Origin of the sequence: Aeromicrobium panaciterrae (assembly GCF_039537165.1) — a bacterium.
Lineage (GTDB): Bacteria > Actinomycetota > Actinomycetes > Propionibacteriales > Nocardioidaceae > Aeromicrobium > Aeromicrobium panaciterrae.
In genome coordinates, this window is sequence record NZ_BAAAZZ010000002.1 from 1,539,845 (window position 1) to 1,652,209 (window position 112,365).

The window sequence follows — 112,365 nt, forward strand, 5'->3', positions numbered from 1 at the left end:
GCCATACGGATGGTGCCTCGACCGTCGGGCATCGTGCGGGTGGTGCAGGCGCCGGTCGAGGCGTCGCAGGTCGTGACCTTGGTCCCGTCGACTCGCATGAGGCGCCCGTCCGGGGTCCAGCCGTACGTCCGGCCATGACCGGGAAGGGTGATGCGGTGGCCCGTGTCGACATTGGTCACGTAGACGACCGGGTCGCTGACCGCGTCGCCGAATCCCAGGGTGGCACCCTCGACCTTGCCCTGCTCGTCGACCTGGACGAAGGTGTTGACGGTCTCCACGAACCGGCCGTCCGGGGACAGCTCGTTCGCTGCCCACGGAGGCGCTCCGTCCTCGCCCGCTGCCGCGAGCTCCGTCGTCGATCGCAGCTTGCGCGAGTCGCCCAGCTGATAGGTGACATCGCCGAGATCGCCGCCGAGTGCACGTCCGCCACCGGTTGAAGGAAGTCGTGCGTCGGGTACGTCGGTGACGCGTTCGCCGGTCTGCCAGTTGATGACCTGCTGACCCTGATCGACGCCGACGACCACATAGTCGCCGGTGAGGCCGATGGGGGGGACATCCCATCCGGCCCACGTGTACGTCGCGTCGAAGTCACGGGTCGCCAGCTCGCGTCCGGTCGATGCCTCCACCACGTGGATCTCGAAACCGGAGCCCTTCTTGGTGAGGTAGGCGAAGCGATCGGCCTGCGCATCGGTGCCTGGCACGACGTTGCCGGGAAGGTTGAGCTCACGTACCGACCCGTCGGTGCCGACGTAGACGTAGTCGCGCTTGACGTCGCCTGAGTCGTTGTTGGTCACGCCGGCGACCACGCCCGTGCTCGTGTAGAGCATCATCTGGATCGTCACACCGAGGTCGACCGCGTAGCTGGGGTCGCTGAACCACAACGTGTCGCCGCGCGAGAATGCTCCGCCAGTTCGGTAGGCAGTCGAGACGAGGGCTACGTCCTTCGCCGCGATGCTCGTGCTGACCACCAGCTGACTCGTGCCGTCGTTTCGGTTGGACGCGACGACGAAGGTCGTGCCCGCGACCGCACCGACTGCCAGCGTCGCAATGGTTCGCCGGGCGACCGAGCGGCGGCGGCGTACCCGACGACCCCGGCGCATCACGTCGGCCAGGTCGAGATCGGGTACGGGTTCGGCGGCGGCGTGGTCGCGGATCTGCTCGATCAACTGATCAGACATGGTGAGTTCCTTCTTGGAGGAGGGAGGAGTGGGTTCGAAGCGCCGCGAGTGCGGCTGAGGTCTGGCTCTTGACGGTTCCGGAGGTGACATTGAGCAGGTCGGCGGTCTCCTGGACCGACAGGTCGTCGAGGAACCGCAGGGCGATGACCGATCGCTGCCCGAGCGGCAAGGTGTGCAGGAGGTCGGCCAACGTGACCCGATCAACCAGCGCAGCAGAGTGGTCGCCGCTCGCCGCGCGTTCGTCCGAAGCCAGCTTGCTGGCACTCTCATGCGTCCATGAGCGCTTGCGAAACCAGTCATGGGCGACGTTGACCATCACGCGCCTGGTGTAGGCGCGTGCCTTGCCGGGCTCGCGCAGGCGGGGCCACGCGATGTAGGCCTTCACCAGGGCGGATTGCACCAGGTCTTCAGCAAGCTGCCGATCACCCACGATCACCACCGCCGTGCGGTAGAGCTGCGGCCATACCGAGCTCGCGAACTCGCTGAACTCAGCCTCGCTGCTCTGGCGCATAAGTGCTCCTTGTTCGGAAGAGGCTGTCACAACCTAGACGTGCTGAACCAGTCGATCGGTTGGCTCCTCGCCGAAGAATTTCCAGATGGTCGATCGCGGGCACGGATCTAGCCGACCAGCTGAGCCTTGGGACGGACGACGCAGAACTCGTTGCCCTCGGGATCGGCCATGACGACCCAGTCGACGTCGCTGCCCTGACCCACGTCGACGCGCGTGGCGCCGAGGCCGACGAGCCGCTCGATCTCTGCTTCTCGATCACCGTCGGTTGTCGTGAGGTCGAGGTGCACGCGGTTCTTCACGGTCTTCTGAGTCTGGCCGGCGGGCATGAGGCAGAGTCCGACCGGAGCGTCGAGGCTCGGCCCGACGATGACTTCACGCTCCCGCGCCGACAGCACGGACCAGCCGAGCGCGTCGGCCCAGAACTGTGCGAGGGCTGGCAGGTCATGCGCGTCGATGACGATGTGGTGCAGGCGTACGGGCATGCCCCAGTATCAGGCTGCGCTGTGTCTTGGCGCGGTGCCATTGGAGCCAACGAGCGACGGCAGCGATGGCTTGGTGCGTCACGTCGACTTCGGTCGAATGCGCAACCAGGCGTTGATTCCACTCGGCCGAGCTGAGAGACCGGCGATCCGCTGAAGCTCCCGGATCTCATCGGCGGTGCTGTCCGGTATCCCTACGGTCGGGTGAAATCGAAAGACAGGCTCCGTCTGGTCGGCAGCTTCGAGGGCTCGTTGCGCGAGCTCGGGTGCGAGTTCGTGGCTCAGACTATGAAGAGCCCTCGCGAATGCGAGATAGAACCGGTATCGGGTCACCACCATCGGCGTGTCGAGAATCCTCGTCGTGCCGGCTTCCAAGATCTCAGCCGCTTCTTGAGCGTGCCCACCCATTTCCAGAAGGACCTCGGCAAGGTGGAGATCGGGCGTTCTCGACGTGCCGGAGTAGCCGATCGGGCTGGCCTCGCACATCGCCACAGCTGCACGCAGAGAGTCTGCGCTGTCTTGGAGCCGACCGTCCTTCTGGTACGACCTGCCGATGGTCTCGCACGCGGATTTCGCATCGAAATGGTCGGGATAGTCACTAATCACACGGCGTAGCAGGGCGCGACCGGTGCGTCTCAGATCGGCGGAGTCCGAGTAGGCGAGGATCCCGCCTTGAATCGCCAGGTACTGACACCGTTGCGTCCGGGCCCTCGACAATCGCTGTTCGAACCTCGCTGCGATGTCTTCGGACCACGTCCGAGATCGATACCAATCGTCGTCGGGCATGAATTCACGCTACCGCCCACCCAGGGGTATGCAGATGTGCGGAGACGTCCTGGTGGGTTGGTTCGGATCGCTACGACTTCTGCGTCGTGGCGCGGTGCCATTGGAGCCAGCGGGCCACGGCGGCGATGGTGTGCTGGCTGCGGATCGAGGAGAACACCTCGAAGGCGTGCTGGGCACCGGGCAGCTCGGCGTACGTGATCGAGGCGTCGGACTTCTCCTTGAGCGCTGCGACGAACGCGCGTGCCTGATTGACGCTGACGACCGTGTCGTTGCGGCCGTGGATCACGAAGAAGTCGGGCGTGTGCTCGGTGACGTGTGCCAGCGGTGATGCCTGGACGAAGTCATCGAGATGCGTACGCGGGTCCTTGCCGAACACGCACGGGCCGAGGAACTTGTCACGCATGTCGATCGCCGCAGGATGCTCGGTGATGCCGCCAAGGTCATAGACGCCGTAGAACGGTACGCACGCGGCGACCGAGGTGTCAGCATCCTCGAAGCCGGGCTGGAAGTCGGCGAGACCGGGCGTCAGGGCTGCGAGAGAAGCCAGGTGGCCGCCGGCCGAGCCGCCGGTGATGACGACGTACGACGAGTCGCCGCCGTACTCCTTGATGTTCTCGTGGACCCAGGCGATGGCGCGCTTCACGTCGACGATCTGCGTGGGGAACATGTACTTCGGCGCGAGCCGGTAGTTGACCGACACGCAGACCCAGCCGAGCTGGGCCATCCGGTTCATCAGCAGGATGCCCTGCTGCTCCTTGTTGCCAATCGTCCAGCCACCGCCGTGCACCTGGATCAGCACGGGCGCATCGGCGAGGCCGGCGCCCTTGGGGCGGCGGATGTCGAGGTGGGCCTTGCGGCCGCCCTCTGTGTAAGGGACGTCGCGCAGGACCTCGATGTCACGTGCCTTGAAGTTGAACGGCCGGGCGACCGATCCGCGGGGCAGCCGCAGGTCGAGGGGGCCGGGCAGGTCGAGGTCGGCGAGGTAGCCGTCGCCGATGCTCTGGCGGAGCGCAGCGTCGAGCTCGGTTCCCGTACGGCGCGCTCCGGCAATCGTGTGGCCGAGGAGTCCAGCGGCGCCGGCAGCGGCGAGGAGGCCGATTCTCGACGCCTTGCCGCGTCGTACGGTCAGCTCCGCCGCGGTGTCGATGGCGGCGGCGCCGAGCAGGTGCGGGGCCAGCTCGCTGGTCGGCCAACCGAGCGCAAAACCGGGGATCGAGGACCATCCGCGAGACATCGGACGTACGGCATTTGCTGCCAGCGCAGCGAGGACGAGCTGACGGCGAGCGTAACCGCGTGACATTTGTGGCCCCCTCGACGTTACTTCTCTGACAAGTTGGAACAGGTTCTAGCAGATCTAGGATACGGCCATGGACCGACTCAGCGGACTGGATGCGAGCTTCCTCTACCTCGAGAGCGGCGCCCAGCTGATGCATGTGTGCGGGGTGATCGTCGTCGATCCCACGACGATTCCGGGCGGCTACGATTTCCAGACGTTCAAGAAGGAGCTCTCCAACCGGGTCGAGGGCATTGCGATGTTCAACCGCAAGCTCAAGACGGTGCCGGGTGGCATCGACTTCCCGATCTGGGTGACCGACGACGAGTTCGACATCGATCGACACGTGCACCGCATGGCGGTGCCATCGCCCGGTGGCGACCGTGAGCTGTCGGAGGTGGCCGGTCACCTGGCCGGCATTCCGCTCGACCGTTCGCGCCCGCTGTGGGAGATGCACGTCATCGAAGGGCTCGCCAACGGCAAGATCGCGATCTTCTCCAAGATGCATCACGCCTCGGTCGACGGCGTCTCGGGATCCAACATGATCTCGTACCTCTGCAGCCTCGAACCCGATGCGCCGCCGCTCGACAGCAGCGCCGCCGAGCACCAGCGCGCGCCCTCCGACCTCGAGCTCATCGGCCGTGGCGTTCTTGCGACGGTGACCAAGCCGTGGCAGATCGTACGGCTGGCGGCGCCGACGACCCGCACGCTCGTCGAGACCGGTCGCCGGGCCCGGAAGGGTACGGCGATGGCGGCACCGTTGACGGCTCCGCGTACGTCGTTCAACGGCACCATCACGGGTCACCGCTCGATCGCGTACACCGATGTCTCGCTCGACACGATCAAGGACATCAAGCACGCCGTGCCAGGTGCGACCGTCAACGACGTCGTGCTGGCGCTCAGCGGCGGTGCGCTGCGCCGCTACCTGCAGGAGCGCGGTGAGCTGCCCCAGTCGTCGCTGCTGGCGAGCGTCCCGGTGTCCGTACGGTCGGAGTCCAAGCGCGCCGGACGCAACCAGGTGTCGTCGATCTTCTGCCGGCTCGGTACTGACATCGAGGACCCGCTCGAGCGCATCACCGGCATGTCGACGGCCAACGCGAACGCCAAGGATCACCACAAGGCGGTGCCCGCCGACACGCTGCAGGAGTGGGCGGAGTTCGCCGCACCTCGTACGTTCGGCCTCGCCGTACGGATGGTGTCGGACCTCCGGCTCGCCGAGAAGGCACCGGTGATCCACAATCTCGTCATCTCGAACGTGCCCGGCCCACCAGTGCCGCTCTACTTCGTCGGCTCACGCATCGACGCGCTCTACCCGCTCGGACCGGTGTTCCACGGCGCTGGGCTCAACATCACGGTCATGAGCAACAACGGCCAGATGCACATCGGCGCCATCGCGTGTGCCGAGCTGATGCCGCGCCCGTGGGACCTGATCGACCAGTTCCCGATCGAGCTCGAGGCCATGAGCAAGGCCGTGCTCAGCTGATCTTGACGACGGTCCTGCCGATCGATTGCCGCTGGTAGTGGTCGTCGAGCGCAGCCGCTGCCTCGTCGATCTCGACGACCCGCCCGACGTGCGGGGTGATCGAGCCGTCCTCGAGCATCCGCACGAGAGCCGTATGCACCTTGTCCCCCTCCTGGCGCGTGTAGGGATTGAAGCCGAAGCGACGCAGTCCCGGATCGACCTCGTCGACCCACGCGGTCAGCACGCCGACGATCGAGAAGTTGCCGATGCCGACCATGCGCATGGGTCGTCCGGCCATGCCGTTGGTGTCGTCGTCGACGAACCCGACCGGTAGGTAGCGGCCTCCACGGGCGACGCAGGTCCAGGACTTGCCCACGAAGTCGCCGCCGGCCAGATCGAAGATCACGTCCGCGCCGACGTCGCCGGTTGCCTGGAGGACGGCCTCGGCGAAGTCCTCGGTCGTGTGGTCGATGACGACGTCGGCTCCCAGAGTGCGGCACAGCTCGGCCTTCTCGGCCGAGCCGACGACCGCGATCACCCGGGCGCCGAGTGCCTTGCCGATCTGGATGCCCGCGGTGCCGAGTCCGGAGGCGCCCGAGATCACCACGAGGGTCTCGCCGGCCTTCAGCTCAGCGCGTACGACGAGGGACAGGTACGACGCGTGGAAAGGCAGCAGGAACGCCGCGGCGCTGATGTCGTCGAGCTGTACCGGAGCGTCGAACACTCCGGACGCGGGAGCCGTGGTGAGCTCGGCGATCCCGCCGAACGCATCCTTCGACACCGCGACGACGCGTTTGCCGACCCACGACTCCGCTCCGTCGCCGGCAGCGACGACTTCACCGCACACGTCCATGCCGAGCGTGAACGGCGGTTCCTTGGGCACGGAGACCAGACCGCCCTTGCAGCGCAGGATGTCGTTGAAGTTGAGCGCTGCGCCGGCGACCTTGATCAGCACCTCGCCGGGCCCGGCTTCGGGTGCCTCGACGTTGTTGACCGACAACACGTCGAGCGGTTCGCCGTGCTGGTTGACCTGCAGCGCGCGCATGTGTGCCTCCGGGACTCTGGACAGAATTATGAGACTCAGTATCATTCTTGGCATGACGGCCGTCAAGGAACAGCTGGGAACCCGTGAGCGCAAGCGGATCGAGACCAGCGCACGCATCACCGAAGCTGCATCACGCCTTGCCACCGAACGAGGTATCGCCGAGACCACGGTCGACGACATCGCGGCTGAGGCCGGGATAGGTCGCGCGACGTTCTTTCGCTACTTCGAGTCCAAGGAGCTGGCGATCGCGACGGGGCTCTCCGATGTTGGCGCGCACGTGCTCGCCGATGTCATCACCGGCATGCCCGGGGACCTCGGACCCTTGGACGCCGTACGCGCTGCGTACGCGAAGCTGGGCGAGGACTTCGACGCCCTACGCCCGATGTTCCTCGAGCAGGCCCAGCTGTCCCGGTCGTCCAAGGTGATGTTCGCCTGGACACTCCACCTCTATGTGGACTGGGAGAACGCGATCGCGCGGACGATCGCGCCGCGATTCGCCGATCTGGCTCCGGGTGACCCGCGGCCACGCATGGTCGGTGCGATGACGATGGCGGCCGCCCGGTTGGCCTGCGATGTCTGGGTGGCCGATGAAGGTCGAGGCGACCTCCCCACGCTCATCCAGCAGCACCTCAGCGCACTGCACCTCGATGAAGGAGCGAGATGACCGAGACCACCGAACAGCATCGGGAACGGCTGGTTGATGCGGCCATCGCCGTGGCAGGCGCAGACGACTTCGGCGCTGACACCTGGCGCGAAGGACTCGACATCTATCTCGCCGACCTGGCCGGTCCGGCTCAGCTGAACGAGATCGGGGTGGGCGTCGCCGACGACGCCATCGTCGCCGACCTGGCGAACAGGCTGCGGATCGAGGCCTGGCGGAAGGATCACCCCGGGGTCGCCGCCCAGGAGATCCGCCAGCCCATCATCATCGTCGGGCAGCCACGTACGGGCACCACGATCCTGCTCGACCTGATGGCACAGGATCCCAGCAACCGTGCACCCCTGAGCTGGGAGGTGGAGCGGCCGGTCCCGGCACCGCAGACCGCGACGTACCTGACAGATCCGCGGATCGCCGAGGCCCAGGCGCAGTTCGACCTGGTGGACGCGTTCATCCCGGGCTTCGCCGCGTTCCACGAGCTCGGCGCCCAGCTCGCCCAGGAGGACGTCCGCATCTTTGCCAGTGAGTTCAAGTCGATGCAGCACTCACTGCAGTTCGAGGTGCCGACCTACAACCATTGGCTGCTCCATGAAGCCGACCTGGGCGCGGCGTACGCCTGGCACCGTCGCTTCCTCCAGCACCTGCAGTCCGAGCACCACGCCGAGCGGTGGCTGCTCAAGTCGCCGGCGCACCTGTGGTCACTGCCGGAGCTGATGAAGGAATATCCCGATGCGATCGTCATCCAGAACCATCGCGATCCGCTCAAGGTCATCGCCTCGCTCAGCGCGCTCGGGGCGTCCTTGCGCGAGATGACGACCGACCATTTCGAGGTCACCCGCCTCGCGGCGCAGTACAGCGAAGACATCATCCTCGGACTCGACCGAGCGCTGGAGGCTCGCGCCGCGGGAGTCTTCGAGACGGGTCAGGTCCTTGACGTTCGCTACCAGGACATCCGCCACGACCTGATCGGTGCGGTCGGGAGGATCTATGACCAGCTGGGCTGGAATCTGTCCGCCGACGCCGAGAGTCGAATGCGTACGTTCCTTGCGGCCCATCCCGGCGATCAGGGCGGCAGCCTCAAGCGCTATTCGTTCGCCGAGACCGGGCTGGACGAGGGAGAGCTCCGCGAACGCGCGAAGGCCTATCAGGACTTCTTCGACGTCGAGTCGGAGGAACTCTCCTAGACCGCTGCCGCCTGGCGGGCCCGGGCGGCGACGTCGAGTGCGGCCTCGACGAAGACGGGTACGAACGCGTTGTACTCGAGCACGCAGCCGGCATGGCCGCACTGCGCCTTGTGGACCGTGGCATCGGAGATGAGCTCTGCCAGCTCGAGCTGGCGATCCGGCGGTATGACGTGGTCCCTGGTGGTCACGACGATGGCGGTGGGCACGTCAACCATGGTCAGCCAGGGCGACGAGTGATGTCGGCCCAGGGACGCGACGGCCTGCCCGACAGCCCAGGCGCTGGTCGAGCGGAACTGCCTCATCGCCCAGCGTGCGGTGTCGGAGCTGTCGGCGTCGATCGCGTCCACGGTCGCGGCGGCGGCGCGGTTGATGGTCGCCGAGCGCGACAACGTCGTGCTCAGGCGCATGCTGATCTCCATGCCGGCGTGGAAGAGGCGTTCGCGGCCATTCGTACGAAAGTGCGCCGTGCTGGCCGCGAGGACGATCCCGCCGATCAGATCTGGGCTTTGTCGCCAGACTCGTTGAGCGACGATGGATCCCATCGAATATCCGGCGACGATCGGCTTGTCCAGCTTGAGCGCATCGATCACCGCGCCGACGTCATCGGCGCAGTCGGAGATCAGGAACTTCTCGGACATGATCCCGCGCCCGTGCCACCGCTGGTCGAACGTGATGACGCGAAAGTGCTTGGCAAGCTCGGGGATCGTGGGGAACCAGGTCAGCTGACCCGTGCAGCCGACGGCGTGCAGGAGGATGATCGTGGGAGCGTCGGGAGTCGGCCCTGGTACGTCGGTGAGCCACGTCTGGCCGCGGCGGCGCAGCTTGAGCCAGCGTCCTTCGGGAAGCTCGACGTCGGGGACGTCGAACAGGTCCCACGTCGAGGGGTCGGGGAGGAGGTGGCGCATGGCGCCAAGCGTCTGCTTGACCGGGATGGTCATGAGCTGCTCCTCTGAACGACTGGTCCAAGAGTAGAACACGTTATAGTTTCGGATCGGGCGAACTGCCCAATGGTGAAGGAGACGATCTGCGTGGACTCGGTGCTTGATGAGGTGCGCTCCGTCATCGGCGACGTGCTCGACCGCGGCGACGGATCGTGGCGTGCTCTGCAGGAGTCCGGTCTCCTCGCCCTGGCCGCCCCCGAGAAGCTTGGCGGCGAGGGTCTCGGCCTGACCGAGATCGCGGTGCTGCTTCACGAGGTCGGCCGCCGCGCTTCCAACCTCCCGGTGTGGGAGACGATCGCCGCGGGCCTGCTGCCCCTCGTACGGTCCGGGTCTGACGACCTGCAGGCTGACCTCGTACCCAAGATCCTCGCCGGCGAGCTGATGCTGGCACCGGCGCTCGGCGAGCCCGGCAATGCGCTGCCGATCGCGCCCGCGACGACGTACGACGGGCAGGCCGTGACCGGTACGAAGGTCGGCGTCCCCGTGCTCGAGGGATCGACCATCCTGCTCGTCTCGGCCGGCGATGTCGTCGCACTCGTCGATGCAGCCGGTGACGGCGTCTCGAAGGTCGACACCATCACGTCTCGTGGCACCACCGAAGCCACCTACACGTTCAGCTCCGCTCCGTCGCTCGGCGAGCTCGACGCGGAGGTCGTCCGCAACCACGCCATCGCCGGACTCGCCGCACTCGGCGCAGGCGTGGTCGAAGGCGCCCGTGACCTGACTGCCGGCTACATCCGTGACCGCAAGCAGTTCGGCCGCTCCCTCGCGGAGTTCCAGGCAGTGGCGCAGCAGATCGCGGACGTCTACATCGGATCCCGTACGTTCTCGCTCACCGCGACCGAGGTCGTCCGTCGCCTCGACGCCGGCGATCCCGCCGCCGACGACCTCGCCATCGCCGCGTACTGGTTCGCCAACCGTGCCCCCGCCCTGATGCAGATCTGCCAGCACCTCCACGGCGGCATGGGCGTCGACGAGACGTACGACATGCCGCGCTACTTCGCCTCCGTCCGCGACATCGCGCGCCACGTCGGTGGACCTGCAGCGCTCGCCGCCGTGCCGATCAACGAGACAGCCGGCAAGAATGCCGAGCTGACCGAGGACGAGCGGGCGTTCAAGGCCGAGGCCCGCGACTACCTGATGAACCTCGTCAGCGACGAGGACCGCGACGAGATGCGCGCCAACCGCCACGGCCCCGCCTACCACCGCATCATCAAGAAGATGGGTGCCGACAACTGGATGGGCGTCGGCTGGCCCAAGGAGTACGGCGGCCAGGGTCGCGGGGTCATCGAGCAGCAGGTGTTCGTCAACGAGGCCTCGCACGCCGACGTCCACCTGCCGTCGGTCACTCTGCAGACCGTCGGGCCGACGCTGCAGGCGTACGGCACCGAGAAGCAGAAGGACATGTTCCTCGCCGACATCATCACCGGCGACGTGCACTTCGCGATCGGCTACAGCGAGCCCGATGCCGGCACCGACCTCGCGTCGATGCGCACCAGCGCCAAGCGCGACGGCGACCACTACGTCGTCAACGGGCAGAAGATGTGGACCACCGGGGGCCATGCGGCCGACTGGGTGTGGCTCGCGGTGCGTACGGATCCCGATGCGCCTCCGCACCGCGGCATCTCGGTGCTGATCGTCGACACCAAGGACCCGGGCTACTCGTGGACGCCGATCGTCACCAGTGACGGCTCGCACCACACCAATGCGACCTACTTCAACGACGTACGCGTTCCCGTCGACATGCTCGTCGGCGAGGAGAACCGCGGCTGGAGCCTCATCACCACCCAGCTCAACCACGAGCGCGTCATGCTCGGCCCAGCCGGCCGCATCGAGGGTCTGCGCGACCTGGTCCGCGAGTGGGCCGAGGGGCGTACGACACCCGACGGGACTCCCGTGCTCGAGGTGCCGTGGGTACGCGACACGCTCGCCCGCGCCACCGCGTCGTTCCGCGTCAACGAGCTGCTCAACTGGGCCGTCGCCAGCGCCCCGCCGTCGGAGAAGTCGACCGTCGCCGATGCGTCGACGTCGAAGGTGTTCGCCAGCGACGAGGTGCAGAGGCTCGGCCTCGCCCTGACCGACATCGTCGATGCGTTCGGCGACCCGGCCGATCCCGAGACCGGCCGCCTCGCGGACTACCTCGACAAGACCGCCAAGCGCAATCTCGTGCTGAGCTTCGGCGGCGGCGTCAACGAGGTGCAGCGTGAGCTGATCGCCATGTTCGGGCTCGACCTGCCGAGGGTTCCGCGATGACTGAGACCACAGTGACCGATCCGATCATTGAGCTGACCGACAAGATCAAGGCACGCGGCAGCAGCCCCGCCCGCGAGGCGCCCGACCCGGTCAACGCGCCGATGATCCGGCACTGGGCCGAGGCGATCGGCGACACCAACCCGCGCTGGGCCCCCGGCCCCGACACCGAGGCGCCGCCGGCGATGGCGCAGGTGTGGACGATGTACGGGCTCAACCCCGAGCGCATGCCCGGCGACCCGCTGCCCGACACGATGCAGGTGCTCGACGATGCCGGGTTCACCTCGGTCCTGGGCACCAACTGCGACCAGACCTATGCCCGGACCATGCGACCTGGCGAGGTGCCGACCATCAGCACCCGGCTCGCCGAGGTCATCGGCCCCAAGAAGACCGGAGTCGGCGAGGGCTACTTCATCACCACCGAGAGCGTGTGGTCCGTCGGCGACGAACAGGTCGCGACGATGACGTTCCGCGTCCTCAAGTTCAAGCCCGGCACCGGTCGTCCGGTCGTCGACAAGTCCAAGTCGTCGCGCCCGATGATCAACAGGGACACGCAGTTCTTCTGGGACGGCACCCAGGCCGGCGAGCTGCGCATCCAGAAGTGCAACGCCTGCGGCGAGCTGCGCCACCCGCCCGGCCCGGTCTGCCCGACGTGCCACGCCATGGATCGCGGGTACGTCGTCGCCTCCGGCAAGGGGACGGTGCACTCGTTCCTGGTGCACCACGCACCCGTCGTACCCGGCAAGCAGCTTCCGCTGACCCTTGCGTTGGTCGACCTCGACGAAGGCGTACGGATGATCGGCGAGGTCGCTGGCGACGTCGCGATCGGCGACGCCGTCGAGGTCTGGTTCGACCCGATCGACGACGAGGTGACACTGGCCAAATGGCGGCCGGTCGGCTCCGCGCCGCCAGAGCCCGAGCCGGAGGTTCCCTCAGACATCCCCGTGTGGGAGCTGCCGATCACGCCGACCTTGGTCGTCTCGACGGCGCTCGCGACCCGCGATTTCCAGGACGTGCACCACGACCGTGACCGCTCGATCGGCCACGGCAGCAAGGACATCTTCATCAACATCCTCAGCACGATGGGACTCGTGCACCGCTATGTCACCGACTGGGCGGGCCCGCAGACCCAGGTGCTGTCATGTGCGCTGCGACTCGGCGCGCCGGCCCACCCGTACGACACGCTGCGTTTCACCGGCAACATCGTGTCGGATGAGGACGGCGTGACGACGATCGACGTCACGGTCGGAGTCTCGATCGGTACGCACGCCAACGCCCGACTGGAGATCAAGCGATGAGCACCTTCTCCGGAGCAGCCGCGATCGCTGGCATCGGCGCCACCGAGTTCTCCAAGGAGTCGGGCAGGTCTGAGCTCCAGCTCTCGGCCGAGGCGACGCTGGCAGCCCTCGCCGATGCGGGTCTGTCGACGTCGGACGTCGACGGACTTGTCACGTTCACGATGGACTCGACCTCGGAGATCGCACTCGCGCGTGAGCTCGGCATGGGAGACCTGCGCTTCTTCAGTCGCATCAACTACGGCGGAGGTGCAGCCTGCGGCACGGTCCAGCAGGCGGCGATGGCCGTCGCCACTGGCATCGCCGATGTCGTCGTGGCCTACCGCGGCTTCAACGAGCGCTCAGGTCAACGTTTCGGCCAGGTGCAGAAGTGGGCCGCCGAGCAGGTCAACACCAACGGCCTCGACAACGCCTGGTCCTACCCGCACGGGCTCTCCACACCCGCCGCGACGGTCGCGATGCAGGCGCGTCGCTACATGCACGAGTACGGCGCAACATCGGCCGACTTCGGCGCGGTCGCTGTTGCTGACCGTCGGCACGCGGCCACCAACCCGAACGCCTTCTTCTACGAGAAGCCGATCACGATCGAGGACCACCAGTCCTCGCGGATGATCGCCGATCCGCTGCGCCTCCTCGACTGCTGCCAGGAGAGTGACGGCGCTGTCGCGATCGTCGTCACGTCCACCGAGCGTGCCCGGGATCTGGCGGCCGGTGCCGTACCGATCCTCGCCGCTGCCCAGGGCAGTGCCGCCGACCAGTTCGTCATGACGTCGTACTACCGAGACAACATCGGCATCCCCGAGATCGGCGTCGTCGGGCGCGAGCTGTGGCGGCAGTCGGGCCTGTCGCCGGTGGACATCCAGACGGCCGTCCTCTACGACCACTTCACGCCTTATGTGCTCATGCAGCTCGAGGAGCTCGGCTTCTGTGGACGCGGCGAAGCCAAGGACTTCATCGCCGGCGGCGCTATCGAGATCGGCGGCAAGCTGCCGCTCAACACGCACGGTGGTCAGCTCGGCGAGGCCTACATCCACGGCATGAACGGCATCGCCGAAGGCGTACGCCAGGTGCGCGGCACCTCGGTCAACCAGGTCGCCGATGTCGAACACGTGCTGGTCACGGCCGGCACGGGCGTGCCGACCTCGGGCCTGGTCCTCGGCAAGTAGCTCCCCCAGTCCGCACGTCCTCGGCCTCCCAGTCGCTCCGCTCCTCAGCGGCCGAGTTCAGCCAGGAGGCAGAGCCAGCCGGTTTCGTCCTCTTGATTCGAACGTTCGGACCACTCGGTGGAGAGTCCAGCTCGCGCCAGCGTTGCGGTGAAGTCATCCTCGGTCCGAAGTGCGCGGTAGTACTGCTTCCCGGACTCGCCCTCCTGCCACCCAGCTTCTTCGCCGAGCGGGATCGAGACGAGGAACCGGCCGCCCGGTCGTAGCGAGGCAGCGACCTTCAAAAGGACGACGGTGAGGTCGTCGGCTTCGACGTGCTGGAGGACGTGAAGGCAGACCACGGCGTCATAGGGTCCGCCGAGCTCGTCGTTGATCGCGTCGAGACGGTCGACCTCCTTGCCGCGGTTGCGCTGGAAGTCGATGAATCCCTGGGTGATGTCAGTGCGTCGAACCGTCAGTCCGGACTTGTCGAGGAAGTCGGCGTCCCAGCCGGGGCCTGACCCGATCTCGAGGACGTGAGCGCCGGGCACGGTCTTGGCCAGCTGAGTGAGACCGCTGGCGAGGACGGGATTGTCGCTCTGGGTGTCCCGCGCGTACTCCTCCGCGATGACCTCGTACGACTCGACGGTTCGCTGGTTGTTCGTCGGCTCCATGAAGCCGAGCCTATGCACCGCCGTGGCGGTTGAGTAGCCCGAAGAGAGCCGAGCAGCGGCGGGCGGTTGTCGCCGGCGGTCCTGCCCGCTGGAATAGTGGGTCGTATGTGGCGACTTCCGTCGGAATGGTGGCACGAGTCTTGGTCGGGACTGTCGGATGGACGGTTCGTCACCCTCGGGGCGCACCCGGATGACTCGGGCGAATACGTCAGGGAGCTGGTCTGGCTGAGCGAAGGCGATGCGACCGTCGACCCCGTGCCACACGTGCCGGTCGAGGCGTTCGCTGACCACGAGCCCTTTCTTGTCGCGTTGCCCCACGGCGCCTGCGCGATCATCGCCGGTCCCAGCGCGCTCTGGGTGCACCGCGATGTCGGCTCGGACCCGGTGCGAGTGCCGATCGGCGGTGCAGAGCTCCTCGCCACCGTGGCGCCTCACCCACGGCTCCAGGGAGGTTGTGCGGTCTCGGACGACTCGACCTTCGCCATCGTTCTCAGTCACGGTGTGCTCACACAGGAGCGCCGTTACGTTGCCGACCTCGTCATCGACACCGAGCGACTCTCGGCGACCTGGACGAGCGAGCCCCGAGCGCTGCAGCCCGACGACTTCCCCCGCGATCGGTTCGGTGATGCCGCATTCGTCGACGATGGGGAGCAGGCCGTCAGCCTGACGGCCTCGCTGCGGGCCGGCGGACGGCTGACGATCTGTTCCGAAGGCTCCGACCTAGGGTCGATGAACCGCTACGGCTCCGACTTCTTCACCGTGGCCACTGTCTCGCCCGATGGCGCCGTGGTCGAACGCCGGTGGGAGGCATCCGGCTGGAAGCGCCAGCCAGGCAAGCACGGAATCCACGGCAGGTTCACGGTTGACGGAGAGCACGCCATCCTCACACCGAACTTCGGCACGGGCGCCTGGAAAGGGCATCAACGCGTGCTCCGGCTCCGCGATGGGCAGCTTCTTGCGCCACAGATTCCGCGAGGTCGATCCAAGGCGTCGATCCTCGACCGCAGTGGCGGACGGTGGTGGATCGAGCACGAGGGCGAGCTGCTCGCCGTCGACGAGATCGCCCTGGTCGAGGTGTGACGCGAGGCGGGCTGCAGCCCTGGAGGCTTTTCAGCGGCGAGTCACGAAGCAGTCAGCCAGCGCCGGGCGATTGTCGTCGCCGACCGTCACGGTCACGGCGATGCCTTCGGGCTCGTCCCACGCGTTGATCGTGAGCGTCTCGCCGGGGAACACGACCCCTGCGAACCGGGCACCGAAACCGCCAACGGCGCTGGCGTCGCCGTCGAGGAGCAGGTCGATCACCTCGCGCAGCACGATGCCGTACGTCGCCAGCCCGTGCAGGATCGGAGCCGGGAACCCTGCACCGGCAGCAAATGCGGGATCGGAGTGCAACGGGTTGCGGTCACCGCAGAGTCGATAGAGCAGCGCCTGCTGCGGCGTCACGGCGTACGAGGTGGTGCCGTCGGGCGCCCGATCAGGCACGGCGACGGCGTTGCTCTCGCCGCGGTTGCCGCCCCAGCCGCCCTCGCCCTTGACGAAGATCGAGGAGCGTACGCGCCACAGCTCCGAACCGGAGGGATCGACCGCGACGCCCTCCTGCCAGATGACGGCAGCCTTGCCCTTGTCCCACACGTCGGTGATGGTCGTCGTCAGCGTCGCCGAGCCCGACGTGGGCAGCGGCGAGGTCAGGTGGACCTCCTGGGCGCCGTGCACCACTTGGGTCAGCGTGATGTCGCAGCCGGGCAGATCCAGCGACGGGGGATTGGTCTCGTGGAACGACGGCGCGACCACGGCGAAGCTCGGCAACACCTGCAGCGAGTCGCCTTCGGTGGTCCAACGCAGAGCATCCGCCGAGACATTGTCGCCGGTACGCGAGCCGGCACCGACCGCGAGCTGATAGAGGAGGACGTCGCTGCTGGTCCAGGAGAACTCCTGGGTGCCGACGATGGCACCGATGGCGACGTCAGGATCGATCGGCATCAGGCAACCGTCTCAGACTTCGCGATATCTTCGGCGGCGAGGTAGCCGAAGGTGAATGCCGGACCGATCGTGGCGCCGGGGCCGGCGTACGTGTGACCCATGACGGCAGACGAGACGTTGCCCGCGGCGTACAGGCCGTCGATGACCGAGCCGTCGGCGCGCAGCGCGCGAGCCCGCTCGTCGGTGACGATGCCGCCCTTGGTGCCGAGGTCGCCGGGAACGATCTTGACGGCATAGAACGGGCCTTGGTCGATGCTGTGCAGCGACGGGTTGGGCTTCACGCGCGGGTCGGCGTAGTAGCGGTCGTAGGCGCTGTCGCCGCGATGGAAGTCCTCGTCGTTGCCGGTCTTGGCGAAGCCGTTGAAGCGCTCGATCGTCGCTGCGAGGGCATCGGCCGGTACGTCGATCGCCTCGGCGAGCTTGTCGAGTGACGACGCCTTGACCACGGCGCCGCTCTTGAGCCAACGACCCGGGAACGGTTGGCGTGGGGAGAGCCCGGCGAACAGGTAGCGGTTGCGGTAGCGCTGATCGATGATCAGCCAGGCGGGCACGTGGGAGATGCCAGTGGCCTCGCCCTTGTAGATCTCGTGCGTCGCCTCGACGTACGGCAGCGCCTCGTTCATGAACCGCTTGCCGGCCGCGTTGACGATGATCGAACCGGGCAGGTTGCGCTCCGACAGGCAGAACCACGGGCCGTTGGGCAGCGGGATCGTCGGGCCCCACCACGCGTCGTCCATCATGTCGGTCGCTGCGCCGATCGCGATCCCGGCTTCGATGCCGGCTCCGGTGTTGCTGGCGGCGGCGGTGCTCCAGTCGACGCTGGTCGGGCTGGGGAGGTACTTCTCGCGCAGTCCTTCGCTCTTCTCGAATCCGCCTGAGCCGAGGATCACGCCCTTGCGGGCTCGGATCACGACGTCCTTGCCATCACGCTCGGCGCGTACGCCGACGACCCGGCCGTTCTCGATGACCAGGCCGGTCAGCGCAGTCTCGTAGTGCACCGGCACGTTGGCGTCGACCAGTGCCTTGCGGAGGCTGATCGTCAGGGCGTTGCCCATCGCGTACATCTTGCGTCGCAGCAGCGAGTTGAGCACGCGCATGAAGACGACGCGCATCATGGTGAGCGGGCCGCGGATCGAGCGCAGGCCGAGGCTGATCTTGCGGAAGTCGGCCTGGGTGACGATCAGGTTGGCGGGCGCCTTGGCGTACGGCGGGTGCAGGCGTTCGAGCTCGTCGCCGAGAATGCGGCCGTCCATCGGGATCGGCTCGACGCTGCGTCCCTGCGAGCGGCCGCCGGGCTGCTCGGGGAGGTAGTCGGAGTAGCCCGGAACCCATTTGAGCTTGAGCGGCGTCTTGTCGAGAAGGAAGTCGATGACCTCGGGTCCGCGGTCGAGGAACGTCTCGCGGCGGATCGCGGGGACCTCGTCGCCGACGATCGCCTGGAGGTAGTCGCTCGCGTCCTGACGGTCTGTCGCGCTGACCTGTCCGGCGGCCTTGAGGGCACGGTTGCCGGGGACCCACACGCCGCCACCGGAGCGGGCCGTGGTGCCGCCGAAGTAGGCGGTCTTCTCGATCACGACCGTGTCGAGGCCATGCTCGGCTGCGGCAAGGGCAGCCGTCATGCCGGCACCACCGGCACCTACGACGACGACGTCATACGACTCTTGCATGGGACCTCCGTCGGGGCGAACTACCGCAAAACTGTAACAGGTTCTAGTATGGCGAGGTGACCTCCATCAAGGCTGATCCCGCCGCCATCGCTGCGGCCACAGACAGGCTTGCGCAGGCCCTGGAGACCCGGGTTCCCTGTGCGGCGGTGCGCGATCTCATCGGTACTGACGACCTGTCGGGTGCCTACGCCGTGCAGCAGGGTCTCGTCCAGAAGCGGTTGGCCGGTGACGTGACGGTCGTCGGCCGCAAGATCGGCGCGACCTCCAAGGCGGTGCAGGACCAGCTCGGCGTCGACCAGCCCGACTTCGGCTACCTCCTCAGCGACATGGACGTCAGCCACGGCACCGACGGCACGCCGATCTCGATGCGTACGCTCCTGCAGCCCCGCGTCGAGGCCGAGGTCGCCTTCCGGTTGAGCCGTGACATCGACGTCCCCGAGGACCAGATCACGATCGACTTCGTCCGCGAGTCCGTCGACGTGGCGATCCCGGCGCTGGAGATCGTCGACTCGCGCATCGAGGGCTGGGACATCACGTTCACCGACACGGTCGCCGACAACGCGTCGAGCGGCCTCTATGTCGTCGGCGACGAAGGACTCACGCTCAGCGAGATCGAGCCGCGCGACGTCGAGATGAGCCTGACGATCAACGACGAGGTGCGCTCGTCCGGCAACGGCGCCGCTTGCCTCGGCGATCCGCTGGAGGCGCTGCGCTGGCTCGCGGTCCAGGCCGCCCGCTTCGGCGACCCGCTGCGTGCGGGACACCTGATCCTGTCCGGGGCCCTCGGGCCCTTCGTACCGTTCGCCGCGGGTGACCGCGTCACGGCTTCCATCAGCGGGTTCGCGCCCCTGACCGTCTCCTTCGAGGAGTAAGAAATATGTCCCGCAAAGTCACGGCGGCCATCGTCGGACCCGGCAACATCGGCACCGATCTGCTCTACAAGCTGCTGCGCAGCGACGTCATCGAACCGCGCTGGATGATCGGCGTCGACGAGTCGTCCGAAGGCCTCAAGCTCGCCCGCGATCGCGGCGTCGAGGCGTCCCATGAGGGTGTCGACTGGCTGCTCAAGCAGGACGAGCTGCCCGAGCTGATCTTCGAGGCGACCTCGGCGTACGTGCACCGTGAGTACGCCCCCCGCTACGCCGAGGCCGGCATCAAGGCGATCGACCTGACGCCCGCCGCCGTCGGTCCTGCCGTGATCCCCCCGGTCAACGGTGAGGAACACATCACCAAGGACAACGTCAACATGATCACGTGCGGCGGCCAGGCCACGATCCCGATGGTCTACGCCGTCTCGCGCGTCGCCCCGGTGCCGTACGCCGAGATCGTCGCCTCGGTCTCCAGCGCCTCCGCCGGACCCGGCACCCGCGCCAACATCGACGAGTTCACCCGTACGACGAGCAACGGCGTGATGACGATCGGCGGTGCGGAGAAGGGCAAGGCGATCATCATCCTCAACCCCGCCGAGCCGCCGATGATCATGCGCGACACCATCTTCTGCGGTGTCAGCGCCGCCGCCGACCGCGATGCGATCGCCGAGTCGGTCTACGACATGGCCAAGGCGGTGCAGGAGTACGTGCCCGGCTACCGCCTGCTGCAGGACCCGCAGTTCGACGACGCCACCGAGGCCACGATGGGCATGACCAAGGTCAGCATCTTCGTCGAGGTCGAGGGCGCTGGCGACTACCTGCCACCGTTTGCCGGCAACCTCGACATCATGACCGCCGCCGCGACGAGAGTCGGCGAGTCGATCGCAAGGGAGATCATCAAATGAGCACTCCAGCACCCGTCTCCAGCGTTGACGCATCCATCGACGCCCTCGCCCGCACCTGGTCGCAGACCGACCCGTCGAGCACGCTCGACCTCCGGCTGACCGACACCTGTCTGCGCGACGGCTCGCACCACAAGCGCCACCAGTTCGTGCCGCAGGAGGTGCGCGACATCGTCGGCGCGCTCGACGAAGCCGGCATCCCGGTCATCGAGGTCACCCACGGTGACGGTCTCGGCGGATCGTCGTTCAACTACGGCTTCTCCAAGACGCCCGAGCAGGAGCTCATCAAGCTCGCCGCCGAGACGGCCAAGAACGCCAAGATCGCCTTCCTCATGCTTCCCGGCGTCGGCACCAAGGACGACATCCGGGCCGCCCAGGACAACGGCGGCCAGATCTGTCGCATCGCCACCCACTGCACCGAGGCCGACACGTCGCAGCAGCACTTCGGCCTCGCCCGCGAGCTCGGCCTGGAGACCGTCGGCTTCTTGATGATGAGCCACACGCAGTCGCCCGAGACGCTCGCCAAGCAGGCCCGCATCATGGTCGATGCCGGCTGCCAGTGCGTCTATGTCGTCGACTCCGCCGGCGCGCTGATCATGGAAGGTGTCGCGGATCGCGTACACGCCCTCGTCGCCGAGATCGGCAACGAGGCCACGATCGGCTTCCACGGTCACGAGAACCTCGGCCTCGGCGTCGCCAACACCGTCGTCGCCGCCCGCGCGGGTGCCACCCAGATCGACGGATCCGTACGCCGCTTCGGCGCCGGTGCCGGCAACACCCCGCTCGAGGCGTTCATCGGCGTCGCCGACAAGCTCGGCTGGAACACCGGTGTCGACTTCCTCCAGATCGTCGACGCGGCCGAAGACGTCGTACGCCCGGCGATGCCGGAGGAGTGCACGCTCAACCGGATGACGCTGATGATGGGCTACGCCGGTGTCTACTCCTCGTTCCTCAAGCACGCTGGCAACGCCGCCGACCGCTACGGCGTCTCTGGTGCGAAGATCCTGCTCGAGGCCGGACAGCGCAAGCTGATCGGCGGCCAGGAGGACCAGCTCATCGACATCGCGCTGATGCTCAAGGCCAAGGACGAAGCCAACGCCTGAGGCGCGATAGAGTTGCCACGTTCGTTGTTCGACCGGCAGGAGGTGAGACCCGTGTACGTACCCACATCGGGCGCTCCCCTGCAGAGCACGGGCTCGCGACTCATCTAGTCGCCGGGAGCGCCTGACACGCATACGTGAAAGGCAATCCCATGAACACTTCTTCTACTGCTCTCGTCCTCGGCGGTGGCGGATCGACCGGCAACGCCTGGTTGATCGGCATCGTCGCCGGACTCTTCGATGTCGGTCTCGACGTCACCTCCGCCGATCTCACGATCGGTACGTCAGCGGGCTCGACCGCCGCTGCTCAGCTCGCCGATGCAACGCCGCCCGAGCTGTTCGCGGCGTCGGTCGCGCCGATCCCGCAGCGGCCCGGGCCGCCGCCCAACCGCCCGGTCAACGACCATCTCGCCCGGCTGCAATCGGTCATCGCGTCGTCCTCGGATGTGGCTGACTGGCGGCGCCGTATGTGCCTCGCCGCGCTCGAGGCCGATGCCGCCTCGGACGGTGCGTGGTCGGAGCAGTGGCGCAGCATCGTCGCGATGCGGCTGCCCGCTGCGCGGTGGCCGGAGCGCCGCGTGATCATCACGGCGGTCGACGCGCGTACGGCCGAACCGGTCTCGTTCGACCGTCACAGCGGTGTCGACATCGTCGATGCGGTGGCGGCGAGCTGTGCCGGGGGCGGGTTGCCGTACCGAATCGGCGACGGCCTCTACATCGACGGCGGCTACCGGGCCAACGCCGAGAACGCCGACCTGGCTGCAGGCTTCGACCGGGTGCTGGTGCTGTCGCCGCTCGGCGGGCGATCGCTGACTCCGCCGGAGTGGGGCACCAATCTCCCGGCGCAGGTCGATGCGCTCCGAGCCGGAGGGAGCCGCGTTGAGGTGGTTGTCCCGCTCGACGGGGACGAGCACCTCTTCGGCGCCAACGCGATGAACGTCGCGCTGCGTCCCGCCGCCGCCCAAGCCGGCTACGACCAGGGATGTGCGCTCGAGCTCAAGGAGTTCTAGTCGCGGCGGAGCTTCTGCTGGAAGTCGCCGTAGGAGATCAACCCTTCGGCGAAGCCGAACGTGCCGTGCTCGAGCATCTCGCGCCCGGCCCGGTCGATCAGGCTGAGCGCCGCCCGTGTCAGCGTCCCGCCGACGCTGATGCGGGCGACGCCGAGGTCTCGCAGCGTCGCTGCGTCGAGGACCGGCTCGACGAGTCCTGCGACCACGTTGACGGGGGCGCCGATCTCAGCGGTGAGTCGGCCGATGTCGCCGGCATCGCTGACGCCCGGGACGAAGATGCAGTCGGCGCCGGCCTCGACATACTGCTCGGCCCGGCGGACGGTCTCGGCGAACGCATCAGGGTGCTTGACCATGTAGGGGTCGGTGCGCGCGTTCAGCACGAACGTCCCCAGGGGTGCGACGCTGCGTGCGGCCTCGACCCTTTCGCGGGCGGCTTCGACGGGGAGCAGCTCGCCCGGCACCTGCGCGTCCTCGAGGTTGCCGCCGACGACGCCGATCTCGACCGCCGCCGCGATGGTGTCGGCGACCTGGTCGGCGGTCTCGCCGTAGCCGGACTCCAGGTCGGCGCTCACGGCACAGTCGACCGCCTCGACGATCGCCGCGATGCAGTCGAGCATCTCGGTGCCGTCCATCCCTCCGTCGGGGACGCCGCGGCTGAACGCGATGCCGGCGCTGGTCGTGGCGAGGGCGGCGAATCCGACCTGCTCGAGCATGCGCGCCGAGCCGGCGTCCCAGGCGTTCGGCAGGATGAACCCGGCACCGTGCTGGTGAAGGGCGAGGAACTCGGTTGCGCTCGTGGCAGCGGACATGGCGTCAGTGTGGCAGGGGATCTGCCTCCCGACGAGGCCGCCGATGGACTTGTTACTAGAACGTGTTCTAGTATTGCGACTGAGACGAAACTCCCAAGGAGCTGCAATGACCCAGGCTGTGCTGGACGGCATCCACGACCTTCTGCCCGCTTTCCGCGAGCGCGCTGACGAGACCGAGCGTCTCCGCCAGGTCCCCGACGCCTCGGTCAAGGAGCTGGAGCAGACCGGATTCTTCCGGATGCTGCAGCCCAAGCGCTTCGACGGCCTCGAGTCCGATCCGATCGACTTCTACACCGCCGTCGCGATGATCGCTTCCGCATGTGGCTCGACCGGCTGGATCTCCTCGGTCCTCGGCGTCCACCCGTGGCAGGTCGGCCTGTTCCACGACGATGCGCAGCAGGCCGTGTGGGGCGCTGACACCAGCACCCGGCTGAGCTCGTCGTACGCCCCCACCGGCAAGGCGACCATCACCGAGGGCGGCTACACGCTCGAGGGTCGCTGGAGCTTCTCGTCCGGCTCGGCGCACGCCAGCTGGGTCCTGCTCGGTGGTCTCGTCTCCAACGACGAGGGCCAGGTCGTCGACTTCAAGACGTTCATGGTTCCGCGTGAGAAGTACGAGATCGTCGACGTCTGGAACGTCGTCGGCCTCGCTGGCACCGGCTCCAACGACATCGTCGTCGCACCCACGTTCATCCCCAACGAGTTCACGCTCTCGATGGGTGACACCGGCCGCTGCTTCGGCCCCGGCCAGGAGCAAAACACCAGCGACCTCTACAAGCTTCCGTTCCACTCGCTGTTCACCACGACCATCACGGCACCCATCGTCGGCATGGCGCGGGGTGCGTACGCCGAGCACGTCGAGCAGCAGCAGCAACGCGTACGTGCCGCCTACCTCGGCGAGAAGGCTTCGTCCGACCCGTTCGCGGCCGTACGCATCGCCCGCGCGTCGAGCGAGATCGACGCCGCGTGGGAGCTCTGCATGGCCAACATCCGCCAGGAGCAGGCGCTCGTCGCCAAGGGTGAGAAGATCCCGATCCCGCTGCGCCTCAAGGTCCGCCGCGACCAGGTGCTCGGCACCCAGCGCGCGATCGACGCGATCGACGTCCTCTTCGAGTCGTCGGGTGGGCGCGCGCTGGCCAACGGCACCTACCTGCAGCGCGCCTGGCGCGATGCGCACGCCGGTCGGGTGCACGCCGCCAACGACCCCGAGCGCGCCCTGCAGATGTTCGGGATGTCGGAGTTCGGTCACAAGGTCGACCCAGGGATGTACTGATGGCTGGCCTCGATCGCGAGTCCACCCGCCGATCTGCGAAGGCCGGCGATCTAACCCTCAACTACTACGAGGCCGGTGAGCCGACCGCGATCGGCGGCGGACTGCCGCTGGTCATGCTGCACGGCGGCGGACCCGGTGCGTCGGCATGGTCCAACTTCGGCTCGGCGCTGCCCGGCTTCGCCGGGGACTTTCGTACGCTGCTCGTCGACCAGCCCGGCTTCGGCCAGAGCGACAAGCCACCGGTCGTGGGCAACTACTTCCGCCACTCCGCCCAGATCATCAAGGACTTCCTCGATGAGCTCGGCATCGACCGCATCCACCTGCTCGGCAACAGCCTTGGTGGCGGTACGGCGGCGCGCTTCGCGCTGATGTTCCCCGAGCGCGTCGGCCGCCTCGTGCTGATGGGGCCCGGGGGTCTCAACCTCAGCCTGTTCCACGCCGACCCGACCGAGGGCGTCAAGCGACTGATGGACTTCGGTGCCACCCCGACTCGCGAGTCGCTGCGCGCGTTCATCTCGACCATGGTCGTCGACCAGTCGCTGGTCACCGACGAGCTCGTCGAAGAACGCTTCGCCGACGCCACGGCGCCCGGCGCGCAGGAGGCCATGCAGGCGATGGGCATGTCGTTCTGGAACCCCGACTCGTACGAGGACGGCCTGGTCTGGCGCGACGCCCACCTGATCAAGCGGCCGACGCTGCTGACGTGGGGCCGCGAGGACCGGGTCAACCCGCTCGACGGCGCGTTCGTCGCGCTCAAGATGATCCCCAAGGCAACGCTGCACGTGTTCCCCAACTGCGGACACTGGGCGCAGATCGAGGCGGCCGACGAGTTCCGCCAGGTCTGCACGGCATACCTCTCCAACCACGTCGAACGACCGAGGAAGGAGCAGTCATGATCGACATCAAGTCCATGGGATATGCCCGGGTCTCCTCCACTGACCTGGATGCCTGGAAGCAGTTCGGCGGCAAGGTGCTGGGCCTCGCCGAGGGTCGTGGCCCCAACCCCGACAACCTCTACTTCCGCATCGACGAGGTCTCGGCCCGACTCGTCGTGTTCCCCGGCGACACCGACCAGCTCGACTGTGTCGGCTGGGAGCTCGCCGACCACGACGCGCTGCAGGCTGCGCGCGAGCACCTGGCCAAGGCCGGCGTCGAGACCACCGAAGGCACGGCCGAGGAGCTCGCGGAGCGCCGGGTCCAGGAGCTCGTACGGTTCGCCGACCCCTTCGGCAACGTCTTCGAGCTGTTCCACGGCATCACGTACGAGTCACGCCCCGTCGTGACCCCGTACGCCGCGACGTTCGTCACCGGCGACCAGGGCATGGGCCACGTCGTCATCCCGGTCGACGACGACGTCGAGGCGCTGAAGTTCTATCGCGACGTGCTCGGCTTCCGGCTGCGCGACTCGATGTCGATGCCGGGCGAGTTCGTCGGCAAGGAGCCCGGCTCCAAGGTCTGGCTCCGGTTTCTCGGCGTCAACCCGCGCCACCACTCGCTGGCCTTCCTGCCGATGCCCAACCCGAGCCGCTGCGTCCACCTCATGCTCGAGGTCGAGAAGCTCGACGACGTCGGCCGCGCCCTCGAGCGGGTCAAGAAGCACAAGGCACCGTTGTCGGCGACGCTCGGCCGTCACATGAACGACGAGATGGTGTCGTTCTACGTGAAGTCGCCGGGTGGTTTCGACATCGAGTTCGGCTGCGAGGGCCTCACGGTCAGCGACGAGCGCTGGGTCGCCCGCGAGTCGACGGCTGTCTCGTACTGGGGCCACGCGTTCGGGCAGTCCGGCTAGGCCTGACACAGTGGGATCCGTGACTGACGCAGAACTCCCTGACGGCATCAGTGCCGATGCCGCCACGTCCTGGCCGTCCCGTGAGCTGATCGACTCCTATCTCGGCGGCGAGCACGAGCTCTTCTCGTGGCGCCCGGGTGAGGTCGTCGAGATCGACGGCGAGGCGGCGCAGGCTGCTGCCCGCCAGTACCGCGACGTCCTCGGCCAGTACGCCAGCGGCGTCACGGTCATCACCACGATGCAGGGTGGCAAGCCGGTCGGCATGACCTGCCAATCGTTCACCAGCGTCTCGCTCGACCCGCCTCTGGTCGCGTTCCTGCCGCAGAAGACGTCACGCGCATTTGCGGCGATCCGGCAGACTCGCCGGTTCTGCGTCAACATGCTCGCCGCCGACCAGACGGAGATCTCCAATGTCTTTGCGTCGCGGGCTGATGACAAGTTCGCGGGACTCGCCTGGGACCTCACGGCCAACGGCACTCCTCGGCTCGAGGGCACGGTCGGCTGGGTCGACTGCGTCGTCCAGGACGTCCACGAAGCCGGTGACCACTACCTCGTGATCGGCAAGGTCGAAGAGCTCGGCCAGGGCGAGGCCGACAAGCCACTGCTGTTCCACCAGGGCCGCTACCGCACCGCCGAGTGAGTTCTGGCTGCGCCACACGAATACCTTGTCGCCATATGACGACAAATGTTACTGTCGCCATATGGCGACAACGATCCAGGCGTCTCGACCTGACGACATCGGCCCGGCGCTTCGCGAGGCACGGCTGGCTGACGGTCTGACGCAGGCTGCGTTGGCCGAGCTCGCCAACGTCGGCCGCCAGTGGCTCAACTCGTTCGAGATGGGGGAGAAGGTCTCTGCTCCGCTTGACATGGTCATGCGCGTGATTGCGGCGCTCGATGTCGCCGTCGTCCTCACGCGGCCGTCGCTGCCCGCGAACAGGGCGATCCCGGAGGGCGCGGAAGCCTTCGACCTCGACGAGCACTTGAGCGAGTACGACCGATGAGCGCGGCCATCCCGCTGTCTGACGAGCACACCCTGTACGTGGTGATGAACGGTCGCGTCGTCGGCGACATCAACCGGATCGGCAAGAACAGGGCACGACTGCGCTACGAAGATGCAGCCGCAGCCGACTTCACACCGCTCTCTGTCTCGATGCCGGGGCCGACCGGTCGCTACCGCGAGACCGTCCTTGTTCCGTGGGTTGAGGCGCTGCTGCCAGACCGTCCGGAGACCCTGCGCCAGTGGCGTCGTCGCTTCGGCGTCATCGAGCCGGGCCCGTTGGCCCTCATGCCGTACGTCGGCGAAGACGTCGCGGGCGCGGCCCAGTTCGTCCGGCCCAGCAGGCTCGATGCCGTACTGAATCGGACCGGCGAAGCGCGGGGACTCACCGATGATGACGTGGCCGAGATGTTGCGCCGGGCGAAGGCTGACCTGCCGGTGTCACTGGACGAGTCGCACACCGGAAAGTTCTCGCTGGCTGGCGCCCAAGCCAAGATCGCTCTGTATCGGACTGACCATGGCTGGACGGACCCGCATGATGCCATCCCCTCGACGCACATCATCAAACCCGCTATCCCGGGCATGGAGGATCAGGATCTGGTCGAGCACGTCACGATGCGTACCGCCGCGGCCCTTGGGCTTCGTGTTGCCCGCACATCGATCGAGCAGTTCGGTGACACCCGGGCCGTCGTCGTCCAGCGCTTCGACCGGATTCAGTCGGCCACTGGCACGTGGAGCCGTCTGCACCAGGAAGACATGTGCCAGGCGCTCGGTGTCAGGCCCTCGCGGAAATACGAGTCGCAGGGCGGGCCTGGCGCAGCCGTGGTCGCGCAGCTCATCAACGAGCACAGCACCGCGCGAGACGTTGGGGACAACCAGCGCTTCGTCCAGGCGCTCATCTACAACTGGCTGGTGTGCGGCACCGACGCACATGCGCGCAACTACTCGTTGATGTTGAGCGGCTCGAACGTCGCGCTCGCTCCCCTTTACGACCTGAACAGCCACCTGGCCTACTCCGACGGGACCGGCAACGATCTGTCGATGTCGGTTGCAGGTACGTTCCGTGCTGCATCCGTGAAAGCGGCAGACTGGACGCGAGAAGCCGATGAACTGTTCGTTGATCCCGATTGGCTTCGAGGCGAAGCGGCCCGGCAGACCGAGCAGATCCGCGATGCCCTCGGCGACGTAACCAAGGGTGACGACGTCGCCACGTACAAGAGCCCAGCAGTGAGGCGGCTCGTCGAAAACGCGAACCTGTGGGTCAAACAGCGAGCAAAAGCGGCGGATTGACTCAGTGGGCGCTCGCCATCCCGTCGAGTGGTAGCTGAGCTGTTCGGTCAACGAGTTGACGATCACGGGGCGCCATGTTGGGTTCCCGTCACGTTCAGTCCCCGAACAGAGCGACCAATCGCTCGAGCTGAACCAGGCGCACTTCTGACGCCCCCGCCAGCTCGACGACTTCAGCTCTTCCGGTCAGGTCCGGGTCGTCGGCGAGTTCGAGAAGCGCCTCGTCCATTGCTGTGCGCAGATCGGGGTCTTCGTCAGCAGGAACGTCGATGCGGTCGGTGGAGTTGAGGGGAAGCAGAACAACCAAGTCGACATTCTTCATGGCCTCGACACACAGGTCAGTTCCCTGACGGAAATGCTCGCGCGACGGCGTCGGGCGCTCTAGTCGTTCAAGTGCATCCAGGTAGGCAAGGAAGTCCAACGGGCCGCGCTCGGCGATAACCAACCCAACGTGGGGTTCGAGGATCCGGGCCGCTGCAATCTCCAACTGCTGGTAAAAGATGCCAGCACCCTGGTCGGTCTGGTATTGGTCGAGCACCTCGAACGGATCCGGCAGAACGCGCGCCTGCGGCTGCGCCGTTGCGAACGCATCGATCAGCGAAGTCTTCCCGCAAGCGTGCGTTCCGGAAACCACGATGATCATGGGCGGATTCTACGAAACTGTCGGAACAAACCCCGCCGTGATCGCGGCGGTAGGACGCGTTGAGTGCTCTCGATATCGATCGGATCGATTGCGTCGGCTTCTGGCGATGTTTCCTGAGTCAGATCAACGAGACGATGGCTTCCCAGAGATGACCGTCGGGGTCGGTGAACGTACCGGTGTAGCCCCAGGACTTCTGCTCAGGTCCTGACACGACCTGACCGCCTGCAGCATCGACACGCCCGACCAGCTCGTCGACCTCACTGACAGCGTCCACCTGCAGGCTGACCAGGCACTCCGACGTCCCGGACTCGGCGGTGGGGCGCCCTGCCGTGACCCAGCCGAATCCCCCGGTCGGGATGTACATCAGCGCGGTCTGCTCATTGAGCTGCACCCGCAGCGGCTCGGGGACACCGTCGTCGGCCAGCTCGCCGGGCGTCTCGAAGCCAAGTGCCCGTGCGAAGGCGAAGGCGCGGGAACGGTCGGCGGTGGGAAGGGCGATGACGGTGTTGTACGACGGCACGCCCACGAGGCTAACTGGCGTCACCGACGCTGGAGAACCCCCAGCGGACGTCGGCTCCCAGGGCGAGGTTGAAGCCGGCGCCGTTGCGTGCCAGACCCATCAGCAGGATGCTGGCCCATTCAAGGACGTAGGTCATTTCGAGCCCTCCTGTGTCGAGGGGCCGCATGTCCACGGTCCGGAGGAACGCCGCGAAGCGCGCCTTCGCCTCGGCGTCTTCGCCGGCGAAGAACACGTCAACGGGCTTGTCGTCAGCGAGGACGTCACGGAAGAGCATGTTGAATGCCTTGACGACGTGTGCGTCCTCGGGGGCGGCCGCGGCGATCTGCTGGGACACCGAGTTGCCCTCAGTTGTCGCGAGTCCGCTGGCGTCGGCGTTGAACGGGTTGGTGATGTCGACAAGGGTCTTGCCTGCCAGCGCCTCGCCGAAGTACGTGACCACGTCAACCGCGTCGGCGTACAGGACCGACAGGATGACGATGTCACCCGCCGGCTGTGCGCCGTACGTGCCGGCGGTGGCTCCGTTGCCGATCTGGTCGACGAGTCTCTGGGCCTTGGCGGTGTTCCGGCTGATGATCTCGACGGTGTGGCCGTGCTTGGCCGCCCGGGTTCCGATGGCGCTGGCCATGTTGCCCGAGCCGATGATGCTGAGGGTGGGTGTAGCCATGATGTGTCTCCTCCGTGAAGTCTTGCGTTGACATCGATATAACCGGAGGGGGGCCTCGGTTTATTCCGGAGGGGTGCCTCAGGTTGGTAGAATGGGGAAATGAGTACGAGCGACGTTGATCAGGTGCGTCGGCCCTTGCGCCGGGATGCGCGGGAGAGTCGCGACAAGCTCATCGCCGCGGCGCAGCGCGAGTTCGCCGCGCGCGGCGTGGACGCGTCGTTGGAGAAGATCGCGCGCGACGCAGGCGTGTCCATCGGCACCTTGTATCGCCACTTCCCGACCCGCTTGGACCTGCTCATGGCTGCCTTCAAGCCTCGGCTCGAGGAGTTCCTCAGTGGGGCGGTCAAGGCTCTGGAGATCGACGATCCGTGGGATGGGTTCGTTGCCTACTTGGAGAACCTGTTCAGCGTGCAGGCGGGCGACCGAGGCTTCAACGATTTTCTTTCCCGCCGCTTCACCGACAGCGCCGAGACTGAGCGCATCCACGACCAGATGTGCCAGCACATCGAGGACGTTCTCGCCCGAGCCCAGGCAGCCGGCGAGGTTCGCTCCGACATCACCCAGGCCGACATCGTCAACCTCATCTGGTCCAGCGGCCGGATGATCGATGCGACCAGCATCGCCGCGCCCAACGCCTGGCGCCGCCACCTCTACCTCATGCTCGACGCCTATCGGGCTGAGCGGGCGCATCCGATCCCCGAGCCGCCGATGACGGACCAGCAGCTCTATGACGCCATGGTCCATCTCAGCGAAGCGAGGTAGACCACAGGCCCGTCTCGGGCCCTTGACGATTGCTCGCACCCATTCATACAATCATCCAGACTTTGTATGATTGATCTGAGGGGTCCGGCATGAGGTTTGGGCAGACGGCAGTGGTTCTCGGCGGCAGCATGGCGGGTCTCTCCGCCGTGGGTGCGCTGGCCTCGCACTTCGACGAGGTGCTGGTCCTCGAGCGCGACGAGCTGCCGATCGAGGCAGAGCACCGTCGCGGCGTACCCCAGAGCAAGCACCCGCACTTCCTGCTCAACTCGGGTCGGCGGGCGATCGGGGAGCTGTTTCCTGGCTTCGAGGACGACCTGATCGCGGCCGGCGGCATGCCGCTGATCGCGTCGATGGACACCGCGCACATGACCGATGTCGGCTGGTCGCCGCGCAAGCGTGGAGCGCTCGACATGGTCTACGGCTCGCGGCTTCTGATCGAGCGAGTCCTGCGCGACCGCGTACGCGCACTGCCGAACGTGACGATCCGCGAGGGCGTGACGGTCACCGGGATCAACATCGACGAATCGGGCCGCGTGACCGGTGTGAAGTTCAGTGGTGAGGAGGTCGACGCCGACCTCGTCGTGGACGCGCTCGGTCGTGGCTCGAAGGTGTCGGACTGGCTCGTGGCTGCGGGGCAGCCCGAGGTGCCGGTCATCACCCTTGATGCCAAGGTCACGTACGTCTCGCAGTGGTACGACCTGCCGTCAGCCGAGGAGCGCGCCGACACCTGGTGGTGGAAGCACATGGTGATCATGCCGACAGAGAAGAAGGGCGAGCACCCCAAGGAGCACGAGTACCTCTCCAACTTCTTCCCGATCGAGGGCAACCGCTCGATCGCATGCATGGGGTCGTGGGGGCTGGAGATGCCCAAGAACGAGGAGGAGTTCGTCGAGTCCGCCGGCAATCTGCAGACCCCGAAGTTCCTCGCCGCGATGGCGGCCTCGACGCCGACGTCCGAGGTGCACCTGACGAAGTCGACCGGCAACAAGTGGCGCCGCTACGACAAGCTGCTCGTCGCACCGCAGGGCATCGTCTTCGTCGGCGACTCGATCTGCGCCTTCAACCCGTTCTATGCCCAGGGCATCAGCTCTGCGGCACTCTCGGCCGTGCTCCTCCGCGACACACTGCAGCGGGCCACCGCACTGGATCCTGCATTCCACAAGCGTTACCTCGCCGATCAGGCCAAGGTGCTCAAGGGGCCATGGAGCATGGCGATGGCTCGCGACCGTGGCTACGACTGCGCCACCGGAACGGAGACGATCCCATCGTGGCAGCGCCGGATCCTCAGATCGGTGGGTGCCTCGATGTTCAACGCCATCACCGGCGCATCGCGCGAGGACCAGGTCGTCGATGAGCACTTCGCTCGTGTCTTCAACCTCGACGAGTCGGTCGGGACGATGATGCGCAGCCCCCGGGTGCTCTTCGGGCTGGCCCGGTTCAAGGTCAAGGACGTCTTCGGCCGGCACAAGATCCCGTTCGGCTTCGACCCACAGCTCGACCCACCCGGCCGGGACTGGTCAGCTGAGGCCGGCACCGCCCTGCCCGAGCTCGAGGCCTCGCGATGAACACGGACGCGACATGTGAGAAGGCCGCCGAGGCGGTCACCCAGAAGCTCGGCTTCGACTGCCACGACGTCAGCCCGGTCGTCTCATTCCACAACCCGTTCGACCTGGCCAGCTGGACCATGCCAGTGCTGGAGCTGCTGGTCATCGCCGGCGCGATCTTCGCGTTCGTCCACGCACTCCGCCGGTTCCGCGCGGGCGATCCGATCAACCTGGCGTTCTGGTTCGCGCCGCTGGTCTACCTGTTCGTCACCGAGCCGCCGCTCTACTTCCCGGAGTGGTTCGGCCTCGACAAGCAGTTCGGCTTCATCTTCGCGCACAACATCTTCACGGTGCAGTTCATGTGGGACCGCCTCCCGCTCTACATCATCGCGATCTACCCCGCACTGGCCCAGCTCGCGTACGAGACCGTGCGCGTCATGGGCGTCTTCAAGCGGAGCGCGCTGCTCGGCTCGTTCGCGGTGGCGTTCGTGTGCCAGGTGTTCTACGAGATCTTCGACCAGCTTGGCCCACAGCTGCAGTGGTGGGCGTGGAACGACGCCAACCAGGACGTGAACCATCCGTCGCTCGCCTCGGTGCCGATGAACAGCATGGTGCTGTTCGCCTCGGTCTCGTTCGGCGTCATGACGTTCTTGATCGTGAAGCTCGTCGGCCCTTCGACGGGCTCAGGGACCGGGGGGAGGCGCGGCTGGTCGCTGGTCTGGCGCATCGCGCTCGCGGGTGTGCTCGCACCTCCGGCCATGAGCCTGTTCGGCATCCCGTCGAGCATCTTCGGCGGTGACACCCCCAACGTCACGGCGCAGGCGTGGGTCCTCGGCATCGAGCTCGGACTCATCTGGATCGCCGGGACGTGGATCCTGGTCACGCAGCTGCGCAGCCACGAGGGTGAGCCGATGACGCCGTTCGCCCGGATCTACCCGGCCTCCTGGATCGTGGTGTTCGCCGGGCTGTGGCTCACCTCGCTGCCGGCGTACGTCGACGCCGAGGACGGCATCACCAGCGACGGCACCCCGATCGGCAGCGGTCTCTACACGATCCTCTGCTTCGTCGGTGCCGCCGCAATCCTGTACGTCCTCCACACCGGCCGGAAGGTCCGGGCAGACGCCCTGACAGGCTGATCCCGTGGGACATCACGGTTGGCAGGGCAATCCGCCGCACACCGAGGACGATGCGCGGCAGCGGATCATCGCTGCCACGCGTGCGTGCGTGGAGAAGTTCGGCGCCGCGCGTACGACCGTGTCGGTCGTCGCGACCGAGCTCGGCGTCACCCGCCAGACCGTCTACCGCTACTACCCGAGCCACGCCGAGCTGCTGGAAGCCGTGGCGCAGGCCGGGCTCGCCGACTTCGTACAACGGATGACTGCACACCTCGCGACGTTCGACTCTGCCGCCGACGTGGCTGTCGAGGCGGTCGTGTTCGCGATCGAGGAGATCCCCAGCGAAGCCAGCATCGGACTGCTCCTCCAAGCCGGTGAGACCGAGGTGTTCAGCCGCGACGTCACGACCACGATGTCGTTCTCGATCGGCGCCGACATCCTGCGCAGCCTCCCGGTGAACTGGACCGAGATCGGCGTCAAGGACGACGAGCTCGAGAGCCTCGCCGAGATGCTGATGCGGCTGTTCGTGTCGTTCCTGCAGTACCCGGCCGATCCACCTCACTCGACCGACGACATCCGGTCTCTGGTGAGGCGCTGGCTCGGACCAGCCCTGCATGCTCAAGGAACGCGATGACAGCTGAGGACGAGGTGCGGGCGGTCTCCGCCGCGTGGGACGAGGCGATCACGAGCAATGATGCGGACCTGATCGCGAGCTTCATGACTGACGACTGGGTCTATGTCGGTCCGCAGGGCCCAACTCCCAAGGAGGACCTGGTCGGGTGGATCGCGTCGGGCCGGCTGGCGCACTTCACCATGAAGCCGATCGGTGATGACCGCATCCTGCAGCTCAGCGGAGTCGTGGTCTTCACCGCGCGCAAGGCCAGCACGGGACGGTGGGACGGAGCGCCCTACGAGGCCGACGAGTGGATCTCCGAGGTGTACGTACCGCAGGGCGATGGCCGGTGGCTGTGCGCATTGAGCCACAAGGTCCCAGCGGAGACCTGAAACCCGTCCGTACGCTGTCGGGATGACTGAGTTCGCGGTTGCGCTCGTACCGACATCGCACGGTGACGCGCGCGTGCATGTCGCTCACCCTTCCGGCGATCCCGTCGGGCTGCTGATGCTCGGCCATGGTGCGGGCGGCGGTGTCACGGCGCACAATGGGGGTCCCCCCGCCAAGAGGGGCGTAGCCGGTGGGGGACTCGGGCTCGCGACTGAGGAGGCGCTGCGGTTGGGCTTCACGGTTGTTCTCGTCGAGCAGCCGTACCGAGTCGCGGGGCGCAAGGCGCCGGCACCGCCTGCGCAGGTCGACGCTGCGTGGAGCTCGGTCGTGTCGCAGGTACGCATCGGTGGCCTCGCCGACGTGCCGCTGATCGTCGGCGGCCGATCGTTCGGTGGCCGAGTCGCGTGCCGTACGTCCGACGCCGTGGGCGCTTCCGGCGTGCTCTGCCTGGCGTTCCCGCTGCATCCTCCGGGTCGTCCAGAGAAGTCTCGGCTCGCCGAGCTCACCGCCGTGACGGTGCCGACCCTGGTTGTCCAGGGCAGCAACGATCCGTTCGGCGTCCCGGACCCCAAGACGCTCCAGGACGGTGTCACCCTCGTCGTGGTGACCGGCGACCACTCGTTGAAGAAGGAAGCGCCAGCCATCCGTACGGCGATCTCCACCTGGCTGACCGATCTGATCCCCGGTGCCTGACGCTCTCACAAGCGCGGTCGTGCACCGCCCGGTCGGCGGCGTCACGCACCTCGAGCGGGGGTTGGCGTGCTGTGGATCCGCTTGGCGTAGGTGCGAAACGCCCGACGGGCGAGGAACGGCAGCAGCGGCCGCAGCGGTGCCGGGAGCTTGGCGATCTCGAGTGCGAGGGCGTCGGGGTCGCCCTCGTACAGCATCATGCCGAAACCCGTGAGAAGCAGCTTCTTCGGGATCGACTCCATGCCACGTTCGGTGAACTCGTCCCACTCGTCCTGGCGAATGTGCCGCGCCATGATCGGGAGGACATGGGCCTCCTCCGCGTCGAGGTGCTCACACAGCGCTTCGACAAGCGCCGCCAGGTGGTCGGCCAGATGTGAGCCGTCGACATGTGACGCCGTCTTTCGCCATTGCTGCACGAGTGGCGGGCACCCGTCGAGAAGTACGGCGACATTCTCGTGCTGCGATTCCATCAGCTCGACGAGCGGTGCGAGCTCCTCGGGCACGCGAGCGGCGAGCTTGTCCCACAACAGCTCGTCCTCGATCGAGTGGTGATGGTGAACGAACCCGGTCCACATCTCGACGTGCTGGGCGATGTCTGCGGCACGCCGCGTGTCACCCGCTGCCACCGCACGTACCGCGGGGACCGACAGCTTGAGCTCGCGCCGGAAGCTGCTGTGGGCCACGGCCATCATGCGCACATCGGTCAGCCCCGGTCCGTGGAGGAGCCCCAGCGACGCGCCCGTGGTCATGCCGACACCTCGGCCGCGCCCATGAGTCGCGCGGCGAGCTGCTGGTGCGCGACCTGTCCGTAGTACTCGAGCATGTCGTGGATCAGGCCGTCGCGGAACGTGACCCGGATGATCAGGTCGTTCTCGTAGCGGCTGCCGTCGTGCAGATCCGCAACCATGTGCTCCTCGACGATCACGACGTCGGGGTTGTCGGTCTGGTGAAACGTCACGCCGGTCACGCCAATCTGCGCGGCGGCCGATGCGAAGCCCCCGAAAATGGCCCGGAACTGCTCCGCGCCCTTGATGAAGGCGGGAATTCCCTCGACGGGATATGCGACGCGATAGCGGGGCTCTGGGCTCCAGTAGGAGAGAAAGCCGTCGATGTCGCCCGAGTAGAGGGCGATCGCCGATGCGCGCCAGACCGCCTCGTTCCGTGCGCGGGCGGTTGCCAGGTCAGTCGTGCTCGTGATGTTGCCGTTCATGGTGGACCTCCAGGTCGGATGTGTGTGTGCGAGTACGACGTTCGCAGTCATCCGGCACCGCAACATCAGGGAATCCCCTGCTCCTCGGATTGGGGGGTGGGATGCTTTCGAGGTGCGAATCGTGGGCCGGGACGCTGACATCGCGAAGCTCGGCGCGGCACTAGAGGGGCTCTCGCGAGGTGAGAACCCGCTCGTGATCGTCAGGGGCGAGCCCGGAATCGGCAAGACCCGCCTGCTCGGATGGGTGGCCGATCGTGCCGCTGAGCGGCGGTGGGAGCTGCTGGCCGGCCGAGCGACCGAGCTCGAGAGCAGCGTGCCACTCGGGCTGTTCCGCGAGGCACTGCCGGGCCTGCCCGAGCCGCCTGCCGTCGAGGCTGACGGCAGGTGGGGATTGTTTCGCATCCTGACCGAACAGCTGCAGGACCGCGGTCGGCTCGTCATGGTTCTCGACGATGCCCACTGGGCAGATTCGGTCTCACAAGAGCTGCTGGAGACGCTCGTACGGCGGCCGCCTCGGGTGCCTCACGGGCTGGTGATCGCGATGAGACCCGGTCCGGTCAGTGACAAGCTCAGCGCCGCCATCCGCTCCACCGGGCGCGCCCACACGGTGATCGACCTGACGCCACTCGACCGGGATGCCGCTGACGAACTGATGGGCACGGGTTGGAGCGATGACGATCGCCGTCGAATGTTTGAGGCGTCGGGCGGCAATCCGCTCTTTCTGGAGGAGCTGGCCAAGGCTGACGGGTTGGCCAGCCTTCCTGGCGGGGTCATCGCCGCCGTGTCAGTCGATGTTGCAGCCCTCAGCGACGCGGCTCGAGCGCTCGTGCAGGCGGGTGCCGTTGTCGGTGACCCGTTCGACATCGACGTCGCGCGGTTGACTGCACACCTTGACCTGAACACGGCCCTCGCGTCAGCAGACGCGCTGGTCGAGCGGGGTCTGGTGCGTGGGACCAGCTCATTGCGGGAGTTTGCGTTTCGTCATCCGGTGATCCGAACGGCGGTGTACGAAGGTCTGCCCCAGGGTCATCGTCTTTCAAGTCACGCGCGAGCCGCGGAGGTGCTCCTCGAGGCAAACAGTCCGCTCCCGAACATCGCGCGCCACCTGGCGCTGACTGCAGCGGCGGGTGACAAGGTCGCTGCTGCGTTGCTTCGGGATGCGTCGGCTCAGGTCAGAGCCCAGGCTCCATCGATCGCGGCTGACTGGCTGGTTGCCTCCCAGAGAGCCGCTGCGGCGAACGATCCGACCCTGGCCTCCGAGCTCGCCGAAGCGTTGATCCAGTCGGGCCGACTGGATGAGGCGCTGGCAGTGGCGGAGGAGTACACCTCTGCCGGCGGCCGAGCCGACGAGCATGGTCGTCGGTTGACCGTCGTCGCCGCATCGGTTGAGAGGTTGCTGGGCCGCCATGATGCCTCGCTCCGGCGACTCACTCGAAGCCTCGAGTCGCCTGACACGGCCGGCAAGGCTGAGCTGATGGCAGCTCTTGCTCTGACCTCATACGAGCTGGGTGACTACGAGGCGATGGGACAGTGGGCGGCATCGGCCAAGGCAGCGGAGACCTCGGACGAGCTCGTCCATGGTGTTGCCGCCGCCATCTTGGCGATTGGCCACCGCAACTCGGGGCGCTACGTGGAATCTGACGCCGAGGCCGACTTCGCCGTCGCGAGTGTCCATCGGGCCACGGACTCTGAGCTGGCATCGCGGTCCGAGCTGCTCGTGGCGATCCCTTGGGCACTTGTCGCCGTGGAGCGGTTCGAGGATGCCCTCACGGTGTCGCGACGAGGTGCGGCTGCCGCGCGACGGGCCGGGAACGTCGTGGGTGCGGTACCCCTGGGAATCGCCGAGGTTCTCGCGTTGGGGCTGCTCGGACGGATCGACAAGAGCGCTGCCGCGGCCGATCGCACCGAGCTCGAAGCGAGGCTGGTTCACAACGAGCAGTCACTCCAATGGGCGCTGTGGATGCGGGCATACTTCCTGCTCGAGGCTGGTGAGCTCGATCTCGCCCGGGCCGCCGCGTCGGAGAGCGTCGCCCTGGCTGAGCGTCTCGACTCATCGGCGCTCGTCACCATCGGCAACGCCGTCCTCGGCGCGGTCCTGCTCGCGGATGGAAAGGCCGACCATGCCGTGCCGTTGCTGGCGGCGTATGACGTGGAACCGGGTTGGATTGCACGCTGGGCTCCGCGTTTGGTCGAGGCATCGATCACCGTCGGTGATCTCACCTCCGCCGCCGCGTGGGCCGACCGCGCTGCCGCAGTGTCACGGGCATCCGGGCTGCATGGAGCAGTGGCGGCCGCCGAGCGCGCCGGGTCGATGGTGGCGTTGGCGAACGGCGACCTTCCGACGGCGTCAAAGCTGGCCCACTCGGCGATCGATCGGGCCGTCGGCATCGGCGCGCGTCTCGATGAGGCTCAGGCTCGGATACTCGCGGCGAAGGCGTCGGCAGACAAGGTCGATGCCATCGCTCAGCTGAAAGCCGCCCATGACCTGGCCGCGGGTGGCGGTGCGCAGCGTACGGTCGAGGAAGCTTCCCGTGAGCTTCGAAAGCTCGGTCATCGCATGGGTCGTGGGGGCGTCCGCGGAGTCGGGGAGACCGGGATCGACTCACTCAGTGGACGCGAACGGGAGATCGCTGCCCTCGTCGGCCTGGGCCTGACCAATCGAGAGATCGCGGCCAGACTCTTCCTCAGTGAGAAGACGATCGAATCGCACCTGTCCAAGGCGTTCACCAAGCTCGGGGTCACGTCTCGCGCCGCGCTCGCTGCCCGGACGGCGGCGCCTCCCTTTGATCCGCAAGCGAGTCCCGTCCACGACTGATCAACGCTCGACGACCGCCATGGTGCAGCGCGAGATGCAGACCAGCTTGCGCGCGTCATCGGTGATCCGGATCTCCCAGACCTGCGTACGCCGTCCGAGGGTGATCGGACGGGCGACGCCGGTGACCGCACCCGACATCACCGGGCGGAGGTGGTTGGCGTTGATCTCCATCCCGACGCAATAGGCGACTTCCGGATCGACGACGAACGTTGCCGCCCAGCTCGCCAACGTCTCGGCGAGCGTCACCGACGCACCACCGTGCAGCACGCCGGCGGGCTGCAACGTACGGGCGTCGACCGGCATCCGAGCCGCGAGATGATCGTCGCCGACGTCGGTGAACTCGATGCCGAGGTGGCTGATCACGCTCCCGGCGCTGCGCTCGTTGGCGAACGCCAGCGACGGCTCTGAGTGCCAGATGCTCATGCCGGGTCCTTCCGATGCAGCCCGGGCACCACGGCGGGCACGCGGGAGGCGTAGTCGTCGTACGAGGCGCCGAACGTACGACGTAGGTCGCGCTCCTCGAACCTGACGCCGACCGCGATGTAGCCCGTCGAGGTGAGGGCGAACAGCAGGTGCGATTCGCCCATGTGCGGCGTCGCCCAGAACGCGAGCAGCAGGCCCGTCATCAGCGGGTGGCGTACGACGGCGTGCAGCCCGCCGACCTGCAGGCTGTCCGAGGCCGGGCGCGGCGGCGCCCAACCCGCCTGCCGGAGTCCGGTCAGCTCCAGGTGGTCGACCGCGTACGTCGACGCAATCGCCAGGAGCCAGCCAGCACCACAGAGCGACCAGAGAGCGACCGCGGCGATGCCGTCGACGTGCCAGACCTCGTCGCCGAAGGGTTGCCAGAGTGCAAGCAGCAGCGCCAGGCAGAGGTTGGTCGAGAACACGTACGTGGTGCGCTCGAGCGCTGGCGCCACCCAGCGAAGCAGCCACACCTTGACCGATCGCCGTGCCATCACCGAGTGCTGCACGGCGAACAGCAGCAACAGGGCGAGGTCGATCGCGACGGCCCAGCCGGTCGATGTGCGGTTGGCGCCGTCGACCGTATGGGGGATCACCGCGTCGGCGAGGAACGCCACCGTCCACACGATGATGGCGTTGAACCCGAGCCAGCCACTTGCAGAGATGAACAGGTTGAGGCGACGGGACATCTCAGACCACCTTCCCGCCGGGCACCTTCAGCGCCCACTCGCAGGCCGACGTGAAGGAGCAGCCGATTGCCCAGTGGGTGGTGATCATGCATCCATGCTCTCGACGGATCGGGCCCGGGACAGCCGTGGAACTACCTCACTTGGAGGGGTGGGTCGCGACGTACCAGGCGGCGACCTGCGCGCGCGACCTGAAGTCGAGTCGCAGCCGGATGCGCTCGAGGTGGGACTCGGCCGAGCGTTCGCTGATGCCGAGCCGCTCGGCGATCTCGCGGTTGGGCAGGCCTTCGGCGACGAGGGCGGCCACCTCGTTCTGGCGTGTCGTCAGTCCGGTCGGTACGTCGCGGCGCAGCTTGGGCAGGCTGAGGAAGCGGCGGATCTGGTCGACGACTTCCTGCGCATCGCCGATCGCCGGGAGGTGCGAGCGACCTTCGAGCTCGACGAGCTCAGCTCCCTCGATGGCGTAGGCGAGCTGTCGTCCGCCGTCGATCGGCGCGGCTCGGTCCTCCAGCCGGTGCAGCACCAGCGTCGGAGCCGTGACCTGCGCCAGCGCTGGTCGTACGTCCAGCTCGTACGCAAGGCTCAGCAGCGCGACCGCCGTCTCCGGTGACGACGCCGCTCGCTGGTAGTGGGCCGTGCCTCGCCGGGTGCCGGCATCGGCGTCGGGCGCGAACAGCTCGGTGAGCAGGTCGGAGCCGAGTCCCCAGTGGCTGGCGAGCAGGTCGAGGATGAGGCGCCTGCTGTCCTCGTCGCCGAGCGATGCGCCGTGGGCCCACCCGCCGTACAGGATGAGCCTCGAGACGGTCTCGGGCCGATCAGCCGCCCACTGTGCGGCGACGGCTGCGCCGAGCGACCAGCCGAGCAGGTCGAACTCGGTGGCGCCGACTGCCTCGGTCACCGCTGCGATGGTCTCGAGCTCCAACGCCATGGTGCGCGGTCCGTCGTACGGATCGGACAGGCCGCAGCCGGGACGGTCGTAGCGGACCAGGGTGCGACCCGCCGACAGTGCTTCGTGGAACATCCGCTCGGCCGGGAGCGCCCAGCCCAGCTCGAGGTGGCTGAGCCATCCCGGTGCCACCACGAGCAGCGGTCCGCTGCCGGTCAGCGCATAGGCGACGCCCTCGCCGGTGGGCAGGTTCGCCATGCCCGAGCGCTGCAGAGCCACCGCATCAGTAAACCGCAGGGCGCGCCCTATTGGCCGAGGTACTGGAAGAGGGAGACGACGATCCCTTCGGGACCGCGTACGTATGCCATCTTCACCATGCCTTCGTGCTCGCCGATGCCGGCGACGAGTCCGTAGCCTTCGGCGGCGACGGCGTCCACGGCGGCCTGGAGGTCGTCGACCTCGAACGAGACGTTGCGTATGCCGACCACGTTGGCCAGGTCGTCGGTGGGGCTCGGGATGTTGTCGGGAGTGACGAAGGTGCAGACCTCCAGGCGTACGCCGTCGGGCGACTTCAGCATGACGATGTCGCAGGTCGCGCCGGCGATGCCGCACACGGTCTCGACGAACTCGCCCTGCACTGTCCCGCGGCCCTCGACCTCGAGACCCAGGGTGACGAAGAACGCCTCGACTGCGTCGAGGTTGGCGACAGTGATGCCGGTGTGGTCGAAACGTGTGATGTGTGACATGGGTCCATCCTTTGCTGGTGACTGGGTCCTTTCAACAGGACGTCGACCGGAAGGTCCCGATTTCGACATCGTCCTCGCACCGATCCGGTGGCTGTGAAAGGTTTGGGACATGGCGCTCTATCTGATGACCGTGCACGGACCGGCTGACCTGGGTGACTACGGCAGCTACGCCTCCAAAGAGGACTTCGAGGAGTCGTTCGCCGCGACCGGCGTCTTCAACGAAAAGCTGAAGGCCGACGGCTACTGGGTCTTCGCCGGTGGTCTTGAGTCGGCGACCGAGGCAGTTGTCGTCGACGGGCAGAGCGAGAAGCCGCTGATCACTGACGGTCCCTACCTCGAGACCAAGGAGCTGCTCGCCGGCTTCTGGGTCATCGACGTGCCGAGTCGCGACGTGGCGCTCAAGCTTGCGGCCGAGGGCTCGGCGGCGTGCCGAGGTCGGGTCGAGGTCCGCGCGTTCGACGGTCTCGGCTAGCCGGGTCGCTCGGCCAGCGACACGATGATGCCCTCGGGACCTTGCACGTACGCCATCCTCCACGCGCCTTCGTACTCGCCGATCGCACCGACCAGCCCGTGGCCGTCAGCTGGCGTGGTCGCTCTCCCGCACCAGCTGGGCGGCGGACTCGATGATGCAGGCCGCGAGGTGTCGGTCCAGCCGTCGTGATCGTGGCGGTCATCCCATGGCGCCACGTCTGGCGGACCTATGCTCTTACCTCATCCAGCCCACTCACCGGAGCGCTTCATGACCGACCTGCCGATCAGCACTGCACGCCTCACCCTGCGGGCTGCGACGGTCGAGGACGCCGCAGCGACGTGGCCGTACCGGCGACTGCCGGAGGTGGGCGAGTGGATCACCGAGCTCGCCACCGACGAGGCCGCGTACGGCGAGAAGTTCGCCGATCCCGAGCGCTTGGCGTCGACGGTGATCATCGAGCTCGACGGCGTCGTCATCGGCGACTTCATGATCAAGATCCAGGACGCGTGGGCGCAGGCCGAAGTCAGCGAACAGGCTGTCAGGTCCCAAGCCGAGCTCGGCTGGACCTTGGACCCCGCCCACATGGGGCAGGGCTATGCCACCGAAGCAGCGACAGCGCTGCTTGAGTACTGCTTCGAGACCCTCGGCGTCCGCCGCATCACAGCCATCTGCTTCGCCGACAATGCGCCGTCGGTGCGCCTGATCGAACGACTCGGAATGCGCCTCGAGCAGCGCGCGGTCAAGGAGTCGCTGCACAGGTCTGGGCAGTGGCTCGACTCCCTCGGCTACGCCATCCTCCGCGACGAGTGGCTGTCGATGAGGTCTGCGCAGACGAACGCTTGACCTCATGTCTGATTGAGGTTCTAGGGTCGAGCTCATGACGATTGACCACATCGCCGTACGCCCCGGCGACGCAGATTACGAGGCCGCTCGCACCACGAAGTCGGGCACGGCCAACCCGTCGGTGGTGCTGTTCCCCACGTCCACCGACGAGGTCGCAGCATCGATCAGCCATGCCCGCGCCGAGGGTCTCCCGCTGGCCATCCGCAACGGCGGGCACAACGCGCTCAACTTCGGCAACATCGACGACGGTGTCGTGATCGACCTGTCGAAGCTTGCCGGTGTCGAGGTGCTCGGTGACGACCGCGTACGCATCGGTGGTGGCGCCACGTGGGGCCCGGCCGCAGCCGAGCTGGGCGAGCACGGCCTCGCGATCAGCTCAGGGGACACGATCTCCGTCGGTGTCGCCGGCCTGACCCAGGCCGGCGGCTTCGGCTGGATGTTGCGCAAGCACGGCCTCGCCCTCGACAACCTGTTGGCGGCGGAGGTCGTGACGGCTGCCGGCGAGGTCGTACGCGCATCGGCCACTGAGAACGCCGACCTGTTCTGGGCGCTTCGTGGAGGGGCGGGCAACTTCGGCGTGGTCACCGCGCTCGAGTTCCAGGCGCAGCCCGTTGCGACCGTGCGCTACGGGATGATCGAGTTCGCGCTCGAAGACCTCGATCAGCTGGTCAAGGGGTGGGTCGAGACGATGCGCGTCGCTCCGGACGACCTGACCACGACATTGGCGCTGCGGCCGGCGTTCGGACCATTCCCTGCCGGTGCGATCCTCTTCGTATGCCTGGCCAGTGATGACACGTCGGCGCTCGAACCGCTCCGCTCGATCGGCACGGTCGTGGCCGAGGACATCGGCGAGCGCCCGTACGCGGAGATCCTCGAAGAAGGTCCGCCGCCGCAGCCCGTTTTGCCGGTCGTCGGCAACACCCTGGTCGAGTCGTTCGACGAGTCGGTGATCCATGCGGTCACGACGGCCTACGAGCTCGGCGGCCGGGTGGTCTTCATGCGTTATCTCGGTGGCACCTTCGCTCGTGTCGACCCGAGTGCGACGGCTTTCGCCCATCGCAGCGCCGAGGCGATGATCATCTCCGCTGCGTTCATGCCAGAAGATGCCACGGAAGACGATCGAGTCGAAGCCCGCAAGGTGTGGGCGACGATCGGCGACCAGGGCATCGGCTCGTACGCCGGGTTCCTCGGCTCGGAGACGCCGGAAGACATTGCCGCCCTTTGGCCACCCGCCACCCTCGACCGCCTCCGCCGGATCAAGCAGGTCTGGGACCCGGACAACACCTTCCGCCGAAACTTCAACATCGTGCCCTGATTGTCGGGTCTTCGCCGGAGAGCCCGACCATCAAGCGGTCCCCTTGCTCCCGACCTCTGGGAGAACCTTTACTGAGGTGCCAGGAAGAACTCAACGAGGGGGACTCATGAAATCTGTACGTTTGCACGCCGACGGGCTTCGGCTCGAGGAGATCGCACGACCTGAGCCGAATGCGGACGAGGTCCTCGTTCGTGTACATGCCGCGTCCATCACTCGCGACGAGCTGACCTGGCCGACGGATCGGCTGCCGGCGATCCCGTCATACGAACTTTCGGGCGTAGTGGAGTCCACTGGGGAGGAGGTGTTCGCCCTGACGCCGTTCGACCGCGACGGGGTTGCTGCCGAATGGGCGAGCGTGCCGCGTTCGGTGCTCGCACCCAAGCCGGCCGGGCTGAGCCATGAAGAGGCTGCAGCGCTCCCAATGCCCGGCCTGACTGCTTGGCAGGCGCTGGTGGTCCACGGTGGGCTCAGCGCAGGTCAGCGTGTCCTCGTGACCGGTTCGACCGGTGGCGTGGGACAGGTTGCTGTTCAGCTCGCCCGGCAGCTCGGTGCCGTGCCGGTCGAAGACGGTGAGGTCTGCGATCTGCTGTTCGACACGGTTGGCGGTGAAGCTCTTGCCCGCAACGCCGGTGGCGCGCAATCCGTCATCACGATCGCGGCCGATGCGCCTGGTGCCCGCTACTTCGTCGTGGAGCCCGATGGGGCGCAGCTCGCGGAGCTGCCGGAGCTGCACCCGCAGGTCGACAGTGTGTTCCCGCTCGAGGACTTCGATGCGGCATTCGCGCGCGTTGCCCAGCGAGGAAAGCACGGCAAGGTCGTGCTGAGCGTCGTCGCGACCTGAGCGGTGCAGCGCTCAGGGGATCAGTGTCGCGCGCTGTTGGTGGGGGAGGCCGAACATTTGGTTGAGCGCCTGTGCGCGCTTGAGGACCAGGTGGGCGTCGTGCTCCCAGGTGATCGCGATGCCGCCGTGGAGCTGGACCGTCTCGCCGCCGACGGCGACCGCGGCGTCGCTGGCGTACGAACCGGCCGCCGCCGCGAGACGGTCGGCGTTGGGTGCGCCGTTGACGTGAGCCTGTACGGCGGCCCAAGCGCCGGCGCGTGACATCTGCACCAGGACGAGCAGGTCGGCCATGCGGTGCTTGAGCGCCTGGAACGAGCCGATCGGGCGACCGAACTGTTCGCGCTGCTTCGTGTAGTCGACCGTCATGTCGAGCCCGCGCTGTGCGCAGCCGACCTGCAGGGCCGCAGCGGCGAGGGTGCCGACGCGGTGGGCCGAGGCCAGCGCCGACGAAGCGTCAAGGGTGATCGTCTCGACGGCGACGCTGTCGAAGTCGAGGGTGGCGAAGCTGAGAGTCGGGTCGAGCCCGGCGAGCTTGGTACGCGTCACCGCTGACGCGTCGGCGCTGAACAGGCCGACTCCGCCGTCGTGCTCAGCGACGACGAGGATGATCTCGGCGACATCGCCGTACAGGACAGGTGACACCGAGCCGGAGAGCTTGCCGTCCTTGAACGTGACTCCAACGGGCGCATCGGCGGGGCCAGTGACACCGGACCAGGCGAGGGTCGCGACGGTGCCGGCGGCGACCTGCTCGAGCAGCGGGCTGTCGGTCAGCGCAGCAGCCGCTGTGACGCATGCAAGGAGCGGAGTCGGCGTCAGCGCACGGCCGAGCTCCTCGAGCACGACGTAGGTCTCAGCGAGGGTGAATCCCGCACCGCCGGACTCCTCCGGGATCGCCAGTGCAGCGACACCCATCTGCTCGCAGAGCGTCGACCAGAGCGATTCGTCGAATCCGTTGAACGCATTGCGTACGGCCCCACTGTCGGAGCGCTTGTCGAGCATCTTGCGCAGCGAGCTCGCGAGCTCGATGTGGTCCTGGGTGGGTACGAGGTTGGTCACGCGGGATCCTCGGGTTGGTGTCCCCTCGCTGCGCTCACGGTCGGCCGCGGGCGGCCTCCCTGGGGACCGAGAAGGTCATTGAGCACTCGCTCGCGGTGGAATGCCGTGGTGCCCCAGGCCGACTGCAGGGCCCGGATGCGGAGCAACCAGCGGCTCAGGTCGTACTCCGCGGTGTAGCCAATAGCGCCGTGCACCTGCAGGCCAACCCGGGCTGCAAGGTCGGCGGCGTCGGCGGCCTGGATCTTGGCGGCCGAGACGGCACGCGGCGTCGGGCTCATCGCCGCGCCGTAGATCAGCGGTCGGGCGAAGTCGAGAGCAATGCGCACGTTGGCCAGCTGGTGCTTGATGGCCTGGTAGGACCCGATCGTGCGACCAAACTGGGTGCGCTGCTTCACGTAGGTGACAGCGTCCTCGAGTACGCGCTCTCCGGCACCGAGGAGCTCTGCCGCTGCGGCAAGGACTGCGAGGTCGAAGGCGGCCTCGAGGTCTCCGTGCGCCACGGCCGCACCGGCGGTGACCGTGAAGAGCCGACGGGTCGGGTCGACCGACTGTGCAGGATCACCGAGGTCGGCCTGGTGCAGCACGCCGTCGACGGCGACGTAGCGCTCTGCGATGTCGGCATCGAGCGCGTACGGGGTGGCGACGGTGGCGATGGCTCCGTCGGCGATCGCCGTACGTTCGGGACCCTGCAGTGCGGTGGCGAGGTAGGCGGCCGACTCGATCCACGGACCGGGCACGGCATGGCGGCCCAGCACCTCGAAGGCGCAGACGAGCTCGACCGGGGTCGCCCCGAGCCCGCCGTCCTCCTCGGCGATCAGCAGACCTGAGACTCCGACCTCGGCGATGCGCTCCCAGAGAGCCTCGCCGGGCTTGGTGTCGCCGTCGCCCCACGAGCGGTTGGCAGCGACCGGATCGGCGGCGGCGATCTGTCCGTCCAGCGCTGACATGAAGTCGCGCTGGTCAGAGGTGAGCTCGAACTTCATCCGGGGCCCCCGGCAAAGTGCGAACGCAGCGGGACGTGACGTCCCGCGCGAAGGTGACGGCGTGAGCAGTTTGTTGGGGTGGTCATCCCCGAACCTCCCGTGGCAGTCCGAGGATGCGCTCGGCGACGATGTTCCTCTGGATCTCGTTCGTGCCGGCGTAGATCGGGCCCGACAGGGAGAAGAGGTAGCCGTCGGTCCAGGCCGACTCGACCTCCGCCTCGGCGCCGAGCAGGTCGAGCGCGCTCTCGTGCAGGGCGACGTCGAGCTCGCTCCACCACACCTTGTTGACCGAGCCGGCGGCACCGATGTCACCTCCATCGGCGAGCTTGGTGACGGTGCCCCACGTGTAGAGCCGGTATGCCTCGGCGCGCACCCACGCATCGACGACGCCGCCCGAGAGCGCAGGAGAAGGACTGCCGGCATACACGTCGACCAGACGATCAGCCGCAGCGCAGAAGCGACCCGGCGAACGCAGCGACAGGCCGCGCTCATTGCCAGCCGTGCTCATGGCAACGCGCCAGCCATCGCCCGCGTCACCGAGCACATCGGCATCGGGAACGAAGACGTCGTCGAGGAACAGCTCCGCGAAGCCGGCTTCACCGTCGAGCTGTGCGATCGGGCGTACCGTCACGCCCTCGGCATCGAGCGGGAAGCAGAAGTACGTGAGCCCGCGATGCCGTTCGGCCTCCGGGTCTGAGCGGAACAGCCCGAAGCCCATGTGCCCGTACGTGGCTCGCGACGACCAGGTCTTCTGGCCGTTCAGCAGCCAACCGCCGTCGACCCGCTTGGCGGTCGAGCGCAGCGAGGCGAGGTCGGAACCGGCCTCGGGCTCGGACCAGGCCTGCGCCCAGATCGTCTCGCCGGTGGCCATCGATGGCAGCCAGCGCTGCTGCTGCTCGGCCGTTCCGTGGTCGAAGATGATCGGCGCGAGCAGGAAGATGCCGTTCTGCGAGACGCGACCGGGTGCGCCGGCGCGGTAGTACTCCTCCTCGAAGATGACCCACTCGATCAGCGACGCACCGCGACCGCCGAACTCCTCGGGCCACGAGACGACGGACCACTTGGCGTCCGACAGCCTCTTCTCCCACGCCTGGTGGGCGACGAAGCCGTCGGCGGTGTCCATCGAGGGCAGCTTTTCCGCCGGTACGTTGGCCGCCAGCCACGCGCGGGCCTCGTCGCGGAACGCGACCTCGTCGGGTGTGAAGTCCAGGTTCACTCAGCGGCCTCTTTGTTCTTCTTCGCCATCGACTTGGCGTCGAGTCCGCCGAGGGAGTCGTCGGACGTCTCGGCGTTGTGGGCGTGGGCGAAGTGGTGCAGGCCGAACACCGAGTCCATGCCGGCGCGCATGCCCTGGGCGTCCTCGGCCTGGTTGACGGCCTTCTTGGTCAGCGCGAGGCCGAAGCGCGGCATCTCGGCGATACGGCCCGCGAGGGCGAGCACGGTGGACTCGAGCTCGGCGGCGGGTACGACCTGGTTGACCATGCCGAGCTCGTGCGCCCGCTGGGCCGTGAAGCGGTCACCGGAGAACAAGAACTCCTTGGCGGCGCGGGGGTTCATGACCCACGGGTGCGCGAAGTACTCGACGCCGGGGATGCCCATCCGTACGACGGGGTCGGAGAAGAACGCGTCGTCGGACGCGATGATGAAGTCGCACGACCAGGCGAGCATCAGCCCGCCGGCGATGCAGGCGCCGTGCACCATGGCGATGACGGGCTTGGGCACCTCGCGCCAGCGGCGGCACATGCCGAGGTAGACCTCCGACTCGCGGGCCCACCGCAGGTCGCCGCCTTCTTTGTCGACGTGGGTCCAGTGGATGACAGCCTTGCGGTCGAACTCGACGTCGACGTCGCGGCCGGGCGTGCCGATGTCGTGGCCGGCGCAGAAGTGCTTGCCGTTGCCGGCCAGCACGATGACCTTGACGTCGTCGTCATCGGTGGCGCGTACGAACGCGGCGTCGAGCGCGTACGTCATGGCGGAGTTCTGGGCGTTGCGGTAGTCCGGCCGGTTGAGCGTGATCCGGGCGATGTGGTCGACGACCTCGTAGGTGACGACGTCTTCTTCGCTCATGATGTGCTCCTCAGATCGTTCTTCAGGACCTTGCCGGACAGGTTGCGGGGCAACGCGTCGATGAACGTGACCTCACGGGGTGCCTTGAAGTTGGCGAGGCGCTCACGAGCGAACGCGATCACGGCATCGGCGTCAAGGTCGCTGTCGGGCCGGCGTACGACGAACGCCTTGCCGACCTCGCCGAGCCGCTCGTCGGGGATGCCGATGACGGCTGCATCGACGACACCATCGAGCCGGGCAAGTGCCTGCTCGACCTCGGCGGGATAGACGTTGAAGCCGCCGCAGATGTACATGTCCTTGAGCCGGTCGGTGATGCGCAGGTAGCCGCGGTCATCCAGCACCCCGACGTCGCCGGTGTGCAGCCAGCCGTCAGCGTCGATGGCCTCGGCGGTGGCGGCCGGATCGTCGAGGTAGCCGAGCATGACCTGCGACCCGCGCAGCAGGAGCTCGCCCTCGGTGCCGGCGGGCAGGTGCTCACCGGTCTCGGGATCGGCGATCGCGGTCTCCATGCCGTCGATGGCCTTGCCGCAGGTCGTGGCGACCGTCTCGTCGGTGTCACCACGGCGACACATCGTGGCGACGACGCACTCGGTCATGCCGAATGCGGTGATGACGAGGTCGAAGCTGAGCTCGGTCTGCAGCCGTTCGACGAGGGCCACGGGTACGTTCGCCGCTCCCGTGTTGGCGAAGCGCAAGGAGGAGGTGTCGGTGCTCGGGAACTTCGGCGACTCGAGCAGGCCCAGGAAGATCGCGGGAGCGCCCGGGACCATCGTGATGCCCTCGGCGGCGATCAGGTCGAGCGCCGCGTCGGCGTCGAACGTCGCCATCGGATGGATCGTGCAGCCGTGCAGCAGCCCGACGAGCACGCCGACCTTGTAGCCATAGGAGTGGAAGAACGGGCTGATCACGAGATAGCGGTCGTCGCCGCTGACCTCGCCCACCGCGCTCCAGCTGGCTGCCGCGGCAACGGTCTGCCGGTGCGCGCTGCGTACGCCCTTGGGTCGGCCGCTCGTGCCGGACGTGAAGAGCACGTCGGCGACGTCGTCGGGCGAGACGGCGCCGGCGATCGCCTCGACGGTCGCGATCGCTTCGTCGTCAGCCTCGAGGGTCGCAACGTCGGCGAGGTCGATGATCGGTGCATCGGGCCGGATCGCGGTGAGGTCGGCAATCTGCGTCTTGCCGAGGAACCCGTCGGCGATGATCACGAGCTGCGCGTTGGTGCGCTCGACGATGTCGGCGACCTCGTGCGCGGTGTAGCGGGAGTTGGCAGGGACCAGCGTGCCGCCGGCGTACGTGATCGCGAGGCCCGCGACGACCCAGTCGATGCTGTTGGGCGCCCAGAGCACGACGCAGCCGCCGGGCTCCAGACCCCGGGCGCGGTAGGCGGCGGCCGTACGGCGCACCTGTTCGTGCAGCTCGGCGAAGGTGAGCGTGCGGCCGTCCATCGAGTACGCGGTGCTGTCGCCGAACTCCCTGGCGGCACGGCGTACGAGACCCGGAACGGTGTCGTCCACGGCACATCCTCTCAACAAACCAAACACTTGCTTGGTAGGCTACCTTAACGGAGTACGACCCGGATCAGGAAGGAGCCGACGGTGAGCACGGCAACCGACGACGCTGCCTTCCGCGAAGAGGTCCGCAGCTGGCTGGCGGACAACCTCGCCGGCAGGTGGGAGCACCTCAAGGGCGTCGGCGGCACCGGCAGCGGCGACGATGCGTACGACGAACGGCTGGCCTGGAACAAGCATCTCGCCGAGCACGGCTGGACCTGCCTCGGCTGGCCCACCGAGCACGGCGGTCGCGGGCTGAGCCTCGCGCAACAGGCGATCTTCTATGAGGAGTATGCCCGCGCCGATGCGCCTGAGACCGTCAACCACCTCGGCGAAAAGCTGCTGGGCCCGACCCTGATCGAGTTCGGCACCGACGAGCAGAAGGCCCGCTTCCTCCCCACGATCCGCACCGTCGACGAGCTGTGGTGCCAGGGCTACTCCGAGCCGGGTGCCGGCTCCGACCTCGCCGCCGTCAGCACCAAGGCCGTTCTCGACAACGGCGAATGGGTCGTCGACGGCCAGAAGGTGTGGACGTCGTGGGCGCAGAAGTCCGACTGGATCTTCGTCATCGCCCGCACCGAGCCCGGATCGACGCGGCACCACGGCCTCTCCTTCCTGCTGGTGCCGCTCGACCAGGACGGCGTCGAGATCCGTCCGATCGAGCAGCTCACCGGAGGCGTCGAGTTCAACGAGGTGTGGTTCACCGGAGCGCGTACGGACGAGTCGATGATCCTCGGCGAGCCCGGCGACGGCTGGAAGGTCGCGATGGCACTGCTCGGCTTCGAGCGCGGTGTCTCGGTGCTCGGCCAGCAGGTCGGCTTCGAGCGTGAGCTCAACGACCTGATCGAGCTGGCCCGAAGCAACGGCGCGCTAGACGACCCCGTGCTACGTGACCGCCTCGCCAAGCACAGCGCGGAGTTCGAGGTCATGCGCGTCAACGCGATCCGCTCGCTGACCGAGGCCACCCCCGGGGCCGACAACGTCGCCAAGCTCGTCTGGGCCAACTGGCACCGCCGCCTCGGCGAGCTCGCCATGGAGGTCTGTGGCGCCAGCGCCCTGACCGCCGGGAGCGAGTCGTACGACCTCAGCCGCTGGCAGAACCTCTACCTCTTCTCCCGTGCCGACACGCTCTACGGCGGCAGCGACGAAGTGCAGCGCAACATCATTTCCGAGCGTGTGCTTGGTCTTCCCAGAGAGGCTCGCGGATGACTGTCATGCGACCTGAACAGCCCACGCCCGACTACGTCGAGGGGCACAACCTCCTCGCCGGGAAGGTCGTCGTCGTCACGGCGGCAGCCGGTGCCGGCATCGGCGCGTCGGTGTCCCGCCGCGCTCTCGAGGAGGGCGCCGCGATGGTGGTCATCAGCGACACCCACGAGCGCCGCCTCGAGGAGTCGCGCTCAGCGCTCGGTGCTGAATTCGGCGAGGACCGCGTACGCGCCATCACCGTCGACGTCACCGACGAGACCCAGGTGCAGGCGCTGCTCGACCTGGCCGACGAGCACGGCGGCGTCGACATCATGATCAACAACGCCGGCCTCGGCGGCACGACCGACATCCTCGAGATGGCCGACGAGGACTGGTCGCGCGTCCTCGACATCACGCTGACCGGCACGATGCGCTGCGTACGCGCCGCCGGCAACCGGATGAAGGACGCCGGCAAGAAGGGCGTCATCGTCAACAACGCCTCCGTGATCGGCTGGCGCGCGCAGGAAGGCCAGGCGCACTACGCCGCGGCCAAGGCCGGCGTCATGGCGCTGACCCGCTGCGCGGCGCTCGACGTCGCCCCGTACGGCATCCGCGTCAACGCGGTGTCACCGTCACTGGCGATGCACCCGTTCCTCGCCAAGGTCACCAGCGACGAGCTGCTCCACGAGCTCAAGCAGCGCGAGGCGTTCGGCCGCGCCGCCGAGCCGTGGGAGGTCGCCAACGTGATGGTGTTCCTCGCCTCGGACTACTCGTCCTACCTGACGGGTGAAGTCATCTCCGTCTCGAGCCAGCGGGCCTAGCCATGACTGAGCAGACCCAGACGAGCACTCGGCGCGACGAGCTGCTGGCGATCGCAGCTGAGCTGTTCGCGACCAAGGGGTTCAAGAACACCACGGTCCGCGACATCGCCGACGCCGCCGGCATCCTGAGCGGCTCGCTCTATCACCACTTCGACTCCAAGGAGTCGATGGTCGACGAGATCCTGTCGTCGTTCCAGACCGAGCTCTTCGGCAAGTACGCCGAGATCCTCGCCGGCACCGACGACCCCCGCGCCAAGCTCGAGGCGGCCGTACGAGTCTCGTTCGAGACGATCGACCAGCACAACCACGAGGTGGCGATCTTCCAGAACGAGGCCGCCTACCTCGGCACGTTCGAGCGATTCGCCTATCTCGCCGACCGCAACCAGCAGTCGCGTGACGTCTGGATGACGCTGCTGACCGAAGGTGTCAGCTCCGGCGCCCTGCGTCAGGATCTTGACATCGAGCTGGTCTACCGGTTCATCCGCGACACCGTCTGGGTCGCGGTGAGCTGGTATCGCCCCGGCGCCAAGCTCAGCCACCACGACATCGCCAATCAGTACCTCACCATCCTCCTCGACGGGATCACCTCGCCATGACCTCAGCATTCATCGTTGACGCCGTCCGTACGCCGGTTGGCCGCCGCGGCGGCTCGCTCGCCCAGATGCACTCCGCTGACCTCGGCGGCCACGTGCTCAAGGCACTCGTCGACCGCACCGGAATCGACCCGGGCGCCGTCGACGACGTCATCATGGGCTGCTGCGACACGATCGGCTCACAGGCCGGTGACGTCGCGCGTACGGCCTGGCTCGTCGCCGGGCTCCCCGATCACGTCCCCGGCGTGACGATCGATCGCCAGTGCGGCTCGTCGCAGCAGTCGGTGCACTTCGCCGCCCAAGGCGTCATGTCCGGCACCCAGGACCTCGTGGTTGCCGGTGGCTTGCAGAACATGAGCGCCATCCCGATCTCGGCGGCCATGCTGGTCGCCGACCAGTACGGCTTCACGACCCCGTTCGCGGAGTCGCCGGGCTGGCAGGCGCGCTACGGCGACCAGGAGGTCAGCCAGTTCCGCTCCGCCGAGATGATCGCGGAGAAGTGGGACATCAGCCGCGAGGCGATGGAGGCGTTCGCGCTGGCGTCGCACGAGCGCGCTCGTACCGCCATCGCCGAGGGTCGCTTCAAGGCCGAGATCGCTCCCGTTGGCGACTTCGAGACCGACGAGTGCCCCCGCGAGACGTCGATGGAGAAGATGGCCGGCCTCGAGCCGCTGGCTCCCGGCGGCCGCATCACCGCCGCAGTCGCCTCGCAGATCAGCGACGCAGCCAGCGCGATGCTCATCGCGTCGGAGCAGGCCGTCAAGGATCACAATCTGACCCCGCGGGCCCGCGTGCACCACCTGTCAGTACGCGCCGACGACCCGATCTGGATGCTGACCGGCCCGATCGCCGCGACCAAGCACGCCCTCGACAAGGCCGGCATGACGGTCGCCGACATCGACCTGTTCGAGTGCAACGAGGCGTTCGCCTCGGTCGTGCTGGCTTGGATGCAGGAGCTCGACGTCCCGCACGAGAAGGTCAACGTCAACGGCGGCGGCATCGCCCTGGGCCACCCGATCGGCGCCACCGGCACACGCCTGATGACGACGCTGCTCAACGAGCTCGAGCGCACCGAAGGTCGCTTCGGCCTGCAGGTCATGTGCGAAGGCGGCGGTCAGGCCAACGTCACCATCATCGAACGCCTCTAGCTCCCCGCCGCAATTTGTGACCTTATGAGCGTCAAAGCTGTCGCGAAGCGCCTTTAACGTCACAAATCGCGGGGGTGCCGGTACATTCCGGACATGGCAGTCTCCGGCACCACCGAGTTCGACGTCGATGCCACGCCCGAGCAAGTCATGGACGCCGTGGCGGCGATCGAGGAGCTGCCCCAGCGCTCCAGCGCGCACCAGTCGGCCGAGGTCGAGTCGCGTCACCCCGACGGTCGACCGCACCGCGTACGAGCCAAGGTCTCCGCGGCTGGCTTCAAGGACGAAGAGGTCACTGACTACACGTGGAACGGCCTCGACTCGGTGACCTGGGTGCTGGCGGAGAGTTCAGTCCAGTCCAAGCAGGTCGCGACCTACACGCTGACGCCGACCGACTCCGGCACGCACATCAAGCTCGACCTGGAGATCGGCGTGAAGGTCCCGATGCCCGGTTTCGTGCTCAAGCGCGTGCTCAAGAGCGCGCTCGACACCGGTAGCAAGGACTTCAAGAAGTACGTCGAGTCGCGCTAGAGGACCCAGCGTTCGGGGGCGATCGGATGGAGCATCGCGTCGGTGCCGCCGTCCGCGTACACGACCGAGCCGACCATCAGGCTGCTCGCGTCTGACAGCAGGAACGCGACCAGCGCCGCGATCTCGTCGGGCCGACCCATGCGCCCGAGAGCGGAGGGGTAGGCCGCGACGAGCGGGCCGACATCGGGATCGGCGAGCAGCCGATCGGTCATCGGGCTGTTGATCGAGCCGGGTGCCACAGCATTGAGGCGTATGCCCTCGCCGATCCACGCTTCGGTGATGCCTTCGCGACGAGCCCACCAGGCGAGCGCGGCCTTGGTGCCGGGATAGACCGTCAACGGATCGGCTTCGACCGCATCGGCCCGCGCGGCCTCTTCGTCACCGGCCAGGCAGAGCTCGGCGGTCGACAACCGCCAGCCCGGCATCCCCGTGATCGAGTTGGACGCGATCATCACGACGCTCGAGCCGCCGGCAGCTGCGAGCTGTGGCTTGAGGCCGCGTACGAGATCGACCGCACCGAAGTAGTTGACCGACACGATCGCAGCGCAGTCGGCGCCGGCCACGCCGACGATGCCGGCGCACGGTACGACACCGTGCACGACGTTGGTCAGCGCCTGTACTCCTGCCACGGCCTCTGCGCGACCGGCAGCCGTACCGAGGTCTGCCACGACATCCGCGTCGCGTTGGTCGACCGTGATGACGCGGTCACCCTGGCCGCGCAGGAGCGCGGTGGTCGCGGCGCCGATCCCGCTGGCGGCGCCGCTGACGACGTACGTCCTCATCCGTCGGTGATCCTGATCAGGCCTGCCAGGGTGGCGATGTAGGCGGCACCGTCGGGACCCAGATAGATCGCGGCGTAGTGGTTGTTCCATTGGATGCCGGTGCCCATCAGGCGACTCCACTTCGTCTGGCCGGTGCGGATGTCGATCGCCGTGAAGTACCACGCGTCGAGGGTGTTCTTGAGCGGGTCAGCCTGCTTCGGCTTCGTGTACGCGTAGAGCAGTCCGTTGCCGAGCGACGCCTTGGCGACCGAGCTGGGTGCGATCTCGTTGTTGGTCCACGCGACCTGGCAGCCTTCGTCGTCGACGATCACCCGGGCAAGACCCGGCGTCGACGTCTGGCCGAGCAGCGTCGTGAGCGGCCCGCCGTAGCCGTAGTTGTTCTCGATGATGAACGAGTTGCCGGCCGCCACGAGGCTGTTGTCGGTCGTGCCCGCGTTGTCGGCGAGCACCGGCTGCGTGCAGTGCAGTCGGTCGGCGACTCCCTCGCGGCGGTCGTAGACGAGCACGTTGGTCTTGGGATCGGCGTTGTCGTTGATCGCCACCCAGCGGTCGCCGAGCAGCGTCGGCGTGGTGCCGGAGCCCTGCGAGAGGTTGCCGGGCTTGAGCCTCGTGCCGCGGTCGTACGTCTCGCGCCACGTCACCTCGGGCACGCCGCCGGTGTTGGCGTCGAGCCGGTAGAGCGCGTGGGTCGACACGACGTACATGCCGCCGGTCTCGTCGGTGGAGACCGAGTTGGTGACCTCCTCGCCCGCTGGAAGCTGCGTCGTCTGGACGGCGCCGGTCGTGCGGTCGAGCGTGCCGACCGTGCCCTGCTGGGTGAAGAACCAGATGCGGCCGTCGTAGTCGGGCATCGTCGCGATGAGGCAGTCGTCGGCGGCGACCTTGGCCGCAAGCGACCACTCGCCGAGCTGGGTGAGCCTGCCGTTGTCCTCGACCTTGATCTTGAGGACCGACTTCTTGGCTGTCGTCGGGTAGGCGACGTCATCGCCGTCGAGGAAGAAGTAGGTGCCGCCGCAGATGTCGGTGAACGGGTTGGCGCTGGTGAGCAGGTTGCGTGCCGAGGTGCGCATCTCCGAGATCGGCTTCAGCGTCACGGGATCGATGACCATCATCCCGAAGCCCTCGAGCCCGCCACACAGCCCGACGATGCGGTCGTGCGAGTCGAATGCGACGGTGGCGCACTCGCGTACGCCGTAGGACGCCGACCTCACCTTGAGGTTCTGACCCAGCGGGCCGCTGACCTGATAGGCGTCGGAGGCGTACGAGTCGTTGTGCATCGTGTTGGTGCCGTCCGGCGACAGCCACGGGTTCTGCGGGATCGGTGGATGCACGATCGGGTTGGCCGTCGCGGGTGCTCCGGTGAACTTCGGGACCAGCAGGTCCGTCGGCAGCGAGGGGATCGGGAGACCGCTGATCGCGGGGATCGGCGGGAGGGTGACTTCGGGCTTGGGGGTGGCCGCATGGGCGGGAGCGGCGAGCGCGGCCGCGAGCATGACGGCACCGGCGAAGAGGAGTGAGCGACGCATGCGGATGACTGTAACCGGTTGGTTACATCGGTGTATAGACTTCTCACATGACGGTCGACGCCAAGCCCAGAGGTCGCGAGCAGATCCGTACGGCAGTGCTCACCGCGACCAGCGCCCTCGTCGCCGAGCGTGGTCCCGACGGGTTCTCGGTACGCGACATCGCCGCCCGCGCCGGGGTCAACCACGCCCTGGTGCACCGCCACTTCGGCACCAAGGCCGACGTGCTCGAGCAGATGCTCGCCGCCGATGCCGACGTCGTCGTCAGGGCCGTCGTCGAGGCAGGCCTGCCGACCGAGGGATCGGCGTCTCCGGAGGTCGTCGCCGAGCTGCTCGACCTCCTCGCGGCGACGCCGTCCTACTGGCGCACCCTGGTGCACGCTGTGCTCGACAGTCCTGAGGCCGCACTGCCCGGAACGGCATCGACGACCGAGCTGTTCTCCGGGCTCTGGCGTGACAGCGGCCCTGCCGACGCGGTGCAGACCTCGGTCGCGGGGGCTTCGGTGCTGGGGTGGCTGATCTTCGGCCAGTTCATGAGCGACGCCACGGGCGCCGACCCCGAAGACGTACGACGGGCCATCGCTGAGCAGGTGTCAGCGCTACTTTCGTCCTGAGGTCCTTGCGGTCAGCGCCGTGGGATGCAAAACTAGAACCTGTTCTACTTTTGCATCGACTGGACGGACGCCGCGTGACCATCACGTACGAACTGACCGACCTCGACAAGCTCGAGGCCGAAGCGGTCCACATCTTCCGCGAAGTCGCGGCCACGATCGAACGCCCTGCTCTCCTCTTCTCGGGGGGCAAGGACTCGGTCGTCATGCTGCACCTGGCCGCGAAGGCGTTCTGGCCCGCACCGGTGCCGTTCCCGGTCATGCACATCGACACGGGGCAGAACTTCGACGAGGTCATCGAGTTCCGTGACGCGACCGTCGAGCGCTTCGGGCTGCGGCTGATCGTCGCCTCGGTGCAGGACGACATCGACGCCGGGCGTGCGACCGAGATCGGCGGACCACTCGGCCCGCGCAACAAGCTGCAGACGATCTCGCTGCTGCGCGGCATCAAGGAGAACCAGTTCGGCGCCGTGTTCGGCGGGGCCCGCCGCGACGAGGAGAAGGCCCGCGCCAAGGAGCGCGTCTTCAGCTTCCGCGACGAGTTCGGCCAGTGGGACCCCAAGAACCAGCGCCCCGAGCTGTGGAGCCTCTACAACGGCCGCCACCACAAGGGCGAGAACATGCGCGTCTTCCCGCTCTCCAACTGGACCGAGCTCGACATCTGGAAGTACATCCAGCGCGAGCAGATCGACCTCCCCGAGCTCTACTACGCGCACACCCGGACGGTCGTCGAGCGCGACGGGATGCTGCTCGCGGTCAACCGGTTCATCGAGCCCGAGGACGGCGAGGAACCGTTCGAGGCGATGGTGCGGTTCCGTACGGTCGGCGACGCCACCTGCACCGGCTGCGTCGAGTCGACCGCCGAGACGCGTGAGCAGGTCGTCGACGAGGTCGCCGCGGTACGCGTGACCGAGCGGGGGGCCACCCGCGCCGATGATCGGATCTCCGAGGCCGGCATGGAAGACCGCAAGAAGGAGGGCTACTTCTGATGTCGCAGCTTCTCCGCATCGCCACCGCCGGCAGCGTCGACGACGGCAAGTCCACCCTCATCGGCCGGCTGCTGTTTGACGGCAAGTCGATCTTCGAGGACCAGCTCAGCGCCGTCACCACGGCCAGCGCCGCCCGCGGTCACGAAGGCCCTGACCTGGCGCTGCTCACCGACGGCCTGCGCGCCGAACGTGAGCAGGGCATCACGATCGACGTCGCCTACCGCTACTTCGCGACCCCCAAGCGCAAGTTCATCATCGCCGACACCCCCGGCCACATCCAGTACACGCGCAACATGGTCACGGGCGCCTCAACCGCCGACGTCGCGCTGATCCTGATCGACGCGCGGCACGGCGTGCTCGAGCAGTCGCGTCGCCATGCGTTCCTCGCGACCCTGCTCGGCATCCCGCACATCGTGCTGTGCATCAACAAGATGGACCTGGTCGACTTCTCCGAGGAGCGGTTCGACGAGATCCGTACGGAGTTCGCGTCCTTCGCGTCGAAGCTCGAGGTCGCCGACCTGACGTTCATCCCGATGTCGGCGCTGTCGGGCGACAACGTCGTCACGCACAGCACCGCGATGCCCTGGTACGACGGGCCGGCGCTGCTGGGTCACCTCGAAGGGCTGCACGTGGCCTCCGACCGCAACCTCATCGACACGCGTATGCCGGTGCAGTACGTGATCCGGCCGCAGCAGGCCGACTTCCACGACTTCCGTGGCTACGCCGGCACGATTGCCGGCGGCGTGTTCCGTCCGGGCGACGAGGTCGTGGCGCTGCCGTCGGGATTCTCGACCACCGTCACCAACGTGCTCGGACCCGGCGGCACCAAGCTCGACGAGGCATTCACCGGCCAGGCCGTGACGATCGAGCTCGCCGACAACATCGACATCAGTCGCGGCGACATGCTGTGCCGGCCCAACAACCGGCCGACCAGCTCCCAGGATGTCGACGCGATGATCGCCTGGATGGACACCGACCTGTCGCTGGCCACCGACGCGACCTACTCGATCCTGCACACGACCCGCGAGACGCGGACGACGATCAAGAGCCTCGAGTACCGCCTCGACATCAACACGCTGCACCGCGACGAGAAGGCGACCAGCCTCGGCCTGAACGAGATCGGCCGCGTACGCCTGCGCACCCAGAAGCCGCTGCACTTCGATCCCTACCGTCGCAACCGCGACACGGGTGGCTTCATCCTGATCGACGAAGCGACCAACCGTACGGTCGCCGCCGGCATGATCCTCGGCGAGGTCCAGAACGAGCCCAACATCGTCTGGCACAGCGGCGCGGTGACCCGCGAGCTCCGCAAGACCCAGGGCAGGACGCTCTGGTTCACCGGTCTGTCGGGCTCGGGCAAGTCGAGCGTCGCGGTCGAGGTCGAGCGTCGTCTGGTGGCCGCGGGACAGCCGGCGTACATCCTCGACGGCGACAACCTCCGTCACGGACTCAACGCCGGTCTCGGCTTCAGTCCTGAGGACCGGCAGGAGAACGTACGACGGGTCGCCGAGGTCGCCAAGCTCATGGCCGATGCCGGCGTCGTCGCAATCGTCTCCCTGGTCAGCCCCTACCGCGAGCACCGCGACGCAGCGCGGGCGAGCCACGAGGCCGACGGCCTGCCGTTCATCGAGATCTTCATGGACACCCCGCTCGCCGAGTGCGAGGCGCGCGACCCCAAGGGCCTGTACGCCAAGGCCCGCGCCGGCGAGATCCCGGAGTTCACCGGCATCAGCGCACCGTACGAGGCACCGATGCGCCCCGACCTGCTGCTGCGCCCGAGCGACGGTGATGTCACCGAGCTGGCCAACCTCGTCCTCGACCGGATCCGCGAGCAGTGAGCGACTCCGAGCTCGCGTCACGCCTCGCCGCGCTGGCGGGTGCGTTGCTGCTCGACCTGCAGCGCACCTCGTCGTTGACCGGCAAGGAGCTCGGCAAGGCGGGCGATGCGCGGTCCAACGAGCTGTTGCTCACGCTGCTGGCTGCCGAACGGCCGGACGATGCCGTGCTGTCGGAGGAGTCGGTTGACTCGCCGGCACGGCTCAGCGCTGACCGGGTGTGGATCATCGACCCGGTCGACGGCACCCGCGAGTACGGGATGGCAGGGCGGACCGACTGGGCCGTCCATGTCGCCCTCTGGGAGCGCGGCTCCGGGATCACGTCTGCGGCGGTGGCGCAGCCTGCACTGTCGACGGTCTACGCGACCGGTACCGCCACCGCGACGACCGTGGAGCGGGACAGGCCGATCTTCCTGATGAGCGCCAGCCGTCCCCCGTCCTGGGGTGCCGCCGTGGTCGAGGCGTTCGGTGCGGTGTCGACCCCGATGGGCTCAGCCGGCGCCAAGGCGATGGCGGTGCTGCGCGGCGACGCGGACGCGTACCTGCACGATGGCGGCCAGTGGGAATGGGACTCCGCGGCGCCCGTCGGCGTGGCGCTGTCAGCCGGGCTGCACGCGTCACGCGTCGACGGTTCGCCGTTGACGTACAACGCCGAGCATCCCTACCTGCCTGATCTGCTGATCTGCCGGGCCGACCTGGCCGATGACCTGCTCAAGGCGATCGCCGCTGCGTCCTAGGGTCCGCCGATGAAGGGCAGGCTCAGGGTGCAGGTGATGGGTCGCGGGTGCTCCGGGTCGAGCGCGTTGAGCACATAGAGCGACGCATTGCGGTCGGCGGCGATCTCGAAGTGCTCGGTGTAGTCGATGGCGCAGCGGTCCTGCAGCACGATGTTGTTCATGCCGGGCTCGATGCCGCTCGTGTAGGGCTGCACCAGCTCGTCGTACTTCGTGACGATGTTGGTGTACGTGACTCCGGGTGACGCGACACCGCCGGCTCGCAGCTCCGTCATGAACGTCGAGCCCGGGTTGAACTCGCCACATGCCACGCACACCGGGATGTTGGACGCGTCGAGGCGCAGCAGGTTGGCGAGCTGCGCCGGGATGACCTCGGTGCCGTGCCACAGCGGTGCCAGTGAGACGTAGTTCTTCACCTTGGACGCGCCACCGAGGAACTTGATGTAGTACTGCGGCATCAGCGTGCCCTGCGAGTGGCCGACGAGGTCGACCTTCGCTGCGCCGGTTGACGTACGGACGCGGTCGACGAACTGCTGCAGCTGCACCGCGCTGGTGCGCATGCTGCCAAGGCCCGCCAGCGCGTTGACGGGGTAGGGCGCGGGGAGTGCGCCGTACGTCAGGGCAAAGACGCAGTAGCCGTCGTTCTTGAGCAGCGGCCCGTACGTCTGCCAGTTGGTCGCCTGGTTGCCCAGCGTGCCGTGCACCAGGATGACGGGTCGCGGGTGCGCGGCGGACGGCTTGCACGTCCAGTCGTTCGTGCCGGGGGCGTCGGCGTTCGGTGTGCCACCGAGGATCGCCGCGGGCAGGAAGTTGTAGGGCACCGGGAGCGGCTTGGTCTCCGCTGTCGCGGGCGATCCGGCAAGGACGAAGGCAAGGACAGCGGCGAGGGCGATGATGCGGCGCATACAGACTCCCATGAGAGCGCGTTCTAGGAGTTCAACGATCCGCGGCTATATCAGGTACGAGCTGGTCCGCTTCAACGCGGCCGCCGCCTCGGTGACGACCCGGTCGATCAGCTCCTCGCAGGTCGGCAGGTCGTTGATCACGCCGACGACCTGGCCCGAGGCAAGCACTCCCGCGGACGGATCACCCTCGACCAGACCGGCCTTGAGCATCATCGGGGTGTTGGCGGCGAGGGCGAGCTGGCCGAGCGTACGGCCCTGCTCCTTGCGCATCGAGCGTCCGTCGATCGCGAGCTGCTTCCACGTCATGCCGGCCATCTTCTTGAACTCGAGGGTCCGGCGGGCGGTCGGGATGATGCGCCGGAGGCCGGAGCCGGCTTCGACCTGCTCGACGAGCTCGGTGCGGAGCATGCGGTGCGGCATGCCGTCGACCTTCTTGGTGACGACGGTGTCGTCCAGGGTCGCGGCGAGGTAACGCTGCTTCACGGCTTCGGGTACGCGGCTGTCGGCGGTCAGCAGGAAGCGGGTGCCCATGCCGACGCCTGCTGCGCCGTAGGAGAGCGCCGCCGCGAGGCCGCGACCGTCGAAGAAGCCGCCGGCGGCGATCACCGGGATGTCGACCGCGTCGAGCACGGTCGGCAGCAGCAGGGTGGTCGGGACGGAGCCGGTATGACCGCCTCCCTCGCCGCCCTGGATCATCACGGCGTCGGCGCCCCACTGGGCAACCTTCACCGCGTGCTTGGGAAGGCCGACGCTGGGGATCACGACGATGTCGTGCTCCTTGAGCCTGGCGATCAGCTCGGGCTTAGGGGCCAGCGCGAACGACGCGACCTTCACTCCGTGCTCGATGAGCAGGTCGCAGCGTGCGGGCGCATCGGCGGCGTCGGCACGGAGGTTCACGCCGAACGGCCTGTCGGTGCGGCTCTTGACCTCGAGGATCGCCGCTTCAAGCTCCTGGATCGTCATGGTCGCCGACGCGAGGATGCCGAGGCCGCCGGCGTTGGCGGTGCCGCTGACCAGGCTCGGTCCGGCGACCCAGCCCATCCCGGTCTGCACGACCGGGTGACGGACGCCGACCAGCTCGGTCAGCGGCGTGGAGAGCAGCTGGTCGATCATCGGGCGGGTACCTCGCGCTCGCGGAGCTCCTTGGGGTCGAGCAGCTCACGGATCAGCACGAGCTCGCCCTCGGTTGGCTCGCGGGTGAACGGTACGTCGCCGTCGGCATGGATCTCGCAGCCGCTGGCCGCGCGTACCTCCTCGACCGTGACGCCCGGGTGGATCGAGACGAAGCGGATGGTGTCGCCGGGGCCCTCGAAGTCGAACACACCGAGGTCGGTGACGAGCCTCGGCACGTTGTGGAACTTCGTTGCTGCCGGGCCGGCAGCCTTGGCGCGAGCCTTGCCCACACCCGAGACGATGTCGACCTGCTCGACGACGACGCGGTCGGAGTGCTTGGGCACCCAGTAGGACGTCTTGTTGTTGACCGTGTTGCCCGGCGCACCTCGTACACCCAGCAGCTGGCGCTTGGGTTGGTCCCACGGCCCAATCGCGGAGATGTTCTGGTTGCCGTGCTTGTCGATCTGCGTCGCACCCATCATCACGTGGCGCTTGCCGTACGGGACGACGTGCTCGAGCACGTTGCGGAACGGCATCCAGCCCTCGACGACATCGGCGCTCTGCCCCAGCGGCGGTGTGCCGCGCAGGATGCGGGCCTCACCATCGGTGAGCAGCAGCAACGGGTTGGAGGTGTTCTTGGCCAGCCGCGCGCCAAGCGTCGGCAGGAGTCCCATCGGGCTGCCCATGATCTCGCCGTCCTCGGCGAAGCAGTCGGCGATGGCAACGGCGCAGTACTCCGCGCGAGTGACGGTCATGCCTGCTCCTCCTTGAACGCAGTGACGGCGGCTTGGTAGGCGGCCTCGTCACCGGACAGGAAGCGCTCCTTGAAAGCGGCCCAGTCCTCGGGTGTCTTGGCGGCGGTGGCGTACGCCTTCTGGAACTTCTCGTCGCGACCGTACGTCGGGGTGCAGTCGGTGAAGTGTGCGCCGTTGGGTGCCTCGACGACGCCGGCCACCATCGTGCGGTTGATCAGCAGGCTCTGCAGCGGTGCGTCGACCGTGAGCCCGGCGGAGTCGATGATCTGCTCGGTCGACAGGTAGGCCTCGTTGGCGGCCATGCAGAACAGGTCGTCGAAGTACGGGTCGGGCCCGAGGTACTGGCCGTTGCCGAGCTCGTCGGCGCGGTTCATGTGCACCAGCGCGACGTCGAGGTTGAGCGCAGGCACGGCGACCAGCGTCTCGTCGGCGTCGTACGGCGAGGTCACGGTGCGCAGGTCGGTGTCGTTGTCGAGCACCGCCGAGCCGAGGCCGGCACGCATCGGCAGGAACGAGATGCGCTGTGCCGCAGCGCGAAGCCCGGTCTGGAACATGCCCTCGTCCCACTCACGGAACTCGGCGGTCTTGTCGACGCGTGCCTTGCTGAAGAGCGGCTCGAGGGGGATCGAGTCGAGCGTCGCAAACGCGTACGTGACGCGGCGAACCTTGCCGGAGTCGAGCAGTAGGCCGACGTCAGGCCCGGCGTACGACACGATGTGCAGATCTTGGAGGTCGCTGCGCAGGATCGCCCGTACCAGCGCCATCGGCTTGCGGCGCGAGCCCCAACCGCCGATGCCGACGGTCATGCCGTCCTCGATGCGGCCGATGACGTCGTCGAGCGACATCTCCTTGGATGGTGCCTTCATTTACCGCCCTTTGCCTTGTCGGTTCCAGCGAAGTCGTCTCGAAGTTCGTCGCTCACGCCCATGAGGTTGAGCTCGTACGTGAAGCCCTGCTCGAACCGGTAGCTGTGGTTGACGTCGACCGGCTCGATGCCGTTCAGCGCCTCCTTGGCGGCGCGGATGACTCGCCCATCTTTGGCTGCGATCTCGGCGGCGACCTCCAGCGCGGTGGCGTCGAGCTCGTCGCGGGGGACGAGTCGGTAGACCGAACCGAACCGGTGCAGCTCGGAGGCGGGGATCGTCGCCGCGGTGAAGTAGAGCGAGCGCATCATCTGCTGCGGTACGAGGCGGGCCATGTGCGTCGCCGCTCCGAGTGCGCCCTGGTTGACCTCGGGCACGCCGAAGTATGCGTCGTCGCTGGCGACCACGATGTCGGCGTTGCCGACGAGGCCGACGCCGCCGCCGACGCAGAAGCCGTTGACCGCGGCGATGACCGGGACGGCGCACTCATACACGGCCTTGAATGCGGCGAAGCAGCCCTTGTTGGCGCCGAGCAGGGCGTCGAAGCCCGTGGTGTTCTGCATCTCCTTGATGTCGACGCCGGCGTTGAAGCCCTTGCCGTCGGCGCGCAGGATCACGACTTTGACGGCCGGATTGGCGGCGACGGCGTTCAGCGCGTCAGCCACGTCGAACCAGCCCTGCACGGGGAGGGCGTTGACGGGCGGATGGGCCATCGTGACGACGAGGATCCCGTCGACGCGTTGCTCGCTGGTGACTGCAGACATGGAGACCCTTCCGTACACAACCAAGCACTTGCTTGGTACTGTATCAGCATGTCTCTCACGATCGACCTGACCGGCCGGGTGGTCCTGGTCACCGGCGGATCGCGCGGTATCGGGCGGGGCATCACCGAGACCTTCGTGTTCGCGGGTGCCACCGTCGTCACGTGTGCACGCTCGGAGGCGGAGCCGTTCCCCGGCACGACCCACGTGCAGTGCGACGTACGCGATTCCGAGTCCGTGCAGGCCATGGTCGACGGCATCGTCGCCGAGCACGGACGCCTCGACGTCCTCGTCAACAACGCCGGCGGAGCGCCTGCAGCGCTGGCTGCCGAGGCGTCGCCGCGGTTCCACGACAAGATCATCGGCCTCAACCTCAATGCGCCCCTGCTGGTCGCCCAGGTCGCCAACCAGGTCATGCAGCAGCAGGGCAACGGCGGGTCGATCATCAACATCTCGTCGATCAGCGCCAACCGGCCAGCGCCCACGATCGCGGCGTACGCGGCTGCCAAGGCGGGCATCGACTCGCTGACCCGGAGCCTCGCGATGGAGTGGGCGCCCAAGGTCCGGGTCAACGCGATCGACGTCGGCCTGTGCCGTACCGAGCAGACCGATGACCACTACGGCGGCGACGACCGGGTCGCCAAGATCGAGGCCACGATTCCGCTGGGCCGGATGGCCCGCCCCGACGAGGTCGGCAACGTCGCCGTGTTCCTTGCCAGCGACCTGGCGTCGTACGTCAGCGGCGCCAACGTCGGCTGCGACGGCGGCGGCGAACCCCCCGTCTTCCTCCACGTCTGAACCCCTAGGAGAACCATGTCGTTGCTTGAAGGCCGCGTTGCCATCGTCACCGGAGCCGGCCGAGGCATTGGTCGGGCGCACGCGCTCGAGCTGGCCCGTCAGGGCGCGAAGGTCGTCGTCAACGACTACGGCGTCTCGCTTGCAGGTGAGAAGGAGGAGTCACCCGCCGATGCCGTCGTCGCCGAGATCAAGGCTCTGGGCGGCGAAGCGGTGACGAACGGTGCTGACGTCGCGGACTTCGCCGATGCCGAGGCGATGGTGCGCCAGGCGATCGACACCTTCGGGGGCCTCGACATCCTCGTCAACAACGCCGGTTTCGTACGCGACCGCATGCTCGTCAACACCGCGGAGGACGAGTGGGACGCCGTCATCCGCGTCCACCTCAAGGGCCACTTCGCGCCGCTGCGTCACGCGGGTGCCTACTGGCGTACCGAGTCCAAGGAGGGGCGTCAGCGCGACGCGCGCGTCATCAACACCTCGTCGGGGGCTGGGCTCCAGGGCTCGATCGGGCAGACCACCTACTCCGCAGCCAAGGCCGGCATCGCCGGCATGACTCTCGTCGCCGCTGCCGAGATGGGGCGCTACGGCGTCACCGTCAACGCCATCGCGCCGGTCGCGCAGACCCGGATGACGGAGGGTGCGTTCGACACCTCCGAGATGGCCAAGCCCGAGGACAACTCACCTGTCGTCGCCTGGCTCGCCTCGGTCGAGGCCGGCGATGTCACCGGCCGGGTCATCGAGATCGACGGTGGCCAGATCTGCGTCGAGCAGGGCTGGACCCACGGTCCCAGGAAGGACATCGGTCGGCGGTGGGAGACCGCCGAGGTCGGCCCTGCCCTCCGCGACCTACTAGCCGAAGCTGGCCCGAACGAACCGGTGTACGGCGCCAGCTAGGCGGAGCAGTCCGCGAGCGGTGGGCAAGGTCACGCCGTCTACTCATCTTCTTCTCAGGTCCGTTTTGTATTCTGGAAGTTCTGTCGATCCGCGATCGGCCCCAGACTTGCAGGAGATTTGCCCGAGATGAGCACTGCCCCACGCCCCGGCCGTCGCGCCGGTCGCCGTCCGCGGCGGATCCTGCGTCGTGTCTTCATCACCGTCAGCGTGCTGGCCCTGGTGATCGGCATCGGTGGCGCAGCGGCCTACTGGAAGCTCAACGGCAACATCGGGTCGTCGGCCCTCGACGAGAAGGATCACGTCGTCAAGGACGACACTCCCAAGGGTGCGACCAACATCCTGTTCATCGGCTCGGACTCCCGCAAGCTCAAGTCCAAGGGCTATGGCAACGAGTCGGGTCAGCGCAGCGACGCGCTCATGCTGGTGCACTTCGCCAAGGACAATGCGCGAGTCGACGCCGTACAGATCCCGCGCGACACGCTGACGACACTGCCGGCGTGTGACGACACTGGAAGCGGTGCGTTCCGCGGCGGCTACAACCTGATGATCAACTCGGCGCTGGCCGGCGGACCGGCCTGCTCCGTGCGCGCCGTCGAAGCACTCAGCGGTGTGCACATCGACCACTTCGTGCAGCTCGACTTCGACGGCTTCGCCTCGATGGTCAACGCCCTGGGCGGAGTCGATGTCTGCCTCAACGAGCCCATGGTCGACCGCGACGCCAAGCTCGACCTGCCCGCCGGCAAGCAGAAGCTCGACGGCAAGAACGCCCTCGCCCTGGCCCGTACGCGGCACGCCGTGGGCGACGGCAGCGACATCGGTCGCCTCGGGCACCAGCAGGTCGTGATGTCGTCGATCATCAGCCGCGCCCGCGACGCCGGCGTGCTGACCCGGCCCGATCGGCTCTTCAAGTTCCTGAACGCCCTCACCTCCTCGATCACGGTCGACGAGGAGATCTCCTCGATCAGTGCGCTGACGGGCCTCGCCAAACGAGCCAAGGCGGTCGACGACAAGAACATCCGCTTCATCACGATGCCCAACGGCGCCGCACCCACTGACCGCAACCGCGTCGTCAAGACTGCCGACGCCGACACGATCTTCGCGGCGATCGCCAAGGACCGCCAGGTGCCGGTGGAGGGCAGTGAGGGCAAGACGCCCAAGACCCCCGTCAAGGTGCTCAACGCCGCTGGAGCCGACGGACTCGCCACTCGGGCACGCAACGCGCTGATCGGCTCGGACTTCGTCGTCTCGGGCGTCGCCATGGCGCAGAAGAACGCCACCGCGACCCGAATTTTCGTCGACAGCACCCCCGAGGCACTGGCGACCGCCAAGGCGCTCAACAAGAAGTTCGGCTTCAAGGCCGAGATCGTCAAGCAGACGTCCAACGTCACGGGGGTCTGGCTGATCGTCGGCTCCGACCGCGTGACGGCAGGCTTCGAGCCCGTCGAGCCCAATGCCGTCAAGGCGACGACCCGCACCGCCAGCGACTCTCTCTGCACCTGAGTAGATGACTAGGCTGACGGCATGACCGAGGAATCGACCAGCGGCACGCCCGTCGACAACGCCGACATCGTGAAGTCCTTCCTCGAGGCCCTCCAGGCGCAGGACTTCGACACCTTCGAGAGCCTCATGTCCGACGATCTCGTCTACCAAAACGTCGGCCTGCCCACCATCCGAGGGGGTCGGCGCGTGGGTAAGCTGATGCGCCACATGGAAGGCAAGTCGAGCTTCGAGGTGAAGTTCCACCGCAACGTCGCCAACGGGTCCACCGTGCTCAATGAACGCACGGACGCCATCGTGCTCGGGCCGCTTCGCCTGCAGTTCTGGGTGTGCGGTGTGTTCGAGCTCCGCGATGGCCGCATCACGTTGTGGCGTGACTACTTCGACTTCTTTGACATGGTCAAGGCCACTTTCCGGGGGCTCGTCGGCATGGTCGTCCCAGCTGTCCGCCGGACCATGTGACGTCGTTGGGAGCGACGTTCAGCCAGCCAGGTGACCCTGGTCGACCGTCTGGACGCTGCCGTGGACGGCTGATGCGTCGTCGGAGGCCAGGAAGGCAATGACGGCGGCGACGCTGTCGGCCGTCATCATCCCGCGTTTGGCGGCGACGCGCAGGATCAGATCCCAGTCAGCACCGTCGGGGACATTGATCGTCGCGACCTGCGGGGTGTCCATGCCGCCGGGGCAGACACAGTTGACCCGGATCGGGGCGTCGAGGTACTCGATCGCCAGCGCCTTGGTCAGACCGACGATCCCGTGCTTGGCGGCGGTGTAGGCCGCCGAGTAGGCCTCGCCCATCACGCCGGCGACCGAGGCGACGTTGACGATGTTGCCCGACGACTCGAGCAGGTGCGGGATCGCCGCCTGGCAGAGATAGAACGCCCCACTGAGATTGAGCGCGATGTCGGCGTCCCATTCGTCCTCCGTCACGTCAGTCGTGATGCGGAAGTCGTGGCGGCCGGCGTTGTTGACCAGCACGTCGAGGCGTCCGTACGCGTCAACGGCAGCGGCGACAGCAGCCCGGCAGTCGGGCGGTGACGACACGTCGAGCGGCCCGAAGCGCACCTCGCCCGGCAGGTCAGCGCACGACGCAGCGACCTCGGCGAGCTTGTCCTGATCGCGGGACGCGGCATAGACGAGCCCGCCACCCGCAGCGAACCGACGTACGGAGGCAGCGCCGAGTCCTGACGACGCACCTGTGACCAAGATGCTCTTCCCGGTGAACGTCATACGCCGACGATCCCGCGGCCAGTCACCAGCGGCAGGTCGAGCGCCGTCACCAGCCCGGGCGAGGCGGCGACAACGACCGGCACGGCGTTCACCAGGCGTTGGGCCGTGATGATCATGCCGCTGTCGTTGTGATCACCGTGCTCGCCGATGTGGGTGAAGTCGACCGTCATCATCGGCTCGCCGGTGATCTCGATTCGGTAGGACCCATCTCCACTGGCGGGTTTGGGCCAGTCCGGTGCCTGGTCGACATGCGTACGCGTCACGTGCTCGACCACGATGCGCGGCTCGCCATCAACCATGCCAATGACCTCGAACCGCACGGCTGCCATGGTTCCCTTCTTGATGTCGACGCATACGGTCGACATGTCAGCCTCGGCGGGAAGCCGCTCGACGTTCTCGACCAGCGGCTCGTCCAGCGTGACGCCGAGACCGGCCGCCAACTGGCGCACCACCGGGCCCCACCCGGACGAGAGCATTCCCGGTTGCCAGAGCGGCGCCACCTCCTCGATCGGCTTGCCGAATCCGAAGATGTCGCCCATCGTGACCGGTTGGTCGTAGGTCGAGTAGTCGGCGATCTCGAGCACCCGCACCTGATCGATTCGCTGGCTCAGGGAGGCGAGCTGCAGGGGGAAGATGTCGTTGGCCCAGCCTGGGTCGATGCCATTCGCGTGCAGGCTGGCGTTGCCGCGCTGGCCCGCATCTTCGATGCGCTCCCACATCGAGTCAGGAAGCGTCGGGTTCGGGTAGACGAGGATGACAGGACCGCTGGCGACGACGTTGATCCCGGCCTCGAGAAATCCCACCAGGTCCTCGAAGGCATCGAAGAACCGATCCTCGGTGATGGAGCAGTACACGATGCAGTCGGGCTTCGCGGCGAGCACGGCATCGCGATCCGCCGAAGCGAGCACACCAAGGTCGCGGCCAAGCTCGGCGAGCCGTCCGGCGTCCTTGCCGTCCTTGTCGGGGTTGCTGACCCAGACCCCGACGAGCTCGAGCTCGGGGTTGAGGTCGATCCCGGCGATGGCGTGACGACCCAGGGTGCCGGTCGACCAGACGGCGACGCGCGTCGTCATCCGACGTGCGAAGGCAGGACGCAGGCGGTGTCGAGTCCGAGGATGCGGTTGAGACGACCGAACGAGAGCCACGAGCCGATGCACATGCTGAGCTCGACGACCTCGCGCTGGTCGTACTCGGCGAGCATCCGCTTCCAGAACTCGTGATCGATGCTGTGGTGGTCGGTCGCATACAGCTCGGCGTACTCGGCGGCCAGGCGCGTACGTGTGTCGAACGCGTCGGTCGTACGCCACTCGCGTACGGCCTCGTCGAACGTGTCCTCGACCTTCTCGCCGTCTCGCTCGGTGCGCCAGTCCTGGCAGAACAGGCACCCGTTGATCTGCGCGATGCGCAGGCGCGCCGCCTCGAACTCGCGGAGACCGAGCGTCGAGTCGGAGTAGACCTTCAGCGCCATCGTCGCCGCGGCGCCGCCTATCCCGGGGACCATCTCGCCCCAGACGTAGTTGATGGGGTCTTTGCCTTCGGGTACGTCGATGATCATGCGTTGACCGTCCTTGAGAGCTTGCCGACACCGGGAACGAGCGGAACCTGGAGTGCGTCGTAGAGACCCGGCTCGTTGTCCTTGAGCCAGGGGATCGAGTTGACGATGCGGCCGACCGCCGTGGCGTTGCCGCCTGCAGCGCGGTTGCCACCCTCGTCGGTTGCTTCGACGTTGACCTCGATGCGAGGTCGACCTTCGATGATCACGCGGTGCGCGCCGTCACCGCCGTCGGGCGGTGAGGGCCAGTCGGGTGCGCAGTCGGGATGGATGCGGGTGACGTGCTCGACGATGATCTTGACCTCGCCGTCGATCACGCCCTGCACCTCGAAGCGCAGTGCGCCTTGCGTGCCTTTCTCGAAGGTGCCCATCGCGGCGTTCTCGACGGTCTCGTCGAGAGCACGGCGTTCGACGTGCTCGGTGATCTCGTCGATCTCGACGCCGAGCGCCTTGGCGATGAGTCGCACCTGTCCGCCCCACACCATGCTCGGGATCGTCGGCGCCACCATGGGCGGCTCGTAGTCCATCGGCTCGCCCATGCCGATCAGGAACCGTACGGAGTCCTGCTGGTCGTACGTCGTGTAGTCGAAGATCTCCTGGCACCGGATCTGGTCGATTGTCGAGGCCAGGCCGCTGACCAGCACCGGGAGGATGTCGTTGCCCCACCCCGGGTCGATGCCCGAGACGAACAGCGAGCCGCCGCCCTCCTTGATCGCGGCGTGGATCGGGTCGCGGAACTCCGCGGGCGCCGAGTCGGGGTCGTACATCCCGTAGAGGGACGGCGTCACGACGACGATGCCGAGGGCGATTGCCTTGGTGATGTCGGCCAGCGCCTCCTCGGGGCGGATCTCGCCCGAAGCGGCATAGACCAGCGCGTCGATGCCGGCCAGCGTGCCGTCGATGTCGTCCGTCGCAGCGACGCCGAGCGTACGACCGATGTCGGAGAGGTCACCTGCGTCCTTGCCGACCTTGTCGGGGTTGTGGACGATCACAGCGGTGAGGTCGAGCCCTGGATGGGCATCGACAGCGCGGATCGCCGCGCGACCGACGTTGCCCGTTCCCCACACGGCCGTACGAAGCTGGGTCTCCCGGGTCATGCAGCAAGACTAGAACGTGTTCCAGTTTTTGAGAAGGGCCTGGCGCTCATACCTGCCGAGGACCTCGCCTGCAGATGACGACAATGCCGGTGCCCAGCAGGACCAGCAGCAGCGCAAGGGCGAGGTCGCTGGATCCGAGGCCCGTGCCTGTGTCGGGAAGCGGTCGGGCGGATTCGGTGGTGTCATCGCCGCTGCCGCCGGTGCCACCAACCGCATTGTCGGGGTCGGCGACCGTCAGCGTGACGGTGCCGGTCAGGTCCTGGACCGCGGCGGCTGACGCGAGCACGCGGGGCACCTGCTGCACGTCCAGCTGATAGGTGAAGCTGTCGCTGCCGACGTAGCCGTCCTTCGGCGTGAAGGTGATGTTGCCGGAAGAGTCGATCGCGGCCGTGCCGTGTGCCGGCTGGGTCGCGAGGCTTGTCGTGACGCCCGGGTCAAGGCCCAGGTCGTTGCTGGTGACCGGCGGGTTCAGCACGGTGGGCTGGTCGCCGGTGACGGTGTACGAGTCGTCCATCGCCTGGAGCGGCGTCTTGATCACGTGGATCGTCACGGTGCCCGTACGGCTCACGTTGTCGGTGCCGGTGAACGTGTACGTGAACGTGTCGTCACCGAAGAAGCCGGCGTCGGGTTCGTAGCCGAAGTCATGTCCGCCGAGGGTGCTGGTCACGGTGCCGTGGCTTGAGGATCCGTGGGTGAAGGGAGCCGTGAAGCCCGAGTCGTTGCCGGTGACGTCGGGCATGAGCTGGGTGGTCCCGGAGTCCTGGGCGACGGTGTATTCGTCGTTCACGGCAGCGGACGGTGTCGGCGTGACGTGGATCGTGACGGTGGCGGCGTGCAGCTGGAGGTCAGTGCCGACGAACACATAGGTGAAGCTGTCGTCGCCGAAGTACCCGTCGTTGGGTTCATAGCTGAAGTCGGAACCGCTGAGGGTGGCACTGTCAACGGTCCCGTGGCCGGCAGCGGTGTGGGAGAACGTGCCTGGAAGCGCGCCGGCATCGTTGCCCGCGACATCGGGGTTGAGAAGTGTGGCCCCAGAGTCCTGGGCGACGGTGTATTCGTCATCGACCGCTGCTGGTGTGACCGTCGGGGTGACGTGGACCGTCACGGTGGCGGTGTGCATGCTGAGATCGGATCCGAGGAACGTGTAGGTGAACGTGTCGTCGCCGTGGAAGCCGACGAACGGCTGGTAGCTGTAGTCGTGCCCGCCCGCGGCACCGCCGCTGACCGTCCCGTGGGGAGCTCCCGAATGGGAGAACGTGTTGGGGATCGCTCCGGTGTCGTTGGCGTAGACGTCGGGGTCGAGGAGTGTGGCCCCGGACCCTTGGGTCACGGTGTACTCGTCATTGACGGCCGCAGGCAGGGGCGCGGTCGGGGTGACGTGGATCGTGACCGTGGCGGTCTGCAGCACGAAGTTGGTGCCGAGGAAGCTGTAGGTGAAGGTGTCGTCACCCGAGAAGCCGGGAGTCGGCGTGTAGCTGTAGTCGGAGCTGAAGATGCTGGACGTGACGGTGCCATGGGTCGCGGGGGTGTTGGTGAACGTCAGCGGCATCGCAGCGCTGTCGTTTGCGGTGACAGTCGGCGTGAGCAGTGTGGCGCCGGAGTCCTGCGCGACGGTGTAGTCGTCGTCGACCGCACTCGGCACCGGGTCGGTGTGGCCGTGGATCGTGATCGTGAGCTTCGCTGAACCGGTGCTGCCTTGCCCGTTGGAGGCGCCGTAGGTGAAGGTGTCGGTCAGTGTCTGGCTGTCGTTGAGGGCGTCGACGTCCGGGTTCGTGTTGTCCAGGGTGTAGGTGTACGTGCCGTCGGGGTGGATCACCAGGACGCCGTGGCCCAGTGTGAACGTGCCGGCCGTGGTCACTGACATGGTGCCGACCGGGCTCGTGTCGTTGGTGAGCACGTTGCCCGACACCGGGTTCGGCGCGGAGTCCTCGGTGATGGTGTTCGCGTCCGGCGAGATGGTCACGCCGGGCGTCGGAAGGACGTGGATCGTGACGGTGGCCGTATGGTCCAGTCCGTCATTGCCGACGAAGGTGTACGTGAATGAGTCGTCACCGAAGTAGCCGGCGGTCGGGGTGTAGCTGTAGGACGTCGTGAGCATCGGGACCGCGTTGGTGACGGTTCCGTGGCTCGCGGGGGTGTTGGAGAACTGTGAGGAGCTCGACACGCCTCGGTCGTTGAGGATGACGTTGGGGAGCAGCTCGGTGGGGCCGGAGTCTTGGGCAACCGTGAACTCGTCGTCGACGGCCTCGCCCGGCGACGGCGTGACGTGGATCGTCACGGTGGCTGTGTAGGGACTGCCGTTGATGCCGAAGAACGTGTAGGTGAAGGTGTCGTCGCCGATGTAGCCGGGCACGGATGCGTACATGAGGTCGTGATTGCCGCTCGCCGGTCCGTCGCTGACGAAGCCGTGTGACGCGGACGTGTGGGCGAACGGAGTGTTGTAGTCGATGCCGGTGTCGTTGTCGGTGATGGCGGGGGTGAGCAAGTAGACGCCGGAGTCCTGCTCGATCGTGTACTCGTCGTCAACAGCCTGTCCGGTGACGGTCGTCGGGAGGACGTGGATCGTGACGGTGGCGGTGTGCTCTAGGCCATCGTTCCCGATGAACGTGTACTCGAACGTGTCGTCACCGAAAAACCCCAGGGAAGTTGAGTAGGCCCAATCGTGGCCGCCGCCGAACGGTCCTGTGTTGCTGATGAAGCCGTGCGCTGCGGGACCATGACTGAACACCTCGAACTCACCGATGCCGGTGTCGTTGGCGGCGACGTCGGGGTTGAGCACGGTGGTGCCGGAGTCCTGCATGACGGTGTATTCGTCGTCGACGGCCTCGCCCGGCAACGCAGTGACGTGGATCGTCACGGCGCCGTTGTGCGGATGGCCTTCAGCGTCGAGGAAGGCGTACGTGAACGTGTCGTCTCCATGGAAGCCCGAGTCGGGCGTGTAGCTGTAGACGTGGCCATTCAAGGGGTTGGAGTTGGTGACGGTTCCATGGCCGGCAGGCGAGTTGGAGTACAACGTCACGCCAGGGATGCCGATGTCGTTGGCGGTGACGTCGGGATCGAGCAGGGTGGTGCCGGAGTCCTGGACGACGGTGTACTCGTCGTCGACCGCGTGAGGTTCGCCAGCATCGGAGGTGACGTGGATCGTGACGGTGGCCGTGTGCTCGAGGTCGTCGGTGCCGGTGAAGGTGTACGTGAAGGTGTCGTCGCCGACGAAGTCGGCGAACGGGGCGTAGGTGTATGCCGCCGCGAAGCCGCCCGAGAGGTTCACGACGAGGCCGTGGCTCGCTCCCGAGTGGACGAAACCGGAGCCCGCCTTGATCCCGGTGTCGTTCGTCGTGACCGAGGGGTCGAGCAGCGTGTTGACGGAGTTCTCGACCATCGTGTACTCGTCGTCGACGGCGAATGCGTCAGCCGCCAGGGCGACTGCCTGCTTCTTGGACGCCTTCGGCGCCGGGGGAACGTCGCGCGAGTCATCCTTCGGCGCCGGGTCATCCTTGGGTGTCGGGTCGGCCGTCGGCTCCGGGTCAGGGGACGGTGCATCCTTGGTGGGCTCGGGGGACGGGGTGGGGTCCTCTGGCGGAGCGGGTGTCTCGGCCGCCGGCTCGGGATCCGGCGTCGGCTCGCTGGTCGGTGTGCTGGTCGAGTCCTGGGCGGCATCGGCTTCCTGGGCGACCGCCGTGGAGCCGACGGAGCACAGGGCGACCATCAGGATTGCTGCAATGAGCACGCGAACTGAACGCATGGGGAGTCCTCCGAGTAGGACGCCACCTGTCAATGCGGAGCTTGCGTGGTGACGCCCTTCGGACGCTACCCACGTTCACCTGCGGGGTTCACCCAAACGGGGGAAACGTCGAAATCGACAAAACTCAGCGGAGCCGGGTCTTGCGCATCAGCTTCAGCGACGTCTGAGTCTGCTTGGCGTAGGCGTCGTACGTCTGCTTGCCCTGCGGTTCCATGACCTGCTTCTTGAGCACGCCGATGTTCTGCGCGTCGGTGTACTTGAGCAGGCCCTGGTCGCCGTGACGGGCGCCGACACCAGACTGCTTGAGTCCACCGGAGGGCGTGCCCTTGGAGGCGTACGCCGTGGCGAGGATGTCGTTGATGTTGACGTTGCCCGAATCGATGCGCCGCGCGACCTCACCTGCGTGGCCGAGGTTCTTGCTCCACACCGAGGCGTTGAGGCCGTAGTCGGTGTCGTTGGCGAGCGCGATGCCCTCGTCCTCGGTCGTGAATCGGTAGAGGCCCACGACCGGACCGAACGTCTCGGTGGATCCGGCGAGCATGTCCTTGGTGACGCCTTCGAGGATCGTCGGCTCGAAGAACGCAGGACCGAGATCGGGACGGGCGTTGCCACCGGTGAGCACCGTGGCGCCCTTGGCCTTGGCGTCCTCGACGTGCGAGACGACGCGGTCCTTGTGGTCGACCGACACCAGCGAGCCCATGTCGGGCGCGAAGGAGTACTCGGCGCCGACATTGAGCGCCGCGGTCTCGGCGACGAACTTGTCACGGAACTCGTCGTAGATCGAGTCGTGGATGTAGAGGCGCTCGATGTGCATGCAGATCTGGCCGGAGTTGCCGAAGCTGCCGAAGAGTGCGGCGTGCACGGCCTCGTCGACGTCGGCGTCCTCCAGCACGACCATCGGGTTCTTGCCGCCCAGCTCGAGGCAGCAGCCGATGAGGTTCTTGCCGGCGAGCTCGCCGATGACCCGGCCGGTCGCGGTGGATCCGGTGAACATCACGTAGTTGGCGTTGGCCAGCATGGGTTCGCCGACGTCGGGACCCTCACCGCAGATGACCTGGACAAGGCCCGGCGGGATGCCGGCCTCCTCCAGCAGGCGTACGCCGAGCAGCGGCGACAGCGCGGTCTTGTTGTCGGGCTTGAGCACGACGGCGTTGCCGGCGATCAGCGCAGGGATGGTGTCGGAGATGCCGGTCGCGAACGGGAAGTTCCACGGCGCGATGATCGCGACGACGCCCTTGGGGCGACGCACCTCGGTCGAGCTCGACAGGAACGGCACCGGACCGGCGTGCTTGCGGTCCTTGAGCAGCTTGGGCGCCCGCTTGATGTAGTGGCTCGTGCCCATCGGGATGTCGCAGGTCTCCTCGAACGCCATCCGCCGGTTCTTGCCGCTCTCGGCCTGGATCAGGTCGGTGATCAGCATCTGGTTGTCGATCACGAGGCGGTGGAACCGCTTCATGACACCGAGGCGCTTCTTGACCGACCACGACCCCCAGATCTCCTGGGCGGCACGGGCGTCGGCGTAGGCCTGCTCGATGTCGCTCTCGGACGACTGGGGCAGCTCGACGAGCAGGTCGCCGGTGTAGACCTCGGTCAGCTTCCAGGTGTTGCCGGTGCTGCCGGGTACGCGCTTGACCAGGCTCTCGAGGAGCTCCGGCGTCAGGGTGGCCGGCCGTGTGACGCTCATGAACCCAGCACCAGGTCGGCGGCCTTGTCGCCGATCATGATGGATGGCGCATTGGTGTTGCCTCCGATGATCGACGGCATGATCGACGCGTCCGCCACGCGGAGGCCCTCGATGCCTCGAACCTTGAGGTCGGGTCCGACGACCGCGCGGTCATCCGTCCCCATACGACAGGTGCCGACACCGTGATAGACCGTCGTGGCCCGGTTGAGGACCTCGGCCTTCATGTTGGCGGCGTCGTACTCGGGGCCGGGGTGCAGCTCCTGCTTGACGTTGCCGGCGAATGCGGCCGACTTCATGATCTCGCGGATGATCTCGACGCCCTCGGCGAGAACCTGCTGGTCCTCCGGCTCGGCGAGGTAGTTCATGTCGATCAGCGGTGCCGTTGCGGCATCGGCCGACGCGAGGCGGATCGTGCCGCGGCTTCGCGGATAGATCAGCGTCGACATCACGGTGATCGCCTTGCGCGGGTCGACCTGGTGTCGTACGGGCGCGTCCTGGTTGGGCGACGGGTAGGCCCAGGGGAGTACGTGCAGCTGCAGGTCGGGGACGTCGGTGGCGAGCGAGGTGCGCACGAACGCCACCGTCTCGAACACCGAGTTCTCGAGGAACGAGCCGCCGACCGTGAGCTCCTTGGCGAGTCCCATGGCGAAGTGCGAGGCCTTGCCCTTGTGCACGGCGTTGGGCATGATCCACGTCGTCGGTACGAACAGGTGGTCGTGCAGGTTCTCACCGACCGGGAGGTCAGCCAGGACCGGGATGCCGTGCTCCGTGAGGTGATCGGCAGGACCGACTCCCGAGAGCATCAGCAGCTGGGCCGAACCGATGAATCCCGCCGAGAGGATGACTTCCTTGCCGGCGCGGATCGTCCGCCGGCTGCCCTTCTTGTCGAGGACCTCGACGCCGGTGGCTCGACCGTTCTCGATGTTGATCTTCTGGACGTGCACCTCGGGCTGGACCTCGAGGGTCGGCACGTCCGCGTTGGTGATGTAGCCGCGCGACGACGAGAAGCGCTTGCCGCCGAACGCGCTCTGCTGGAAGTGGCTGACGCCCTCCTGCTCGGCGGCGTTGTAGTCCTTGAGGATCTTGACGCCGAGCGTGTCGGCGGTGGCTTGCTCGAACTGCTTCGCAGCCTCGGTCCGCTGGGTGTGGCGGGTGACCTTGATCGGACCGCCGGCGCCGCGCCAGTCGTTGGCGCCGTCCTCGAAGTCCTCGACCCGCTTGTAGACCTCGTTGACCGAGTCGGCGTCCCAGCCGACGTTGCCCTCGGCGGCCCAGGAGTCGTAGTTGGCGCGGTTGCCGCGTACCCAGAGCAGGCCGTTGACCGAGCTCGAACCACCGACGACCTTGCCACGGGTCTGCGGGATCACCCGGTTGTTCATGTGCTTCTGCGGCGTCGTGTAGTAGCCCCAGTCGACCGTCTTCTTGATCTTGGGCTCAGAATGCATCGGCCCGATCATGCCGGGCTTGGTGACGAGTATCGAGGTGTCCTTCTTGCCCGCCTCGAGCAGGATCACGGATGCGCCGGACGCCGCGAGGCGTGAAGCGACGGCAGATCCTGCGGATCCGGCACCGATCACGACGTAGTCAGCCTCGTTGCGGAGTTGGTTCTTGGCCATGGTGTCCCTTTGTCAGATTCGTTCGATGATGGTGCCCGATGCCTGCGCCCCTCCGGCACACATCGAGATCAGGGCGGTGCTGGCGTCACGGCGCTCCAGCTCGTGCAGTGCCGTGGTCAGCAGCCGGGTGCCGGTCGAGCCGACGGGGTGACCGAGGGCGATGGCGCCACCGTTCACGTTGATCTTTTCCTCGGGCACCTCGTGCACCTTGGCCCACGACATGACGACGCCGGCGAAGGCCTCGTTGACCTCGCAGATGTCGATGTCAGAGATCGACATCCCGCTGTCCTTGAGCACGCGCTCGGTGGCCTGAACGGGTCCGTCGAGGTGGTAGTAGGGGTCGGCGCCGACCAGGCACGAGGTGATGATGCGCGCCCGCGGCGTGAGTCCGAGCTCGGCAGCGAGATCGGAGTCCATCAGCAGCAGCGCCGAGGCGCCGTCTGAGATCTGCGACGAGGTGCCGGCGGTGTGCGTACCGTCCGGCATCACGGGCTTCAACGTGGCGAGCTTCTCGAGCGACGTCTCGCGGATGCCCTGGTCGGCGTCGACGACCTGGGTGTCGCCGGTCGGCTTGCCCTCCTCATCGAGGACGGGTGCCTTGATGGCGAAGACCTCGCGGCCGAAGTGTCCGGCGTCGCGGGCGGCCTTGGCCTTCTCCTGGGACCACAGACCGAATGCGTCGACCTCGTCGCGGGAGAAGCCGCGATCCTTCACGATGCGGTCGGCACCCACGAACTGGTTGGGCAGGTCGATCGACCAGTCGTCGGGACGCGGGTCGCCGGTGCCGGGAGGCACGTTGGCGCCCAGTCCGACGCGAGACATGGACTCGACGCCGCACGCGATGCCGGCCTTGATGAGCCCGGCGCCGATCATGGCGTGGATCAGGTGTGTGGCCTGCTGTGCCGACGAGCACTGCGCGTCGATCTGTGTCGAGGCTGTGGCGTTGGGAAGGCCGGCGTGCATCCAGGCGCGGCGGACCATGTTGTTGGACTGCTCGCCCGCCGAGGTGACGTTGCCGCCGATGACCTGGTCCACGAGCTCGGCGGGAATGCCGGAACGGGAGATCACCTCAGCCTGCGTCATGCCGAGGAGGACGGCGGGGTGAATTCCGGCCAGGACGCCATTCTTCTTGCCTTGAGGCGTGCGGACGGCATCGACGATCACAGGGGTGCCCATTGCTCAAAACTAGAACACGTTCTCGTCTTGCACAAGCCTTCCGATTGGACAGCGCCCGTGTAAAGATAGAATCAGAACTAGAACGTGTTGCAGAAACTACTAGGAGCTCTACGTGACCACGCTGGACGCCGCACCCGCCATCCCCGAAGGCTTCGACCCGACGGACCCCATCCTCAACGAAGCGGGCGTCCCGCACGAGCAGTTCCTCGAGCTCCGCAAGACCGCGCCGGTGTTCTGGATCGAGCAACCCGAGGAGTCGCGCGCCGGAATGCTGGGCGGTACGGGCTACTGGGCGATCAGCAAGCACGCCGACGTCTCCGCGGTCTCCAAGAGCAACGACTTCGTGACCAGCGAGAACGGCGCGATCATCCGCTTCGCCCCGGACATGACGCGTGACCAGGTCGAGCTGCAGAGCGTCATGCTCATCAACCAGGACCCGCCGGTGCACACCGCGACCCGCTCGATCATCAGCCGCGGTTTCACCCCTCGCGCGATCGAGGCTCTGCGTGCAGGCCTCACCGAGCACGCCATCGAGATCGTCAAGGAAGCCAAGGAGCGGGGCGAGGGTGACTTCGTCGAGGAGCTCGCCGCCGAGCTGCCGCTCGTCGCGATCGCCAACCTCCTGGGTGTCCCGTTCGACGATCGCAAGAAGCTCTTCGAGTGGTCCAACCAGATGCTGGCGTACGACGATCCCGAGTACAACGCCGATCCCGAGGCCGCGAGCATCGAGATCCTCTCCTACTTCATGGCCCTCGCCGAGGAGCGCAAGGCGGATCCGCAGGACGACATCGTCACCAAGCTGGTCACGGCCGGCGAGGACGGCGAAGGCATGGCCTCCGACGAGTTCGGCTACTTCACGATCATCCTCGCCGTCGCCGGCAACGAGACCACTCGCAACGCCATCACCCACGGCATGAACGCGTTCTTCGAGAACCCCGACCAGTGGGAGCTCTACAAGAAGGAACGGCCGAAGTCGGCGATCGACGAGATCATCCGCATTGCCACCCCGGTCACGTCGTTCCAGCGCACCGCGCTCAAGGACATGGAAGTCGGTGGCGTGACGGTCAAGAAGGGCCAGCGCGTCGGCCTGTTCTATGCCAGCGCCAACCACGACGCGGATGTCTTCGAGAACCCCGAAGAGTTCAACATCATGCGCGATCCCAACCCCCACCTCGCCTTCGGTGGCCATGGTGCACACTTCTGCATCGGCGCCAACCTGGCCCGCCTCGAGGTGGAGATCATGTTCAACACGATCGCCGACCTGATCCCCGACATCTCCAAGCTGGCCGAGCCGCGTCGCCTGCGCCACGGCTGGATCAACGGCATCAAGGAGCTCCGGGTCAAGTACGCCTGACCCGTACACAAACGGCCGGCCACCCTCTCGGGTTGGCCGGCCGTTGTGTACTTCCCCGTCAGTGGCTCGGTTTGTCTGCTCCGACGACCCACATCGCGAAGAACTGGGAACCTCCGCCGTACGCGTGGCCCAACGCCTTGCGGGCACCCTCGACTTGGTGCTCGCCCGCCTCGCCCATGACCTGGAGCGCGGCCTCGCCGAAGCGCAGCATGCCGCTGGCGCCGATCGGGTTGGACGACAGCACGCCGCCGCTCATGTTGACGGGGATCCTGCCCTCGATCCGGGTCTCGCCGGCCTCGGTGAGCTTCCAGCCCTCACCCTGCTCCGCGAAGCCGAGGTTCTCGAGCCACATCGGCTCGAACCACGAGAACGGCACGTAGATCTCGGCGCAGTCGATCTCGTCGATCGGGGACGTGATGCCGGCCTGCTTCCAGAGGGCTGCAGCGGCCTCGCGTCCCGCGTGCGGGTTGACCTGGTCACGCTCGGCAGCCGTCGTGGGCTCGCTGCGCATCTGGGTGCCGTGGATCCACGCCGGGTTCGTGATGTCGGACTTGCTGACGGCATCCTCCGACGCGATGACGAGGGCGATGGCGCCGTCGGAAGACGGGCACGTCTCGTCGTAGCGGATCGGGTCCCACAGCATCTGCGATGCCAGCACCGACTCCACCGTGGTGTCGGGGTTCTGCAGGTGCGCGTAGGGGTTCTTGAGCGCGTTCTGGCGATCCTTGGCCGCCACGATCGCGCCGATGTGCGTCGGTGCTCCCGAGCGGCGGATGTATGAGCGCACGTGCGGGGCGAAGTAGCCACCAGCCCCGGCGTGCACCGGCATGATGAACGGCACCGGCACCGAGAGCGCCCACATGGCATTGGACTCCGACTGCTTCTCGAAGGCGACGGTCAGCACGCGCTGGTGGATGCCGGCCTCGACGAGCGAGGCCGCGACGATCGCGGTCGAGCCACCGACCGAGCCGGCGGTGTGGACGCGGAGCAGCGGCTTGCCCGGCGCTCCGAGCGCCTCGGCAAGGTAGAGCTCCGGCATCATGACGCCCTCGAACAGGTCGGGTGCCTTGCCGATGACGATCGCGTCGATGTCGTTGAACGTCACCTGGGCGTCCGCCATGGCGCGGTCGATGGCTTCGCGGAGGAGCCCGGCCATCGACACGTCGCCGCGCTTGGCGCGGTGATGCGTCTGGCCGACGCCGATGACGGCCGCAAGGGTGTGCGTCATGCGCGGGCCTCCATCGTGAGCACGAGGTTCTGTTGCAAGGCTGGTCCTGAGGTTGCGTGGGCGAGTGCGCGCTGGGAGTTGCCGGCCCACACCTCGCGGGCGGCTTCGCCGATGCGGTTGAGCCCGGCGGTGAACATCGGGTTGGCGGTGAGCGCTCCACCCGACGGGTTGATGCGTACGTCGTCACCGATGCCGAGGGCCTCCTTGAGGATCAGTTCCTGGTGCGAGAACGGTGCATGCAGCTCGGCGAGGTCGATGCCGTCGACGCCTGCAGCGGCACCGGCGGACCGGGTGCTCTCGGACACCGTGAGGTCGCGGCTGCCCAACGCACCCGGCTCGATGCGGTGCTCGAAGCCGGTGATCCACGCCTTGCTGCCCTTGAGCTTGGCGAAGCCCGGTGCATCAGCGGCCGTGATGATCATGGCGGCCGCGCCGTCGGAGACCGGAGCGCAGTCCCAGCGGCGGAGCGGGTCGGCATACAGCGGCTGCGCCAGAACGTCGCCGGTCGTCGTGGCGCCCTTGCGGATCGCACTGTCGTTGGTGGCGGCATCGCTCATCGAGCGGGCGACGACGTCGGCCATCTGCGCCTCGTCGAACACGCCACCCTCAATCCCGGCACGCGCCTGGATCGCCGCGACCGAAACCGCATCGGCCCACAGGGGTGTGACGGTGTAGGGGTCCATCTGCATGGAGAGGACCCGGCGGAGCTCACCGGCGCTCGACTTGCCGAAGCCGTACACGAGCGCGGAGTCGACGAGCCCGGTCTGGATCTTGACCCAGGCTTCGTACAACGCCCAGGCGGCGTCCATCTCGACGTGTGACTCCATCACCGGAGGCAGTGCACCGATCGCGTCAACGGCCGACACGAACGAGAAGGCCCGTCCGGCAAGGTAGTCGCTGGAGCCCGAGCACCAGAAGCCGATGTCGGTCTTGGTCCATCCGGTCTGTTCCCAGAGCTCCTGGAAGATCGGCACGAGCAGCTCCACGCAGGTGGGGGAGCCGTCGAACTCCTTCATCTGTCGCTGGGAGAACCCAACGATCGCTACGTCACGGGTCATGCCGTCACATCCGTAGGAAAGGCACGGTACGGATGCACCGGCATGACTGATGCTTGTTGTTTCATTCGCTGGCGCTCATTCATCAGAGGTGCACCTTGTAGGTCTCGTAGTCGGCGTCGGGTTCGCCCGTCGGCTCGAAGTGGCTGATGTTGGCGATCGTGGTGCCCCACTCGTCGCGGGGCTTCCATACGGCCTTGACCCGCAGGCCCATGCGTACGTCCGCGGCCTCGATGCCGAGGATCAGGTGCAGGAACGCGATGTCGGCGCCGTCGAGCAGGACATAGGCCGAGACGTACGGGATCGGGATCTGCTGGCCGGTGAACGGCACGTTGACGATGCAGAAGGTGGTCACGGTGCCGTGGTCGGCGACCTCGACCTCGTCGGTCGTCGGCACCCCGTCGACAGGGCAGGCGCCGCGCGGTGGCACGTAGACCTTCTCGCAGACGGGGCAGCGCTGGCCGATGAGCTTGCCGTCGGCGAGGCCGCGGAAGAACTTCGACTCCTCGGGGGAGGCGGCGTAGTCGTACGAGAGCTTGACCGGGGCGATGATGCCCTCGACCGCGTCACCCTCGGGACCTGGCGTGGTCGCAGGTGCGTCGCCCTCGGGCACGAACCAGCGGATGTCGGTGATGGCGCCGACCGGCTCGTCGGCCCAGACGGCACGTACACGCATACCGGTCTGGATGTCGGCTGCCGACGCAACCGCGACGGCGTGCAGCAGCGGCTTGTCGGCGCCGTCGAGCACGATCTGCGCGAACGCGAACGGCGTGTCGAGCGGCTGGCCGGGCACGGGCTCCGGCACCCAGGCCCAGCTCCGGATCATGCCGACATCGGCGACCGGCCTGAGCTCGGTGATGGGGGCGAACGTCGTGGCGTCGTACTCCGGCGGCGGGACCGCCACGGTTCCGTCGGACAGCACGCCACCGAGGACCTGGCGGCGTTTGAGGCCGCTCATGAATCCGGAGAGCGTGGGGCCGAGGGAACGGGTGTAGTCGAATTCGACGTTCAGGGGTGCATGAAGCGTTCCGAGTTCAGTCACGCGGGAAAGTGAAACACGTTCTAGTTTTGCCCGCAAGGGGCAACCTCGAGAACTCGGCCCCTAGCCCGAGGTACGAGGGCGTGAGCGAAGCGAAGGGGCGCAAGACGAGAGGCTCGCGCAAGCGTGTCGGCGTACGCCGCTTCGCTCACGTTTCGGCCGCGGGCGGCCTCACTGGCGGCCGACTAGGCCGGGACGAAGCTGGCCATGGTGCGGTCGGGCTCCCAGAACGCCTTCATCGAGGCGACGCGGCCGTCGTCGTTGACGACGTAGACCATGATCAGGTCGGTCGTGGTGTGCGAGCCGTCGGCGAACGACGTCTTGATGCTGCCGATGTTGGCGCAGGTGTTGCTGCCGGGATTGGCGAACGAGTCGGTGATGGTGAACTCGAACGTGTCGATCGGCGCGATCGCCAGCTCCCAGAACGCCGTGATGCCGGCGTGCCCGTGGTGGCCCTTGCCCTCGGCGTCGAACATCGATGGACCGACCGGGTCCTCGAGCACGGCGTCCTCGGCATACACCGTCAGCCACTCGGCGAGGTCACCCTTGGCGACGGCGGAGTAGGACCGCTGCGATGCCTCGCGCGCCGGGTGCGGGTCGTTGGGCGCGTTCCAGATGATGGCGTCCGAGGTGATCATGACTTCTCCTTCGATTTCGATCTGGCGGGGGTGGTCCTGATGCCGCCGTAGATGCCGCGGCGCACGATGAATGGCTGGAGCACGGTGTCGACCGACCAGCTGGGGATGCGGTAGCCCTTGCCGTTCGGCGCAAACACCGTGAGGCCGTTGTCCTGCGTGCCGACGACCGAGCCCCAGCGGCGACGGGGTGGCTTGTAGGGCTTGAGGGTTCTGCCCGCGAGATGGGCACGGATGTTTCGAGCGAGGAGCTTGTCTGCGCGGTTGCGGGCGGACGTACGGAGTGGATCTGTGGCGGCGATGTCGCCGATCGCGAAGATCTCCGATGCACCTGTGACGCGCAGGTCGGCGTCGACCCGTACGAAGCCACCGTCGTCCAGCAGCTCGGCGGGGAGCCAGTCGGAGTTGGGTCGTACGCGTCCGATCGCCCAGACCACCGCGTCGGCCGAGGTGGCGGGCTGCCCCGTGCTCCACTCGACCGGTTCGTGGGTGATCTGGTCGAGGTCGAACCCGGCGGGAATCTCGGCACGGTGCCCGGGATGCAGCCCGACGCCGCGCTGGGTGAGCAGCGTGCGGACGCGGTGCCACACCCCGCGGTGGTGCTGCGGCAGCGCGGCCTCACCCGGGAAGAACAGGTCGACCTGCTTGCCGGGCCAGGTGCCGGAGAGGTTGGCAGCAGCGCCCACCGCCGCCGCGCCGCCGCCGATGATCGCGATCGACTCGGACTCGGCGAGTGTCTGGTGCGCCGTCGCGACGGCGGCGTCGACCTCGGCCTCGGTCTGCACGTCGGGTCGCCGCCAGAAGCCGTTGGTCACGCCGGTCGCGATGACGAGCACGTCGTACGACTCGGTGCCGGTTTCGCCGTCGGCATCCTTGTAGGTCACGGTGCGGCCGGCGGTGTCGATGCCGGTGACGGCGCCGTGCACAGTGCGTACGCCGGCGAGCTTCCGATAGCGCTCGAACGGTATGCGGTGGTGCCTGGCCCAGAAGTCGGGCCGGGCCAGCCGGATCCCCAGTTCCTGTCCACTGACCATCCCGGGCTTGGTGCCGATGCCGACGACCTCGGCATCGGCACTGAGGTGGATCGCGGTCAGCAGACCGCTGTCGCCCAGGCCCGCGACGACCACCCGGGGCTTGGTCAACGCTTCGCCTTCGGCGGGCGCGGCAGGAACATCGACACCCGGTCGATCACGTCCTGGTAGTCGGGGCGGCGTTCGAGGCTGCGCCGCTCCATCATCGGGATGCTGGCGAGCAGGAACATCAGCAGCATCGCGATCGCGCCGGCGAAGATCCACCACCAGTCACCAGGTGACGCGGCCAGGCCGAACAGCGCGAGGGAGAGCCAGAAGGTGACCTCGCCGAGGTAGTTGGGATGGCGCGACCAGGACCAGAGCCCGCGATCCATGACCTGGCCAGGGGTGCGCTCCTGCACGAAGCGGTGGAGCTGCAGGTCGGCGAAAAACTCGAGCGCCACGGCACCGAGTCCGACCACGACGGCGACGATGTCGAGCCAGCTGACGTCACGGCCTGTGTTGGTGACGACGACGTACGTGGGCACCATCCCGAGGAACACGATCAGCGTCGGGAAGACGTGGATGCCCATCAGATCGGCCGCGGCCTCGTTCTTGCCGGCGTTCTGCTTGACCATCGGATAGCGCCAGTCCTCGTGCTGCATGCCCGGCCAGTTGAAGATCCAGTTGCCGGTCAGCCGGATCGCCCAGGCCATGATCACGAGCAGCGCCAGCCAGGGGCGCGCACCCTCGGCATCGGTCTCGAGCCACCAGTAGACGAACATCGCGGGCGGGACGACGCTCCAGTAGGCGTCGTAGAAGCTGGAGTTCTTGTATGCCCGGCTGAACGCGAAGATCACCGCCGTCGCGATCAGGTCGGCGATCAGCGTGTCGAGCCAGAGCTTGTCCGTGCTCGGGCCCCAGGCGAGCCAGGCGCCCGCGACCGCGAAGCAGGCGACGTACGCGATCAGCACCCTGATCAGCGATGCGCTCTTGCTCATTGCGGTTCCTCGACGATGTGCTGGACCGCGCGGGAGGCGAAGACCAGGGCCTGCCCCAACGGTGCACCCGGGCCGGGGTACAGCGGGCCGAAGATCGACGCGGCGCTGTTGCTCGTGGCATACAGCCCCGGGATGGGACCACCGTCGGAACGGATGACGCGGCCGTGCTCATCGATCACCATCCCGCCCTTGGTGCCGAGGTCGGACAGCACGAAACGGGCCGCGATGTACGGCGGTGTCTCGAGCGGGACCAGGGTTGCACCGCCGGTGAAGAAGTTGTCGTACTCATCGACACCGCGACCGAAGTCCTCGTCGACCCTGTTCGCGGAGAAGGTGTTGAAGCGCGCGACGGTGTCACCGAGATCCGTGAGCCCGAGCGCGGCGGCCAGCTCGTCGATCGTGTCTCGCTTGACCCACGTACCGGCCTCGAGGTGCTCGGCCGGATCGCCTTCGGGCATGGCGATCGCCGGGAGGCTGCCGCCCTCACGCGAGTCGAACACGAACCACGACGGGATGCGGTTGGGCGCCGCGGCCATCTGGCTGCCGAACTGGTCGTACGGGAGGCTCTCGTTGGCATAGCGGCGGCCGTCCGCATCGACCATGACGCCGCCGCGGAAGCCCAGGGTGAACGAGCCACCGCCTCCGGGCTGCTCGAGTCCGGGGCACAGCCAGCCGTGCTCCATCTGTTCGATCGCGGCACCGAGGGCCTGGCCGGCGATGATGAGCTCACCGGTGTTGGTGCCGGCCGGAGCCATGGTCCACCCGGCGGTGCCCGGCACGCCGTGCAGACCGCGCAGTGTGTCGTTGCCCTCGAACCCGCCGGCCGCCACGATGACGCCGCGTGCTGCCCTGATCGTCTCGCCCCCTTCCGTCGTCACCCCGACGACGCGCCCGTCCTCCACGACGTAGTCGGTGACGTGCTGGTTGGTGAGAACGGTGCCGCCATCGCGTACGAACGCCATCAGGGTGCGGGCGATCAGCGCCTGCCCACCGCTGAGCGTGTTGCGGCCACCCTCGCCGGCGCGGTCACGCTCGACCGGGGGACGTACGAGCGCCGCCACCTCGGGGGGCAGCTCGTCTCGGCGGATGTTGCTGGGCTGGATCGACCGGCCCATCGGCACACGGCCGGGCGCATCGAAGTACTCGGGGAACGGTGACCACTCCCACGCGAAGGCCTCGTCGGTCTCGAGCTCGGCGACCAGCCTGGGCGACTCTGCAAGGAACACCTCGACGTTGGTCGACAACGGCGTCGGCAGGAGCGCCTCGAGGTAGGTGCGAGCGCCCTCCGTCGAATCGGGGAGACCGGCCCGCTGCTGCACGTCGGTGCCCGGGAGCCAGCAGGATCCGCCGGAGTAGGCCGACGTACCGCCGACCTTGTCGGTGCGCTCGAGCACCACGGTCCTGAGCCCGGCCTGCTGCGCGAAATAGGCGCCGATCAGGGCGCCCCCACCCGATCCGACCACTACGACGTCGTAAGCCATTTGGTCATGCTAGGGCAAAAACTGGAACACGTTCTATCTGTGTTCTAGTCTCATGGCATGGCTCAGACTCTCGACACCGACACCTACCGCGGACCCCACTCGGGGCAGATGCTTCTCCACTCCCTCAAGCGGCACCGCAATGCCAGCGTGCTCCAGCTGGGCGACCGGAGCATCACGGGCCAGGAGATGTCGGACCAGATGAGCCGCTACGTCCGCGCCCTCGAGGACCTCGGCGCCGGCACCGGCGCAGCCGTCGGGCTGCTCGCCTCGAACCGCCCCGAGGTGCTGTTCATCATCGGCGCCGGGCAGACCCAGGGATATCGCCGCACGGCGCTGCACCCGCTCGGATCGCTCGAGGACCACGCGTACGTGCTCGACGACGCGGGCGTCTCTGCCCTCATCGTCGACAACATCGACAAGTTCCTCGAACGGGCCGACGCGCTGAAGGAGAAGGTGCCGGGCCTCGAGACGATCATCACGATCGACGACCTCGCGGCGAAGGCGGCGACGTACGACGTCGAGCCCCTGACCGCGAAGGACCTCGCGCCGGACCACGTGGTCGGCGTGACCTACACGGGCGGTACGACCGGCAAGCCCAAGGGCGTCATCGGCACGGCGTCGAGCATCGCGACGATGACCCAGATCCAGCTCGCCGAGTGGGAGTGGCCCGAGAGGCCGACGTTCCTGATGTGCACGCCGCTGTCGCACGCCGGCGCTGCGTTCTTCGCGCCAGTCGTCGCCAAGGGCGGGCGCCTCGTCGTCCTGCCCGGCTTCGATCCGGCGAACGTCCTCAAGACGATCGAGGAGGAGAAGATCACCGCGACGATGCTCGTGCCGAGCATGCTCTACGCGCTGATGGATCACCCCGACTCGCACACCCGCGACCTGTCGAGCCTCGAGACCATCTATTACGGTGCGTCGGCGATCAACCCGACGCGCCTGGCCGAGGCCATCGAGCGATTCGGCCCGATCTTCGCGCAGTACTTCGGCCAGTCCGAGGCGCCGATGGTCATCTCCTACCTCTCGAAGGCTGACCACACCCCCGAGCGGCTGGCGAGCTGTGGGCGGCCGAGCGCGTTCCTGCGTACGGCACTGCTCGGCGAGGACGGCCAGCCCGTCAAGCAGGGTGAGCCGGGCGAGATCTGCGTCGCCGGGCCCTTGCTCGCGGCCGGCTACTGGAACAAGCCCGAGGAGACCGCCGAGGCGTTCCACGACGGCTGGCTGCACACCGGCGATGTGGCTCGCGAGGACGAGGACGGGTTCTGGTACATCGTCGATCGCACCAAGGACATGATCGTCACGGGTGGGTTCAACGTGTTCCCCCGCGAGGTGGAGGACGTCATCGGCGAGCACCCCTCGGTGGCGCAGGTCGGGGTGATCGGCACCCCGCACGAGAAGTTCGGCGAGGCCGTCACTGCGGTCGTGGTGCTCCGTCCGGAGGTCGACGCGAGCGAGGAGTCCGTCGCGACGCTGACGACGGAGATCCAGGCGCTGGTCAAGGATCGCAAGGGTGCCGTCCAGTCACCCAAGGACGTCATCGTCGTCGACGCCCTTCCGCTGACGGCGCTGGGCAAGCCCGACAAGAAGGCCCTCCGAGCCAAGTTCTGGACCGGAGACCGCAGCGTCGGCTGACGCCAGATTGCTCGCGTGAACGTGGTCTCGATACGGCTCGGCCGCGGGCGAGGCTCCCCACTCGACCACCGAGAAGGGTGTCGTCGGCTTGGCCGGAGACGCAGCGACGGCTCGCGCCACGGGTTTATCGTGGGCATATGCAGGAGCTTCTGTTTGCGCTTGGGCTGATCCTCTTGTTGCTCGGCCTGCTCACGGGCATGGCGATCCCCGTCCTCAAGAACCCGAGGATGGGCTTGGCCGCCCACATGGTTGGCATGACGAACGGGCCGTTCCTCATCGTCGTCGGACTGCTGTGGCCCCACGTCGACCTGTCGCACACATGGCAGGTCGTCACGATCGTGCTGTTGGCGTACAGCAGCTTTGCCAACTGGCTTGCGATGCAGCTGGGTTCGCTGTGGGGCGCGGGGCGCAAGTTCGCCCCGAGCGCAGCTGGCGACCATCGTGCATCCGCCACGAAGGAGCGGATCGTCGACGGTCTCCTCGCGACGCTGGCGCCGCTCATCATCGCGGCGACGGTCCTGCTTCTGATCGGCGTCCTGCGCTAGGTCACGTGCCGGTGAACTGGGCGGGGCGCTTCTCGAGGAAGGCGCGAGGTCCTTCCTTCGCGTCGTCGGACGTGAAGACGGCGGCTCCGACCTTGGCGTCGTCGGCCCAGCAATCGTCCTCGTGCTTGCCCTCCGAATCGCGCATCGTCTTGAGGATCGCCTGGACCGCGAGCGGGCCGTTGGCGGCGACCATGTCGGCGAGCTCGTGCGCCTTGGCCAGGGCGGTGCCATCCGGTACGACGTGGCCGATCAGTCCGAGCTCCTTCGCCTCAGGTGCCAGGATCGGTCGGCCGGTGAGCAGCAGCTCGGCGGCGACGGTGTAGGGGATCTGGCGCGGCAGGCGTACGGCCGAGCCCCCCAGCGGGTAGAGGCTCCAGCGCGCCTCGGCGACACCGAACTTGGCGGACTCGCCGGCGACCCGGATGTCGGTGCCCTGCAGGATCTCGGTGCCACCGGCGATCGCCGGGCCCTCGACGGCCGCGATCAACGGCTTGGTGAGCCGGAACCCCTTGAGCAGGCCCTTCAGGATCGTCGGGTCGAAGTCGCCCGACTCGAAGCTGTCGCCCGGCGGCCTCTCGTTGGCCGTGCTGAGGTCCATGCCCGCGCAGAAGTAGCCGCCCGCACCGGTCAGGATGCAGACGCGGATCTCCGGGTCGGAGTTCACCCGGTCCCACGCGTCCTCCATGATCCTGAGCATCTGGGACGAGAGCGCGTTGCGGCGCTCGGGTCGGTTCATCGTCACGATGAGCTTGTGACCGTCCTGTTCGACGAGGCAGTCAGGCGAGGTTTCAGACGTTTCGGGCATGGGAGGCAGCGTAGTCAAAAACGAGAACGTGTTCTAGTCTTGGGCGCATGGCACTGAACATCGCTGACCTTTTCGAGCACGCCGTCGACGCTGCCCCCGAGAACCCCGCACTCAAGGTGGGCGACCGGACCGTCACGTTCGCCGAGCTGGAGACGGAGTCCAACAAGCTGGCGCACTACCTCCAGTCGCGCGGCGTGAAGCCCGGCGAGCACGTCGCTGTCTATGCCAAGAACAGCATCGAGCATGTCGTCGCCGTGCTCGCGATCGTCAAGATCCGTGCCGTCAACATCAACGTCAACTACCGGTACGTCGAGGGCGAGCTCAACTACCTCTTCGACAACGCCGACGTCGTGGCCCTGATCGTGGAGCGCACGTACGCCCCGCTGGTCGCCAAGACCAAGCCCAACCACCCCAAGCTGCAGACCGTCGTGGTCATCCCCGACGTGATCGAGCCCGACGACCAGTCCGACATCTCCGGGTTCGACGGTGTCCTGTACGCCGACGCGGTCGCCGACCAGTCCGCCGAGCGCGACTTCGCCGAGCGCAGCGCCGACGACCTCCACATCATCTACACCGGCGGCACCACCGGATTCCCCAAGGGCGTCATGTGGCGTCACGAGGACTTCTGGCGCACCCTCGGCGGCGGCATCGACTTCTACACCGGCGAGAAGCTCGACGAGTACGATCAGTCGAAGCAGGCCGCGCAAGAGGGCCGGATGGTGACGTTCCCGCTCAGTCCGCTGATGCACGGCGGCGCCCAGGCGGGACTGCTGATGCACCTGTTCGCGGGGCACCTGACGATCCTCGAGCCGAAGTTCGATGCCCAGCGCACGTGGGAGATCATCGACGAGAACGGCGTGATGCTCATCTTCATGACCGGCGATGCCATGGCGCGCCCGCTGATCGAGGAGTTCGAGCGCAAGGCCAGGACCGACGCCCCCTACTCCGGTGCGAGCCTGTTCGCGGTGTCCAGCAGTGCGGCGATCTTCTCCCCCGAGGTCAAGGAGCGCTGGATCGAGGCGCTCCCCAACCCGGTCTACACCGACTCCGTCGGTGCCAGCGAGACCGGTTTCCAGGGCATGGGCATGCAGGACAAGACGCACATCTCGAGCGACGGTCCGGTTGTCGGCCTCGGACCCAACAGCGTGGTCCTCGACGAGAACAACAACGTGCTCGACCTCGCCACCAGCGTCGGCAAGATCGGCCGACTCGGTCGTGGCGGCTCGGTGCCGGTCGGCTACTACAAGGACGAGAAGAAGTCCGCCGAGACGTTCCTCGTCGTCGACGGCATGCGCATCTCGGTCCCCGGCGACTTCGCCCGGATCGAAGAAGAGGGCAAGGTCACCCTGCTCGGCCGCGGATCCAACTGTGTCAACACCGGCGGCGAGAAGGTCTACCCCGAAGAGGTCGAGATGGCGATCAAGCGCCACCCCGCCGTCTACGACGTCCTGGTCGTCGGCATCCCGGACGCCAAGTTCGGCCAGGCCGTCGCCGCACTGATCCAGCCGCGTGAGGGCGAGACCCTCGAGCTCGAGGAGCTGCGCGACTACCTCCGTGAGTTCCTGTCCGGCTACAAGCTGCCGCGCACCCTGACGCTCGTCGAGGAGATCCCGCGCAACGCCACCGGCAAGGCGCAGTACCCGCGGGCCAAGGAGCTCGTGCTCGAGGCCCTCAACGCCGAAGGGGCCATCGCCTGATGCACACCGAGCTCTGCGAACGCTTCGGCATCCAGTACCCGATCTTCGCGTTCACACCGTCCGAGCACGTGGCCGCTGCCGTCTCTCGCGCAGGCGGTCTCGGAGTCCTGGGGTGCGTACGGTTCAACGACGCCGACGAGCTCGACGGCGTTCTGGACTGGATGGACGACAACACCGACGGCTTGCCGTACGGCGTCGACGTCGTGATGCCGATGAAGGTCCCCACCGAGGGCAAGGCCATCGACCTGAAGGCCATGATCCCCGAGGACCACATCTCGTTCGTCGATCGAACGCTCCAGCAGCTGGGCGTGCCCCCGCTGCCCGAAGGTGAGGGCCGCGAAGGCGTGCTCGGCTGGCTCCACTCCGTGGCCCGCTCCCACGTCGACATCGCACTCAGCGGCAGGCATCGCCCGGTGCTGATCGCCAACGCCCTCGGCTCGCCGCCCAAGGACGTCATCGACCAGGCCCACGCCGCGGGCGTGCAGGTGGCCGCACTCGCCGGCGCAGCGAAGCACGCGATGTCGCACGTCGCCAACGGCGTCGACATCATCATCGCCCAGGGTTACGAGGCCGGCGGGCACACGGGCGAGATCGCCAGCATGGTGCTGACCCCCGAGATCGTCGACGCCGTCGGACCCGATGTCGCGGTCCTGGGTGCCGGCGGGATCGGCCGGGGTCGTCAGGTTGCCGCGTCGCTCGCCCTCGGTGCGCAAGGTGTCTGGACCGGCTCGGTCTGGCTGACGACCGAGGAGTACGCCAACCTCAACACGAACGCCGGGATGACCGAGGCGTTCCTGCGGGCATCGAGCGCCGACACCGTGCGTACGCGCGTCTACACCGGCAAGCCGGCTCGTCTCCTCAGGACCAAGTGGACCGAGGCGTGGGAGGCCGAGGACGCCCCGACACCGCTGCCGATGCCGTTGCAGAACCTCCTGGTCGCCGACGCGCACAACCGCATGAACCTCGCCGGCAACCCTGACGTCATCTCGATGCCGGTGGGGCAGATCGTCGGGTCCATGAACGAGGTCCGTCCGGTCGCCGAGGTCATGGCCGACCTGATCAGCGAGTACGAAGAAACCGTCAAGCGCCTCTCCTCGCTGTAGCCCAAATCCATGGATTTCTAGAACAAGTTCTAGAAATCCATGGATTTGCTGCTGGTCCTGCCTTACCTTGGTGAGCGTGTGCTGGATCACACTCCCAGTCAAAGCTCCAGATCACAGTGAAGGCCCTGTCTTGCGACGACCCCGTACCAGCTCCCCAGGTTCACCCAGCAGTCCGCGGCTGCGCCGCGTGGCGATAGGCACCCTCGCCGCGCTTGCGCTCGTGGTCCCGGCTGCCTGCGGAGGATCAACGCTCGACCCCGAGTACGTCCAGTCCGCCAACAATCCCAACGGCATCAGTGGCGGGAACGGGACCGGGGACGTTGCCGGCTCCGGCGACGCAGCCGGTGGAGCCGACGCGGGTACGGGCGACGCTGCAGGTGCGGGAGCTGGATCCGGAGGATCCAGCGGTTCGATCCCGGGCGTCAAGTCCGGCTCGTGCGACGGCTTCAAGAACCAGAAGGGCATCACCGACAAGGTGATCCAGCTGGGCAACTCCTCCGACATCAGCGGCCCGGTCCCGGGTCTGTTCACGTCGGCACAGCAGGGCACCAAGGCCTACATCGCCTACTTCAACGCGACGTCCAGCATCTGTGGCCGCAAGCTGGCCCTGACCACCCTCGACTCCCGCACGGATGCGGGCGCCGACCAGCAGGCCTACGCCAAGCTGTGCGAGTCCACGTTCGCCGCGGTCGGCTCGATGTCGGCGTTCGACTCCGGTGGCGCCTCGACCGCTCAGTCGTGTGGTCTCCCCGACATCCGCAGCGCTGCCGTGACGGCCACGCGCAACGCCTGCTCGACATGCTTCGGCGCCCAGGCGACGGGTGCGCGCGAGTTCAGCAACGCGGTCCCCGACTTCTTCGTCAAGAACTACAAGGCGGCCAGCCAGAAGGCGGCGTTCCTCTACCTGAATGCCGGCGCCTCCGCCGAGAACGCGGCCACCCAGCAGAAGGTCGAGACGAAGCGTGGAATGAAGTTCCTCTACTCCGCAGGCATCGATGTCGCGGAGTTCAACTACGGGCCCTACGTCCAGCAGCTCAAGAGCAAGGGCGTGCGCTGGGTCCAGTTCATCGGCGGCTACCAGCAGGGCGTACGACTCGCGCAAGCCATGCAGTCGGCCAACTACAAGCCGGACGTCCTCTTCTATGACCCGACGGTCTACGACGCAGGCTTCGTCCGAAGCGGTGGCTCGGCGGTCGAGGGCGCCATCACGTTCACCAACTTCACCCCGTTCGAGCAGTCGCAGTCGGAGGTCAACCTCTACAAGAGGTGGCTGCAGCAGGTCGCCCCGGGTGCCGCTCCGACGTTCTTCGGACTGTTCGCGTGGTCGGCTGCCAAGCTCTTCGTCGCGGAGTCGCTGAGCCTTGGCGGCAAGCTGACACGTGCCTCGCTCGTCTCCAAGGTGAGTGGCGTCCACAACTGGACCGCGAACGGCGCCCACTCGCCGATGGACGTCGGCGGCAAGCACGCGCCGTCGTGCGCCCGTTTCCTGCAGCTGCGCGGTGGCAGGTGGGTGCCGTTGAAGGGCACCGCATACGTCTGTCACGGCGCAGGCAGGGCGTGACCCACCCATGAGCGAGTTCATCTCCTACACGTTCATCGGCATCTTCACGGGCGCGGCCTATGCCATCGCGGCAAGCGGGCTGGTCCTGACCTACAGCACGACCCGCGTGTTCAACATCGCGCACGGTGCTGTCGGGATGCTGTTCGCGTTCGTCTACTGGGACTTCTCGGTCAAGCAGGACATCCCGATCTGGCTCTCGCTGATCCTGGTGCTCTTCGTGGCAGCGCCGCTGTTCGGTGTCTTCGTCCAGCGCGTGCTGGCTCGCGGCCTGGGCTCGGCACCGGTCAGCGTCTCGTTGGTCGTGACGGTGGGTCTCCTGGTCGGTCTGATCGGCATCGCCCAGCAGATCTGGCCCGCCGAGGATCGATCGCTTCCCCAGTTCTTCCGTGGCCACCTGATCCACCTCGGTGATGTCGTGATCACCTGGCACCAGGTCATCACGGTGGTCCTGTCGGTCATGGTCGCGATGGGTCTGTTCCTGCTGCTGTCCGGTACGCGCATCGGCACCGCGATGCGTGCCTCCGTCGACAACCCCGACCTCCTGCAGCTCTACGGTGGCCGCCCGCAAGTCGTGGCGGCACTGGCCTGGGCCGTGGGCTCCTCGCTGGCGGCACTCGCCGGCATCCTGCTCGCCCCGGTCGTCGGACTGCAGTACTTCGACCTGACGCTGCTGGTGATCTCGGCGTACGCCGCGGCGATGCTCGGCAAGCTCACCAATCTGCCGATGACCTATCTCGGAGCGATGGCGCTCGGCATCGGCCAGTCGTACGTCGTGGGCTACCTGCAGGACATCCCGTTCAGCGACAAGGTCCCCGGGCTGCCGGCCGTCATCCCGACGCTGTTCCTGTTCGCGATCCTGGTCCTGCTGCCCCAGGCGCCACTGCGGGTCGGTCAGGTCAAGGGCATGGTCTCGGCCCCGGTGCCGACGCTGGGCACCGCCGTGGTGTGGGGCGCGGCGCTCGTCGCCGGCGTCATGGTCCTCGCGTCGATGCTGTCCGGCTCCAACCTGCTGCTCGTCGGCACCGCTGCGACGTATGCGATCGTGATGCTGTCGCTGGTGCTGTTGACCGGCTACGGCGGCTACGTCTCCCTCGCCCAGTTCACGTTCGCCGGAGTCGGCGCCGTCGCGTACGCCAAGATCGACCAGCCCAACCTGTTCGGGCTGTTGGTTGCGGTGCTCGCCGCTGCCGCCGTCGGTGCGCTGGTGGCCATCCCGGTGCTCAGGCTGACCGGCCTCTATCTGGCGCTGGCGACGCTGGCCTTCGCGCAGCTGATGGACAAGCTCTTGTTCCAGTCGGCTCTGGCATTTGAGTTCAACAACCCGCTGGAGGCCGAGCGGCTCTCCGTCTTCGGTCTCAAGCTCGACGGCACCGGGGCCTACGCGGTGATGATGACGATCTTCTTCGTGATCATCGCTCTGGTGGTCCTCGCCGTCCGACAGGGACCGCTGGGCAGGATCCTGGTGGCGGTGCGCGACAGCCCGGCCGCAGCCGGGACGCTCGGCATCGACATGCGCTGGCTGCGGGTCGGCCTGTTCGCCGGGTCCGCCGGCATTGCCGGCCTGGCAGGGGCGCTGTTCGCCGGTCTGCGCGGCACGATCGTGGCCTTCGACTTCCAGTTCTTCGCGAGCCTGCTCCTCCTGCTCATGGCTGTCGTGTGGGGCGTCACCTCGGTGACGGGCGCGGCGTTGGGCGGCATCTTCATGATGTATCTGCCGGTCGCACAGTCGGACAACCCGTCGATTGCCGGTCTGTTGTTCGTGCTGCTCGGCGTCGGCGCCGTGATCCTCGCTCGTGACCCGAACGGATTGGCCAACCTGCTCTTCAAGCTGCCCGGCTGGCTCGAGGACGACGTCTACCCGGCGATCGCCAGGCGGCTCCCGGCGTTGAGCCTGCCGCGTCGCTCCAGGGGCGACGATGACGACCTCGACCTGACGGAAGAGACTCCCGTCAGCCAGGAGGAGGTGAACCCGGATGCCGTTGCTGCACGTTGACGATGTCGTGGTCCGGTTCGGCGGCGTGACCGCCGTCAATCAGGCGAGCTTCGAGGTCGAGTCGGGCACGATCACGGGACTGATCGGGCCCAACGGCGCCGGCAAGACCACCTGCTTCAACGTGATCACCGGTCTGCAGGCGCCGACCTCGGGCCGGGTGCTCCTCGACGGCAAGAACATCACACGCATGCCCGTGCCACGGCGGGCCCGGCACGGCATGGGCCGCACGTTCCAGCGCCTCGAGGCGTTCGGCTCGCTGACGGTCGAGGACAACGTACGCGTCGCACTCGACGTCCACGAGGGACTGCGCGGCATGATGCGACCAGACGACGAGGCGACCTTCCAGAGGATCGACGAGCTGCTGGACCGCGTCGGCATCCTGGGATACGCCGAGGAGCGTGCCGACTCGGTCCCGACCGGCACGGCCCGCCTGCTCGAGGTCGCGCGGGCACTCGCCTGCAACCCGCGGCTGCTGCTGCTCGACGAACCCTCCTCCGGGCTGGACGAGGCGGAGACGGATGCCTTCGGAAACCTGCTCCTCGAGCTGGCGGCCGAGGGTCGCACGATCCTCATGGTCGAGCACGACATGGACCTGGTGATGCGGGTCTGCCACGAGATCCACGTCCTCGACTTCGGCTCGATCATCGCGACCGGAACGCCCGAGGAGATCCGCAACAGCCCCGTCGTGCAGAAGGCCTACCTCGGCTACAGCGAGGACGAGACGGCCGAGCTGCCGGTGACGGAGGAGGTGGCACGATGAGCGTTCCGATCCTTGAAGTCGTCGACCTGCACGCGGCGTACGGGCGCATCGAGGTGCTGCGCGGGGTCGACCTCACGGTGCCCCGCGGCGCCGTGGTGGCACTGCTCGGCCCCAACGGCGGCGGCAAGTCCACGCTGCTCAAGGTCATCTCGGGGCAGATGGACAAGACGTCGGGAGACATCCACCTCGGTGGTGTCCACGTCAGCGGCGCCAAGCCCGACGACCTGGCCCGGCTGGGACTCACGACGGTTCCCGAGGGACGCAGCGTGTTCCCCAATCTCTCGGTCGAGGAGAACCTGCTGCTCATCTCCTATGCGGGCGTCAGCGCCGACAAGGTCTACGACACGGCCTACTCCTACTTCCCCAAGCTCAAGCAGCGCCGCTTCCAGCTCGCCGGGACCCTGTCCGGCGGCGAGCAGCAGATGCTGGCGATGGCGCGCGCTCTGAGCTCAGACCCCGCGCTCCTCCTTCTCGACGAGTTGTCGATGGGCCTCGCGCCGCTGATCGTCGACGAGCTGTACGAGACGGTCGGGCAGATCGCCGAGTCCGGTGTCTCGATCCTCGTGGTCGAGCAGTTCGCACGTACCGCATTGAAGGTGTCGGACTACGCGGCGGTGATGACCGGCGGTCGCGTGGTGGCCACCGGCGAACCCGACGAGATCAACGACATCATGGCCGACGTCATCCTGGGAGGTGCCGCATGAAGCGTGCGAGCGAGAAGACGTTGTACGACAGGACGCTGGTCGGTCGTACGCGCGCACTGACCCGGCGCACCAAGCGCACGGGTGCGGCGTTGCTCGCCCTCGGCCTGGTGGCGGGCGGAACCGCGGCGGGCAGTGCACCCGCGCAGGCCGTCACGTACGGCGGCTTCACCACGATGGCCACGGCGACGCCGCTCAAGCTGGAGATCTTCGAGCCCGCCCTGCCGCTTCCGACCGAGCCGCAAGCCGAGTTCGACCTGTCCTACACCCGCGTCGACGGCAGCTCCGGGCCGGCGACGCGGGCGCGCGCCTCGGCGATGTGGCCCGGCCCGGCGATCGGCGAGGGCCTCAAGACCTTCGGTGAGCAGCTCGGCCTGCCCGAGGCACTCACGGGCGGCGGCTACCCCGTGCAGACCAACGCCGGATTCCCCGGCGACACGACGCAGCAGTCCCAGGAGTTCCTGCCCGGCATGATCGGACGGGTCGATGCCGGTGACAAGCGCACCATCGCCAAGGTCGGCTACACCTCGTCGGACGTCTCCGACGGAGACGCCGGAGACGGCAAGGCGGCCCCGGCCAACCCGCTGGACGCCCTCACCGGCCTGCTCGGCCCCAAGTCCGGCCCTCCCGCGACCGGATCGCCCAACCCGCTGGGCACCCTGGGTCTCCTCATCGACTTCGACGGCATGACCAGCGTCTCCAGCACCGACTACGACGGCAGCACCGTGATCGCCACGGCGACCAGCCGCATCGGCGAGATCCGCCTGCTCAGTGGCTTGATCAAGCTGACGGGGGTCAACGTGGTGGCCAAGGCGACCAGCAGTCTCGACGGCGGCGCCAAGACGACGCAGACCGTCGACATCGGTGGCATGACCATCGCAGGTCAGAAGATCGCCCTGGGTCCCGACGGTCTCACCGCCGCCGGCAAGGTCACGCCGATCCCGGGCATTCCGTCGTCGGCCGCAGAGCTGCTCAAGCTGCTGGGGGTCTCGATCGAGGTGCCCAAGCCCGATGTCGTCACGGCCGGGTCGAAGGGCACGATCAACGCCGAGGCCGCGCGGATCACCCTGGACACCAAGGCGTTGCGTTCCAAGCTGCCGTCGTTGCCGCTGGACGACCTGGTCTCGGGCATTCCCGATCTTCCGGGACAGGCCAACCTGATCAAGGGGCTCCTGCTGTCGCTCAACACGATCGCACCCAAGCTGGTCCTGCACCTCGGCTCGACCCAGGTCTCCGCCGAGACGATCACGCTCGCCGACCTGGGCGGGGGAGCCGGCACACCCGGCGGGGGCCTCCCCGGTGACGTCGGCGCACCCGCGCTCGACGACATCCCGCCGGCCGGTGCGGTCGACGGTGGACCCCAGGCACTCGCCCCGGTCGCCAAGGGAATGCCACCGCTGCGCAGCCTGCCGATGCTGCTGCTGCTCGGCGGTCTGGCACTCGCCAGTGGCGCAGCCTGGTATCTCCGCTCGGCGGGGATGCTCCTCTTTGGCGGTGCGTCCGCCTGCTCCTTCGGCCTCAAGGCCGGCATCCCAGACCTCAGGAAGGCCTGACATGACGACGACCGAACGCCGTCCGGCGAAGTTCAGGGCGCCCCACGTGATGCCACGTGCGGGTTCGCGCGACGGCACGGCCCCCCTGCGCAGCGATCCTGCCCAGGTGCTGCACCAGGTGCTCTTCATCGCCGGCGTGGTGCTGCTTCCCGCTGGGCTGATCGTGATCGGCTTCGGCTGGTACGGCGCCGCGCACACCCCGTACGCCTACGACCAGATGTCCTATCTCGTCTCCGCCGTGTTCGGGCTCGGCATGACCTTCGTCGGCGGCTTCCTCTACTTCGGCTCCTGGCTGGCCCGGATCGGCGGTGAGCAGAAGGAGTCGCAGCGCCAGCTCTCCGACACCGTGCTCCGGCTCGCCAGCTCGGTGGCAGGCAGCTCGGCGATGTCGAACGGCGTCGTGCTCGAGGATGCCAAGCGCGGTCAGGTACGCGCCGTGGTCCGCAAGCGCGATCCCGGCGCCGTGCTGGTCGTCGCGGGTCGAGGGTCGACCCTGCACCGTGCCGACTGCAGCCTGATCTCGAGTCGTGAGGACCTGCGTCCCGTCGGCGCGGACACCGACGGCCTCACCCCCTGCCGGCTCTGTCAGGGCGAAGCAACCAAGTAGTCCGGCGATGCGTCGAGGGGCAGCTCACGAGTAGGCCGTGCCGCGCTCCTCGCGGGTCCAGGTGACGTCGGCGGTGCCGGCAGCGCTGAGCTCGCGATGCAGCACCTTGTGCGTCGCGGTGCGCGGTAGCTCGGCGACGACACGTACGTAGCGCGGCCGCGCCTGGGGTGACAGGTCGCGCTGCTCGTCGAGGAATCGCTCGAGGTCGTCGGGTCCGAGCTCGCCGCGCAACACCAGCGCAGCCGCGACCTGGTCGCCGGCGCGCTCGTCCGGCACGGCGTAGACCGCGACCTGGTCGATCGCGGGATGGCGCAGCAGGATCGCCTCGATCGGCGCGGTGGCGAGGTTCTCGCCGTCGACACGGAGCCACGCTGCCGTACGACCGGCGAACCACACCCACCCGTCGGCGTCGCGGTAGGCGAGATCGCCGGACCAGTACATCCCGCCGCGCATCCGCTCGGAGGTTGCTTCCTCGTCGTTGTAGTAGCCCGCGAACTGTCCGGCGCCGGTCGTGTTGACCAGCTCGCCGACGCACTCGTCGAGATTGGTGACGCGTCCATCGGCATCGCGTACGGCCGGCGGGCACTCGGTCACGGTGTCGGGGTCGTACACCGCCACACCGTCCGCGGGCCAGCCGAGCGCGCCCGGGGGCGTTCCTTCGATCTTGCTCACGATGACGGCGTTCTCGGTCGAGCCGAACCCGTCGACGACGTGGCAGTCGAAGCGCTCTCCGAACGCCTTGATGTCACGGTCGCCGGCCTCGTTGCCGAACACGAACCGCAGCGGGTTGTCGGCATCATCGGGTCGGGGCGGTGTCGCCAGGACGTACGTGAGTGGCTTGCCGACGTACGACGCGTACGTCGCCCCGAACCGCCGGACGTCGGAGAGGAACTCCGACGCCGAGAACTTCTCGCGCAGTGCCACGGTGGCGCCGTTGTGGAGCGCCGGCGCCCAGCCGGCCATGACCGCATTGGAGTGGAACAGCGGCATCGCGATGTAGTGCACGTCGTCCGGGCCGAGCCCGAGCTTGTCGGAGAGATAGAACCCCGGCACCGTGATCTTCTGGTGCGTGATCCGCACCGCCTTGGGCCGACCGCTGGTGCCCGACGTGAAGATCAGCATGAAGAGCGAGTCGTCGTTGGGCGAGGCCTCGGGTGCCGCACCGGATGGCACGTCCCACTCGTCGGTGTCGATGACGCGGATGTCCGACAGGTCGAGCCCGTCGAGCAGGTGCCTCTGCGTGGCGTCGGTCAGCAGGAGCTGTACGTCGGCGCGCTGCAGGTCGGCGAGCAGAGCGTCGCCGCGACGCGTGCTGTTGACCCCCACCGCGACGTGCGCACCCAGCCCCGCGGCGGAGAGGTTGAGCAGCATCTCCGCGGTGTTGTCCATCAACAGTCCGACGTGCGGTGGGCGTACGGGATCCAGCAGGCCCGCGATCGCGGCGGCTCGCGACGAGGCGTCGGCGATCAGCTCGCGCCAGGTCCACGAGCCGGCGTGGGTCAGAAGGGCCGGGGTGTCCTGCTCCGCGCGGGCGAGGAGCAGGTCCCGGACGCTCACGCGGGTTCGGCGGCGAGCAGCTTGCCGAGGCGCAGGGCTTGTTCGGTCTGCCCGCCGTACTCGAAGTCGTAGCGGGTGCCGGCGGTGAAGTAGCGGTGCGCCTCGCCGTCGAGGTCGATGCCGACACCGCCATGGATGTGCACCGTGGTGTGGGCGATGTGGTGTCCGGCGTCGGACGCCCACAGCTTGGCCGTCGCGATGGCCTCGGTCGAGGGCAGTCCCTCGGCGAGACGCCAGGCGGCCTGCCAGACGGTGAGCGCCAGGAAGCGGGTGTCGATGTAGCCGTCTGCGAGGCGCTGCGCGACGGCCTGGAACGTGCCGATCGGCCGGTCGAACTGCTCGCGGACCTTGGCGTACTCGGCCGTGAGGGTCAGCGCGCCCTCGGTGACACCGAGCTGTACGGCGCAGCTGGCGACCGTCAGCAGGTCGACGAGGCGTTGGGCGGCGTCGCCGCTGCCGATTCGCCGGTCAGCCGGCACGCGTACGCCCGACAGCTCGACCAGGCCCAGGGCGTCGCCATCGCTGAGCTTCTGCTCGCGGATCTGCACGCCGTCGGCATCGACCAGGAAGACGCCGGTGCCGTCGGGAGTGGTCGCGGTGACCAGGAACGCGTCGGCGTTGGTGGCCGCGTGGACGAGGTACTTGGTGCCGGTCAGCACGTACTCGACGCCGTCGAGGGCAGCCGTCGTCGTCGGCACGGAGGGTACGTACTCGTGCTCCTCGGCGATCGCGGCGCTGATGACGCTCCGGGTGAAGGCGGCCTGTTGCTGCTCATCCGTGCCGTGCTCGGCGAGGAAGAGTCGTGCAACTGAGTCGGTGGCGAGCGGGACGGGGGCGACGGTACGGCCGACCTCGACCAGCACGCGGCACAGCTCGAGGAAGCCGAGCCCGGCACCGTCGTGCGCCTCAGGTGTCGTCAGGCTCCGGAGACCGGCGTCGCCGAGCGCCTTCCAGAGGACCGGGTCGAACCGGGCGCCGGCTGCCTCGACCTCGGCCAGCCGCTCGGTCGTGGTGTGGTCCTTGAGGATCGTCGCGGCGAGCGCTGCAGCCTCTTCGGCCTCGGCCGGAAGTGAGAAGTCCATGTGGTTTCCCTTGTCAGTGTTCTTGAATTCAGCGCTTCGCGGCCGGCATGCCGAGGCCGACGTAGCCGATGATGTCGCGCTGGATCTCGTTGGTGCCGCCGCCGAACGTCATGACGAGTGACGAGCGGTAGTAGCGCTCCAGACGCCCGGCGATCACGGCACCGGCCGAGTCGGCGGCGACGATCGCGGCGGGGCCGACGATCTCCTTGAGCGCCCGGTAGACCTCGACGGCCAGCTCGGAGCCGTAGACCTTGACGGCTGAGGCGTCGGCAGGGGAGAGCGAGTCGATCTCGGCGGCGAGCTTCCATCCCATGAGCGTCAGCGCGTCCGTACGGGCCTGTGCACGTCCCAGCAGGATCTGCACCCATTCCTGGTCGATCACGCGCACACCATTGGCGTTCTTGGTCTCACGCGCCCACTTGGTGACGAGCTCGATCGAGTGGACCAGCGGAGCCGAGGAGGTCAGGGCGACCCGCTCCCGGTTGAGCTGGTTGGTGATCAGCGCCCAACCCCCGCCGCGACCCCCGATGAGGTTGTCGGCCGGGACCCGGACGTTGTCGTAGTAGGTCGCACTCGTGCCGACCCCGGCGATCGTGTGGACCGGCGTGTAGGAGACGCCCTTGGCCTGGGCCGGCACCAGGATCATCGACAGGCCCTTGTGTCGGGGCAGGTCGGGATCGGTGCGGCACGCCATCCAGATCCAGTCGGCGTACTGGATCAGCGACGTCCACATCTTCTGGCCGTTGATGACCCACTCGTTGGTCGACTCGTCGAGCTCGGCCTTGGTGCGCAACGACGCGAGGTCGGTGCCGGAGCCGGGCTCGGAGTAGCCGATGGAGAAGTGCAGCTCACCCTGCTGGATCTTGGGGAGGAAGTACGCCTTCTGCTCCTCGCTGCCGTAACGCATGATGGTCGGGCCCACCGTGTTGAGCGTCAGGTGCGGGATGGGTACGCCGGCGACCATGGCCGCATTGGAGAAGATGAGCTCGTCGACCATCGAGCGCTCCTGGCCGCCGTACTCCTTGGGCCATCCCATGCCGAGCCAGCCGTCAGCGCCGAGCTGGCGGATGACGTCCTTGTAGACGGTGACGTCGCCGAACTCACCGGTTGCTGCGGCCAGCGCAGCCCGGATCTCGGGGGTGACGAGCTCGGAAAAATAGCCTTGGACCTCATCGCGAAGGCGAAGCTGGTCGGCTGTCAGGGCGACGTACATGTGGTAAAACTATAACGTGTTCTCGTTTTGGTCCACTGAGTTCACATGCCCAGACCTGGACTTCGTTGTTTCAAACACCGTGGGAGGCAATCGTGACCGAGACCCGCACGCTGGACGCTGGTTCTGTCCCGGATCGATTCGCACGTGGCTGGCACTGCCTTGGCCTGGAGCGTGACTTCAACGACGGCAAGCCGCACGAGGTGTTCGCCTTCGGCGGCAAGCTCGTCGTCTGGGCCGACTCGGCGGGCAAGCTCAACGTGCTCGACGGCTACTGCCGCCACATGGGCGGTGACCTGACGCAGGGCACCGTCAAGGGCGACGAGATCGCCTGCCCGTTCCACGACTGGCGCTGGGGTGGCGACGGCAAGTGCAAGGCGATCCCCTACGCCAAGCGGGTGCCGCTGCGCGCGCGTACGCAACGCTACGAAGCCGTCGTCCGCAACGGCCAGCTGCTGATCTGGCACGACCCCGAGGGCAGCGCCGCCGACATGGACGCGCTGCCGCCCGAGCTCCCCGGGGTCGGTACCGACAAGTACACCGACTGGACCTGGGAGACGCTCCCGGTCGAGAACGCTCACTGCCGCGAGATCATCGACAACGTCGTCGACATGGCGCACTTCTTCTACATCCACTTCGCCTTCCCCACCAACTTCCGCAACGTGTTCGAGGGCGACCAGGCCACGCAGTTCATGGAGTCGACCGGACGTCCTGACATGACCGCCGAGGGCTACGGCGACGAGGACCTGGTCCTCAAGTCGGTCGCCACCTACTTCGGGCCGTCCTACATGATCAACTGGCTCGACACCGACTACAAGGGCTTCCTGACCAAGGTCATCCTGATCAACTGCCACATCCCGACGGGACCCAACTCGTTCACGCTGCAGTACGGACTGTGCGTCGAGAAGCCCGAAGGTGTCGACGAGGCGACCGCCAAGTACATCGGCGACAAGTACTCCGAGTCGTTCAAGGTCGGCTTCGAGCAGGACGTCGCGATCTGGCTCAACAAGGCGCCCGTGCAGAACCCGCTGCTCTGCGAGGAGGACGGCCCGGTCTACCAGCTGCGTCGTTGGTACGAGCAGTTCTACGTCGACAAGGCCGACATCGAGCCCGAGATGGTCGAGCGGTTCGAGTTCGAGGTCGACACCACCAAGGCCAACGAGAACTGGCGCGCAGAGGTCGCGGAGAACCTTGCCCGCAAGGAAGCCGAGGACCGCGAGGCCGAGAAGGCCCATACCTAGGCCATGCCTCCCACCTCGATGGCCGGCTCGCACGGCCCCGCATCCCGCCTGACTGCGTTCTCGTCGCTCGCAGCACAACCCCGGTGCGCCTCGCTCCTCGGCCATGTCAGTCGGGCGCGGATGCCGCGCTCCCTGATCGGCCACCAAGTGAGAGGCACGACCTAGATGTCCTACATCGTCCCGTCACTCCCCGAGACGTTTGCAGATCGCGAGCTCTACACGCAGAGCCATCTGCAGGACGTGCCCTGTCTGGACTGCAAGGCACACGTGCTCGTCCGCAAGAACAGCGAGCACCACACCTCGATCCAGTGGACCCAGGAAGCGGTCCGCGACTGCACGTCGTTCGCCAAGATGGAACGCCAGGAGGGCGGACGTCCGGTCCACGCCGGCTGCCCGCGGCTGAACAAGTCGATCGAGGAAGCCGTCCGTGACGGCGCCGTCTCGGTCGGAGCCGAGAACGAGCCTGTTGCATGACCGATCCGTCGTTCGAGCTCGAGGTCCTCGAGGTTGTCGAGGAGACCGGTGATGCCCGGTCCGTCGTCCTCGATCCAGGGGAGCACCGTGAGTTCTTCGCCTACACGCCCGGACAGTTCCTGACGGTCGCGGTGCCCAGCGAGCGGACCGGCCTGGTGGCGCGGAGCTATTCGCTGTCGTCGACGCCCGGTGACGGTGGCCCCCTGACGATCACGGTCAAGCGCACGCCGGACGGCTATGCATCGGGCTGGATCTGTGAGCACCTCAAGGCCGGTGACAAGCTCCGCGTGCTCCCGCCGAGCGGCATCTTCACCCCCAAGGACCTCGACGTCGACCTGCTGCTGTTCGCCGGTGGCAGCGGCATCACGCCGGTGATGTCGATCATCCGTGCGGCTCTCGCCGACGGCGTCAACAAGATCACCCTGTTCTACGCCAATCGCGACGAGCGCTCCGTCATCTTCCACGCCTCGCTGGCCGAGCTCGCTGCAGCGCAGCCCGAGCGGTTCCAGGTCGTGCACTGGCTCGAGTCGGTGCAGGGACTGCCGACCGAGGCGCAGCTGAAGGCATTCGCGGCCGACCACCTCGAGCGTGAGGCGTTCGTGTGCGGGCCTGCCCCGTTCATGAAGGCCGCGACATCGGCGCTCAAGGAGCTCGGGTTCCCTCGCGAGCGTCGCCACCAGGAGAAGTTCGTCTCCCTGGGCGGCAACCCGTTCGACGTCGAGGTGATCGAGGTGGAGCCGGCCGCCGATTCCGTGCCGTCCGGTCCGCCCGTCAACCTCCAGGTCGACCTCGACGGCGAGGAGTACGACTTCGACGACTGGAAGCCGGGCACGACCCTCCTCGAGCACCTCGAGAGCAAGGGAGTCAAGGCCCCCTACTCGTGCCGCGAGGGTGAGTGCTCGGCCTGTGCCGTGCGGATCCTCGAGGGTGAGGTCACGATGCGCAACAACGACGTGCTCGACGACGAGGACCTCGCAGACGGCATCCGGCTCGCCTGCCAGAGCGATGCCGCGTCCGAGAAGGTTCGCGTGACCTACTCGTGAGCCGACCTGACAATCGCCTGAGGTCTCAGGCCAAAAACGTAACGCAGGTCACACTGGCTCGTTACTGTACTGAGATCGCTTGAGGGAGCGCGAATGACTCGGACCAACAACAGCTCTCTCCGTTGTGCTTGCCGTCACCCCGGATTCGCACGAATACAGGAGGAGGCATGGGCATGAATCCCACCATGGTCCTCCGCGGTCCGGGTCACGTCTTCGCCCTCGCCTGGGACGTCATCAAGCTGACGTTCACCTCTCGCTTCCAGTTCCGTGAGTTCGTCGAGCAGGCCTGGTTCGTCGCGAGCGTCACGATGATGCCGACGATCCTGGTCTCGATCCCGTTCGGTGCGGTCATCGCGCTCCAGGTCGGCAACCTCACCGGCCAGCTGGGTGCCGAGTCGTTCGCCGGTGCCACGGCGGTGCTCGCGACCGTACGTGAGGCTGCCCCGATCGCGGCCGCCCTGATCATCGCCGGCGCGGCGGGCTCGGCCATCTGCGCTGACATGGGCGCACGCAAGATGCGTGAAGAGATCGACGCGATGGAGACCCTGGGCATCGACCCGGTCCATCGGCTGGTCGTGCCTCGCGCGGCCGCGACCCTGGTCGTATCGGTCCTCATGATCGCGATCGTCATCACCGCCGGAATCGCCGGCGGTTACTTCTTCACCGTCATCGTGCAGGGCGGTTCGGCGGGTGCGTTCCTCGCCTCTTTCACCTCGCTCGCGACGTTGACCGACATCTGGGTCGCGATGATCAAGGCGGCGATCTTCGGCTTCATGGCCGCGATCGTCGGCGCCTACAAGGGCCTCAACGCCGGTGGCGGGCCCGCGGGTGTCGGCCGCGCGGTCAACGAGTCCGTGATCCTCTCGTTCATGCTGCTGTTCCTGATCAACTCGATCATCACGGCGCTCTACTTCCAGTTCGTGCCCCAGGCAGGTCTGTAGTGAGCACCCTGACCGAGCTCGGCGCGTCGTTCGCCAAGTCCCAGCGCTCCCGACTGGAGGGCATGGGCGACCAGCTGCTGTTCTACGTCAAGTGCCTCGGCTACATCCCCAAGGTGCTCCGCGACTACCGCAAGGAAGTGTGGAAGACCCTCGCCGAGGTCGTGTTCGGCGTCGGCGCGCTCTCGGTCATCGCCGGTACGGTCGGCGTCATCGCGTTCTTGGCGTTCTTCGCCGGCACCGAGGTCGGCCTGCAGGGCTATGCCTCACTGAGCCAGATCGGCGTCGCCAAGTTCACGGCGTTCATCTCGGCCTACTTCAACACCCGCGAGGTCGCCCCGCTCGTGTCGTCGATCGCGCTGGCGGCCACGGTCGGCTGCGGCTACACCGCGCGCCTCGGCTCGATGCGCATCTCCGAGGAGATCGACGCCCTCGAGGTCATGGGCGTGCAGTCGCTGCCGTTCCTGGTGACGACTCGCATGATCGCCGGCTTCATCGCGGTCATCCCGCTCTACACCGTCGCGCTGCTGGCGTCCTACCTTTCACCTCGACTGATCACCACGATGATCTATGGCGAGTCGGTCGGCACCTACGACCACTACTTCAGGCAGTTCCTGCCACCCATCGACATCCTCTGGTCGTTCGGCAAGCTGATCGTCCTGGCCGTGCTGATCATCCTGATCCACTGCTACCACGGCTACACCGCGTCGGGCGGTCCCGCCGGTGTCGGCCTGGCCGTCGGCAAGGCCATCCGTTCCTCGATCGTGACGGTCATCGTCGCCAACTTCTTCCTGAGCTTCGCCATCTGGGGCTCGACGACCACCGTCCGGATCACGGGGTGATCTGATGCTGGCCAACCTGATCCACGACACCCCAGCCGAACGTCGACGCCTCGCAGTCGCCGGCGTCGCGTTCATGGTCTCGATCGCGCTGATGATCTGGCTGTGCATCGCGCTCTACAACAAGCAGTTCACCAGGAGCACCGACGTGACGGTGATGGCCGAGCGCACCGGCCTGCAGCTCGCGAAGTTCGGCGACGTGCGCATGCACGGCGCCCTGGTCGGCAACATCAAGAAGATCGAGAGCACCGGCGAGCAGGCCAAGATCACCCTGTCCCTGCGACCCGAGGCCGCCCGCAACATCCCGGCCGACGTCACGGTGCAGATCATGCCGACCACGCTGTTCGGC

Annotated in this window: 110 protein-coding genes (2 of these 110 only partly in view); 58 read left to right on the top strand and 52 right to left on the bottom strand. The window is 67.4% G+C overall.

The genetic code is table 11. From position 1 onward, the window contains the following. The 5 genes from ABD683_RS08410 to ABD683_RS08430 all read right to left on the bottom strand — a co-directional run. Positions 1-1,178 carry the 5' portion of a hypothetical protein gene (locus ABD683_RS08410; protein WP_344768998.1) on the bottom strand. 22 nt of this gene lie to the left of the window's left edge, so 1,178 of the gene's 1,200 nt are visible here — the first part of the coding sequence; the start codon lies at positions 1,176-1,178; the stop codon falls past the left edge of the window. Then, on the bottom strand, positions 1,171-1,689 hold the full coding sequence (locus tag ABD683_RS08415) for a SigE family RNA polymerase sigma factor (protein WP_344769000.1): 519 nt from the start codon (positions 1,687-1,689) through the stop codon (positions 1,171-1,173). Before ABD683_RS08415 ends, ABD683_RS08410 begins: the two co-directional genes overlap by 8 nt. 107 nt (positions 1,690-1,796) lie before the next feature. After that, a complete protein-coding gene (locus tag ABD683_RS08420; protein ID WP_344769002.1) occupies positions 1,797-2,171 on the bottom strand; it encodes a VOC family protein in 375 nt (124 codons plus the stop codon). A gap of 78 nt (positions 2,172-2,249) precedes the next feature. Next, complete coding sequence (locus tag ABD683_RS08425; protein WP_344769004.1) at positions 2,250-2,954, bottom strand: tetratricopeptide repeat protein; 705 nt, start codon at positions 2,952-2,954, stop codon at positions 2,250-2,252. A gap of 70 nt (positions 2,955-3,024) precedes the next feature. After that, positions 3,025-4,254: an alpha/beta hydrolase fold domain-containing protein gene (locus ABD683_RS08430; RefSeq protein ID WP_344769005.1), complete on the bottom strand. Its 1,230-nt coding sequence runs from the start codon at positions 4,252-4,254 to the stop codon at positions 3,025-3,027. Between the two features lie 67 nt (positions 4,255-4,321). Here ABD683_RS08430 and ABD683_RS08435 point away from each other — a divergent pair, with 67 nt between their 5' ends. Continuing rightward, positions 4,322-5,710, top strand: a complete 1,389-nt coding sequence (locus ABD683_RS08435) for a WS/DGAT/MGAT family O-acyltransferase (RefSeq protein ID WP_344769007.1) — start codon at positions 4,322-4,324, stop codon at positions 5,708-5,710. Here the strand turns inward: ABD683_RS08435 and ABD683_RS08440 are convergent. Beyond that, a complete protein-coding gene (locus ABD683_RS08440) occupies positions 5,703-6,734 on the bottom strand; it encodes a quinone oxidoreductase family protein (protein ID WP_344769009.1) in 1,032 nt (343 codons plus the stop codon). The genes ABD683_RS08435 and ABD683_RS08440 overlap by 8 nt on opposite strands. A gap of 52 nt (positions 6,735-6,786) precedes the next feature. Here ABD683_RS08440 and ABD683_RS08445 point away from each other — a divergent pair, with 52 nt between their 5' ends. Continuing rightward, complete coding sequence (locus tag ABD683_RS08445) at positions 6,787-7,398, top strand: TetR family transcriptional regulator (protein WP_344769011.1); 612 nt, start codon at positions 6,787-6,789, stop codon at positions 7,396-7,398. Beyond that, the gene (locus ABD683_RS08450) at positions 7,395-8,576 is read left to right on the top strand and encodes a sulfotransferase family protein (RefSeq protein ID WP_344769013.1); all 1,182 of its coding nucleotides are present in this window, start codon (positions 7,395-7,397) and stop codon (positions 8,574-8,576) included. The genes ABD683_RS08445 and ABD683_RS08450 overlap by 4 nt, the downstream gene beginning before the upstream one ends. Here the strand turns inward: ABD683_RS08450 and ABD683_RS08455 are convergent. Then, positions 8,573-9,514, bottom strand: coding sequence for an alpha/beta fold hydrolase (locus ABD683_RS08455; RefSeq protein ID WP_344769015.1), 942 nt, complete (start codon positions 9,512-9,514; stop codon positions 8,573-8,575). The two genes, ABD683_RS08450 and ABD683_RS08455, sit on opposite strands and share 4 nt — an antisense overlap. A gap of 90 nt (positions 9,515-9,604) precedes the next feature. Between ABD683_RS08455 and ABD683_RS08460 the strand changes: the two genes are divergently transcribed. From ABD683_RS08460 to ABD683_RS08470, 3 genes are read left to right on the top strand one after another with little or no spacing between them, the layout of a single operon-like run. Beyond that, positions 9,605-11,770, top strand: a complete 2,166-nt coding sequence (locus ABD683_RS08460; protein WP_344769017.1) for an acyl-CoA dehydrogenase family protein — start codon at positions 9,605-9,607, stop codon at positions 11,768-11,770. Next, entirely contained in the window at positions 11,767-13,065 is a 1,299-nt protein-coding gene (locus tag ABD683_RS08465) for an OB-fold domain-containing protein (RefSeq protein WP_344769019.1), read from the top strand. The genes ABD683_RS08460 and ABD683_RS08465 overlap by 4 nt, the downstream gene beginning before the upstream one ends. Further along, positions 13,062-14,228 (top strand): lipid-transfer protein, encoded by a 1,167-nt coding sequence (locus ABD683_RS08470; protein ID WP_344769021.1) that lies wholly within the window; start codon positions 13,062-13,064, stop codon positions 14,226-14,228. Before ABD683_RS08465 ends, ABD683_RS08470 begins: the two co-directional genes overlap by 4 nt. A 44-nt stretch (positions 14,229-14,272) precedes the next feature. Here the strand turns inward: ABD683_RS08470 and ABD683_RS08475 are convergent, their stop codons facing one another. After that, positions 14,273-14,878, bottom strand: coding sequence for a class I SAM-dependent methyltransferase (locus tag ABD683_RS08475; protein ID WP_344769023.1), 606 nt, complete (start codon positions 14,876-14,878; stop codon positions 14,273-14,275). A 105-nt stretch (positions 14,879-14,983) separates the two neighbouring features. Here ABD683_RS08475 and ABD683_RS08480 point away from each other — a divergent pair, with 105 nt between their 5' ends. Then, positions 14,984-15,958, top strand: coding sequence for a hypothetical protein (locus tag ABD683_RS08480; protein WP_344769025.1), 975 nt, complete (start codon positions 14,984-14,986; stop codon positions 15,956-15,958). Positions 15,959-15,988: 30 nt separating this feature from the next. Here ABD683_RS08480 and ABD683_RS08485 read toward each other — a convergent pair whose 3' ends face one another. Next, positions 15,989-16,858 carry a MaoC/PaaZ C-terminal domain-containing protein gene (locus tag ABD683_RS08485; protein WP_344769026.1) on the bottom strand — a complete coding sequence of 290 codons (870 nt, stop codon included), beginning with the start codon at positions 16,856-16,858 and terminating at the stop codon, positions 15,989-15,991. Beyond that, the gene (gene kstD / locus ABD683_RS08490) at positions 16,858-18,525 is read right to left on the bottom strand and encodes a 3-oxosteroid 1-dehydrogenase (protein ID WP_344769029.1); all 1,668 of its coding nucleotides are present in this window, start codon (positions 18,523-18,525) and stop codon (positions 16,858-16,860) included. Before kstD ends, ABD683_RS08485 begins: the two co-directional genes overlap by 1 nt. Before the next feature lie 56 nt (positions 18,526-18,581). Between kstD and ABD683_RS08495 the strand changes: the two genes are divergently transcribed. From ABD683_RS08495 to ABD683_RS08510, 4 genes are all read left to right on the top strand, one after another. Then, positions 18,582-19,397 (top strand): 2-keto-4-pentenoate hydratase, encoded by an 816-nt coding sequence (locus ABD683_RS08495; protein WP_344769032.1) that lies wholly within the window; start codon positions 18,582-18,584, stop codon positions 19,395-19,397. 5 nt (positions 19,398-19,402) lie between these two features. Then, a complete protein-coding gene (locus ABD683_RS08500; RefSeq protein WP_344769033.1) occupies positions 19,403-20,299 on the top strand; it encodes an acetaldehyde dehydrogenase (acetylating) in 897 nt (298 codons plus the stop codon). Continuing rightward, entirely contained in the window at positions 20,296-21,399 is a 1,104-nt protein-coding gene (gene dmpG / locus ABD683_RS08505; RefSeq protein WP_344769035.1) for a 4-hydroxy-2-oxovalerate aldolase, read from the top strand. Before ABD683_RS08500 ends, dmpG begins: the two co-directional genes overlap by 4 nt. A gap of 149 nt (positions 21,400-21,548) precedes the next feature. Beyond that, entirely contained in the window at positions 21,549-22,406 is an 858-nt protein-coding gene (locus ABD683_RS08510; RefSeq protein ID WP_344769037.1) for a patatin-like phospholipase family protein, read from the top strand. Here ABD683_RS08510 and ABD683_RS08515 read toward each other — a convergent pair. Continuing rightward, on the bottom strand, positions 22,403-23,215 hold the full coding sequence (locus ABD683_RS08515; RefSeq protein ID WP_344769039.1) for an isocitrate lyase/PEP mutase family protein: 813 nt from the start codon (positions 23,213-23,215) through the stop codon (positions 22,403-22,405). The genes ABD683_RS08510 and ABD683_RS08515 overlap by 4 nt on opposite strands. Before the next feature lie 106 nt (positions 23,216-23,321). Here ABD683_RS08515 and hsaA point away from each other — a divergent pair, with 106 nt between their 5' ends. The 6 genes from hsaA (at position 23,322) to ABD683_RS08545 (ending at position 28,567) form a co-directional block, all read left to right on the top strand. Continuing rightward, positions 23,322-24,488, top strand: coding sequence for a 3-hydroxy-9,10-secoandrosta-1,3,5(10)-triene-9,17-dione monooxygenase oxygenase subunit (gene hsaA / locus ABD683_RS08520; protein WP_344769040.1), 1,167 nt, complete (start codon positions 23,322-23,324; stop codon positions 24,486-24,488). Then, positions 24,488-25,384 (top strand): 4,5:9,10-diseco-3-hydroxy-5,9,17-trioxoandrosta-1(10),2-diene-4-oate hydrolase, encoded by an 897-nt coding sequence (gene hsaD / locus ABD683_RS08525; protein ID WP_344769041.1) that lies wholly within the window; start codon positions 24,488-24,490, stop codon positions 25,382-25,384. Before hsaA ends, hsaD begins: the two co-directional genes overlap by 1 nt. Continuing rightward, positions 25,381-26,277, top strand: coding sequence for an iron-dependent extradiol dioxygenase HsaC (gene hsaC, locus ABD683_RS08530; RefSeq protein ID WP_344769042.1), 897 nt, complete (start codon positions 25,381-25,383; stop codon positions 26,275-26,277). The genes hsaD and hsaC overlap by 4 nt, the downstream gene beginning before the upstream one ends. Before the next feature lie 19 nt (positions 26,278-26,296). Next, positions 26,297-26,917 carry a flavin reductase family protein gene (locus tag ABD683_RS08535; protein WP_344769043.1) on the top strand — a complete coding sequence of 207 codons (621 nt, stop codon included), beginning with the start codon at positions 26,297-26,299 and terminating at the stop codon, positions 26,915-26,917. 61 nt (positions 26,918-26,978) lie between these two features. Further along, the gene (locus ABD683_RS08540; RefSeq protein WP_344769044.1) at positions 26,979-27,281 is read left to right on the top strand and encodes a helix-turn-helix domain-containing protein; all 303 of its coding nucleotides are present in this window, start codon (positions 26,979-26,981) and stop codon (positions 27,279-27,281) included. Next, positions 27,278-28,567: a type II toxin-antitoxin system HipA family toxin gene (locus tag ABD683_RS08545; protein ID WP_344769045.1), complete on the top strand. Its 1,290-nt coding sequence runs from the start codon at positions 27,278-27,280 to the stop codon at positions 28,565-28,567. The genes ABD683_RS08540 and ABD683_RS08545 overlap by 4 nt, the downstream gene beginning before the upstream one ends. Before the next feature lie 94 nt (positions 28,568-28,661). On the opposite strand, the gene ABD683_RS08550 is transcribed toward ABD683_RS08545, so the two are convergent. From ABD683_RS08550 to ABD683_RS08560, 3 genes are all read right to left on the bottom strand, one after another. After that, on the bottom strand, positions 28,662-29,207 hold the full coding sequence (locus tag ABD683_RS08550) for an AAA family ATPase (protein WP_344769047.1): 546 nt from the start codon (positions 29,205-29,207) through the stop codon (positions 28,662-28,664). A gap of 118 nt (positions 29,208-29,325) precedes the next feature. Beyond that, positions 29,326-29,727: a VOC family protein gene (locus tag ABD683_RS08555; protein WP_344769049.1), complete on the bottom strand. Its 402-nt coding sequence runs from the start codon at positions 29,725-29,727 to the stop codon at positions 29,326-29,328. A 10-nt stretch (positions 29,728-29,737) separates the two neighbouring features. Beyond that, entirely contained in the window at positions 29,738-30,391 is a 654-nt protein-coding gene (locus ABD683_RS08560) for an NADPH-dependent F420 reductase (protein WP_344769051.1), read from the bottom strand. Between the two features lie 99 nt (positions 30,392-30,490). On the opposite strand from ABD683_RS08560, the gene ABD683_RS08565 reads away from it, so the two are divergent. From ABD683_RS08565 to ABD683_RS08590, 6 genes are all read left to right on the top strand, one after another. Continuing rightward, complete coding sequence (locus ABD683_RS08565; RefSeq protein ID WP_344769053.1) at positions 30,491-31,153, top strand: TetR/AcrR family transcriptional regulator; 663 nt, start codon at positions 30,491-30,493, stop codon at positions 31,151-31,153. Positions 31,154-31,242: 89 nt separating this feature from the next. Next, the gene (locus ABD683_RS08570) at positions 31,243-32,718 is read left to right on the top strand and encodes an FAD-dependent oxidoreductase (RefSeq protein WP_344769055.1); all 1,476 of its coding nucleotides are present in this window, start codon (positions 31,243-31,245) and stop codon (positions 32,716-32,718) included. Next, a complete protein-coding gene (locus ABD683_RS08575; protein ID WP_344769057.1) occupies positions 32,715-33,833 on the top strand; it encodes a hypothetical protein in 1,119 nt (372 codons plus the stop codon). Before ABD683_RS08570 ends, ABD683_RS08575 begins: the two co-directional genes overlap by 4 nt. Before the next feature lie 4 nt (positions 33,834-33,837). Continuing rightward, positions 33,838-34,446 carry a TetR family transcriptional regulator gene (locus ABD683_RS08580; RefSeq protein ID WP_344769059.1) on the top strand — a complete coding sequence of 203 codons (609 nt, stop codon included), beginning with the start codon at positions 33,838-33,840 and terminating at the stop codon, positions 34,444-34,446. After that, positions 34,443-34,817 carry a YybH family protein gene (locus tag ABD683_RS08585; RefSeq protein WP_344769061.1) on the top strand — a complete coding sequence of 125 codons (375 nt, stop codon included), beginning with the start codon at positions 34,443-34,445 and terminating at the stop codon, positions 34,815-34,817. Before ABD683_RS08580 ends, ABD683_RS08585 begins: the two co-directional genes overlap by 4 nt. Before the next feature lie 22 nt (positions 34,818-34,839). Further along, positions 34,840-35,508, top strand: coding sequence for an alpha/beta hydrolase family protein (locus ABD683_RS08590; protein WP_344769063.1), 669 nt, complete (start codon positions 34,840-34,842; stop codon positions 35,506-35,508). 41 nt (positions 35,509-35,549) lie between these two features. Here the strand turns inward: ABD683_RS08590 and ABD683_RS08595 are convergent, their stop codons facing one another. Then, on the bottom strand, positions 35,550-36,254 hold the full coding sequence (locus ABD683_RS08595; protein WP_344769065.1) for a hemerythrin domain-containing protein: 705 nt from the start codon (positions 36,252-36,254) through the stop codon (positions 35,550-35,552). Next, positions 36,251-36,715, bottom strand: coding sequence for a nuclear transport factor 2 family protein (locus ABD683_RS08600; RefSeq protein ID WP_344769066.1), 465 nt, complete (start codon positions 36,713-36,715; stop codon positions 36,251-36,253). The genes ABD683_RS08595 and ABD683_RS08600 overlap by 4 nt, the downstream gene beginning before the upstream one ends. Positions 36,716-36,836: 121 nt before the next feature. Between ABD683_RS08600 and ABD683_RS08605 the strand changes: the two genes are divergently transcribed. Next, on the top strand, positions 36,837-39,530 hold the full coding sequence (locus ABD683_RS08605) for an ATP-binding protein (RefSeq protein ID WP_344769068.1): 2,694 nt from the start codon (positions 36,837-36,839) through the stop codon (positions 39,528-39,530). On the opposite strand, the gene ABD683_RS08610 is transcribed toward ABD683_RS08605, so the two are convergent. The 4 genes from ABD683_RS08610 to ABD683_RS08625 all read right to left on the bottom strand — a co-directional run bounded on the left by ABD683_RS08610 (position 39,531) and on the right by ABD683_RS08625 (position 42,310). After that, positions 39,531-39,953 (bottom strand): hotdog fold thioesterase, encoded by a 423-nt coding sequence (locus ABD683_RS08610; RefSeq protein ID WP_344769070.1) that lies wholly within the window; start codon positions 39,951-39,953, stop codon positions 39,531-39,533. Continuing rightward, positions 39,950-40,681 carry a methyltransferase family protein gene (locus ABD683_RS08615; protein WP_344769072.1) on the bottom strand — a complete coding sequence of 244 codons (732 nt, stop codon included), beginning with the start codon at positions 40,679-40,681 and terminating at the stop codon, positions 39,950-39,952. Before ABD683_RS08615 ends, ABD683_RS08610 begins: the two co-directional genes overlap by 4 nt. Before the next feature lie 136 nt (positions 40,682-40,817). Then, a complete protein-coding gene (locus ABD683_RS08620; RefSeq protein ID WP_344769074.1) occupies positions 40,818-41,843 on the bottom strand; it encodes an alpha/beta fold hydrolase in 1,026 nt (341 codons plus the stop codon). A 26-nt stretch (positions 41,844-41,869) separates the two neighbouring features. Continuing rightward, entirely contained in the window at positions 41,870-42,310 is a 441-nt protein-coding gene (locus tag ABD683_RS08625) for a VOC family protein (RefSeq protein WP_344769076.1), read from the bottom strand. A 109-nt stretch (positions 42,311-42,419) separates the two neighbouring features. Here ABD683_RS08625 and ABD683_RS08630 point away from each other — a divergent pair, with 109 nt between their 5' ends. Continuing rightward, on the top strand, positions 42,420-42,782 hold the full coding sequence (locus tag ABD683_RS08630; RefSeq protein ID WP_344769078.1) for a YciI family protein: 363 nt from the start codon (positions 42,420-42,422) through the stop codon (positions 42,780-42,782). Here the strand turns inward: ABD683_RS08630 and ABD683_RS08635 are convergent. Beyond that, the gene (locus ABD683_RS08635; RefSeq protein WP_344769080.1) at positions 42,779-42,997 is read right to left on the bottom strand and encodes a VOC family protein; all 219 of its coding nucleotides are present in this window, start codon (positions 42,995-42,997) and stop codon (positions 42,779-42,781) included. The genes ABD683_RS08630 and ABD683_RS08635 overlap by 4 nt on opposite strands. A 52-nt stretch (positions 42,998-43,049) precedes the next feature. Here ABD683_RS08635 and ABD683_RS08640 point away from each other — a divergent pair, with 52 nt between their 5' ends. The 3 genes from ABD683_RS08640 (at position 43,050) to ABD683_RS08650 (ending at position 45,781) form a co-directional block, all read left to right on the top strand. Next, on the top strand, positions 43,050-43,625 hold the full coding sequence (locus tag ABD683_RS08640; protein WP_344769082.1) for a GNAT family N-acetyltransferase: 576 nt from the start codon (positions 43,050-43,052) through the stop codon (positions 43,623-43,625). 34 nt (positions 43,626-43,659) lie between these two features. Beyond that, positions 43,660-44,940 carry an FAD-binding oxidoreductase gene (locus tag ABD683_RS08645; RefSeq protein ID WP_344769084.1) on the top strand — a complete coding sequence of 427 codons (1,281 nt, stop codon included), beginning with the start codon at positions 43,660-43,662 and terminating at the stop codon, positions 44,938-44,940. Between the two features lie 106 nt (positions 44,941-45,046). Then, complete coding sequence (locus ABD683_RS08650) at positions 45,047-45,781, top strand: NADP-dependent oxidoreductase (RefSeq protein WP_344769086.1); 735 nt, start codon at positions 45,047-45,049, stop codon at positions 45,779-45,781. 12 nt (positions 45,782-45,793) lie between these two features. Here ABD683_RS08650 and ABD683_RS08655 read toward each other — a convergent pair whose 3' ends face one another. The 5 genes from ABD683_RS08655 to ABD683_RS08675 form a co-directional block, all read right to left on the bottom strand. Next, on the bottom strand, positions 45,794-46,837 hold the full coding sequence (locus ABD683_RS08655) for an acyl-CoA dehydrogenase family protein (protein WP_344769088.1): 1,044 nt from the start codon (positions 46,835-46,837) through the stop codon (positions 45,794-45,796). Then, a complete protein-coding gene (locus ABD683_RS08660) occupies positions 46,834-47,820 on the bottom strand; it encodes an acyl-CoA dehydrogenase family protein (protein WP_344769090.1) in 987 nt (328 codons plus the stop codon). The genes ABD683_RS08655 and ABD683_RS08660 overlap by 4 nt, the downstream gene beginning before the upstream one ends. 82 nt (positions 47,821-47,902) lie before the next feature. After that, positions 47,903-49,036: an acyl-CoA dehydrogenase family protein gene (locus ABD683_RS08665; protein WP_344769092.1), complete on the bottom strand. Its 1,134-nt coding sequence runs from the start codon at positions 49,034-49,036 to the stop codon at positions 47,903-47,905. Next, positions 49,033-49,887 carry an enoyl-CoA hydratase gene (locus ABD683_RS08670; protein ID WP_344769095.1) on the bottom strand — a complete coding sequence of 285 codons (855 nt, stop codon included), beginning with the start codon at positions 49,885-49,887 and terminating at the stop codon, positions 49,033-49,035. The genes ABD683_RS08665 and ABD683_RS08670 overlap by 4 nt, the downstream gene beginning before the upstream one ends. After that, the gene (locus tag ABD683_RS08675; protein WP_344769098.1) at positions 49,884-51,401 is read right to left on the bottom strand and encodes an AMP-binding protein; all 1,518 of its coding nucleotides are present in this window, start codon (positions 51,399-51,401) and stop codon (positions 49,884-49,886) included. The genes ABD683_RS08670 and ABD683_RS08675 overlap by 4 nt, the downstream gene beginning before the upstream one ends. An 81-nt stretch (positions 51,402-51,482) precedes the next feature. Here ABD683_RS08675 and ABD683_RS08680 point away from each other — a divergent pair, with 81 nt between their 5' ends. From ABD683_RS08680 to ABD683_RS08700, 5 genes are all read left to right on the top strand, one after another. Next, positions 51,483-52,646 (top strand): acyl-CoA dehydrogenase family protein, encoded by a 1,164-nt coding sequence (locus tag ABD683_RS08680; RefSeq protein WP_344769100.1) that lies wholly within the window; start codon positions 51,483-51,485, stop codon positions 52,644-52,646. Further along, positions 52,643-53,446 (top strand): SDR family oxidoreductase, encoded by an 804-nt coding sequence (locus tag ABD683_RS08685; RefSeq protein WP_344769102.1) that lies wholly within the window; start codon positions 52,643-52,645, stop codon positions 53,444-53,446. The genes ABD683_RS08680 and ABD683_RS08685 overlap by 4 nt, the downstream gene beginning before the upstream one ends. Positions 53,447-53,448: 2 nt before the next feature. Continuing rightward, positions 53,449-54,042: a TetR/AcrR family transcriptional regulator gene (locus ABD683_RS08690; protein ID WP_344769104.1), complete on the top strand. Its 594-nt coding sequence runs from the start codon at positions 53,449-53,451 to the stop codon at positions 54,040-54,042. Further along, the gene (locus ABD683_RS08695) at positions 54,039-55,187 is read left to right on the top strand and encodes an acetyl-CoA C-acetyltransferase (protein ID WP_344769106.1); all 1,149 of its coding nucleotides are present in this window, start codon (positions 54,039-54,041) and stop codon (positions 55,185-55,187) included. Before ABD683_RS08690 ends, ABD683_RS08695 begins: the two co-directional genes overlap by 4 nt. Before the next feature lie 93 nt (positions 55,188-55,280). After that, on the top strand, positions 55,281-55,715 hold the full coding sequence (locus tag ABD683_RS08700) for an SRPBCC family protein (RefSeq protein ID WP_344769107.1): 435 nt from the start codon (positions 55,281-55,283) through the stop codon (positions 55,713-55,715). On the opposite strand, the gene ABD683_RS08705 is transcribed toward ABD683_RS08700, so the two are convergent. Both ABD683_RS08705 and ABD683_RS08710 read right to left on the bottom strand, forming a co-directional pair. Next, the gene (locus ABD683_RS08705; protein WP_344769109.1) at positions 55,712-56,497 is read right to left on the bottom strand and encodes an SDR family oxidoreductase; all 786 of its coding nucleotides are present in this window, start codon (positions 56,495-56,497) and stop codon (positions 55,712-55,714) included. The genes ABD683_RS08700 and ABD683_RS08705 overlap by 4 nt on opposite strands. Continuing rightward, positions 56,494-58,023 carry an NHL repeat-containing protein gene (locus ABD683_RS08710; protein ID WP_344769111.1) on the bottom strand — a complete coding sequence of 510 codons (1,530 nt, stop codon included), beginning with the start codon at positions 58,021-58,023 and terminating at the stop codon, positions 56,494-56,496. The genes ABD683_RS08705 and ABD683_RS08710 overlap by 4 nt, the downstream gene beginning before the upstream one ends. A gap of 47 nt (positions 58,024-58,070) precedes the next feature. On the opposite strand from ABD683_RS08710, the gene ABD683_RS08715 reads away from it, so the two are divergent. The 4 genes from ABD683_RS08715 (at position 58,071) to ABD683_RS08730 (ending at position 62,192) form a co-directional block, all read left to right on the top strand. Continuing rightward, a complete protein-coding gene (locus tag ABD683_RS08715) occupies positions 58,071-58,634 on the top strand; it encodes a TetR/AcrR family transcriptional regulator (protein WP_344769112.1) in 564 nt (187 codons plus the stop codon). 74 nt (positions 58,635-58,708) lie between these two features. Next, complete coding sequence (gene cysD, locus ABD683_RS08720; RefSeq protein WP_344769114.1) at positions 58,709-59,620, top strand: sulfate adenylyltransferase subunit CysD; 912 nt, start codon at positions 58,709-58,711, stop codon at positions 59,618-59,620. Next, positions 59,620-61,458, top strand: a complete 1,839-nt coding sequence (gene cysC, locus ABD683_RS08725; protein WP_344769115.1) for an adenylyl-sulfate kinase — start codon at positions 59,620-59,622, stop codon at positions 61,456-61,458. Before cysD ends, cysC begins: the two co-directional genes overlap by 1 nt. After that, entirely contained in the window at positions 61,455-62,192 is a 738-nt protein-coding gene (locus tag ABD683_RS08730; protein WP_344769117.1) for a 3'(2'),5'-bisphosphate nucleotidase CysQ, read from the top strand. Before cysC ends, ABD683_RS08730 begins: the two co-directional genes overlap by 4 nt. Here the strand turns inward: ABD683_RS08730 and ABD683_RS08735 are convergent. The 5 genes from ABD683_RS08735 to ABD683_RS08755 are packed head-to-tail and all read right to left on the bottom strand — an operon-like array spanning position 62,189 to position 66,589. Further along, the gene (locus ABD683_RS08735; RefSeq protein WP_344769118.1) at positions 62,189-63,094 is read right to left on the bottom strand and encodes an esterase/lipase family protein; all 906 of its coding nucleotides are present in this window, start codon (positions 63,092-63,094) and stop codon (positions 62,189-62,191) included. The two genes, ABD683_RS08730 and ABD683_RS08735, sit on opposite strands and share 4 nt — an antisense overlap. A gap of 45 nt (positions 63,095-63,139) precedes the next feature. Beyond that, a complete protein-coding gene (locus tag ABD683_RS08740) occupies positions 63,140-64,207 on the bottom strand; it encodes an NAD(P)H-dependent flavin oxidoreductase (protein ID WP_344769120.1) in 1,068 nt (355 codons plus the stop codon). Beyond that, positions 64,204-64,962, bottom strand: a complete 759-nt coding sequence (locus ABD683_RS08745) for a CoA-transferase subunit beta (protein WP_344769122.1) — start codon at positions 64,960-64,962, stop codon at positions 64,204-64,206. The genes ABD683_RS08740 and ABD683_RS08745 overlap by 4 nt, the downstream gene beginning before the upstream one ends. Next, the gene (locus ABD683_RS08750) at positions 64,959-65,828 is read right to left on the bottom strand and encodes a CoA transferase subunit A (protein ID WP_344769124.1); all 870 of its coding nucleotides are present in this window, start codon (positions 65,826-65,828) and stop codon (positions 64,959-64,961) included. The genes ABD683_RS08745 and ABD683_RS08750 overlap by 4 nt, the downstream gene beginning before the upstream one ends. Further along, a complete protein-coding gene (locus tag ABD683_RS08755; RefSeq protein ID WP_344769126.1) occupies positions 65,825-66,589 on the bottom strand; it encodes an enoyl-CoA hydratase family protein in 765 nt (254 codons plus the stop codon). Before ABD683_RS08755 ends, ABD683_RS08750 begins: the two co-directional genes overlap by 4 nt. Before the next feature lie 48 nt (positions 66,590-66,637). On the opposite strand from ABD683_RS08755, the gene ABD683_RS08760 reads away from it, so the two are divergent. The 4 genes from ABD683_RS08760 (at position 66,638) to ABD683_RS08775 (ending at position 70,237) form a co-directional block, all read left to right on the top strand. Then, the gene (locus ABD683_RS08760) at positions 66,638-67,384 is read left to right on the top strand and encodes an SDR family oxidoreductase (RefSeq protein WP_344769128.1); all 747 of its coding nucleotides are present in this window, start codon (positions 66,638-66,640) and stop codon (positions 67,382-67,384) included. A gap of 15 nt (positions 67,385-67,399) precedes the next feature. Further along, positions 67,400-68,278, top strand: a complete 879-nt coding sequence (locus ABD683_RS08765) for an SDR family oxidoreductase (RefSeq protein ID WP_344769130.1) — start codon at positions 67,400-67,402, stop codon at positions 68,276-68,278. A gap of 126 nt (positions 68,279-68,404) precedes the next feature. Beyond that, positions 68,405-69,778, top strand: a complete 1,374-nt coding sequence (locus ABD683_RS08770; protein WP_344769131.1) for an LCP family protein — start codon at positions 68,405-68,407, stop codon at positions 69,776-69,778. A 21-nt stretch (positions 69,779-69,799) separates the two neighbouring features. Then, the gene (locus tag ABD683_RS08775) at positions 69,800-70,237 is read left to right on the top strand and encodes a limonene-1,2-epoxide hydrolase family protein (protein WP_344769132.1); all 438 of its coding nucleotides are present in this window, start codon (positions 69,800-69,802) and stop codon (positions 70,235-70,237) included. An 18-nt stretch (positions 70,238-70,255) separates the two neighbouring features. Here ABD683_RS08775 and ABD683_RS08780 read toward each other — a convergent pair whose 3' ends face one another. From ABD683_RS08780 to ABD683_RS08815, 8 genes are all read right to left on the bottom strand, one after another. Further along, positions 70,256-71,005 (bottom strand): SDR family NAD(P)-dependent oxidoreductase, encoded by a 750-nt coding sequence (locus ABD683_RS08780; RefSeq protein WP_344769134.1) that lies wholly within the window; start codon positions 71,003-71,005, stop codon positions 70,256-70,258. Continuing rightward, positions 71,002-72,078, bottom strand: coding sequence for an NAD(P)H-dependent amine dehydrogenase family protein (locus tag ABD683_RS08785; protein ID WP_344769136.1), 1,077 nt, complete (start codon positions 72,076-72,078; stop codon positions 71,002-71,004). The genes ABD683_RS08780 and ABD683_RS08785 overlap by 4 nt, the downstream gene beginning before the upstream one ends. Then, complete coding sequence (locus tag ABD683_RS08790) at positions 72,075-72,560, bottom strand: carboxymuconolactone decarboxylase family protein (protein WP_344769137.1); 486 nt, start codon at positions 72,558-72,560, stop codon at positions 72,075-72,077. Before ABD683_RS08790 ends, ABD683_RS08785 begins: the two co-directional genes overlap by 4 nt. Next, positions 72,557-73,654 carry an NAD(P)H-dependent amine dehydrogenase family protein gene (locus ABD683_RS08795; RefSeq protein WP_344769138.1) on the bottom strand — a complete coding sequence of 366 codons (1,098 nt, stop codon included), beginning with the start codon at positions 73,652-73,654 and terminating at the stop codon, positions 72,557-72,559. Before ABD683_RS08795 ends, ABD683_RS08790 begins: the two co-directional genes overlap by 4 nt. A 46-nt stretch (positions 73,655-73,700) precedes the next feature. Continuing rightward, on the bottom strand, positions 73,701-77,396 hold the full coding sequence (locus ABD683_RS08800) for an Ig-like domain-containing protein (protein ID WP_344769140.1): 3,696 nt from the start codon (positions 77,394-77,396) through the stop codon (positions 73,701-73,703). A gap of 124 nt (positions 77,397-77,520) precedes the next feature. Continuing rightward, entirely contained in the window at positions 77,521-79,080 is a 1,560-nt protein-coding gene (locus ABD683_RS08805) for a succinic semialdehyde dehydrogenase (protein ID WP_344769142.1), read from the bottom strand. Beyond that, positions 79,077-80,696, bottom strand: coding sequence for a GMC family oxidoreductase (locus tag ABD683_RS08810; RefSeq protein ID WP_344769144.1), 1,620 nt, complete (start codon positions 80,694-80,696; stop codon positions 79,077-79,079). Before ABD683_RS08810 ends, ABD683_RS08805 begins: the two co-directional genes overlap by 4 nt. Positions 80,697-80,708: 12 nt before the next feature. Further along, on the bottom strand, positions 80,709-81,872 hold the full coding sequence (locus ABD683_RS08815; protein ID WP_344769146.1) for a steroid 3-ketoacyl-CoA thiolase: 1,164 nt from the start codon (positions 81,870-81,872) through the stop codon (positions 80,709-80,711). A 112-nt stretch (positions 81,873-81,984) separates the two neighbouring features. On the opposite strand from ABD683_RS08815, the gene ABD683_RS08820 reads away from it, so the two are divergent. Beyond that, positions 81,985-83,226 (top strand): cytochrome P450, encoded by a 1,242-nt coding sequence (locus ABD683_RS08820; RefSeq protein WP_344769148.1) that lies wholly within the window; start codon positions 81,985-81,987, stop codon positions 83,224-83,226. A gap of 58 nt (positions 83,227-83,284) precedes the next feature. Here the strand turns inward: ABD683_RS08820 and ABD683_RS08825 are convergent, their stop codons facing one another. From ABD683_RS08825 to ABD683_RS08855, 7 genes are all read right to left on the bottom strand, one after another. Beyond that, on the bottom strand, positions 83,285-84,454 hold the full coding sequence (locus ABD683_RS08825; RefSeq protein ID WP_344769149.1) for a thiolase domain-containing protein: 1,170 nt from the start codon (positions 84,452-84,454) through the stop codon (positions 83,285-83,287). Beyond that, complete coding sequence (locus ABD683_RS08830; protein WP_344769150.1) at positions 84,451-85,512, bottom strand: thiolase domain-containing protein; 1,062 nt, start codon at positions 85,510-85,512, stop codon at positions 84,451-84,453. Before ABD683_RS08830 ends, ABD683_RS08825 begins: the two co-directional genes overlap by 4 nt. 82 nt (positions 85,513-85,594) lie before the next feature. Continuing rightward, positions 85,595-86,551 (bottom strand): OB-fold nucleic acid binding domain-containing protein, encoded by a 957-nt coding sequence (locus ABD683_RS08835; RefSeq protein WP_344769152.1) that lies wholly within the window; start codon positions 86,549-86,551, stop codon positions 85,595-85,597. A 182-nt stretch (positions 86,552-86,733) separates the two neighbouring features. Beyond that, positions 86,734-87,186 (bottom strand): nuclear transport factor 2 family protein, encoded by a 453-nt coding sequence (locus ABD683_RS08840; RefSeq protein WP_344769153.1) that lies wholly within the window; start codon positions 87,184-87,186, stop codon positions 86,734-86,736. Next, positions 87,183-88,325 carry an FAD-dependent oxidoreductase gene (locus ABD683_RS08845; protein ID WP_344769154.1) on the bottom strand — a complete coding sequence of 381 codons (1,143 nt, stop codon included), beginning with the start codon at positions 88,323-88,325 and terminating at the stop codon, positions 87,183-87,185. The genes ABD683_RS08840 and ABD683_RS08845 overlap by 4 nt, the downstream gene beginning before the upstream one ends. Further along, positions 88,322-89,194 (bottom strand): DUF1295 domain-containing protein, encoded by an 873-nt coding sequence (locus ABD683_RS08850; RefSeq protein ID WP_344769155.1) that lies wholly within the window; start codon positions 89,192-89,194, stop codon positions 88,322-88,324. The genes ABD683_RS08845 and ABD683_RS08850 overlap by 4 nt, the downstream gene beginning before the upstream one ends. After that, the gene (locus ABD683_RS08855; RefSeq protein ID WP_344769157.1) at positions 89,191-90,675 is read right to left on the bottom strand and encodes an FAD-dependent oxidoreductase; all 1,485 of its coding nucleotides are present in this window, start codon (positions 90,673-90,675) and stop codon (positions 89,191-89,193) included. The genes ABD683_RS08850 and ABD683_RS08855 overlap by 4 nt, the downstream gene beginning before the upstream one ends. Positions 90,676-90,732: 57 nt before the next feature. On the opposite strand from ABD683_RS08855, the gene fadD8 reads away from it, so the two are divergent. Next, positions 90,733-92,307: a fatty-acid--CoA ligase FadD8 gene (fadD8, locus tag ABD683_RS08860; RefSeq protein ID WP_344769159.1), complete on the top strand. Its 1,575-nt coding sequence runs from the start codon at positions 90,733-90,735 to the stop codon at positions 92,305-92,307. Positions 92,308-92,444: 137 nt separating this feature from the next. Continuing rightward, positions 92,445-92,852, top strand: a complete 408-nt coding sequence (locus ABD683_RS08865; RefSeq protein WP_344769161.1) for a hypothetical protein — start codon at positions 92,445-92,447, stop codon at positions 92,850-92,852. 1 nt (position 92,853) lies between these two features. On the opposite strand, the gene ABD683_RS08870 is transcribed toward ABD683_RS08865, so the two are convergent. After that, complete coding sequence (locus ABD683_RS08870; RefSeq protein WP_344769162.1) at positions 92,854-93,657, bottom strand: crotonase/enoyl-CoA hydratase family protein; 804 nt, start codon at positions 93,655-93,657, stop codon at positions 92,854-92,856. A 47-nt stretch (positions 93,658-93,704) separates the two neighbouring features. On the opposite strand from ABD683_RS08870, the gene ABD683_RS08875 reads away from it, so the two are divergent. The 8 genes from ABD683_RS08875 to ABD683_RS08910 all read left to right on the top strand — a co-directional run bounded on the left by ABD683_RS08875 (position 93,705) and on the right by ABD683_RS08910 (position 103,632). Then, positions 93,705-95,354 (top strand): acyl-CoA synthetase, encoded by a 1,650-nt coding sequence (locus ABD683_RS08875; protein WP_344769164.1) that lies wholly within the window; start codon positions 93,705-93,707, stop codon positions 95,352-95,354. After that, on the top strand, positions 95,354-96,457 hold the full coding sequence (locus ABD683_RS08880; RefSeq protein WP_344769166.1) for an NAD(P)H-dependent flavin oxidoreductase: 1,104 nt from the start codon (positions 95,354-95,356) through the stop codon (positions 96,455-96,457). Before ABD683_RS08875 ends, ABD683_RS08880 begins: the two co-directional genes overlap by 1 nt. Positions 96,458-96,644: 187 nt before the next feature. Beyond that, on the top strand, positions 96,645-98,018 hold the full coding sequence (locus ABD683_RS08885; protein WP_344769168.1) for an ABC transporter substrate-binding protein: 1,374 nt from the start codon (positions 96,645-96,647) through the stop codon (positions 98,016-98,018). Positions 98,019-98,025: 7 nt separating this feature from the next. Further along, positions 98,026-100,011, top strand: a complete 1,986-nt coding sequence (locus ABD683_RS08890) for an ABC transporter permease (RefSeq protein WP_344769170.1) — start codon at positions 98,026-98,028, stop codon at positions 100,009-100,011. Beyond that, on the top strand, positions 99,992-100,771 hold the full coding sequence (locus ABD683_RS08895) for an ABC transporter ATP-binding protein (protein WP_344769172.1): 780 nt from the start codon (positions 99,992-99,994) through the stop codon (positions 100,769-100,771). The genes ABD683_RS08890 and ABD683_RS08895 overlap by 20 nt, the downstream gene beginning before the upstream one ends. After that, positions 100,768-101,475: an ABC transporter ATP-binding protein gene (locus tag ABD683_RS08900; RefSeq protein WP_344769174.1), complete on the top strand. Its 708-nt coding sequence runs from the start codon at positions 100,768-100,770 to the stop codon at positions 101,473-101,475. The genes ABD683_RS08895 and ABD683_RS08900 overlap by 4 nt, the downstream gene beginning before the upstream one ends. Continuing rightward, positions 101,472-103,025 (top strand): choice-of-anchor P family protein, encoded by a 1,554-nt coding sequence (locus ABD683_RS08905; RefSeq protein WP_344769176.1) that lies wholly within the window; start codon positions 101,472-101,474, stop codon positions 103,023-103,025. Before ABD683_RS08900 ends, ABD683_RS08905 begins: the two co-directional genes overlap by 4 nt. A 1-nt stretch (position 103,026) precedes the next feature. Beyond that, entirely contained in the window at positions 103,027-103,632 is a 606-nt protein-coding gene (locus ABD683_RS08910; RefSeq protein WP_344769178.1) for a hypothetical protein, read from the top strand. 24 nt (positions 103,633-103,656) lie between these two features. Here the strand turns inward: ABD683_RS08910 and ABD683_RS08915 are convergent, their stop codons facing one another. Genes ABD683_RS08915 through ABD683_RS08925 form a run of 3 tightly spaced genes read right to left on the bottom strand, consistent with a single transcriptional unit; the run spans position 103,657 to position 107,484 of the window. Beyond that, positions 103,657-105,189, bottom strand: coding sequence for an AMP-binding protein (locus ABD683_RS08915; RefSeq protein ID WP_344769180.1), 1,533 nt, complete (start codon positions 105,187-105,189; stop codon positions 103,657-103,659). Further along, positions 105,186-106,271 (bottom strand): acyl-CoA dehydrogenase family protein, encoded by a 1,086-nt coding sequence (locus ABD683_RS08920; RefSeq protein ID WP_344769182.1) that lies wholly within the window; start codon positions 106,269-106,271, stop codon positions 105,186-105,188. Before ABD683_RS08920 ends, ABD683_RS08915 begins: the two co-directional genes overlap by 4 nt. 28 nt (positions 106,272-106,299) lie before the next feature. Then, positions 106,300-107,484 carry an acyl-CoA dehydrogenase family protein gene (locus tag ABD683_RS08925; protein WP_344769183.1) on the bottom strand — a complete coding sequence of 395 codons (1,185 nt, stop codon included), beginning with the start codon at positions 107,482-107,484 and terminating at the stop codon, positions 106,300-106,302. 92 nt (positions 107,485-107,576) lie between these two features. Between ABD683_RS08925 and ABD683_RS08930 the strand changes: the two genes are divergently transcribed. The 6 genes from ABD683_RS08930 to ABD683_RS08955 all read left to right on the top strand — a co-directional run. Further along, positions 107,577-108,722, top strand: coding sequence for a 3-ketosteroid-9-alpha-monooxygenase, oxygenase component (locus ABD683_RS08930; RefSeq protein WP_344769185.1), 1,146 nt, complete (start codon positions 107,577-107,579; stop codon positions 108,720-108,722). Between the two features lie 165 nt (positions 108,723-108,887). Further along, positions 108,888-109,196 carry a hypothetical protein gene (locus ABD683_RS08935; protein ID WP_344769187.1) on the top strand — a complete coding sequence of 103 codons (309 nt, stop codon included), beginning with the start codon at positions 108,888-108,890 and terminating at the stop codon, positions 109,194-109,196. After that, complete coding sequence (locus tag ABD683_RS08940) at positions 109,193-110,239, top strand: 2Fe-2S iron-sulfur cluster-binding protein (protein ID WP_344769189.1); 1,047 nt, start codon at positions 109,193-109,195, stop codon at positions 110,237-110,239. The genes ABD683_RS08935 and ABD683_RS08940 overlap by 4 nt, the downstream gene beginning before the upstream one ends. 173 nt (positions 110,240-110,412) lie before the next feature. Then, positions 110,413-111,180, top strand: a complete 768-nt coding sequence (locus tag ABD683_RS08945; protein ID WP_425548492.1) for an MlaE family ABC transporter permease — start codon at positions 110,413-110,415, stop codon at positions 111,178-111,180. Further along, a complete protein-coding gene (locus ABD683_RS08950; RefSeq protein ID WP_344769192.1) occupies positions 111,180-112,019 on the top strand; it encodes an MlaE family ABC transporter permease in 840 nt (279 codons plus the stop codon). Before ABD683_RS08945 ends, ABD683_RS08950 begins: the two co-directional genes overlap by 1 nt. Positions 112,020-112,023: 4 nt before the next feature. Then, positions 112,024-112,365, top strand: the 5' end (the start) of a protein-coding gene (locus ABD683_RS08955; RefSeq protein WP_344769194.1) for an MCE family protein. 828 nt of this gene lie beyond the right edge of the window; the window shows 342 of its 1,170 coding nt (coding positions 1-342); the start codon lies at positions 112,024-112,026; the stop codon falls past the right edge of the window.

Excerpts from the sequence above, each read along its gene's own strand:
- ABD683_RS08415 (WP_344769000.1), bottom strand. The coding sequence starts at position 1,689 with ATGCGCCAGAGCAGCGAGGCTGAGTTCAGCGAGTTCGCGAGCTCGGTA.
- ABD683_RS08420 (WP_344769002.1), bottom strand. The coding sequence starts at position 2,171 with ATGCCCGTACGCCTGCACCACATCGTCATCGACGCGCATGACCTGCCA.
- ABD683_RS08425 (WP_344769004.1), bottom strand. The coding sequence starts at position 2,954 with ATGCCCGACGACGATTGGTATCGATCTCGGACGTGGTCCGAAGACATC.
- ABD683_RS08430 (WP_344769005.1), bottom strand. The coding sequence starts at position 4,254 with ATGTCACGCGGTTACGCTCGCCGTCAGCTCGTCCTCGCTGCGCTGGCA.
- ABD683_RS08435 (WP_344769007.1), top strand. The coding sequence starts at position 4,322 with ATGGACCGACTCAGCGGACTGGATGCGAGCTTCCTCTACCTCGAGAGC.
- ABD683_RS08440 (WP_344769009.1), bottom strand. The coding sequence starts at position 6,734 with ATGCGCGCGCTGCAGGTCAACCAGCACGGCGAACCGCTCGACGTGTTG.
- ABD683_RS08445 (WP_344769011.1), top strand. The coding sequence starts at position 6,787 with ATGACGGCCGTCAAGGAACAGCTGGGAACCCGTGAGCGCAAGCGGATC.
- ABD683_RS08450 (WP_344769013.1), top strand. The coding sequence starts at position 7,395 with ATGACCGAGACCACCGAACAGCATCGGGAACGGCTGGTTGATGCGGCC.
- ABD683_RS08455 (WP_344769015.1), bottom strand. The coding sequence starts at position 9,514 with ATGACCATCCCGGTCAAGCAGACGCTTGGCGCCATGCGCCACCTCCTC.
- ABD683_RS08465 (WP_344769019.1), top strand. The coding sequence starts at position 11,767 with ATGACTGAGACCACAGTGACCGATCCGATCATTGAGCTGACCGACAAG.
- ABD683_RS08470 (WP_344769021.1), top strand. The coding sequence starts at position 13,062 with ATGAGCACCTTCTCCGGAGCAGCCGCGATCGCTGGCATCGGCGCCACC.
- ABD683_RS08475 (WP_344769023.1), bottom strand. The coding sequence starts at position 14,878 with ATGGAGCCGACGAACAACCAGCGAACCGTCGAGTCGTACGAGGTCATC.
- ABD683_RS08480 (WP_344769025.1), top strand. The coding sequence starts at position 14,984 with ATGTGGCGACTTCCGTCGGAATGGTGGCACGAGTCTTGGTCGGGACTG.
- ABD683_RS08485 (WP_344769026.1), bottom strand. The coding sequence starts at position 16,858 with ATGCCGATCGATCCTGACGTCGCCATCGGTGCCATCGTCGGCACCCAG.
- kstD (WP_344769029.1), bottom strand. The coding sequence starts at position 18,525 with ATGCAAGAGTCGTATGACGTCGTCGTCGTAGGTGCCGGTGGTGCCGGC.
- ABD683_RS08500 (WP_344769033.1), top strand. The coding sequence starts at position 19,403 with ATGTCCCGCAAAGTCACGGCGGCCATCGTCGGACCCGGCAACATCGGC.
- dmpG (WP_344769035.1), top strand. The coding sequence starts at position 20,296 with ATGAGCACTCCAGCACCCGTCTCCAGCGTTGACGCATCCATCGACGCC.
- ABD683_RS08510 (WP_344769037.1), top strand. The coding sequence starts at position 21,549 with ATGAACACTTCTTCTACTGCTCTCGTCCTCGGCGGTGGCGGATCGACC.
- ABD683_RS08515 (WP_344769039.1), bottom strand. The coding sequence starts at position 23,215 with ATGTCCGCTGCCACGAGCGCAACCGAGTTCCTCGCCCTTCACCAGCAC.
- hsaA (WP_344769040.1), top strand. The coding sequence starts at position 23,322 with ATGACCCAGGCTGTGCTGGACGGCATCCACGACCTTCTGCCCGCTTTC.
- hsaD (WP_344769041.1), top strand. The coding sequence starts at position 24,488 with ATGGCTGGCCTCGATCGCGAGTCCACCCGCCGATCTGCGAAGGCCGGC.
- hsaC (WP_344769042.1), top strand. The coding sequence starts at position 25,381 with ATGATCGACATCAAGTCCATGGGATATGCCCGGGTCTCCTCCACTGAC.
- ABD683_RS08540 (WP_344769044.1), top strand. The coding sequence starts at position 26,979 with ATGGCGACAACGATCCAGGCGTCTCGACCTGACGACATCGGCCCGGCG.
- ABD683_RS08545 (WP_344769045.1), top strand. The coding sequence starts at position 27,278 with ATGAGCGCGGCCATCCCGCTGTCTGACGAGCACACCCTGTACGTGGTG.
- ABD683_RS08550 (WP_344769047.1), bottom strand. The coding sequence starts at position 29,207 with ATGATCATCGTGGTTTCCGGAACGCACGCTTGCGGGAAGACTTCGCTG.
- ABD683_RS08560 (WP_344769051.1), bottom strand. The coding sequence starts at position 30,391 with ATGGCTACACCCACCCTCAGCATCATCGGCTCGGGCAACATGGCCAGC.
- ABD683_RS08565 (WP_344769053.1), top strand. The coding sequence starts at position 30,491 with ATGAGTACGAGCGACGTTGATCAGGTGCGTCGGCCCTTGCGCCGGGAT.
- ABD683_RS08570 (WP_344769055.1), top strand. The coding sequence starts at position 31,243 with ATGAGGTTTGGGCAGACGGCAGTGGTTCTCGGCGGCAGCATGGCGGGT.
- ABD683_RS08575 (WP_344769057.1), top strand. The coding sequence starts at position 32,715 with ATGAACACGGACGCGACATGTGAGAAGGCCGCCGAGGCGGTCACCCAG.
- ABD683_RS08585 (WP_344769061.1), top strand. The coding sequence starts at position 34,443 with ATGACAGCTGAGGACGAGGTGCGGGCGGTCTCCGCCGCGTGGGACGAG.
- ABD683_RS08590 (WP_344769063.1), top strand. The coding sequence starts at position 34,840 with ATGACTGAGTTCGCGGTTGCGCTCGTACCGACATCGCACGGTGACGCG.
- ABD683_RS08595 (WP_344769065.1), bottom strand. The coding sequence starts at position 36,254 with ATGACCACGGGCGCGTCGCTGGGGCTCCTCCACGGACCGGGGCTGACC.
- ABD683_RS08600 (WP_344769066.1), bottom strand. The coding sequence starts at position 36,715 with ATGAACGGCAACATCACGAGCACGACTGACCTGGCAACCGCCCGCGCA.
- ABD683_RS08610 (WP_344769070.1), bottom strand. The coding sequence starts at position 39,953 with ATGAGCATCTGGCACTCAGAGCCGTCGCTGGCGTTCGCCAACGAGCGC.
- ABD683_RS08615 (WP_344769072.1), bottom strand. The coding sequence starts at position 40,681 with ATGTCCCGTCGCCTCAACCTGTTCATCTCTGCAAGTGGCTGGCTCGGG.
- ABD683_RS08625 (WP_344769076.1), bottom strand. The coding sequence starts at position 42,310 with ATGTCACACATCACACGTTTCGACCACACCGGCATCACTGTCGCCAAC.
- ABD683_RS08630 (WP_344769078.1), top strand. The coding sequence starts at position 42,420 with ATGGCGCTCTATCTGATGACCGTGCACGGACCGGCTGACCTGGGTGAC.
- ABD683_RS08640 (WP_344769082.1), top strand. The coding sequence starts at position 43,050 with ATGACCGACCTGCCGATCAGCACTGCACGCCTCACCCTGCGGGCTGCG.
- ABD683_RS08645 (WP_344769084.1), top strand. The coding sequence starts at position 43,660 with ATGACGATTGACCACATCGCCGTACGCCCCGGCGACGCAGATTACGAG.
- ABD683_RS08650 (WP_344769086.1), top strand. The coding sequence starts at position 45,047 with ATGAAATCTGTACGTTTGCACGCCGACGGGCTTCGGCTCGAGGAGATC.
- ABD683_RS08660 (WP_344769090.1), bottom strand. The coding sequence starts at position 47,820 with ATGAAGTTCGAGCTCACCTCTGACCAGCGCGACTTCATGTCAGCGCTG.
- ABD683_RS08670 (WP_344769095.1), bottom strand. The coding sequence starts at position 49,887 with ATGAGCGAAGAAGACGTCGTCACCTACGAGGTCGTCGACCACATCGCC.
- ABD683_RS08685 (WP_344769102.1), top strand. The coding sequence starts at position 52,643 with ATGACTGTCATGCGACCTGAACAGCCCACGCCCGACTACGTCGAGGGG.
- ABD683_RS08690 (WP_344769104.1), top strand. The coding sequence starts at position 53,449 with ATGACTGAGCAGACCCAGACGAGCACTCGGCGCGACGAGCTGCTGGCG.
- ABD683_RS08695 (WP_344769106.1), top strand. The coding sequence starts at position 54,039 with ATGACCTCAGCATTCATCGTTGACGCCGTCCGTACGCCGGTTGGCCGC.
- ABD683_RS08700 (WP_344769107.1), top strand. The coding sequence starts at position 55,281 with ATGGCAGTCTCCGGCACCACCGAGTTCGACGTCGATGCCACGCCCGAG.
- ABD683_RS08705 (WP_344769109.1), bottom strand. The coding sequence starts at position 56,497 with ATGAGGACGTACGTCGTCAGCGGCGCCGCCAGCGGGATCGGCGCCGCG.
- ABD683_RS08710 (WP_344769111.1), bottom strand. The coding sequence starts at position 58,023 with ATGCGTCGCTCACTCCTCTTCGCCGGTGCCGTCATGCTCGCGGCCGCG.
- ABD683_RS08715 (WP_344769112.1), top strand. The coding sequence starts at position 58,071 with ATGACGGTCGACGCCAAGCCCAGAGGTCGCGAGCAGATCCGTACGGCA.
- cysC (WP_344769115.1), top strand. The coding sequence starts at position 59,620 with ATGTCGCAGCTTCTCCGCATCGCCACCGCCGGCAGCGTCGACGACGGC.
- ABD683_RS08735 (WP_344769118.1), bottom strand. The coding sequence starts at position 63,094 with ATGCGCCGCATCATCGCCCTCGCCGCTGTCCTTGCCTTCGTCCTTGCC.
- ABD683_RS08740 (WP_344769120.1), bottom strand. The coding sequence starts at position 64,207 with ATGATCGACCAGCTGCTCTCCACGCCGCTGACCGAGCTGGTCGGCGTC.
- ABD683_RS08745 (WP_344769122.1), bottom strand. The coding sequence starts at position 64,962 with ATGACCGTCACTCGCGCGGAGTACTGCGCCGTTGCCATCGCCGACTGC.
- ABD683_RS08750 (WP_344769124.1), bottom strand. The coding sequence starts at position 65,828 with ATGAAGGCACCATCCAAGGAGATGTCGCTCGACGACGTCATCGGCCGC.
- ABD683_RS08755 (WP_344769126.1), bottom strand. The coding sequence starts at position 66,589 with ATGTCTGCAGTCACCAGCGAGCAACGCGTCGACGGGATCCTCGTCGTC.
- ABD683_RS08760 (WP_344769128.1), top strand. The coding sequence starts at position 66,638 with ATGTCTCTCACGATCGACCTGACCGGCCGGGTGGTCCTGGTCACCGGC.
- ABD683_RS08765 (WP_344769130.1), top strand. The coding sequence starts at position 67,400 with ATGTCGTTGCTTGAAGGCCGCGTTGCCATCGTCACCGGAGCCGGCCGA.
- ABD683_RS08770 (WP_344769131.1), top strand. The coding sequence starts at position 68,405 with ATGAGCACTGCCCCACGCCCCGGCCGTCGCGCCGGTCGCCGTCCGCGG.
- ABD683_RS08775 (WP_344769132.1), top strand. The coding sequence starts at position 69,800 with ATGACCGAGGAATCGACCAGCGGCACGCCCGTCGACAACGCCGACATC.
- ABD683_RS08780 (WP_344769134.1), bottom strand. The coding sequence starts at position 71,005 with ATGACGTTCACCGGGAAGAGCATCTTGGTCACAGGTGCGTCGTCAGGA.
- ABD683_RS08785 (WP_344769136.1), bottom strand. The coding sequence starts at position 72,078 with ATGACGACGCGCGTCGCCGTCTGGTCGACCGGCACCCTGGGTCGTCAC.
- ABD683_RS08790 (WP_344769137.1), bottom strand. The coding sequence starts at position 72,560 with ATGATCATCGACGTACCCGAAGGCAAAGACCCCATCAACTACGTCTGG.
- ABD683_RS08795 (WP_344769138.1), bottom strand. The coding sequence starts at position 73,654 with ATGACCCGGGAGACCCAGCTTCGTACGGCCGTGTGGGGAACGGGCAAC.
- ABD683_RS08800 (WP_344769140.1), bottom strand. The coding sequence starts at position 77,396 with ATGCGTTCAGTTCGCGTGCTCATTGCAGCAATCCTGATGGTCGCCCTG.
- ABD683_RS08805 (WP_344769142.1), bottom strand. The coding sequence starts at position 79,080 with ATGAGCGTCACACGGCCGGCCACCCTGACGCCGGAGCTCCTCGAGAGC.
- ABD683_RS08810 (WP_344769144.1), bottom strand. The coding sequence starts at position 80,696 with ATGGCCAAGAACCAACTCCGCAACGAGGCTGACTACGTCGTGATCGGT.
- ABD683_RS08815 (WP_344769146.1), bottom strand. The coding sequence starts at position 81,872 with ATGGGCACCCCTGTGATCGTCGATGCCGTCCGCACGCCTCAAGGCAAG.
- ABD683_RS08825 (WP_344769149.1), bottom strand. The coding sequence starts at position 84,454 with ATGACGCACACCCTTGCGGCCGTCATCGGCGTCGGCCAGACGCATCAC.
- ABD683_RS08830 (WP_344769150.1), bottom strand. The coding sequence starts at position 85,512 with ATGACCCGTGACGTAGCGATCGTTGGGTTCTCCCAGCGACAGATGAAG.
- ABD683_RS08840 (WP_344769153.1), bottom strand. The coding sequence starts at position 87,186 with ATGATCACCTCGGACGCCATCATCTGGAACGCGCCCAACGACCCGCAC.
- ABD683_RS08850 (WP_344769155.1), bottom strand. The coding sequence starts at position 89,194 with ATGAGCAAGAGCGCATCGCTGATCAGGGTGCTGATCGCGTACGTCGCC.
- ABD683_RS08855 (WP_344769157.1), bottom strand. The coding sequence starts at position 90,675 with ATGGCTTACGACGTCGTAGTGGTCGGATCGGGTGGGGGCGCCCTGATC.
- fadD8 (WP_344769159.1), top strand. The coding sequence starts at position 90,733 with ATGGCTCAGACTCTCGACACCGACACCTACCGCGGACCCCACTCGGGG.
- ABD683_RS08865 (WP_344769161.1), top strand. The coding sequence starts at position 92,445 with ATGCAGGAGCTTCTGTTTGCGCTTGGGCTGATCCTCTTGTTGCTCGGC.
- ABD683_RS08870 (WP_344769162.1), bottom strand. The coding sequence starts at position 93,657 with ATGCCCGAAACGTCTGAAACCTCGCCTGACTGCCTCGTCGAACAGGAC.
- ABD683_RS08875 (WP_344769164.1), top strand. The coding sequence starts at position 93,705 with ATGGCACTGAACATCGCTGACCTTTTCGAGCACGCCGTCGACGCTGCC.
- ABD683_RS08880 (WP_344769166.1), top strand. The coding sequence starts at position 95,354 with ATGCACACCGAGCTCTGCGAACGCTTCGGCATCCAGTACCCGATCTTC.
- ABD683_RS08890 (WP_344769170.1), top strand. The coding sequence starts at position 98,026 with ATGAGCGAGTTCATCTCCTACACGTTCATCGGCATCTTCACGGGCGCG.
- ABD683_RS08895 (WP_344769172.1), top strand. The coding sequence starts at position 99,992 with ATGCCGTTGCTGCACGTTGACGATGTCGTGGTCCGGTTCGGCGGCGTG.
- ABD683_RS08900 (WP_344769174.1), top strand. The coding sequence starts at position 100,768 with ATGAGCGTTCCGATCCTTGAAGTCGTCGACCTGCACGCGGCGTACGGG.
- ABD683_RS08905 (WP_344769176.1), top strand. The coding sequence starts at position 101,472 with ATGAAGCGTGCGAGCGAGAAGACGTTGTACGACAGGACGCTGGTCGGT.
- ABD683_RS08910 (WP_344769178.1), top strand. The coding sequence starts at position 103,027 with ATGACGACGACCGAACGCCGTCCGGCGAAGTTCAGGGCGCCCCACGTG.
- ABD683_RS08920 (WP_344769182.1), bottom strand. The coding sequence starts at position 106,271 with ATGGACTTCTCACTTCCGGCCGAGGCCGAAGAGGCTGCAGCGCTCGCC.
- ABD683_RS08925 (WP_344769183.1), bottom strand. The coding sequence starts at position 107,484 with ATGTACGTCGCCCTGACAGCCGACCAGCTTCGCCTTCGCGATGAGGTC.
- ABD683_RS08935 (WP_344769187.1), top strand. The coding sequence starts at position 108,888 with ATGTCCTACATCGTCCCGTCACTCCCCGAGACGTTTGCAGATCGCGAG.
- ABD683_RS08940 (WP_344769189.1), top strand. The coding sequence starts at position 109,193 with ATGACCGATCCGTCGTTCGAGCTCGAGGTCCTCGAGGTTGTCGAGGAG.
- ABD683_RS08945 (WP_425548492.1), top strand. The coding sequence starts at position 110,413 with ATGAATCCCACCATGGTCCTCCGCGGTCCGGGTCACGTCTTCGCCCTC.